General features: G+C 65.3%; 97 protein-coding genes, 3 tRNA genes and 2 riboswitches (1 of these 102 only partly in view). Of the genes, 56 read left to right on the top strand and 44 right to left on the bottom strand.

Annotated features, from left to right (window positions below; translation table 11 throughout):
- A partial coding sequence (locus FHW97_RS13160; RefSeq protein WP_171799208.1) for an IS1380 family transposase occupies positions 1–1,174 on the bottom strand: 1,174 nt, incomplete at its 3' end.
- Positions 1,175–1,886: 712 nt separating this feature from the next.
- On the opposite strand from FHW97_RS13160, the gene hsdR reads away from it, so the two are divergent.
- From hsdR to FHW97_RS13140, 4 genes are read left to right on the top strand one after another with little or no spacing between them, the layout of a single operon-like run.
- A complete protein-coding gene (hsdR, locus tag FHW97_RS13155) occupies positions 1,887–4,379 on the top strand; it encodes an EcoAI/FtnUII family type I restriction enzme subunit R (protein WP_171799207.1) in 2,493 nt (830 codons plus the stop codon).
- Positions 4,312–5,853: an N-6 DNA methylase gene (locus FHW97_RS13150; protein WP_370525378.1), complete on the top strand. Its 1,542-nt coding sequence runs from the start codon at positions 4,312–4,314 to the stop codon at positions 5,851–5,853. The genes hsdR and FHW97_RS13150 overlap by 68 nt, the downstream gene beginning before the upstream one ends.
- Complete coding sequence (locus FHW97_RS13145; RefSeq protein ID WP_171799206.1) at positions 5,850–7,562, top strand: restriction endonuclease subunit S; 1,713 nt, start codon at positions 5,850–5,852, stop codon at positions 7,560–7,562. The genes FHW97_RS13150 and FHW97_RS13145 overlap by 4 nt, the downstream gene beginning before the upstream one ends.
- Before the next feature lie 14 nt (positions 7,563–7,576).
- The gene (locus tag FHW97_RS13140) at positions 7,577–9,697 is read left to right on the top strand and encodes a DUF262 domain-containing protein (protein WP_171799205.1); all 2,121 of its coding nucleotides are present in this window, start codon (positions 7,577–7,579) and stop codon (positions 9,695–9,697) included.
- 106 nt (positions 9,698–9,803) lie between these two features.
- Here FHW97_RS13140 and FHW97_RS13135 read toward each other — a convergent pair whose 3' ends face one another.
- Positions 9,804–10,541 (bottom strand): DUF6118 family protein, encoded by a 738-nt coding sequence (locus FHW97_RS13135; RefSeq protein WP_171799204.1) that lies wholly within the window; start codon positions 10,539–10,541, stop codon positions 9,804–9,806.
- Complete coding sequence (traA, locus tag FHW97_RS13130; protein WP_171799203.1) at positions 10,538–13,516, bottom strand: Ti-type conjugative transfer relaxase TraA; 2,979 nt, start codon at positions 13,514–13,516, stop codon at positions 10,538–10,540. The genes FHW97_RS13135 and traA overlap by 4 nt, the downstream gene beginning before the upstream one ends.
- Positions 13,517–13,698: 182 nt before the next feature.
- Here traA and FHW97_RS13125 point away from each other — a divergent pair, with 182 nt between their 5' ends.
- The 4 genes from FHW97_RS13125 (at position 13,699) to FHW97_RS13110 (ending at position 15,228) form a co-directional block, all read left to right on the top strand.
- Positions 13,699–14,031: a conjugal transfer protein TraD gene (locus FHW97_RS13125; RefSeq protein ID WP_171799202.1), complete on the top strand. Its 333-nt coding sequence runs from the start codon at positions 13,699–13,701 to the stop codon at positions 14,029–14,031.
- A gap of 16 nt (positions 14,032–14,047) precedes the next feature.
- The gene (locus FHW97_RS22075) at positions 14,048–14,263 is read left to right on the top strand and encodes a conjugal transfer protein TraD (protein WP_370525380.1); all 216 of its coding nucleotides are present in this window, start codon (positions 14,048–14,050) and stop codon (positions 14,261–14,263) included.
- Between the two features lie 76 nt (positions 14,264–14,339).
- Complete coding sequence (locus FHW97_RS13115; RefSeq protein ID WP_171799201.1) at positions 14,340–14,507, top strand: DUF6771 family protein; 168 nt, start codon at positions 14,340–14,342, stop codon at positions 14,505–14,507.
- 79 nt (positions 14,508–14,586) lie between these two features.
- Positions 14,587–15,228, top strand: a complete 642-nt coding sequence (locus FHW97_RS13110) for a GNAT family N-acetyltransferase (protein ID WP_253941765.1) — start codon at positions 14,587–14,589, stop codon at positions 15,226–15,228.
- Between the two features lie 254 nt (positions 15,229–15,482).
- On the opposite strand, the gene FHW97_RS13105 is transcribed toward FHW97_RS13110, so the two are convergent.
- The 4 genes from FHW97_RS13105 to FHW97_RS13090 form a co-directional block, all read right to left on the bottom strand.
- Positions 15,483–18,590, bottom strand: a complete 3,108-nt coding sequence (locus FHW97_RS13105; protein ID WP_171799200.1) for an SIR2 family protein — start codon at positions 18,588–18,590, stop codon at positions 15,483–15,485.
- A gap of 408 nt (positions 18,591–18,998) precedes the next feature.
- On the bottom strand, positions 18,999–19,928 hold the full coding sequence (locus tag FHW97_RS13100) for a nucleotidyltransferase and HEPN domain-containing protein (RefSeq protein WP_171799199.1): 930 nt from the start codon (positions 19,926–19,928) through the stop codon (positions 18,999–19,001).
- 60 nt (positions 19,929–19,988) lie between these two features.
- Positions 19,989–20,264 (bottom strand): sigma factor-like helix-turn-helix DNA-binding protein, encoded by a 276-nt coding sequence (locus FHW97_RS13095; RefSeq protein WP_168353370.1) that lies wholly within the window; start codon positions 20,262–20,264, stop codon positions 19,989–19,991.
- Entirely contained in the window at positions 20,261–21,157 is an 897-nt protein-coding gene (locus tag FHW97_RS13090) for an ArdC family protein (protein ID WP_054132778.1), read from the bottom strand. Before FHW97_RS13090 ends, FHW97_RS13095 begins: the two co-directional genes overlap by 4 nt.
- 577 nt (positions 21,158–21,734) lie before the next feature.
- Here FHW97_RS13090 and FHW97_RS13085 point away from each other — a divergent pair.
- Positions 21,735–21,944, top strand: coding sequence for an AlpA family transcriptional regulator (locus FHW97_RS13085; protein WP_171792654.1), 210 nt, complete (start codon positions 21,735–21,737; stop codon positions 21,942–21,944).
- An 81-nt stretch (positions 21,945–22,025) separates the two neighbouring features.
- On the opposite strand, the gene bla is transcribed toward FHW97_RS13085, so the two are convergent.
- The gene (gene bla, locus FHW97_RS13080; protein WP_216647740.1) at positions 22,026–22,853 is read right to left on the bottom strand and encodes a class A beta-lactamase; all 828 of its coding nucleotides are present in this window, start codon (positions 22,851–22,853) and stop codon (positions 22,026–22,028) included.
- A gap of 111 nt (positions 22,854–22,964) precedes the next feature.
- Positions 22,965–23,960: an alpha/beta hydrolase gene (locus tag FHW97_RS13075; RefSeq protein ID WP_216647739.1), complete on the bottom strand. Its 996-nt coding sequence runs from the start codon at positions 23,958–23,960 to the stop codon at positions 22,965–22,967.
- 140 nt (positions 23,961–24,100) lie between these two features.
- On the opposite strand from FHW97_RS13075, the gene FHW97_RS13070 reads away from it, so the two are divergent.
- Entirely contained in the window at positions 24,101–25,012 is a 912-nt protein-coding gene (locus FHW97_RS13070; protein WP_370525381.1) for a LysR substrate-binding domain-containing protein, read from the top strand.
- Here the strand turns inward: FHW97_RS13070 and FHW97_RS13065 are convergent.
- Positions 25,004–25,141, bottom strand: a complete 138-nt coding sequence (locus FHW97_RS13065; RefSeq protein ID WP_171799197.1) for a hypothetical protein — start codon at positions 25,139–25,141, stop codon at positions 25,004–25,006. The two genes, FHW97_RS13070 and FHW97_RS13065, sit on opposite strands and share 9 nt — an antisense overlap.
- A 223-nt stretch (positions 25,142–25,364) precedes the next feature.
- Between FHW97_RS13065 and FHW97_RS13060 the strand changes: the two genes are divergently transcribed.
- Positions 25,365–26,537, top strand: a complete 1,173-nt coding sequence (locus FHW97_RS13060) for a DUF3800 domain-containing protein (protein ID WP_171799196.1) — start codon at positions 25,365–25,367, stop codon at positions 26,535–26,537.
- Here the strand turns inward: FHW97_RS13060 and FHW97_RS22220 are convergent, their stop codons facing one another.
- The 8 genes from FHW97_RS22220 to FHW97_RS13030 all read right to left on the bottom strand — a co-directional run bounded on the left by FHW97_RS22220 (position 26,538) and on the right by FHW97_RS13030 (position 32,192).
- Positions 26,538–26,669, bottom strand: coding sequence for a hypothetical protein (locus FHW97_RS22220; protein ID WP_255476495.1), 132 nt, complete (start codon positions 26,667–26,669; stop codon positions 26,538–26,540). It lies immediately after the preceding gene.
- Positions 26,669–27,415, bottom strand: a complete 747-nt coding sequence (locus tag FHW97_RS13055) for a helix-turn-helix domain-containing protein (protein WP_171799195.1) — start codon at positions 27,413–27,415, stop codon at positions 26,669–26,671. The genes FHW97_RS22220 and FHW97_RS13055 overlap by 1 nt, the downstream gene beginning before the upstream one ends.
- A 74-nt stretch (positions 27,416–27,489) precedes the next feature.
- Entirely contained in the window at positions 27,490–27,996 is a 507-nt protein-coding gene (locus FHW97_RS22070) for a hypothetical protein (RefSeq protein ID WP_253941764.1), read from the bottom strand.
- A 48-nt stretch (positions 27,997–28,044) separates the two neighbouring features.
- Positions 28,045–28,785 carry a hypothetical protein gene (locus FHW97_RS22065; protein ID WP_253941763.1) on the bottom strand — a complete coding sequence of 247 codons (741 nt, stop codon included), beginning with the start codon at positions 28,783–28,785 and terminating at the stop codon, positions 28,045–28,047.
- Between the two features lie 17 nt (positions 28,786–28,802).
- Positions 28,803–29,531 (bottom strand): hypothetical protein, encoded by a 729-nt coding sequence (locus FHW97_RS13045; protein WP_171799194.1) that lies wholly within the window; start codon positions 29,529–29,531, stop codon positions 28,803–28,805.
- Entirely contained in the window at positions 29,528–30,109 is a 582-nt protein-coding gene (locus FHW97_RS13040; RefSeq protein ID WP_171799193.1) for a hypothetical protein, read from the bottom strand. The genes FHW97_RS13045 and FHW97_RS13040 overlap by 4 nt, the downstream gene beginning before the upstream one ends.
- 11 nt (positions 30,110–30,120) lie before the next feature.
- Positions 30,121–31,092, bottom strand: coding sequence for a competence protein CoiA (locus FHW97_RS13035; RefSeq protein WP_171799192.1), 972 nt, complete (start codon positions 31,090–31,092; stop codon positions 30,121–30,123).
- On the bottom strand, positions 31,086–32,192 hold the full coding sequence (locus FHW97_RS13030) for a hypothetical protein (protein WP_171799191.1): 1,107 nt from the start codon (positions 32,190–32,192) through the stop codon (positions 31,086–31,088). Before FHW97_RS13030 ends, FHW97_RS13035 begins: the two co-directional genes overlap by 7 nt.
- Before the next feature lie 417 nt (positions 32,193–32,609).
- Here FHW97_RS13030 and FHW97_RS13025 point away from each other — a divergent pair.
- From FHW97_RS13025 to FHW97_RS13010, 4 genes are all read left to right on the top strand, one after another.
- A protein-coding gene (locus FHW97_RS13025) for an IS5 family transposase (protein WP_156306641.1) occupies positions 32,610–33,367 on the top strand; the annotation gives its coding sequence in 2 pieces (ribosomal slippage) (positions 32,610–32,949 and positions 32,949–33,367; 759 coding nt in all).
- A 111-nt stretch (positions 33,368–33,478) separates the two neighbouring features.
- Positions 33,479–33,823: a GFA family protein gene (locus FHW97_RS13020; protein ID WP_054132259.1), complete on the top strand. Its 345-nt coding sequence runs from the start codon at positions 33,479–33,481 to the stop codon at positions 33,821–33,823.
- 181 nt (positions 33,824–34,004) lie between these two features.
- Entirely contained in the window at positions 34,005–34,520 is a 516-nt protein-coding gene (locus FHW97_RS13015; RefSeq protein ID WP_171799190.1) for a hypothetical protein, read from the top strand.
- A complete protein-coding gene (locus FHW97_RS13010; RefSeq protein WP_171799189.1) occupies positions 34,517–35,314 on the top strand; it encodes a hypothetical protein in 798 nt (265 codons plus the stop codon). The genes FHW97_RS13015 and FHW97_RS13010 overlap by 4 nt, the downstream gene beginning before the upstream one ends.
- A 130-nt stretch (positions 35,315–35,444) precedes the next feature.
- Here the strand turns inward: FHW97_RS13010 and FHW97_RS13005 are convergent, their stop codons facing one another.
- Positions 35,445–36,641, bottom strand: coding sequence for a site-specific integrase (locus FHW97_RS13005; protein WP_171799188.1), 1,197 nt, complete (start codon positions 36,639–36,641; stop codon positions 35,445–35,447).
- A 164-nt stretch (positions 36,642–36,805) separates the two neighbouring features.
- Positions 36,806–36,881 (bottom strand) — tRNA-Thr (locus FHW97_RS13000).
- A 187-nt stretch (positions 36,882–37,068) separates the two neighbouring features.
- On the opposite strand from FHW97_RS13000, the gene FHW97_RS12995 reads away from it, so the two are divergent.
- The 3 genes from FHW97_RS12995 (at position 37,069) to FHW97_RS12985 (ending at position 38,540) form a co-directional block, all read left to right on the top strand.
- Complete coding sequence (locus tag FHW97_RS12995) at positions 37,069–37,317, top strand: YdcH family protein (RefSeq protein ID WP_171799187.1); 249 nt, start codon at positions 37,069–37,071, stop codon at positions 37,315–37,317.
- 128 nt (positions 37,318–37,445) lie between these two features.
- A tRNA-Met gene (locus FHW97_RS12990) sits at positions 37,446–37,522 on the top strand.
- A gap of 139 nt (positions 37,523–37,661) precedes the next feature.
- On the top strand, positions 37,662–38,540 hold the full coding sequence (locus tag FHW97_RS12985; RefSeq protein ID WP_171799186.1) for an oxygenase MpaB family protein: 879 nt from the start codon (positions 37,662–37,664) through the stop codon (positions 38,538–38,540).
- 10 nt (positions 38,541–38,550) lie between these two features.
- Here the strand turns inward: FHW97_RS12985 and FHW97_RS12980 are convergent, their stop codons facing one another.
- Positions 38,551–39,549 carry a hypothetical protein gene (locus tag FHW97_RS12980; RefSeq protein WP_171799185.1) on the bottom strand — a complete coding sequence of 333 codons (999 nt, stop codon included), beginning with the start codon at positions 39,547–39,549 and terminating at the stop codon, positions 38,551–38,553.
- Between the two features lie 158 nt (positions 39,550–39,707).
- Positions 39,708–39,950, top strand: a riboswitch (cobalamin riboswitch).
- Positions 39,951–40,149: 199 nt separating this feature from the next.
- On the opposite strand from FHW97_RS12980, the gene FHW97_RS12975 reads away from it, so the two are divergent.
- The 7 genes from FHW97_RS12975 (at position 40,150) to cobJ (ending at position 49,238) form a co-directional block, all read left to right on the top strand.
- A complete protein-coding gene (locus tag FHW97_RS12975) occupies positions 40,150–41,163 on the top strand; it encodes a HoxN/HupN/NixA family nickel/cobalt transporter (protein ID WP_216647753.1) in 1,014 nt (337 codons plus the stop codon).
- Positions 41,164–41,234: 71 nt separating this feature from the next.
- Positions 41,235–41,456: riboswitch (cobalamin riboswitch) on the top strand.
- 193 nt (positions 41,457–41,649) lie between these two features.
- Complete coding sequence (gene cobW / locus FHW97_RS12970; protein WP_171799184.1) at positions 41,650–42,687, top strand: cobalamin biosynthesis protein CobW; 1,038 nt, start codon at positions 41,650–41,652, stop codon at positions 42,685–42,687.
- Positions 42,688–42,703: 16 nt separating this feature from the next.
- Positions 42,704–45,970 carry a cobaltochelatase subunit CobN gene (gene cobN, locus FHW97_RS12965; protein WP_171799183.1) on the top strand — a complete coding sequence of 1,089 codons (3,267 nt, stop codon included), beginning with the start codon at positions 42,704–42,706 and terminating at the stop codon, positions 45,968–45,970.
- A complete protein-coding gene (locus FHW97_RS12960; protein WP_171799182.1) occupies positions 45,967–47,127 on the top strand; it encodes a cobalamin biosynthesis protein CobG in 1,161 nt (386 codons plus the stop codon). The genes cobN and FHW97_RS12960 overlap by 4 nt, the downstream gene beginning before the upstream one ends.
- Positions 47,111–47,740, top strand: coding sequence for a precorrin-8X methylmutase (locus FHW97_RS12955; protein WP_171799181.1), 630 nt, complete (start codon positions 47,111–47,113; stop codon positions 47,738–47,740). Before FHW97_RS12960 ends, FHW97_RS12955 begins: the two co-directional genes overlap by 17 nt.
- Complete coding sequence (cobI, locus tag FHW97_RS12950; RefSeq protein WP_171799180.1) at positions 47,737–48,480, top strand: precorrin-2 C(20)-methyltransferase; 744 nt, start codon at positions 47,737–47,739, stop codon at positions 48,478–48,480. The genes FHW97_RS12955 and cobI overlap by 4 nt, the downstream gene beginning before the upstream one ends.
- Positions 48,477–49,238, top strand: a complete 762-nt coding sequence (cobJ, locus tag FHW97_RS12945; protein WP_171799179.1) for a precorrin-3B C(17)-methyltransferase — start codon at positions 48,477–48,479, stop codon at positions 49,236–49,238. Before cobI ends, cobJ begins: the two co-directional genes overlap by 4 nt.
- Here cobJ and FHW97_RS12940 read toward each other — a convergent pair.
- Positions 49,202–49,963: a cobalt-precorrin-6A reductase gene (locus tag FHW97_RS12940; RefSeq protein ID WP_171799178.1), complete on the bottom strand. Its 762-nt coding sequence runs from the start codon at positions 49,961–49,963 to the stop codon at positions 49,202–49,204. The genes cobJ and FHW97_RS12940 overlap by 37 nt on opposite strands.
- Here FHW97_RS12940 and cbiE point away from each other — a divergent pair.
- The 14 genes from cbiE to cobU are packed head-to-tail and all read left to right on the top strand — an operon-like array spanning position 49,962 to position 61,643.
- The gene (cbiE, locus tag FHW97_RS12935) at positions 49,962–51,170 is read left to right on the top strand and encodes a precorrin-6y C5,15-methyltransferase (decarboxylating) subunit CbiE (RefSeq protein ID WP_171799177.1); all 1,209 of its coding nucleotides are present in this window, start codon (positions 49,962–49,964) and stop codon (positions 51,168–51,170) included. The two genes, FHW97_RS12940 and cbiE, sit on opposite strands and share 2 nt — an antisense overlap.
- Positions 51,171–51,172: 2 nt before the next feature.
- Complete coding sequence (locus FHW97_RS12930; protein ID WP_171799239.1) at positions 51,173–51,550, top strand: cobalamin biosynthesis protein; 378 nt, start codon at positions 51,173–51,175, stop codon at positions 51,548–51,550.
- Positions 51,547–52,329: a precorrin-4 C(11)-methyltransferase gene (gene cobM, locus FHW97_RS12925; protein WP_171799176.1), complete on the top strand. Its 783-nt coding sequence runs from the start codon at positions 51,547–51,549 to the stop codon at positions 52,327–52,329. Before FHW97_RS12930 ends, cobM begins: the two co-directional genes overlap by 4 nt.
- Entirely contained in the window at positions 52,326–53,639 is a 1,314-nt protein-coding gene (locus FHW97_RS12920; protein WP_171799175.1) for a cobyrinate a,c-diamide synthase, read from the top strand. Before cobM ends, FHW97_RS12920 begins: the two co-directional genes overlap by 4 nt.
- On the top strand, positions 53,636–54,403 hold the full coding sequence (gene cobF / locus FHW97_RS12915) for a precorrin-6A synthase (deacetylating) (RefSeq protein WP_171799174.1): 768 nt from the start codon (positions 53,636–53,638) through the stop codon (positions 54,401–54,403). The genes FHW97_RS12920 and cobF overlap by 4 nt, the downstream gene beginning before the upstream one ends.
- Positions 54,390–54,998, top strand: a complete 609-nt coding sequence (gene cobO, locus FHW97_RS12910) for a cob(I)yrinic acid a,c-diamide adenosyltransferase (protein ID WP_171799173.1) — start codon at positions 54,390–54,392, stop codon at positions 54,996–54,998. Before cobF ends, cobO begins: the two co-directional genes overlap by 14 nt.
- 33 nt (positions 54,999–55,031) lie before the next feature.
- On the top strand, positions 55,032–55,439 hold the full coding sequence (locus tag FHW97_RS12905) for a DUF1636 domain-containing protein (protein ID WP_062781648.1): 408 nt from the start codon (positions 55,032–55,034) through the stop codon (positions 55,437–55,439).
- Positions 55,436–56,476: a nicotinate-nucleotide--dimethylbenzimidazole phosphoribosyltransferase gene (cobT, locus tag FHW97_RS12900; protein WP_171799172.1), complete on the top strand. Its 1,041-nt coding sequence runs from the start codon at positions 55,436–55,438 to the stop codon at positions 56,474–56,476. The genes FHW97_RS12905 and cobT overlap by 4 nt, the downstream gene beginning before the upstream one ends.
- Positions 56,473–57,042 carry a histidine phosphatase family protein gene (locus tag FHW97_RS12895; RefSeq protein ID WP_171799171.1) on the top strand — a complete coding sequence of 190 codons (570 nt, stop codon included), beginning with the start codon at positions 56,473–56,475 and terminating at the stop codon, positions 57,040–57,042. The genes cobT and FHW97_RS12895 overlap by 4 nt, the downstream gene beginning before the upstream one ends.
- On the top strand, positions 57,039–57,761 hold the full coding sequence (locus FHW97_RS12890; RefSeq protein WP_171799170.1) for an adenosylcobinamide-GDP ribazoletransferase: 723 nt from the start codon (positions 57,039–57,041) through the stop codon (positions 57,759–57,761). Before FHW97_RS12895 ends, FHW97_RS12890 begins: the two co-directional genes overlap by 4 nt.
- Positions 57,758–58,735, top strand: coding sequence for an aminotransferase class I/II-fold pyridoxal phosphate-dependent enzyme (locus FHW97_RS12885; protein ID WP_253941779.1), 978 nt, complete (start codon positions 57,758–57,760; stop codon positions 58,733–58,735). The genes FHW97_RS12890 and FHW97_RS12885 overlap by 4 nt, the downstream gene beginning before the upstream one ends.
- Positions 58,728–59,678, top strand: a complete 951-nt coding sequence (gene cbiB / locus FHW97_RS12880; protein WP_171799168.1) for an adenosylcobinamide-phosphate synthase CbiB — start codon at positions 58,728–58,730, stop codon at positions 59,676–59,678. The genes FHW97_RS12885 and cbiB overlap by 8 nt, the downstream gene beginning before the upstream one ends.
- Positions 59,679–59,680: 2 nt before the next feature.
- Positions 59,681–61,144: a cobyric acid synthase gene (locus tag FHW97_RS12875; RefSeq protein WP_171799167.1), complete on the top strand. Its 1,464-nt coding sequence runs from the start codon at positions 59,681–59,683 to the stop codon at positions 61,142–61,144.
- Entirely contained in the window at positions 61,137–61,643 is a 507-nt protein-coding gene (gene cobU / locus FHW97_RS12870; RefSeq protein ID WP_171799166.1) for a bifunctional adenosylcobinamide kinase/adenosylcobinamide-phosphate guanylyltransferase, read from the top strand. The genes FHW97_RS12875 and cobU overlap by 8 nt, the downstream gene beginning before the upstream one ends.
- A 114-nt stretch (positions 61,644–61,757) precedes the next feature.
- On the opposite strand, the gene FHW97_RS12865 is transcribed toward cobU, so the two are convergent.
- The 5 genes from FHW97_RS12865 to FHW97_RS12845 all read right to left on the bottom strand — a co-directional run bounded on the left by FHW97_RS12865 (position 61,758) and on the right by FHW97_RS12845 (position 66,286).
- Positions 61,758–62,945 carry a CCA tRNA nucleotidyltransferase gene (locus tag FHW97_RS12865; RefSeq protein WP_171799165.1) on the bottom strand — a complete coding sequence of 396 codons (1,188 nt, stop codon included), beginning with the start codon at positions 62,943–62,945 and terminating at the stop codon, positions 61,758–61,760.
- Entirely contained in the window at positions 62,942–63,550 is a 609-nt protein-coding gene (locus FHW97_RS12860) for a CoA pyrophosphatase (RefSeq protein ID WP_171799164.1), read from the bottom strand. Before FHW97_RS12860 ends, FHW97_RS12865 begins: the two co-directional genes overlap by 4 nt.
- Entirely contained in the window at positions 63,547–64,134 is a 588-nt protein-coding gene (locus FHW97_RS12855) for a DUF1285 domain-containing protein (protein ID WP_171799163.1), read from the bottom strand. The genes FHW97_RS12860 and FHW97_RS12855 overlap by 4 nt, the downstream gene beginning before the upstream one ends.
- Before the next feature lie 23 nt (positions 64,135–64,157).
- The gene (locus FHW97_RS12850; RefSeq protein WP_171799162.1) at positions 64,158–64,667 is read right to left on the bottom strand and encodes a GNAT family N-acetyltransferase; all 510 of its coding nucleotides are present in this window, start codon (positions 64,665–64,667) and stop codon (positions 64,158–64,160) included.
- 212 nt (positions 64,668–64,879) lie between these two features.
- On the bottom strand, positions 64,880–66,286 hold the full coding sequence (locus FHW97_RS12845; RefSeq protein WP_171799161.1) for a short-chain fatty acyl-CoA regulator family protein: 1,407 nt from the start codon (positions 66,284–66,286) through the stop codon (positions 64,880–64,882).
- 147 nt (positions 66,287–66,433) lie between these two features.
- On the opposite strand from FHW97_RS12845, the gene FHW97_RS12840 reads away from it, so the two are divergent.
- From FHW97_RS12840 to FHW97_RS12825, 4 genes are all read left to right on the top strand, one after another.
- Complete coding sequence (locus tag FHW97_RS12840; RefSeq protein WP_062781687.1) at positions 66,434–68,026, top strand: isocitrate lyase; 1,593 nt, start codon at positions 66,434–66,436, stop codon at positions 68,024–68,026.
- A 34-nt stretch (positions 68,027–68,060) separates the two neighbouring features.
- A complete protein-coding gene (locus FHW97_RS12835) occupies positions 68,061–68,219 on the top strand; it encodes a hypothetical protein (RefSeq protein ID WP_022678438.1) in 159 nt (52 codons plus the stop codon).
- Positions 68,220–68,521: 302 nt separating this feature from the next.
- The gene (locus FHW97_RS12830) at positions 68,522–68,680 is read left to right on the top strand and encodes a hypothetical protein (protein WP_156306574.1); all 159 of its coding nucleotides are present in this window, start codon (positions 68,522–68,524) and stop codon (positions 68,678–68,680) included.
- Between the two features lie 87 nt (positions 68,681–68,767).
- Positions 68,768–69,460: a glutamine amidotransferase gene (locus FHW97_RS12825; RefSeq protein ID WP_171799160.1), complete on the top strand. Its 693-nt coding sequence runs from the start codon at positions 68,768–68,770 to the stop codon at positions 69,458–69,460.
- A 55-nt stretch (positions 69,461–69,515) separates the two neighbouring features.
- Here FHW97_RS12825 and FHW97_RS12820 read toward each other — a convergent pair whose 3' ends face one another.
- From FHW97_RS12820 to FHW97_RS12810, 3 genes are all read right to left on the bottom strand, one after another.
- Positions 69,516–70,730: an argininosuccinate synthase gene (locus tag FHW97_RS12820; RefSeq protein WP_171799159.1), complete on the bottom strand. Its 1,215-nt coding sequence runs from the start codon at positions 70,728–70,730 to the stop codon at positions 69,516–69,518.
- A gap of 254 nt (positions 70,731–70,984) precedes the next feature.
- Positions 70,985–71,767: a 3-hydroxybutyrate dehydrogenase gene (locus FHW97_RS12815; RefSeq protein WP_062781696.1), complete on the bottom strand. Its 783-nt coding sequence runs from the start codon at positions 71,765–71,767 to the stop codon at positions 70,985–70,987.
- Positions 71,768–71,840: 73 nt separating this feature from the next.
- Positions 71,841–72,983, bottom strand: a complete 1,143-nt coding sequence (locus FHW97_RS12810; RefSeq protein ID WP_171799158.1) for a patatin-like phospholipase family protein — start codon at positions 72,981–72,983, stop codon at positions 71,841–71,843.
- A gap of 212 nt (positions 72,984–73,195) precedes the next feature.
- On the opposite strand from FHW97_RS12810, the gene smpB reads away from it, so the two are divergent.
- The 6 genes from smpB (at position 73,196) to alaS (ending at position 82,080) form a co-directional block, all read left to right on the top strand.
- Complete coding sequence (gene smpB, locus FHW97_RS12805; RefSeq protein WP_107717820.1) at positions 73,196–73,678, top strand: SsrA-binding protein SmpB; 483 nt, start codon at positions 73,196–73,198, stop codon at positions 73,676–73,678.
- A 125-nt stretch (positions 73,679–73,803) separates the two neighbouring features.
- On the top strand, positions 73,804–74,349 hold the full coding sequence (locus FHW97_RS12800; protein WP_022678433.1) for a DUF2062 domain-containing protein: 546 nt from the start codon (positions 73,804–73,806) through the stop codon (positions 74,347–74,349).
- A gap of 16 nt (positions 74,350–74,365) precedes the next feature.
- Positions 74,366–76,876: an ATP-binding protein gene (locus FHW97_RS12795; protein ID WP_253941762.1), complete on the top strand. Its 2,511-nt coding sequence runs from the start codon at positions 74,366–74,368 to the stop codon at positions 76,874–76,876.
- 380 nt (positions 76,877–77,256) lie between these two features.
- Positions 77,257–78,327, top strand: a complete 1,071-nt coding sequence (recA, locus tag FHW97_RS12790; protein WP_022678432.1) for a recombinase RecA — start codon at positions 77,257–77,259, stop codon at positions 78,325–78,327.
- 212 nt (positions 78,328–78,539) lie between these two features.
- Positions 78,540–79,370 (top strand): class I SAM-dependent methyltransferase, encoded by an 831-nt coding sequence (locus tag FHW97_RS12785; protein ID WP_054131994.1) that lies wholly within the window; start codon positions 78,540–78,542, stop codon positions 79,368–79,370.
- A 64-nt stretch (positions 79,371–79,434) separates the two neighbouring features.
- Positions 79,435–82,080: an alanine--tRNA ligase gene (gene alaS / locus FHW97_RS12780; RefSeq protein ID WP_171799157.1), complete on the top strand. Its 2,646-nt coding sequence runs from the start codon at positions 79,435–79,437 to the stop codon at positions 82,078–82,080.
- Positions 82,081–82,240: 160 nt separating this feature from the next.
- On the opposite strand, the gene FHW97_RS12775 is transcribed toward alaS, so the two are convergent.
- The 4 genes from FHW97_RS12775 to FHW97_RS12760 all read right to left on the bottom strand — a co-directional run bounded on the left by FHW97_RS12775 (position 82,241) and on the right by FHW97_RS12760 (position 87,742).
- Entirely contained in the window at positions 82,241–84,010 is a 1,770-nt protein-coding gene (locus tag FHW97_RS12775; RefSeq protein WP_171792609.1) for a cation:proton antiporter, read from the bottom strand.
- Between the two features lie 102 nt (positions 84,011–84,112).
- Complete coding sequence (locus tag FHW97_RS12770) at positions 84,113–85,684, bottom strand: DUF1963 domain-containing protein (protein WP_168351411.1); 1,572 nt, start codon at positions 85,682–85,684, stop codon at positions 84,113–84,115.
- Between the two features lie 155 nt (positions 85,685–85,839).
- Positions 85,840–87,063 carry an NADP-dependent isocitrate dehydrogenase gene (locus tag FHW97_RS12765; protein ID WP_171799156.1) on the bottom strand — a complete coding sequence of 408 codons (1,224 nt, stop codon included), beginning with the start codon at positions 87,061–87,063 and terminating at the stop codon, positions 85,840–85,842.
- A gap of 136 nt (positions 87,064–87,199) precedes the next feature.
- Positions 87,200–87,742 carry a hypothetical protein gene (locus tag FHW97_RS12760; protein ID WP_062781717.1) on the bottom strand — a complete coding sequence of 181 codons (543 nt, stop codon included), beginning with the start codon at positions 87,740–87,742 and terminating at the stop codon, positions 87,200–87,202.
- 172 nt (positions 87,743–87,914) lie between these two features.
- Here FHW97_RS12760 and FHW97_RS12755 point away from each other — a divergent pair, with 172 nt between their 5' ends.
- Positions 87,915–89,324 (top strand): sulfatase, encoded by a 1,410-nt coding sequence (locus FHW97_RS12755; RefSeq protein WP_171799155.1) that lies wholly within the window; start codon positions 87,915–87,917, stop codon positions 89,322–89,324.
- A 15-nt stretch (positions 89,325–89,339) separates the two neighbouring features.
- On the opposite strand, the gene FHW97_RS12750 is transcribed toward FHW97_RS12755, so the two are convergent.
- From FHW97_RS12750 to cpdR, 4 genes are all read right to left on the bottom strand, one after another.
- Entirely contained in the window at positions 89,340–90,095 is a 756-nt protein-coding gene (locus FHW97_RS12750) for a hypothetical protein (RefSeq protein WP_171799154.1), read from the bottom strand.
- Entirely contained in the window at positions 90,092–90,535 is a 444-nt protein-coding gene (locus FHW97_RS12745) for a hypothetical protein (protein ID WP_171799153.1), read from the bottom strand. The genes FHW97_RS12750 and FHW97_RS12745 overlap by 4 nt, the downstream gene beginning before the upstream one ends.
- Positions 90,536–90,705: 170 nt before the next feature.
- A tRNA-Val gene (locus FHW97_RS12740) sits at positions 90,706–90,780 on the bottom strand.
- Positions 90,781–90,870: 90 nt separating this feature from the next.
- Positions 90,871–91,233, bottom strand: a complete 363-nt coding sequence (gene cpdR / locus FHW97_RS12735) for a cell cycle two-component system response regulator CpdR (protein ID WP_028657389.1) — start codon at positions 91,231–91,233, stop codon at positions 90,871–90,873.
- A 208-nt stretch (positions 91,234–91,441) separates the two neighbouring features.
- On the opposite strand from cpdR, the gene FHW97_RS12730 reads away from it, so the two are divergent.
- The gene (locus FHW97_RS12730; RefSeq protein WP_253941761.1) at positions 91,442–92,461 is read left to right on the top strand and encodes an N-formylglutamate amidohydrolase; all 1,020 of its coding nucleotides are present in this window, start codon (positions 91,442–91,444) and stop codon (positions 92,459–92,461) included.
- Positions 92,462–92,881: 420 nt separating this feature from the next.
- Here FHW97_RS12730 and FHW97_RS12725 read toward each other — a convergent pair whose 3' ends face one another.
- Positions 92,882–93,658, bottom strand: a complete 777-nt coding sequence (locus FHW97_RS12725; RefSeq protein ID WP_022674549.1) for a SapC family protein — start codon at positions 93,656–93,658, stop codon at positions 92,882–92,884.
- 169 nt (positions 93,659–93,827) lie between these two features.
- On the bottom strand, positions 93,828–95,270 hold the full coding sequence (locus tag FHW97_RS12720) for an FAD-binding oxidoreductase (protein WP_171799152.1): 1,443 nt from the start codon (positions 95,268–95,270) through the stop codon (positions 93,828–93,830).
- A 219-nt stretch (positions 95,271–95,489) separates the two neighbouring features.
- Between FHW97_RS12720 and FHW97_RS12715 the strand changes: the two genes are divergently transcribed.
- The 3 genes from FHW97_RS12715 (at position 95,490) to FHW97_RS12705 (ending at position 99,524) form a co-directional block, all read left to right on the top strand.
- The gene (locus tag FHW97_RS12715) at positions 95,490–96,074 is read left to right on the top strand and encodes a hypothetical protein (RefSeq protein ID WP_171799151.1); all 585 of its coding nucleotides are present in this window, start codon (positions 95,490–95,492) and stop codon (positions 96,072–96,074) included.
- 177 nt (positions 96,075–96,251) lie between these two features.
- Positions 96,252–97,754, top strand: a complete 1,503-nt coding sequence (locus tag FHW97_RS12710) for a DEAD/DEAH box helicase (RefSeq protein WP_171799150.1) — start codon at positions 96,252–96,254, stop codon at positions 97,752–97,754.
- Positions 97,755–97,901: 147 nt separating this feature from the next.
- Positions 97,902–99,524 carry an alkaline phosphatase gene (locus FHW97_RS12705; RefSeq protein ID WP_171799149.1) on the top strand — a complete coding sequence of 541 codons (1,623 nt, stop codon included), beginning with the start codon at positions 97,902–97,904 and terminating at the stop codon, positions 99,522–99,524.
- Here the strand turns inward: FHW97_RS12705 and FHW97_RS12700 are convergent, their stop codons facing one another.
- The 3 genes from FHW97_RS12700 to FHW97_RS12690 are packed head-to-tail and all read right to left on the bottom strand — an operon-like array spanning position 99,525 to position 104,753.
- Positions 99,525–100,289: a DUF3142 domain-containing protein gene (locus FHW97_RS12700; RefSeq protein ID WP_309804076.1), complete on the bottom strand. Its 765-nt coding sequence runs from the start codon at positions 100,287–100,289 to the stop codon at positions 99,525–99,527.
- Positions 100,286–102,412: a hypothetical protein gene (locus tag FHW97_RS12695; protein WP_171799148.1), complete on the bottom strand. Its 2,127-nt coding sequence runs from the start codon at positions 102,410–102,412 to the stop codon at positions 100,286–100,288. Before FHW97_RS12695 ends, FHW97_RS12700 begins: the two co-directional genes overlap by 4 nt.
- A gap of 22 nt (positions 102,413–102,434) precedes the next feature.
- Entirely contained in the window at positions 102,435–104,753 is a 2,319-nt protein-coding gene (locus FHW97_RS12690; protein ID WP_370525382.1) for an ATP-dependent helicase, read from the bottom strand.
- Between the two features lie 248 nt (positions 104,754–105,001).
- Between FHW97_RS12690 and FHW97_RS12685 the strand changes: the two genes are divergently transcribed.
- Together FHW97_RS12685 and FHW97_RS12680 are read left to right on the top strand one after the other, a co-directional pair.
- Positions 105,002–105,613, top strand: coding sequence for a hypothetical protein (locus tag FHW97_RS12685; RefSeq protein ID WP_171799146.1), 612 nt, complete (start codon positions 105,002–105,004; stop codon positions 105,611–105,613).
- Positions 105,614–105,771: 158 nt separating this feature from the next.
- Positions 105,772–107,043: an MFS transporter gene (locus tag FHW97_RS12680; protein ID WP_171799145.1), complete on the top strand. Its 1,272-nt coding sequence runs from the start codon at positions 105,772–105,774 to the stop codon at positions 107,041–107,043.
- 86 nt (positions 107,044–107,129) lie between these two features.
- Here FHW97_RS12680 and rsmD read toward each other — a convergent pair whose 3' ends face one another.
- Positions 107,130–107,132, bottom strand: partial view of a 16S rRNA (guanine(966)-N(2))-methyltransferase RsmD gene (gene rsmD, locus FHW97_RS12675; protein ID WP_022674558.1) — the 3' end only. 549 nt of this gene lie beyond the right edge of the window; the window shows 3 of its 552 coding nt (coding positions 550–552); the start codon falls outside the window, past its right edge; the stop codon is at positions 107,130–107,132.

Genomic DNA, 107,132 nt, shown 5'->3' with positions numbered 1-107,132 from the left:
ACAGCAGCCAGTATGCGGCGGTGTGCAGGATGAGGCGCACCTGGTTGGCGTTTGCCGAGCGGCACGAGGTACGGTCGCTGGCGAGTTGGGCCTTGTGGCGCTTGATCAGGTTCTCGACCTGCCCGCGTGCGCAGTAAAGCGTGTCGTAGATATGCTCAGCCGAGCCTTCGGTCAGCGAGGTGACGACATAGCGGATGTCCATGCCCAAAGTGCTGGCCTCGATCCGGGCGACGACGCGGCGCTGGCTTTTCCAGCTTTTGGCGCCGTAGCGGGTCTGGGCATAATGGCGCAGGATCGCGCGGCCTTCCTCGGCGCGCTTGACCGCGCAGGCATCGGCGGCAGCGACGATGGCCGGATCGGCACGCAGCGCGGCGTTGGTCGGCAGGCCGAACACATAGTCGATGCCGGCCGCTTCGCAGAAGGCCATGACCTCGGGCCGGCCATAGTGCCCGTCACCACGGATGGTGATGTGCGTTTCCGGCCAGTTCCGGCGGATATGCCGCACCAGGCGCCGGATGTGACCGGCCGCTTCGGCACCCGACGGCGTCTTGCCAGTGCGCAGCAGCATGGCCACCGGCCGGCCGGTTGCGGTATCGTAGACGTGGATCGGCAGGAAGCAGCGCTCGCCATGATGTCCGTTCCAGAACGAAAGCTGCTGATAGCCATGGACGACATCGCAGGTATCGTCGATATCCAGCGTCACCGCCACCGGCGGGGCGGGATAGCTGGCGCAGTAGATGTCGATCATTGCGACCATCATGCTGGCCAGTTCGCGCGTGGTCGGCGCATTCTCCCACCGGCTCATCGTTGGTTGGCTGGCAAGTCCCGCGCCCGATCCCGGCAACTTGCCCAGCGCCAAACGGAAACCCGGATCGTCGCGCAGGGCGTCGAGATCATCGGCATCCTCATAGCCGCAAGCAATCGCGAACACGCGGGCACGCAGGATGTCATCGAGGCGATGGACCACCCGCGCCGGGTCACGCGGATCGGCAATGCAAGCTGCAAGCCGCTGGCAGATCCCCATTGCACGTTCAGCCTGCGCCAGCAGCAGCACGCCACCATCCGAGGTGAGCCGGCCACCATCAAACGCGGCGGTCACTTTCTTGCGCGCCACTGCTGGGAATCGGAATGGGCTTGCGCTATCGACGTTCATGGCGGGTGTGGCCTGTGGCATTTTCTGCCCTGCGGCAGGTTCGGACTAGACACCCAGATCCTAATTCAGATCAGAGGCTTACGCCACTCCCGCCAACCCTTTGCCCCACCCTGATGAATAAGACGGGCTAGGCTCCCCTTTCCCGCGGAAATGCCCCCACTTGCGTGAAAAGTGGTGAGAAATCCTGGGACAAAGCGAGAATATCCGGAAGACAAAATAGACCGAAAATCTAGCCAAATCAATGCGGTGAGACGTTTTGGGAAGAAACCCGTGGTGCCGCTTACAGGACCAGTTTTTGTCCAATAACGCTATGATTTGGCTAAACTTTCAAAAGGACCATACGCCAATTCCCCATAAGACGCAACTTTTGCCTTTGTAAGGGGTCGTTTTTGAAGCCAATTCTAGGTTAATAACCCTTTCGCACGGTCTGGTTTTTACACTGCTGTCGGCGCTTTGCGCAGACAAAAACGTGCAGGGCTCAAACTGCTCGAAAATGCACGCCGGAATGATGTGGGAATTGGGGCACCCAAAGCAACCTTGTCGGGCCTTGGCAGCGTTAACCCCGCCACATCGCGAACCTGTAGCCGAGGGCGCCGCTCAACCATGGGTGTGGCACTCGCTTGTTGTAGCCACAGGACCGGTAGGTTGGCATGGCGGGCAATTGAGGGATTTCCGAATCTTGCTGGCGTCGGCAAAGCCTGCACCGTAAGGTCCACGAAACTGGATGGACCGAATGCTCGACAAACAAGCGCTCAGCGAACGCGACATTTGCACCAAATTCATCACGCCTGCCATCAAATCGGCAGGATGGGACGAGATGATGCAAATCCGGGAAGAGGTCAGCTTTACCAAAGGGCGCATTATCGTTCGCGGCAAGCTGGTGGCGCGTGGCAAAGGGAAGCGCGCCGATTATATCCTTTACTACAAGCCTAATATTCCGCTCGCCCTGATCGAAGCGAAGGACAATACGCAGCCGATCGGCGCCGGAATGCAACAGGCGCTGGAATATGCCGAAACACTGGATATCCCTTTCGTCTTTTCATCGAACGGCGACGGCTTCGTATTCCACGACCGCACCGGCAGGGGCGAGACTGTAGAAGCCACGTTGCCTCTCGATGGCTTTCCTTCACCGCACGACTTGTGGCGGCGTTATGCGGCCTGGAAGGGCCTGACGCCGCAAGGCGAAGAGATCGTACTCGAGGATTACTACGACGATGGCAGTGGCAAGCAGCCGCGCTATTATCAGGTCAACGCCGTCAATTCGACCATGGAGGCCATTGCCACCGGTCAGAACCGAATTTTGCTCGTGATGGCGACGGGGACGGGCAAGACTTATACCGCATTCCAGATCATCTGGCGCCTGTGGAAGGGCGGACACAAGAAGCGCATCCTGTTCCTTGCCGACCGCAACGTGCTGGTCGACCAGACCATGGTGAATGATTTTCGGCCGTTTGGGCCGGCCATGGCCAAGCTTTCGACCCATGCCAAAACCATCGAACGCGAGGATGGTAGCAAGATCGACCTGACGACGGCGGTTACAGTCGACAAGAAAACGTCTGATAAAAAGCGCCGCATCGACACGGCCTACGAGATTTACCTTGGTCTCTATCAGGCGATCACCGGGCCGGAGGAGCGGCAAAAGCTGTTCAAAGAGTTCTCGCCCGGCTTTTTCGACCTTATCGTTATTGACGAATGCCACCGGGGGAGCGCCGCTGAAGACAGCGCCTGGCGCGAAATCCTGGAGCACTTTTCAGAAGCGACGCAGATCGGCCTCACCGCCACCCCCAAGGAAACCGCGTACGCATCCAATATCCATTATTTTGGCCAGCCGGTTTTCAGCTATTCCCTGAAACAGGGCATCCGTGACGGCTTCCTTGCGCCCTACAAGGTGATCAAGGTTCACGTAGACCGTGACATCCAAGGCTATCGTCCCGAGAAAGGCCAACTGGACCGCGACGGCAACGAAGTCGAGGACCGCATCTACAACGTGCGCGATTTCGATCGGACCCTGGTGCTGGATGATCGCACCAAGCTGGTAGCGCGCAAGGTCTCGGAGTTTCTCAAGGAAAGCGGTGACCGCTATCAGAAGACCATCGTGTTCTGTGTCGATCAGGAACACGCCGCCCGCATGCGGCAGGCGCTGATCAACGAGAATGCCGACCTTGTGGCCGAGAGTTCGCGCTATGTCATGCGCATTACCGGCAACGATCCCGAGGGACAGGCGCAACTCGGCAACTTCATCGATCCGGAAAGTCGCTATCCGGTGCTCGTCACGACATCACGCCTGCTATCCACAGGCGTTGATGCCCAGACCTGCCGCCTGATCGTGCTGGATCGGGAAGTGGGCTCGATGACCGAGTTCAAGCAGATCGTGGGACGCGGCACCCGGGTACACGAGGATACGCGCAAGTTCTTCTTCACCTTGATGGATTTCCGAGGCGCGACCAACCATTTCGCCGATCCGGATTTCGACGGCGAACCCGTGCAGATTTACGAGCCGGGCGAGGATGATCCCATGTTACCGCCAGACGATGGCGCCACCGCCGATACCGACGACGATCACGCAGCTGACGATCAGACGGGCGAGCCCGACGATGAGGACACCATTATCGACGGCGGCGAGCCGCCCGACATCACCATCAACGATGACGGCGGCAAGCGCGGCAAAACCTATGTCGATGGTGTGTCCGTCCAGATCGTGGCCGAGCGCGTGGAATATCTCGACGAAAGCGGCAAGCTCGTCACCGAGTCCTTGCGCGACTATACCAAGAAGGCTTTGCGCAAGCACTTCTCCAGCCTGGACGATTTCCTCACGCGCTGGAACTGCACCGAGCGCAAGCAGGCCCTGGTCGATGAACTCGCCGCCGAAGGGCTGGCGCTCGATGTCATTGCCGACGAACTGGGCAAGGACCTCGATCCGTTTGACCTGATTTGCCACATCGCCTTCGATCGCAAGCCGCTGACCCGGCGCGAGCGCGCCGACAATGTGCAAAAGCGCGACGTTTTCGCCCGATATGGCGACCAGGCCCGCACGGTGCTGCGCGCATTGCTGGATAAGTATGCCGACGACGGCGTGCTCAATCTTGACGACACCAACGTGCTGCGTATCCCGCCGCTGAACACGCTTGGCACCCCCGTCCAGCTGATCACGGCCTTTGGTGGCAAGGCTGGCTTCGAAGAGGCGGTTCACGCGTTGCAAAACGAACTTTATCAGGAAGTTGCTTGAATTTATGTCGGTTCGGACTTTGGTCAAATCCATTCAAGACATCATGCGCAAGGACAGTGGCGTCGACGGCGATGCCCAGCGCATCAGCCAGCTTTGCTGGCTGTTTTTCCTGAAGATCATCGACGATCAGGATCTGGATCTCGAACTCACGCGCACCGGATACCAGTCCCCTATCCCTGCGCCGTTCCAGTGGCGCAACTGGGCCGCCGACCCCGAAGGGCTGACCGGCGATGCGCTGCTCGCCTTCATCAACGAGCAATTGTTCCCGGCGATGAAGGGCTTGAAGCCTAGCGGCCAGCCCGGTGACCCATTGAGCAATCGGCGCCGCGTGGTGCGCGACGTGTTCGAAGACGCTTACAACTACATGAAATCCGGCCAATTGCTGCGGCAGGTGGTCAACAAGATCAACGGCATCGACTTCAACAACCTGTCCGAGCGCCAGCACTTCGGCGATGTTTACGAGCAACTGCTCAACGACCTGCAATCGGCTGGCAACGCCGGGGAATACTACACCCCCCGCGCCGTCACCGCGTTCATGGTGGACCGCATCGACCCCAAGCCGGGCGAAATCATCTTCGACCCGTCCTGCGGCACGGGCGGCTTCCTCACCTGCGCGATGAAGCACATGCGCGAGCGCTATGTGAAGCGGCCCGAGGACGAGGCGCTGATGCAGGCATCATTGCGCGCCGTGGAAAAGAAGCCGCTGCCGCACATGCTCTGCGTCACCAACATGCTGCTGCATGGCGTCGAAGACCCCAGCTTCGTGCGCCACGACAACACCCTGGCCCGGCCCTACATTGCGTGGGAGAAGAAAGACCGCGTCGATGTGATCCTTACCAACCCGCCCTTTGGCGGCAAGGAAGAGGACGGCATCGAAAGCAACTTCCCCCAGCATTTCCGCACGCGCGAGACAGCAGACCTGTTCCTGGCCCTGTTCATCCGCCTGCTGCGCAAGGGCGGCGTGGCGGCCATCGTGTTGCCGGATGGCAGCCTTTTCGGCGAAGGCGTGAAAACGCGGTTGAAGGAGGCACTGCTCGAAGAGTGCAACCTCCACACCATCGTCCGCCTGCCCAACTCCGTGTTCAAGCCCTACGCCTCCATCGGCACCAACCTGCTGTTTTTCGAAAAGGGCGAGCCGACCAAGGACGTCTGGTTCTACGAGCATCAGGTGCCCGAGGGGCAAAGGGCCTATTCGATGACGAGACCGATTCGCGTCGAGCATTTCGCCTCTTGCGTGGATTGGTGGGGCGGCGCGGAGCGCAAGGGCCGCGAGGAAGGCCCGCAGGCGTGGAAGGTCAGCGTCGATGAGGTGAAGGCGCGCGGTTACAATCTTGATTTCAAGAACCCGCATAGCGTCGAAGCCGATCATGGTGATCCCGCCGAACTGCTGGCTGCACTGGATCAGGCCGAGGTGAAAACGACAGACCTGCGCGACCAGCTTAAGGCTATTCTGGCCGAGGCGCTGGCCCGATGAACGCTGCGCTATTGCTGGACCACTATGCGCGCATTGCCGACGCGCCCGATGCCATCGTCCGGTTGCGGCGGTTCGTGCTGGACCTCGCCGTACGCGGCAAGCTGGTGGAGCAGGATGCGTCTGACGAACCGGCGTCGGAACTGTTGAAGCGGATTGCCGCCGAGAGAGCACGGTTGGTCAAGGCAGGGACGATCAGGACGAGAACCGAGCTTCCTGCAGTAGAGCCTCAACACTTGCCTTACAGGCTGCCGTGCGGTTGGCTGTGGGTCAGATTTGCAGAAATCGTTGAATTCTATGCAGGGCGCACCCCTGCGCGGAATGATTTGTCATACTGGAATACAGGCGATCATGCTTGGGTGAGCATTGCCGACATGGAAGATGGCGGCACAATCGAGCAGACAAAGGAAACTGTAAGCGAGATTGCTCGGAAAAACATTTTTAAGTCCGAACCCGAACCGGTCGGCACGATAGTGATGAGTTTTAAGCTTACCATCGGCAAGATTGCTCGCCTAGGTGTGCCAGCGTTCCATAACGAGGCCATCATATCGATCCATCCCCACGTTAGCGCTTTGGATGGGTATCTGTTCATGTCACTTCCTGAGCTGGCGAGGGCAGGTGACACAAAAGGGGCAATCAAAGGGGCCACCCTGAACAGGCAATCCCTTTCAAACATCCTCATTCCGCTGCCACCGCTTGCTGAGCAGCGCCGCATCGTCGCCAAAGTCGATGAGTTGATGGCACTGTGCGATCAGCTTGAGGCGGCGCGGGCAGAGCGCGAGGCAGCGCGCGACACTTTCACGCTGTCCACCTTCTCCAAACTCAACGCCCCCGATCCTGAGACCTTTGGGCAAGACGCCCGCTTCGCACTGGCCAACATCGCCCCACTCACCACCCGCACCGACCAGATCAAACAACTCCGCCAAACCATCCTCAACCTCGCCGTGCGCGGCAAGCTGGTGGAGCAGGACGCCGATGAAGCCGCAGCTTCAGAACAGCTTTTGCGCATTCGCGATGAGCGTGACGAGATGGTGCGGTTGAAATTTATCCGGCGGGAAAAGCCACTTGAGCCAGTCCGCGACGATGAAACCCCGTTCGAAATACCCGGATCGTGGGTATGGTCGCGGATCGGCGACGCAGCTCTTTTCACCCAGTATGGGACATCGGAAAAATCTAACCCTAGCGAGCGCGGCGTTCCCGTCTTAACGATGGGGAATATCCAAGACGGTCTTGTTGTTTGGGACAATCCTAAACGAATTCCCGAAACGTCAGACGAATTGCCGAGCCTGTTTCTTCAAAAAAATGACCTGCTTTATAATCGAACCAACAGCGCGGAACTGGTTGGCAAAACCGGGATATATCTCGGCGAAGGGAATTGCCGCACTTTTGCATCGTACCTCATCCGTATCCGCTGCTCTGAGAAGCACAGCCTGCCGCAATATGTGAATTTGGCTATGAACGCTCCGATTTTTCGAGAAACCCAAATCGTGCCGTTGATTAAGCAGCAGACCGGCCAGGCGAATGTGAACGGCACAGCGTTGAAAAACATGCTCATCCCATTCCCGTCGCTCGCCGAGCAGCAGTGCATCGTCGCCAAGGTCGATGAACTGATGACCCTGTGCGACCAACTCGAAGCCAGTCTCACCACGGGCGAACAGGTCCGCTCGCGCCTGCTGGAAGCCGTGCTTCACCATGCCCTCGAACCTGCCTGATCGGATCAAGCCAGATGAAGCCCTATACCCGCTCGATCATCGGCCTGTTTGACGGCAAGCGCCGCTATTTGATCCCGCTGTATCAGCGGCAATATTCCTGGCGTAATGATCCGCAGCTTGGTCTGCTGTGGGAAGACATCGAACGCGCCGTTGCCCGGATCGAGACCGACCGCTCCAGCTTGATCCCGCACTTCATGGGCGCGATCGTGATCAACCAGGTCAAGACCTATGGGGCGCAGGTGCAGGCCTTCGAGGTCATCGACGGCCAGCAGCGGCTCACCACCTTCCAGCTCTTGCTGGCCGCCTTGCGCGATGTCGCGGCAGAGCATGGATCGCCCTATGCGCAGGAAATCGCCAAATATCTGCTCAACGACGGCGTGATGGAGCGTCCGGACGAGGAGCGCTACAAGCTCTGGCCCTCGATCACCGACCGCCGTGCCTTCGTGCACCTGATCGACCCGGCCGCCGATCTGTCCGGCATCGCTGGCCTTGCCGAAGGGGACGAGCTGGTGGGCAAGCTGGCCACGACGGCGCATGGCTCGTTCCGCAACCGCATCATCCGGCACCTCACCGTTAACGGTGCCTTTGACGAAACCCGCTTGCAGGTTTTGTTCGAAGCGCTGAAGGACGGGCTGGCCGTCGTATCCATCGAGTTGGAGGGTGGGGACGATCCGCAGACCATCTTCGAAACGCTCAACAGCCGCGGTGTGCCGCTGTCGCCTGCCGACCTGCTGCGGAATTTCATCTTCCAGCGCGCCAAGGGGCTCGGCCAAAGCGCCGGCTCGCTGACCATCGACAAGCTCTATGAAAAGCACTGGCTGCCACTGGATCGCGCGTTCTGGACGCAGCAGGCCTCGCGCGGGCGGCAGACCCGCACCCGGCTGGACTGGATGCTGACCGACCACCTGGCCATGCATGTGGGGGATATTGTTTCGATCGAGGGGCTGTTTGCCGATTACCGCAAGTGGATCCTCAATCGCTCGCCCTTCGCGACGGTGGCAGAGGAACTCGAGTCGATTTCGGCGACTGCGGCCGTCGAGCATCGGCTGTTTGCACCACGCGATGGCGATCCGGTCGGGCGGTTCGGCCAGATGGCGGATGCCTTCGATGTTTCCACAGCGATGCCGTTGGCCATCTATCTGGCGACGGAAACAAGCGTTGCCGCGCGGCTGGCCGAAGCTTTCGCCGTGCTGGAAAGCTATATCCTGCGGCGCGACATCTGCGGCCTCACGACGAAGAATTACAACCGGTTCTTCGTGGGACTGGTAACTCGGCTGCGCGATTGCGAGGGTGACAAGGTTGACGAACTGATCGCCTACTTGTCGAGCCGGACGGCAGACCTGGATCGTTGGCCGGACGATGCCGAATGGCGGCACAGCTGGATCATGCGTGAACAATACAAGTCTGCGCGGCAGCCCCGGCTGCGGTACATTTTCGAAGCTATTGAGCGGGCGAAGCGGACGTCGCTGAACGAAGATATCGTGATCCGGTCGGCGCTGACCATCGAGCATATCATGCCGCAAAAATGGCAGGCATCGTGGCCCATCCCGGAAATGATCGGGCTGACCGAAGACCAATATGGCCCCGAACTTGTCAGCCAGATCCGCGCCCGCGAGACTGCCGTGAACGCCATCGGCAACCTCACTTTGCTGACCCAGGCCCTGAACGCGACGATTTCCAACGGCCCGCTCCTGGACAAGCTGGCGGCGATCAAGACGAATACGGCCCTGGCACTGAATCGGGAAATCATGGCCTATGAAACGTGGAGCGAGGCCTCCATCGAAGAGCGCGGCGCGGCGTTATTCGATGTGGCAGCGAAGCTGTGGGCTGCCCCGCAGCGCGCCGAAATTCCGGGGTTGGGCGAGGGCGCAAGCTGGACCGTTCTCCCAACGCCATTCCCCACCAACGGTACGCCGTGCCGCTTCACTTACATGGGGAAGGACTACATAGGTATGGTTGTAGATGGCGCGCTGGTGATCGACGGCGTCGATGGACAATACTATTCGTTCTCAGCCGCTTCCAGGGCTGTCACCTCGACGCATAGAAACGGTTGGAACGACTGGTACATTGGCACTTCGGAGGGTGGCTGGATGCCTGCCGCTGAATGGAGGCTCTTGCCAAGCACCGTTGGATAAATTCACGTTGCCTGTCGTAGATTTACGGCCCCGGAATTGGGATCGCTGACGTTTCTGAATTCTGTGGGTCGGCTCGAGGGATTTTCCAGCCCCACTTATTTCGAGACTAAACCGAGCTAAAGGCGGCAGTGGTTGAAGAGTCACTCATCGAGATCGAGCAACTCACGCCCTTTCCGGTCTTCGCCGCACGCCGCTGGCAATCGTCCAACGCCTTCGCGTTGCTCGCCCAAACGCTGGCAGCTTCTCGCAACGCCTGCCACCGCTGCGGATCGGACACCTGCAGCATCCGCTCCCCAGCCGCCCAGCCATCACGCTGGAGAAGGCTGGCCGCACGCTCCTCTGGCCAATGCCAGCCTTCTGGCACCGCCCGGTCAACCAATTCCGGAACAGTCCAGCCCAGCATGAAGCCCGCCATCACTCCGATGGCTGCTGCGACACCCAGCCAACGCAGTTGCTGAAGCCCCCTCAGGATGGATTGCACGATGTTGTTGATCGTGAGGACGGTGCGATCCAGATCGATTCGTGCAGCGCCGAAGTGCTGTCGTTCAACCTCAGTTGCCCTGGCCGTGGCATGATAGATCTGGCCGGCGATGGTCTCGGGCGTCAGCTGCAGCGCGGGGCTGTTGGCCAGCGTCTCGAGCGCGGCGGCTGCATCGTCCTGGCAGGCATGGATGCGGGCAAGGTCCTGTGTGTAATCGCGGCTGTGCAGTTCCTGCTGCCGGGCGGCAAAGCCTTCGACAGCGGCAACGAGGGCGGCAAGCTTGTGGGTCATCGCCTCGAACGCCACTTCCGGACGGTCGAGGTCGGCCTGGGCGTTTGCGCGGTTGGCAGGATTATTGGTCATAGCCCCATCCCCCGGTCCCGCCCACGCTCGAGCGAGTGAGTGAGTTGCTGGGCGATCGCCCTGGTCCTCGCGGCATCGCTGATGTCATGGCCACTGACGCCCGGCGACCATTCTCGCGACCATTGTTTGCCGATCAGCTGGGTTCCGCGCTTGCTGAGGGCATTGCCCAGTTCGTGGTCCTTCTCCAGGCCCTTGGCCATGGCGCGCATCTGGCCTTCCACCTGCTGGCGCGCCTCGCGGTTGCTGCTGCCGGTGAGACGGCCGCGCTGGTCCTGAAGCTGCTGCCAGGACTCGACGAAGCGATCGGCGCGCAGTTCGGGATTGGCTCGGATCTCGGCTTCGAGCTTCATGGCGCGAACGGCACTGCCGGTGCGGCCGACGGAGGCCTCGACCATCAGGCTCGGATTGCGCTGGAAGGCGGTGTCGAGATCGCGCGCGCTGCCGCCGGGCAGCGCATCGAGCGCCTGGGCCGCGCGGGCCTGCGCGGTCTTCTGGTATTCGAGCGCGGGAAGCTGCTGTCTGGTCATGCGGTCGATCTCCGCCGTGGCGCGGGCATAGCGCTCGACCGCCTGGTCGAGGCTGGGCTTCGCATTGATGTGCTGCGCTGCTGCCAGGGCTGGCTTCGTTGGATCGCGCTGTGCCTGCTGGTCCTGGACCGACGGCCTGGCAAAGCTGGGCACGCTAAGCCGCAGCCCGGAAAAGCGACTCTTGCGTTCGGTTTGCTCCGCGCTGGCGGGTGGCTGTAGCGCCGGCTCGGCTTTGCGTGCTCGCTGTTCCTGCTCCTTGCCGGCATAATCGCGCGCCATGTCCTTGGACCGGTCGCGCGATAGCAGCGCGGCCAGTCGCTCGCGATCGGCAAAGTCGGTCCTGGCGTAATGCAGCTCGACATGATCGCGATGCCGCGAGAGCGCGACATAGGCGCCATGGCGATCCAGCCCCGGCGTGGCCAGGATATGCACTCGGTCGAGCGTCGCCCCTTGCGCCTTGTGCACCGTGGCCGCGTAGCCGTGGGTGAGGTCGGCATAGTCCTTGTGGTCGAACGCCACGGCGCGGCCATCGTCGAGCCGCACCGCCATGCCGGTGCGATCAACCCGCTCGATGGTGCCCAACATGCCATTCTTCACACCCAGTTCGCGTTCGTTGCGCAGGAACATGATGCGGTCCTGCTCGGCAAACAAGCGCTGGCCACGGGTGGTCTCAACCGCGACATCGGTGCCGAGCGTGCCATGATCGCGCAGGCGGTCCCGGGCCTGCGCATTCAGTTCATCGCATTCTGCATTGGTATGGGTGAGAATAAGCCGGCTGGCCTCGGGATGGGCCTGCCGATCGGCATCCCAGCGCTCGATCAGCGCATCGCGCGCCGATTCGCGGGTGCGTGATTCGACCACCAGACCGGCCGCGTGATAGGCTTCGATGGCTTCGCCAGTGCGGCCGGTGGCGAGCTGCCGCGTGGCCTCGCGCTGCCATTCCTCGGCCTGCCGGCGCACTTCGGTAATCTCGACGGCACCATGCCGCTCGGCCATGCTGCGGAAGGCGGCGCCGGCTTCGATCGCCTGGAGCTGCTGCGGATCGCCAACCAGCACGACCTTGGCGCCTTGGCGCTCGGCTTCACTGACCACACGTTCCATCTGGCGCGTGCCGATCATCCCGGCTTCGTCGATCACCAGGATAGAATTGGGTTCAAGGGTCTCGCGTCCCTGCGCCCACTGGTGCTCGAGACTGGCAATGGTGCGCGAGGCAATGCCCGAGCCGTTTTCCAGGTTCTCGGCGGCAATGCCGGAGAGGGCAATGCCACGCACATCGTAGCCGGCTTTCTCCCAAGCCTCGCGCGCCACACCGAGCATCGCGCTCTTGCCTGTCCCGGCATAGCCGATGACGCTGGCAATACCGCTGCCGCCGGTGACATGCGCAAGCGCATGGCGCTGCTCGACCGACAGCACCAGGCCACGCGCTTCGGCGCGATCCAGCGCGGCTGCCAGATGGCGCGCCGGCACGCCATGATGGCGCTCCGCGTCGAGCCTGGCCGTGGCCTTCTCCAGCCGCTGTTCGGTCTCGAGCATGGCGCGCGAGGTAAAGCGCTCTTCGCCGCGTCCGTCTGGTCCCAAGCGCACCAGATCCGGCGAACCCCGCACCGCCGCCAGCACGGCGTCGAACTGGTCTTTCCCCTCGCTGTGCCGGTGCACGAATGTGGCAAGGTCGCGGGCCGTAAATGTCGCCTGTTGGTGGGTGATGGCATCGAGCGCGATGCCGGGGTTTTCGAGGATCTTCTCGCCATTGCTTCTGGCGATGGCAAAATGCTCTTCCAGCCGCTCACGCACGAGGCCGCCCTGCGCCATGCGCGCGGCAGCCGGGCCGATCTTGTTCTGTGGCTCAAGATCGATGCCCTGGGCTTCAAGACTGCGGTGATCGATCCGCGCGTCGATATCGAGCTGCGCCAGCCGGCCGTTGACGTGTTCGGCCCAGGCTTCGCGCCAGTGCGTCAGCAACTCCGTACGGTTCCACTCGCGCACCTTGGGGCCAAAGCCATTCTCCCCAACTTCGCGCATCGCCAGCATTACATGGGCATGCGGTTTGGCGAGGCCGTCTGCCCCCACATCCCAGTGCACATTGAGATCGGCCACCATGCCCCGGTCGACGAATTCCTTCTGAACGAAGTCCCGCGCCAATTGGATGCCATCGGCCTGGGTCATCTCACGCGGGATGGCGAACTCGATCTCGCGGGCGAGTTGCGCGTCCTTGCGCACTTCCACTGCTTCGACATCATTCCACAGCTTCTCCCGGTCGCGCCACTCCTCCGGCGCGCCGTCGGGCAGCATGACTTCGCTGTGCACGACGCCGGTCTTGTTGGAGAAATCGTGGTGCCGATCGAGCCGTTCATCATAGAGCCGACCGGCCGAGCGATAGGCAGCGGCGGCCACGGCGCTCGAGCCGCCACCGCGCGAAACAACTTTGGCCGAGAAGTGGTAGATCGCCATAGCGACGCACCAGATACGCCTAAAAGCGCACGTCGGCACGACGTATAAGCGCGCCCTCAAAAGATTTCATCATTCTCGGGACGGTGGAATCCCATGAGGTTTCAGGGAATTGGCATTGATCGTCAAGGCCGATAACTGGAAGGCCTCGCGGCGCAACAGACCGCCGTCACAGGACACCAGACATGCGCAAGCCCCGCAACTATGACGAGGACCTCAAGGCGCTGACCGCCAAGGCCAGGCAACTCAAGGCGCGCAAGCAGAGCCAGTTGGGCGAACTGGTCGAGGCGACCGGCGCCGATAAGCTCACCGTCGAGGAACTGGCCGGTGCGCTGCTGTCGATCGCCGCCATCACTGATCCGCAACGACGGGAGGTATGGCGCAAACGCGGCGCCGCGTTCTTTTCTGACGAGCCAACTGAACTGGCGACTGGCCAGCGCGCTGGCGACAACGCGCAACCAGCAGCGCCGCACGACCAGCGGCCGCCATCGCTTGGCCCTGCAACAAGCGCGGCATGATACGCGGGCTTGGCAGGTGAAGCGGCGCGAGCGCACGCGGCAGTTGATCGAGCTGGGTGGGCTGATTGCCAAGGCTGGTCTTATCGAACTGGCCGATGATGATCGCGCCGCTATCTTTGGCCTGCTGGTCGAGGCGGCGGCAAAACTGCGCACCGACGAGACCGGCACCCAGCTCATCCTATGGCGGCGACGCGGCCAGCGGGCTTTTGCCGATACCCAGGACAAAGACTGAGCAACCGGCAACGCGCGTTCAACCATCCATCGCCAGCGCATTGCCCCGCGCCAGCCGCGTCGCCATAGGAACATACATGGACGACAAGACCAAGACCCGCATTCTCGGCGTGATCGAACGCGCACCGCAGTGGCTTCGCAACGATCTGGCCGCCAAGGATGCATCGGCACGCGCCCGCGCGGAAGAGGCGCTGGCTGCGATGCTGGCCGATGCGATCGACGAGGGCAACAAGGCAGTCGGTTGATAGCCGGCGACAATACCAAGGGAACTGGCGAAACTTCACGGCATGGCCACCCCGAAAGGCACAAGTCGACGTGCGAAGCATGATGAACACCGAAGGCCTTGATCCGCACCTGCTGCATGCTTGGCTCGCCGCGCGATCGCTGGCGCGCGGATTGCCCATGCCAATCGCCGAGCATGGCGGTTTCCGTGTCGATACCGGATCGGAAACGGAAACTGTCCGATGGGTATTCCCGCGCATGTGTGACGGGCTGAAGGACGTTGCACGCAGTATTCATCAGCCGCGCCAGTTCGTGAAGGTCTGCGACAAGGCAGAGGCCTTGCGTATCGCGCTGCCAGCACACTGGACCATTCATCAGCCGAGTCATGTGATGCGGGCCAATGGCCCAATGCCCCGTCGGCAACTTGCGCACGGTTACTCTATCGCAGTCGAGCAGCCTGGCGCCGTGACGTCGGTCCGCATTGTCACGGACACTGGCATCTTGGCCGCCAGCGGCTATGGAGCCGAGGCAGACGGCGTATTCGTCTACGATCGCATCGTGACAGAGGTGGAGCATCGCCGCAAAGGCTTGGGGAATGTCCTCATGCAGACCTTGCACGAGGCTAGGGGCAATCCCCACAGTTTCGAATTACTGGTAGCCACCGACGATGGTCGGGCACTTTACGAAGCGCTGGGCTGGAAGAAGATCGCGTCCTACGCCAGCGCTTCGATTGTAATCACGTGAGCCCCTCTGCCGAGGGGCAGCTGGCGACCGAGCCAAGTCATTCGGATGCCGCGGACGATCGTCAGCTTACGCCCAAACCTGCCGCCGTCACATTCTAAGTAGAAACTCGTCCGAGACCTACTTCGCGAAGCCACCGACGCACCATGCGAAGTGCAGCAGAGATCGACTTTGCGAGATCAACTGTCCGAGCCAGCGCACTGTAAACCGTTCTGGTTATTCATGAATGGCTGAAACAAAAACCCACCAAAAATGACCTACCTGACATTCGCCAGCGAAACGGCCAAAGGACCACGGCGATTAAATGCAATATGAAAAAACACATCATCACCGCTGCGCAGCTCAAGCCATTCAATTGGGAGTGAATCCGCTTTTGCCGCGAATAAATTTTGCGGATATTGGTTCGCACTTACAAAGGCATACCCCTCCTCTAGGCGTTCAATTCTCCCATTCAACACGACTGGTCGACCGCTTCCATCTTCAATTCGCGCTGCAGCCATGTTCCTAAAGCGGCCCGGAGCGCGCTCATGAATGGCCGCAAACACTTTCCGTGCCGTTGGAAATTCTCCTTGAACAAATAGCTCGCGCGCGTACCAGAACTGCGCCTCGTAGTTATTGTCGCCCTCAGAGAAGCTCCGTCTCAGATTGGCAAGAATGTCCGAGCCCGCACCCTTCGATTCGATTAGATTTCGACCCTTCGCGAAATGGGCTGGTTTGCTCGACGGATTGTCATGCAAACACCTGTCCAAAACCTCACGGGCCTTTGGAAAATCACCAGCTTCCTCGTAACGTTTAGCCAATCTTACAGCCAGCCAATCCTGACGGGGATTAAGCTGGAATGCTTTCTCCAGCGCCGCCTGCGCTGCTTTCGCCTGGTTGAGCAGGTCACGGAATGCTGCTTCGTCCGCGAGTAACTCGGAGCTCTCAGGGAAAAGTTGGAGGCCCCGCTGGATCGACGTTTCCGCGTCTCGCACAGCAGCGACAAACCACTTGGACGACTCCACGCCAGTGGCGCGATCTTCGGCTAATTCTTCTCGGAGTTCGTCGAGAGAAAGCCGAGCCCTCGTATGCAGGTCGTACTCGCTCATCCTCCCTATATCACCAGAAATCTTTTCGCGTGTTACCCGGCGGAACGCCTCTTTCCGCAACGGATCATCCGTGCCGTTCGCTTGCCTACGTGCGATCTCGCCCTGAGTGTGTTGGATGCCACGACTATGGGGATTGAATTCAAATGCCCTGCGAGCCGCAGCTTCGGCTAGGGCCAAAGCGCCCCCAGGATGCTGCATCTCGAATACAGCCCGTTGGTGGAAAACAAAGGGATCTTCTGGAGAGGCGTCCACGATCCGGTCGTAAAAGAGACGCCCGAGGTCCGCGCTGGCGAAAATTTCCGCGATTGCGCGCCCTTTGATGAGGCGAGAGAACGACTCCCGATCTGATGAATAACCCGTGTTGATGGCGCTCGCGATTGCAGACAGCACATCGAACTTGTCTTCTTGCGCAGGAAGCGCGCGACGAAAAACAATCTCCGCGACGTGTTGATGTCGGCTACGATAGAAAAAATCTCCAGAATGTCGATCTTTTACAATGTGAACGACGTTTTGAAGTGGTTGGATAAGGCTATCTCTGAATTGCTCGAAATTAACTCCGGACACCCGTGAAATGAGGCCAGCTCTGACTGGAGCACCAAATTGATGTAAAGCGCATATGGAAAGATATATTTCGCGCGCTTTTGTCGGCTCGATCCTATTGAACTCGTCGATGATAATTTCTTCAAAGGGGATGCCAAGAGTTACCTCGTGAAGAGCAACTAGGAGCTGACGCTCCGCACTTTTGGCAAAGGCGTAGACGCGGTTTGCGTGGTCAGCATCTTTGAGGAGACCAAGCGCGTTGTGCCGATCCAGCAGTGCGATGAGTTCATCGATTTCTCGTTCGTTGAGATAACGAACTGGGAATTCCTGCTTTAGATAGGGTTCGAGCTGATCGCAGTATGTGAACCACTCATTGTCACGTTCAGCCCCAAGAATGGTAAGCGGTATTTTGCGGCTTCTACTTTCCCTCACGAGATGAAGCAGTTCGCTGCGGTACAATGCAACGTGATCGACGCATAGGATCAACCTTTTTCCAGTTAGGGTATAAATTTCTTCCAAAGGATCAAGTCGAAGCGCAGCTGCATTATTCGCAAATAAGACTAATTGTTCGTAGGTGGTTGCCGCCTCCCAAGCAATCCTCTTTAAGGCCACCGACTTTCCGTTGCCAGCGGGTCCTTTTAGCATAAACAGCTCAGTGGGGCGCAAAGGATTTTCTGAAGATAGAACGGCGTCCACCAAGACCGAATCTGAGACTGTGCGTTTCGCGTCGAGGTTTTGTTGGATGCACCCCCAGCCCTCATCATTCCCGCGATAAAATTCCCGCGGGTCTTGTGGCTTGGCTGTCATCGCCGAGAATACGTGGGATGCGTCGTTTTCAAGGTACGAGATCAGATTCGTCGACTCAGTCGCCGAGGCAACTCTGTAGTGAGATCGTATACTTAGCGAGCCTCCGCCTAATCCGGCAGGCAACGCACGCGCTAAGGCCGGGATTGCAGCGTCCAACCCCAACAAGAATTCCTCAAAAGTGCCCTTGAGGCAGGCCACTCGGTGGGAAGCCCAATAGCGAATTTCTGGCTCTTCAAAATCTGGCGACACGGAATAAAACATTGGACGACCCGTTTTGGCCGTTAAATCGAACAGAATTCTTTGAACGTGCGGATCAGAGATACTGTAACCGACGAATACCAATGGGTATTCATAGGCCAGATCGCGCACGCGACCCCACAAACGCTTTCGATTATCCTCATATCCAGCGTACTGCTCATTGCTTAGTATAAGCGGGATTTCCATGTCGGTATGATGATCGATGCTTCCGTGAAGCTTGAAGTATGTTAGTGGATTCGCAGTGAGGTTTAGCCGGCGGTCGAGCTGATCAAAATCTTTCACCGTTGTAACTAGATTTTGAAGCGGCTTTGCCGCGGCATTGTAGGCACGTTCGACAATCAAGTCATAGTTGGTCGTCGCGATGGCGCGCCACCTAAACTCTGGGAGCAGTGCGTGATAAGATGCAGGACCGAACGGTTCGAATAGATAGTTGATGAATCGTTGGAAGTCCACCAAGCCTGCATCATTGGCCGCCATTGCGGAGACTGCGGTTAGGGGCTTGCCCTTCATCGCGCCCGCAAAGAACTTGTCGCAGATGCGATCCCGCAATGCGTCCCCCAAGGGAACTTTCTCATTCGTCGGATGAAACGCGCCAAAGTTCGCGCCGGAGCCGAAGAATAGGACAGCGCGTTGATCGCGAACTGCTTCTACAAGTGTAGGTGGGATATCCAATCAGTCTTCCCCCAAAAAAGGCACTATAATTTGCTGCGGTCCGAATAATCCATGAAGGACTTAGGTTGAATGGTATAATTTTACCACCTTCCGTTTCTTCCGGAACGTTTGCGGTCTATACCATGTCCACGTTTCTCAAATGATCGCCAGTCTTGCTCCTTTGAGATGAAGTTGCATTGCGAGGGGGGACATAGCAAGTCACTTTTTTGCTGTGCTGAGTTGGATCGCGCCTTCTCAAAAAGATTGAATTGGCGAGGATCTGGGCGAGGGCTTTAACGGCACCACGAATGACCGATCTCGTCGTAACTGGATACTCCCATTTGCTTCGGCGACCGGCAGGAATGTCCCAGACCCGGACCACAAGGGCTAAAGCCGTTAGGCCATGGAGATCGACAAGCCGGTTATTCCTCACCCCGCTTGTCGCGCTGTCGCTTCCAGCTGGGCGATGCGTTCTGAGCAAATGGCATGGACGACACGGCCCAGTTCCTCAACCTGCTCGCCCAGCCAGGTCAATTCCTCTTCGGTGATCCGGTAGTGCTTGGAATAGCGCGCCTTTACGTAGGCTTCCTTGAGCTTCTCGAACATAGCTCGCTGCCTGCGGTTGTCGTTGGGCCAGACGTGGACGAGACGAACGTCCAGCCGCTCAGCCTGGGTACGCAAAAACGCCAGATTGTGGACGTGGGGAGTGTAGAAGGTCACCGCGAGAAGGACGCAGTGATAAAGTCTCTCAGCTGATTGGTGAAGGATGAAGGCCGGCTCCTTGGTTCGTCCTTGTGCGACCAGATCACGCGCTGTCTTTAGGTAAACAAGACCACTGGGAAACCACTCCTCAAAATACTCCTTCGCCATGGCCAACGCGGCATGCGGCGTCTTGGGCTTGGGCTGGTGCAGTTCAGTATCATCGCTCTGGTAGAGCGCGATGCCATCGCGGGCCACGTCCATGAAGAAATAGCGCCCATGAGCAAGTCCGTCGTTCACCTCCTGCAGGGTGTGGACGATGAAATTGACCGGGGTCTTGATCGTACCGGCAATGCCATACTCGCGCATCAGCCGGTCATCGACCTTGGCCCAGTACTTGACCCGGTCGGTCAGGCGCTTGTCGTTGACGATGATCAGCAGGTCATAGTCCGACTGGTAGCCCTTGGCGGTGTGCGGCTCGTCCACCCAGCCGCCGCGTGCATAGCTGCCGTAGAGGATGACCTTGAGAATGCGGCCCTTCTTCTTCCACTCGTGCGAAGCCAGGGCCAGCGCGTCCTCGAATTCCTCGAAGACGATCTGCACCACGCGCTCCAGCTCACGCTGCTTGTTGGCGGGAAGATGGTCGAGATCGCTGCGCATGACATCGCTACCCTGTCGCGGTGGCCGCCCGATGGCAAGTCATCGGGCGGCCGGAATTTTTCACCACGGCCACCAGCGCTGCCACCAGTGCCCATAGACCGCACGGGTCAGCGTGGAGAGGGCCTTGGCCAGCTCGGCCTGCACCGCTTCGGCACTGATGCCATGGCGCGTGGCCAGTTCGGCATAGCTGGCGCCCTCGAAGCGCACGGCCGCGAAGATATCCCGCTGCCGCTTGGTCATGCGGCGCAGGCCGCGCTGGCCCCGCCGCCAGAACGCGCGCGGCGATATGGTCGGCAGGACGGGCTTGCCCCATTCGGGCGGGAGAGGCCGGCTCATGGCCGGTCCTCCCCGCAGGCCAGGAGGAAGTCGGCCGCCTTGCTGGCCGCACTGGCGGCGCGGAAGATCGCCTTCTCGTCGGCGCACAGCACTTCGAGCCATGCGCCGATGTAGTCGGAATGCCGCACCGTCGGGACAATGCCCAGCGCGGCGCAGGCAAAGGCACTGGCCATTTCCGCAATAAGTTCCTCTTTTGCGTAGGACGCGGAGCCGAATTCGCCGGTCTGATCCCGGTCCAGCCGGCTCGGGTGGCCTGTGGCATGACCGAGTTCATGCAATGCCGTGCGGAACCAGTTGATCGGCTCGAGGAAGGCAGCCTGGGGCGGCACCTGCACCACATCATGGGTGGGCGAATAGAACGCTTCCCCGCCACCAATGCGGAAGGTTACCCCGCTGTTCTGGATCACGCGATCGGCACCGGCAATCGCCAGTTCTGGCGCAATCGGCATCACCGGGGCAATCATGTCCTCGGGCAGGTCTTCGCACTGGTCGAGGTTGAACACGGTAAAGCGCTTGAGAAAGGCCACGGTGCGCGCTTCGCGGTCTTCGTCCCTGGCCTTGGCAGCTTCCTCGCGCGGGGTGAAGCGATCGGCATAGCAGACCACCGTACCCTTCTCGCCGCGCCGGACATGGCCCCCGGCTGCTTCGGCTTGGCGATAGGTCAGCCAGCGCTGCGAGGAAAAGCCCTGCTCGATGGCCGAGGTCCAGAGAATGAGAATATTAATCCCGGAATAAGTCCTACCCGAACCGGCATTGTGGGGCAGCGTGCAGGGACAACGGCTGGCGTCCCAGGGCTGCACCCAGGGCAGGCGCCCGGCTTCGAGTTCGGCAATGATGCGATACGTGACCTCGACATAGAGGGACTGGCGTTCGCTCGTGTTCACGGTGCTCATGATCTTCAAGCTCCTTAAACCGCCATGGCCCGGCGCCGGAGTGGCGGGGGGCGGCAGGAGCGGACCAAGAGCCCCGCATCAGGCGGCGGGGTGCATCCGAAGGAGCGCAACAGCGTGGAGCACCCGGAGCCGCGCAGCGGGCCGGGTTGCACCCCGTCGCGGCGGGGCTACAGGGCCGTGACGCCCCCCGTCACCTACGGAGCCGAGGCAGACGCCGCCGCGCTCAAGATGCGCGGCGACAACCGGAGGGAAGCCAAAGGCGGACCGACAGGACCGGCCAGCAGGGCCTGGCCCCGCGCCAGCGATCGCACCGGCTCTGCCCACGAGACGGTGGCGCCAACTCGGCTGGAGCGCAGCGGAAGGAGAGCGCGATCAGGCCGAGACGGCCTGAGACACAATCTGCACGACCCTCAAAAATTCTTTTTCGCACCGTGGAGTAAGATCGGACACCCTGGGGTCAACTGGCGTAAAATCGGTACTTTGGCACCGTTTTCGGCACTCTTGACGCCGGCCGCAGACCAGCAAATCTCACGAGGAGGGAGCAAGAAAACCAACCACAGCACAGGAAGACCACGCCATGACTGAACAGCCCCCGGACCGCATCCTGCGTCTCAATGCCGTGCTTGATCGCACCGGCCTGACCCGCGCCACTCTCTACCGCAAGATCCAGGCAGGGACGTTTCCCAAGCAGGTGCGCATCGCCACCCGCTGCACCGGCTGGCGCGAATCCGCCATCCGTGAATGGATGCGCAATCCCATGTTCTACGAGGTCGACGAAGCGCGATAGGAGCGCGCCCTGTTGCAGACTTCGCTAGCGACGCGCGCAGGTATTCTGCCCGAGCGCGGCCTCACCGAGTGCCGCGCTATTTCAGACCAGTGTGGATGCGACAAGTCTGCCGATGCCGGCAAAGGCCTTGTCGAACTGCGCCTCGGTAGGTCTTCCTCCACGGGTATAGACCGCGATGACGATCGGTATTTCAGGATGGGGCCAAGCGACGGCGATGTCGCCAGCCATATCCCGGCCACTGTGCCCAGTCTTGTTGCCGATCCGCCAGCTTTGGGGCAGCCCGCCGCGCAATCGGGGGTTGGTCTGATTGCCGATCAGCCATCGCGTGAGCAACCCCATCGAGTGAGCAGACAGCACGTCGCCCAAGACCACCTTCTGGAGCGTGCTGGCCATCGCCGCCGGCGTTGTCGAGTCATCAGGGCCACCTGACGGCACACGGTCGAGCGCTGGCTCGAAATGATCGACCCGCGTCGTCGTGTCGCCAATAGAGCGCAGGAACGCTGTCAGCGCAGCGGGGCCACCTGACCGCGCCATCAGCATGTTGGCACACACCCCATCACTGATTTCCACTGCGGCCTTGCACATCGCCGCGACTGTCATCGCGCCCTTGGCGAGGTTTTCCTTTGCGATGGGCCCCCACAACCCGAGCGTATCCTTCGCGGTATAGGGCACGAGCGCGTCCAACTTCTCTTCGCCGCGGTCGACCCGAGCCAGCACGAACGCCGCCAGCGACGCCTTGTAGGAACTGCACATGATAAAGCGCTCGTCAGCACGCCGTGAAAGTGTCTGGCCGGTCGTGACGTTCAAGGCATGGACGCCGATCCGCCCTCCGGTCGTGCGTTCATACTCGGCCATTGGATCGGCGCTGGCGCACCGGGCGAGCGCGGGCCAGCACAGCAGCGCCGGCATGCCCAAGGCAATGGATCGTCTTGTAAAGTTCATGGTCGAAAGCCTTTGTCCATGGCGAGGCGGGCAGGGTGCCAGCGCCGTGCCGCGAAGGCGCTGGTCGTGGAGCCGGAGCTAAAGCATGTTGATTTGCCTGAGCCACAGCTCGACCAGTTCCGGCCACTTGCCGACCGGGTCATTCGGATGGCGGAGAGCAAAAGCATGTCCCCCACGCGCGAACAGGTGCAATTCGGTGGCGACACCGGCCTTGTTGAGTGCAGACGCATACATCAGGCTGTTACAGACGGGATCGATCTCGTCGTCCCACGCCTGGACGATGAATTGCGGGGGCGCGGTTTTGGACACGGGCAGCTTTGGATCAAACGCTCCGTGATCTCTGCAAATATGCCCTGGATAGAGCGCGATAGCGAAGTCCGGTCGGCTGCTGATCCTGTCCAGGGCATCGACCGGGCGGTAGGTCGGCGCAAGGATGTTGCTAGTTTGCGCAACCAGATAGCCGCCCGCAGACATGCCCAGCACGCCGATGTGGTGGGGATCGATACCCAGTTCCGCAGCTTTTGAGCGCACCAGGCGGATAGTGCGCTGGGCGTCCTGCAAGGCGCGGGGAATTTTCGGCGTGATCTGGCGGTCTTTCTCCGCATCGTAGAAGTCGTTTCCACCGGGCGCGCGGTATTTGGAGACGATGCAGGTAACGCCCTTGGCCGTCAGCCAATCGCATAGTTCCGTGCCTTCCATGCCGACGAAGACTTTCTGGAAGCCACCACCCGGAAAGACAATGACCGCCGTCTTCGTCCTCGGCTCCTTGGGCGGGATGATGGTCATCGTCGGAACTGCGATGTTCATGACGACCTGTGACTTACCACCAGTTGCCGCAGCGTCGTGGTAAGTCCTGACGGTTTCGGCGGGCTGGGGCCGGAACGTTCCGTCAGGAACGGTGCCCGGCCAGATGTTGATTTGCCGCGATCCTGCCGGAGCCTGCCAGATTTCGACCTTGTCGATGGCGCCATCTGGGGGCGAAGTCTGCTTGCCTTGCTGCGCGGTAGCCGAACTTGCGCAAGCGCAGACAGCACTTGCCAACGCCAAAAGCCGTACAATGTCCAATCGGCTCATGCCTGTTTCCCTCAACACCCTGAATGACAGCGGCTCGGCAGACGCGCCACGGCGCATAAAATCTCATGACGAAACGCTGCCGGTCCGCGATAAAGGAAACGATATTGGCAGGATGCTCGACTGGCAAAGGATCATAAATCGTGTCGGACAAGAGAATTTCTCATGGCGGCGCCTGGCCGGTGTCCCTCAACGGCCTGCGCGCGTTCGAAAGCGCTGCGCGGCATTTGTCGTTCACCAGCGCGGCCAACGAGCTCGGCGTGACGCAAAGTGCAGTCAGCCATCAGGTGAAGGCCTTGGAGGACCGGTTGGGCGCCAAGCTGTTTCGCCGCACGTCGCGCGGGCTTGCCGTCACGGATGAGGGTTTGGCGCTTTTCCCAACGCTGAATGCGGCTTTCGAGCAAGTGACAGGTTTGATCGATCGCTTCGATCGCGGGGTGCGCCAGGAGGTGTTGACCGTCAGTGTCGTCGGCACCTTCGCGCTTGGCTGGCTGCTGCCGCGCATGGAGCGCTTCAGACAACTGCATCCGTTTGTCGACTTGCGACTGCTGACCAACAACAACCGGGTCGATGTTGCAGGAGAAAGCCTCGACTGCGCGATCTGCTTTGGTGACGGTGCGTGGCGAGGCCTGGAGGCGACGCATCTGATGCAGGCGTCCCTGTCACCGCTATGTTCGCCTGCGGTTGCCGAGCATCTTCACGCGCCGGCCGATCTCAGGGATACGACGCTCCTGCGCTCCTATCGCGGTCAGGACTGGCTAACCTGGCTTGCCGCCGCAGGTCTGCCTGACCAGCGCCTGTCCGGCCCGGTGTTCGACTCCTCGGCCCTCATGGCACAGGCCGCGATGCGCGGGTTCGGGGTCGCCATTCTACCGCTGGAAATGTTCGAGGCCGAACTGCAAGGTGGATGGCTAATCCAGCCGTTTACGCTGGCCGTTTCGACCGGCTCTTACTGGCTCGCACAACTACGTAGTCGGGAACCGACAGCAGCGTTGATATCCTTCCGCGATTGGTTGGTGGGGGAGATGGCCGAGTATTGCGATCCATCAAGATAAATCAAGCAGGATGGTTTCTTCCATACCGCCCGAATCAGACGTGGCGTGCTGAACTGCCACGCGACTGCTGCTGCGACCAAGATAGAAAAAATTCAATAGGTTGCGCGGAAATCTTTTAGCCTTCACCATCGACAGATAGCTCAGGCCGCACCCTTCTACATTCAAAAGCCAAGGCGGAGTTTTGGGACAATCCTGCCGTTCCCGCACGACGGGTTTGACGGCAGGAACATCACCAAAACCTGACGCTCACCGAAGGCTACGCTGGCATGGTACCAAAGGTGGCCGACGATATCATCTCCTTAATTGGCCGCCCTGACTGGTTCGCTCTCGGGGAAACGGATATGGAATCAGGATGTATGTGTTCGTAGACGAATCCGGCAATACCGGTGCCCATCTCTTTGATGAGGCGCAGCCGATCTTCCTGACGGTTGCGCTGATGACGCGCACAGATTTCGACGCCATCTACACCAAGCCGATCGCCAACCTCGCGCGCGCCGCCGGCGATACCCAGCTCCACGCCGCCAAGCTCGGCGTGGCGCGGATCGAGGAGATTGCCCGTCCGCTCCATAAGCTACTGCAGCGCGCTGATCCGCGCTTCTACATCTCACGGGTCGAGAAGCGGTATATCGTCGCCACCAAGATGTTCGATCTGCTGTTCGACCCCGGCGAGAACCGCGCCGCGTCGCCGCATATCTATCTCATGCGCCCGCTCAGGATCACGTTCGCGGTCAAGTTCGCCGAGATCGTAACCGAGGACATGGCGCGAGACTTCTGGGCCTCGATGATGGAGACCAACCCCGATCGCGCCCGCGGCGGCATGATCCAATTTTGCGATGATGTTCTGGCGCTCCTACCTGGTATCCAGGATAAGGGTTTCGTCGAGCGCATCGGCCCCGCCATCGAATGGGCTCGGGAAAACCCGGAAGCAATCTACTTCCATTCGGACGGCCGCATCGCTCGCCAGGGCCATCTTCCCAACCTCGTCGGGTTCGGCAATCTGATGGACGGCGTGGAGGTGCAGTCGCAGGCCTGGCGCCGGCCGGTCCGGCGAATCCGGCACGACCGACAGAGCGAGTTCGAGGCCGCACTTCGCTGGTGGCATGATCTCTACGCCAATGCGTCGCCGGAGCGTGTGCCGCTAATGATGGGCGAGATGTTCAAGGCACAGCGCGCCGGCGGCAGCACCTTCGAGATATCGACCGCCGAAGCCAGTCCGGGCATCCAAGTCACCGACGTTATCATGTGGTTGTTCAACCGGCTTCATCGCGAAAAGGAGATCGGCGCAGACTCCTGGCGCATGATGCAATGGGTGTTTCGCCGCGCCCGTCAGAACGACTTTTCGTTCGATGGCGTTCTTGGAGCGCTCGATGAGCGATACGCCCACATCATGACGGAGCCGATGGACGAGGCTCGCCTCGACGCCGCACGCGAACAGCTGGCGATGATCGACGCGGCAACAAAAGGAAGGGTCGAAGCCTACCGGGCCGAGAAGGACGCGAAGCAAATCGAAGGCGACAAAGCCTGATCAGTTCGGGAGACCGATCAAGCCGCTCGCGAGTGCGATCACCGCCGCGATCACCAGCCGGGCCGACCAGCGCCCCAGTTCTTCCAGGAATGCCCCCGTGAAGCGATCGAGAGGCTTGCTCGTCCCGGCCATCAATCGAGCCCTTCGAAATAGTCGGCGACCATCTGCCGCTCGTCGACCTTGGCGTCCGCCCACAACGTCGTGATCGTGCTCGCTGCGGGATTGCGGCGGCGTGAGCGGATCGCGATGATGGCGATCATGATCGGCTCGCCGCCCATCAGCGGCTCGGCAGCATAAGTGCCGGTGAGCACGACCGCGGCATGGCTGCGTTCGAGCCGCTCGACACAATCGAGCACATCGCGCCACAGCCGACGCACGCGAAAATCGCGATCGGGCTTCGGGCCGGTCACGCCGTCGCGCTCGGCCTGGACGAAGCTCGCCAGATCGAACCACTCGCGCAGCTCGGCAACGTCGCCGGCTGCGTCGTCGTCGAGATCGGAAACGAGCAGCAGGCTGAAGGTGGCGAGCATCGTCCGCAGCTGAAGCTCGGTCCTGAACGGCGCGACCGCGACGGGCACACGGCCCTCGGTCCAGGCGAACATTTCGACGAAGTTGGCGGCGGCCTCCTCGGGAGTGGGGCGGACATGCACGCGCAGAAACTCGTCCTCGGGCTTGCCCAAGGCGCGCGCGAGCTTGCGCAGCTGCGCCGGCCGCACCTTCAGACCACGCTCGACCCGCGACACCGTCGCCAGCGACACGCCGGCCTCAGCGGCGAGCATATCCTGCTTCCAGCCGTTGAAGGTCCGCTGCAGCTTCACGAAGTTCGCGATGGCGGCTTCGTCGAGCACGAAGGTTTCGAGGGGTTCGAGCGTGTCCATGTCCTCAATATGATCGAAGAGCCTCGCAAATTAGAGGTCGTTTCGCACGTCAGTTCGACGAAATCGCCGCCGCCTCAAAGATACTGCACGCCCCGATCGAGCAGGCCGGCCAAGGCTTCTTCGCGGGAACGCACAGGTGACGCGGCGGCCCCGACCAGTCCGCGCGCGACACCGCATGCGAGGCCGCGCGCCAACACCCGCTCGGCGGTAGACACCTTCTGAATGCCGGCGCGCCCATGGACGAAGGTGCTGCGCAGCTCGAACAGGTGGCGATAGTCGCGAACGCTGTTCGGATCGTTCAGGAGCGCGGCGATCCGGGCGGCAACGCGGTCAGTAGCCGAGCGGCCCTTATGCTTATCGGGCTTCGGCCGCATCCATTTCTTGTGATCCATCTCTAGCCCCATCGCAGCTTCGATTGCGGTCATATGGGCCATCACTTCATCCATGCCGTCGGCCAAAAAGGCGCGAACCAGAAAATGGGCGATCGGCGTTTCGAACAGGTGCGTCGATCGGGCTGCCTCAAGCTCCCGCCACGCGGCATCGGTGAACAACGCGAGCCCCGCCTTGGCTTCGCCATCCAATGGCAGCCCCGTCGGTCGCTCGAGTTCGACCTCTTCGCCCCAATGATCCTATAATATCCACGGCTCGAGCGTGAGGCTGTCGGAACTGGGCGGCGGCGACGGCCGGACGAACAGGTCATCGTTGAGCGTGTAGATCCAAGGAACGCGAAAGCCGCGCCAATCGACCTCCTGCATCGTCGACCATTGCTCCCAGGGGGCAAGCAGTAGGAAGAATAGCGCCGCCTCCACCGACGGTGGAAAGCGGCCAAGATGCGGGTCGATTTCGCCGAAGTCGCGGTTCATCGCCATGTACATGAAGGGCGCCGCCCGGGCTTCGGCTCCACCGTTCACCGCGAGGCTCTCTTCGATCACCAGCCATTGGAATTGCGCGAGGCGTTTTGCGTCAATCGGCTGGGTCGGGAAATTGCGTGCCAGGCGTTCCGCGTCGAACATCTGCGACAACTCGTCCGCGCTGAATTGGGCAAGCCGGGCCTGGCCGAAGGCAAGCGGCGGAAGATCGTCGGCGAGATCGAGCGGGCACAAATGCCGCCGTGTAATCGTCCGTCGCGTGAAAGCATGGTCGATCGCATTGGCGGCGCTCCGCGGATCGACCGACAGGCTGGCATGGTCGGCGGGTAGCCAACAGGGAACGCCGAGCGAGCGGATGGCCGTGCTCAGCGCAAAGACCGGCTTGTCGCCGCCATAGTCGGCGCGGCAAACGTCACTCACCGCGGTGAAGGCGGAAGCGGCCAGGAGGTTATTCGGTCCGGGGTGCGGTACGCGCCACAGCGCTTCGACCGCGCTGATCAAGGCTGGGCTGGCCCCCATCAGTTGCGCTCAGCCGGTGCCGGCGGTAGCCAATCCCGCTCGGCACGTTCGCGCACGAGGCGAGCCTCGAGCCCAGGGTCTTTCCGCTCAATGCTCTCATTGTAGATATATTCGGCATCGCGCCAGAATCTCGCGATCGCGGCGACGAACTCGTGGAGGCGCTGCAGCGGAATCCGCATCTGCGCCACGCGGGGCGGGCTTGGCAGCGATGCTCCGAAGCCCGGCGGCATCGGTGGGATGATAGGCCAGAAGTCCGGGTAACGCCGCGCCAGCTCGGTGGCGGAATCGCCATCGCCGTGTCGACAGGCGTTGCCGAGATGTTGAAGCGCATCGAGCACCTCGAAACTCGGAAACGCATCGAGGCCAATGCCTCGCAGGCCGCGAAACAGCTTCTGCAACTCTTTCCAGTTCGCCTTCTCGATCTTGGTGGCGGAGGGCTCGCCCGGTCTCAGATCCTTCGAGCAGCCCAGGAGATAACTGCGTAGCTGACGCTCCCAGATCGACTGGATGGACAGGCCGAAGGCGCGCATCGTTTCGAGACGAACCTCCTCCATGTCGGCCTTTGCGAAGACCGCACCGGGCCAGTCACTGTTCTCCAGCTCGTCGATCTTGGCTTCGAGAGTGGCGAGCGCCGGCACGATCACGTCCTGGAAATAGGATTCAATGGTCATGTCGTGCTTGCTGGCCTGCACGTCGGCGAAGCAATTCTTCCATCGGAACGGCTTCATGGCTGAACCCCCAGGCTCGCCGCCTCGGCGATGTAATCGCGATACGCGAAGTTGATGAGATCGCGGACCAGCTCCAACAACCCACCGGTCGGGAGTCCGTCGAACGGGTCGCCATGCGCCAGCTTGTTGCGCCGCTCGGCGAGGGTCGGCCGGGTGTCGCCGGTCAATTGTCCGATCGCCTTGCCGCCACAGCGAACGATCATTGGAATCTGCGCATCGGTCAGGCCGTCGCTGTCGACCATATATTTGAGCAGCGCGGCGAAGCTGCGTTTGCTCTTCGACACTTTGCCGCCGTATCGATCCATCATCGTCAGTTCGAGCGCAATCAGCGCAGCGAGTTCGGCCGCCTTGACCAGACCGAGGTCGAGCCACCCGAGCAGATACAGGGTTTGGGCACGCTCGAATTTGGCGCGAACGATATCGGGAATGCGCGGGTCGATGCCGAGGCCGCCAACAACCGCGCGCCAATCATCGGCCTTCGCGATTTCGATGAACCCTCCGGGATTGCCCGGTAGCGGCCATGGCAGCAGCAACGGAACCACACGATCCTCGAGGATGATATGATCGGTGTAGCGCATCGCCCAAGATCCTATCCGAAAGTCAGGGCAGTGTCGGGCAACACAGATGCCTCCAGCGACGCGCCAACCCATTGATCGTCGATGCGGTGCTCCGCACGATAATAGTGGAAGTCGCCTGGACCGTCGGCCTTGGTCCGGCCGATCCGCGCCGGCATCGCATAGTCGCGCGGATCGTCGGCGAGGATGAAGTCGGCGCCGATCCCGGCAGGAAGATGGTAGGTTCGCCGCTTGCGCAACGCGCGCTTGACCCGGCTTACCCGGAGGTACGAGAGGTCGAACGGGCCTTCCAGAAATAGGCTCGACCAGCGTTCCGACGAGTACCAATGGCCGCCAGCGCTATGTTCGTCGCCGTCCGCAAACCACGAGGTCGGATTGCGGTAGAGCATGCAATCGTCGAGCTTTCCGCGCCAGATGCCGCGGACCACGGGATCATAATACCAAAGCCCGTCTTGAAGATCGTGGACCCACAACTGCCAGGGTGGCGCCGAGAAGTGGCTGACATGGTAGATGTTGGTGCCCGCGATGCGCTGTACGTCGCCGAGCCGCTTGCGGATGAGGATCGGCACCCAGATCACCGGGACGCCCGCACTAAGGTAGGCGGTCGTTCGCACTTCCAGCGCCGTATAGTCGAGCGGGCTGTTCTGCGCCTCGATCGCGACACGATAAGCATCTTCAGGTGCGTGCAGCAGCACGTCTGCACGCCGGTCGCCATCGATCGACAGCACCTCGATCTCGACGTCGCACTTGAAGGCCCGCGCGCGATAGGCGTTGGCGAAATCCTCCTTCGCCTGCTGGTGTTCCCACGTCTCCAGTGCGGCATAGGAGCAGGCCGTGCCGGGCCGATGCCCGAAATAGGACCGACGAACGCGCCCCTTGGCGAGCGTCACCGGCGCCTTGCACCCCGGGCAGGTGTAGGAAGGTCCCTTCGCCGCGTTCTCGGCCTCGACGCGGCTATCGTCGGCACCGTTGATCGCGACTAGCATGGCGGCCCCGCAATGCCGTCGAAGTCGCTGGCCTTGGCAATCTCCCCGATCAGGCCGACCAGCCGCGGTTCCTTTTTCAGGGCCTGGCGAAAATCCTCGGCCGTCCGCTTGTCGACATAGAGCACCTCGCAATAGGCGGCGAGCACGGCGAGATAGCTGTCGTGAAGATCGCTGCCCGGCCGAAGCGTGCGCACCTGTCCATGCTTTCGAAGGGCTTCACCGATCACCCAGCTAGGCAGCATGTCCATCGGTACGCGCTTGAGAGCCTCGAAGGAGCGTCCGGTTTCCGACGCAATCACCCGAAGCTGACTGCGGAACACGCCCAGCCGGCTGAGGTCGGCGAGGATGCATTCGTCGCGTACCTCAGTCACGTCTAAACCCTGATCGACCAGCGACGAGACCAGCAAATCGCGCACGGTCGTCCCCGGCGGTGGCAGCATCGCGAGTGCGCGATCCAGAAACTCATCGGCCATTGCCCGAGACCGAGCTGCGTCTCCTCCTGTGCTCTGCATTGCTTCCTGCAATGCCTTGGCGTGGATAGCTCCGAGTTGCGCACGCATCGCTTGCGGCGAATTGATCGTCCCTTTCGAAAGCTCGCCAATCGTCCGGCTTTCATCGAAGGTGCGAAGCGGTCCAAGGGCCGTGACCATGTCCGATCCAGCCTTGCGAGCCAGCAGCATCGGCCGAACGGCCTCCCAGACCCACGCATCTTCGCCGATCGCCTGGCGGCCAGTGCCGGTTTGCAGAAGCAGCGTGCGGGCTCGATCGCGAATGGCTATCAGGTCGTTCAACCCCTCGCATGCTGCAACCACCTCGGCTGCGCGTACCTGCGCGACGGATCCCAGGCCGACCTCGTCCTTCGGCAAGCGGATCCACGCGATCAGCGGAAGCGCCATCAAGAAAGAGATGCGCTTGCGCGCTTTGGCGTCATCGTCACCGCCGAGCAATTCTTCAAGATGGTGCCAGCACAAGAGGGGGATGCGGCCTTGCTCCAGCAGGCGCTCGTGCAGCGACAGCGCCCGTCGGCGGCGATCGGGATCGTCTGTTGACATCGCATCGAGCCATTTGGCCCAATGCGAGCTATCCGGGGCTATGATCATTGAACCGAGGAGGGGCAAGTACAGTATCCAGATGGAGCAATTGGTTCGAAACTATATTGATGTCTCATTTCTCGAACCAGTTGGTTAATCTTAATATGACTCTAGAAGGCCTCCTCATGAAAGCCCCCGGCGTCCGAGGACAGATGCTAACGCTCGTCAGGCTCGCAGTCGACAACAACATACGCGGAATAAGTCACGACATCAATGAATGGCCACTTTTGTGCGGGGTGCCTGGGGCCAGAGGATCGATATTAGGGCGCATAGGCGATGGTTCGCTTCGCCCAACGCGTGTGGCCGCTTTCGCCTAGGTCGGACGTTCAACGCTACTGATCCTAGGGTGAAAACCCAATCAACCTATTGAAAATTGGATGAGAGGTTGATTCAATGGGCTTCCACGGCAGATGGAAGCCCTACGCGATGTCTCGTTCATTGTTCTGGTTGTCAGATGAAGCTTGGTCGGCGATCGTGCCGCATTTGCCGAAAAATCAACCCGGAGCTCAGCGCGTCGATGATCGGCGAGTGATCTCCGGCATTTTCCATGTGTTAAAGTCAGGCTGTCGCTGGTGCGATTGTCCGGCGGATTACGGCCCCTCGACCACAGTCTACAACCGCTTCAACCGCTGGTCGCGGCGCGGTTTCTGGACGAAATTGCTCGACGCTTTGGTAGAGGCGGGCGCAGTCACGAAGAGCACCTCGATCGATAGCACCTACATCAAGGTCCAGCGCTCGGCCTTCGGTGGAAAAGGGGGCACCAGGCGCAAGCGATCGGACGTTCTCGCGGTGGCTGGACAACCAAGGTCCATGCCCTGACAGATGTTCTGGGGCGGCCCTATGCCTTGATGCTCACTGCAGGCAATATCAGCGACGTGAAGGCTGCTCCGACATTGCTCGAACGCGCTGGTCGCATGCGTTACTTGCTCGGCGACAAAGGGTATGATTCCAACAGTTTGCGCAAGATCCTGCGTGAGGGCGGCACCAGTCCTGTCATCCCTGGCAGGCGGAACCGCAAGCGCGCCGTTCGCTATGATCAGAAGCGCTACCGCGATCGCCATCTCATTGAAAATGCCTTCTGCAGAATCAAGGACTTTCGCCGCGTAGCCACTCGCTACGACAAGCTCGCCGCAAATTTTCTGTCAGGCGTCGCCCTCGCAACCGCGCTCGCCTTCTGGCTGTGATTGTGGATCGAGCAGCCACGTTGGCCCTCATTCGTTGCGCGACCAAGCCTATGTGGGCATAGTCAGCATATTCGGTGGCAATGGCCGATCGCGAGGGGGGTGGGGATTTTCATGACGGCATATCGGGGCGCGTGCCATTGCGGCGCGGTGCAGTTTTCGATTGTAACTGATCCAGACTATTCGGTGCGCTGCGACTGCTCGCTGTGCCGGCGACATGTCTCGGTCATGCTGCGCTGTGATGAGAACGACTTGAAAATCATCTCCGGGCAGGCCGCGCTAACTACCTATCAGTTCAACACTCGGGTAGCGGTCCATTATTTCTGCCGCCATTGTGGCGTCTACACATTCCACAAGATGCGGAAATTTCCTGATAAATATGGCATCAATGCTGGCTGCATCGAGGGCATTGATATGTTCGCTCTCCGCCCGATACTGATCGAAGGATCAAAGGTGTGAGGTCGTGGGATGCCTATACCCTCAGCCATGATTGAGTCTCAACCCTAGCGACCGGCTCTGGTCGCCAGCCGCAGGAGTATCGTGCAGCGATGCCGGATGCTATCTGCCATGGTTCCGTCGACTGAAGGCGTCGGTGCTGATCTTCGACTGCCAGCTCTCGATCTTTACTATGAGTGTTTAAATGCTTGATCCTCGCTTGTTCGATCTTTTGAAAACCCTCGCTGTAGCCGATCTCGACTGGCTCGCAGAAGAGGTGATTCAGGGAGTGTTGGCCGGCGATGTGCCACTCGAAAGCGAGGCTGCGGTCATCGCCGCGCGGCGTGATGTCTTTCGCGAGTGGCAGAATAGTGGAGGTTTCGGAAATCTCGACGTGCCGCTGATGCAGGCAACCCCGCTGAAAGGCGAGGAGCAACTCGATTGGGCGGTCGGGCATGTGGTGACGCGTCTGCTCGATGCTCTCTCCTCAATGCAGGCATCTACCGAGCGGCTCGACGCACTAGTGGAGGGAGCTAACCAGGAAGGTTGGCACCGCAAGGCTGCGCGTATGACGGGTGCCCAGTTGGTCATCAACGATGGCGAGGAAGTGCTCGGTGCAGCTGACAGGAACGCGATTGAAGCGGCGATGAGGGCGATGCCATCGCTTAAGGAGGCACTCCTGCAATGGCGCGACGCCTCGCTCGCGGGAGGTGGCAAATGATACCCGCCGTTGCGTCGGCTCTCGACGCGATTGTCGGCAATGTCACTGCGCTCACTCACGCCAAAGGTGCCGGGCGTGCCTACGAACTATACATCATGACGGGAATCGCAGAGGGTCTGGCCGGCGCGGGCTGGCATGTGAGGGTTCAACGTTCCGACGAGACCTTCATCGCGCCGACGGATGTCGATCGTCGGTTCATTCAGCGGGGCGGCGCCCCGACGGGCGTCGCGGGGAAAGCGCAAGGTCCGGGAAACGGTAGCTCGTTCGTGTTCTGGCGGCCGGGCTCCAAGCGCGTCTGGGAGATATGGAACGGCATCCAGTTCATTGGGCGAAGTGCCGCCATGCATGAGATCGACATCGCCATCGTCCCTCGGGAGGTCGGCATCGCACTGCGTGCCATACCTGGTGGCGGGTCGCCGATCGGGCGCGCGAAGGTGTCGATTGAATGCAAAGACGTGGGGCAACCCGGATCACAGGACGAGATGCGCGCCTTTGTCGCGCGTCTCTACGACCTGACGATCCTAGGTGTACACACGGCGGTCCCTCACTTGCCCAAGCCAGTACAGGCGATTCATCCCGCGCCGCTACGCGACAACTCCCCGTATCAAACCTTCTGGGATGGCAATCGCCAGACGTACAATGTCCTGGCACGCCGGACTGGATTCGCCCTAGGCGCGCTCTCGATGACGACCTTCTATGGCATCCAGCCGCGTGGACCGATCGTCCCAGGCAGCAGCGAAGATGCAACTTTGACGGCTGAACTGGTCGCCTGGATCACGACACACCTACGCTAGCTTACAAAGGAGAGTCAGCAACGGCGGATCATGGCAGAAGCGGCTGTTCTACCATGATTTACTGAATGTCCTGACTTGGTCGACTTCTTCCGGTAAGCCGGGCAGCCTTTGATCGGCTGCCCGGCCGCGCTTACGCTGCGGATAGCTTCAGGCCGTCCAGGTAATCGCTCCACCACTGCGCCATCTTTACGCGTTCGTCCCAGTGTTGCCCTCTGGCGTAAGTGCCGCGCACAGCGTTGGAATGCCCATGAGCCAAGGCTCGCTCGATTGCGTCGAAATGCCATAACCCACTTTCGTTGAGCAGCGTGCTGGCGGTTGCCCGCCAACCGTGGGCTGTGACAGTGTCCTGATCGAAGCCCATGCGGCGGAACGCCAGGTTGATTGCGTTCTCACAGATCGGCACAGTAAACTTGCGCTGGCCGGGGAACATGTAGGGCAATTGTCCGGTGCGCTCCTGCAGGGTACCCAGCAATTCCAAAGACTGGCGCGAAAGTGGCACGGAGTGGGGCCGGCGCAATTTGGTGCGCTCGGCTGGTACGCGCCAGACGGCGCCATCCCAATCGATCTCATCCCATTTGCCAAAGCGCAATTCCCCCGGCCGCAGAAAGACATGCGGCAGAATCTGCATGGCCAGTTTGACCACTTCGGTGCCGGTAAACTCGTCGATGGCACGCAGCAGCACGCCGAGCTTGCTTGGCTCGAGGACGGCAGCACGGTGCTTGACGAGCGGTGCGGCAAGAGCGTCGTCGAGTAAGGCGGCGGGATCGTTCTTGCACAGCCCAAGCACGGCGCCATGGCGGAATACGCGACTGGCGAAGGCGCGGGTGCGACGGGCCGTCTCGCGCTTGCCTTGACTCTCTACCTTGCGCAGGACGTTCAGCAAGTCCGGTGGCGTGATGTCGGCGATCGGTAGATGCCCGACAGTATGGGAGAGGTGAGAGAGGAACCAGTGCGCCTTGGTGATGGTTGCGGGCGCCTTGCCGCTGCGTTCCAGCCGCACGCTGATGAAATCCTCGGCCACGGCGCGGAAAGTGTTGCTGGCGTGCAGGCGGGCCTCGATCTTCTTCTTGCGGCGCTCGACAGCTGGATCGCCGCCATCGCGAATCAAATCGCGAGCTTTGTCACGCAGGGCGCGAGCCTCTTTCAGGCCGACGTCCGGCCATTGGCCGAGCGAAAGGCGCTTCTCGACGCCGTGAAGGCGATATTTGAAGTACCAGATCTTCGCGCCAGAGGGTCGGACCTCGAGATACAGGCCTTTTTCGTCGGGCTTGCGGTAGGGGGAGTTTGAAGCCGAAAACCCGTTTATTTGCAGAGCTTTAAGCGACATTTGGGGGCAACGCCTTTTGCTAGGCTCCCGTTTCCCCCAGAAATGCCCCCACTTGGCGTGAAAAGTGGTGAGAAATCCTGGGACAAAGCGAGAACATCCGGAAGACAAAATCGACCGAAAATCTAGCCGAATCAATGCGTTGAGACGTTTTGGGAAGAAGCCCCTGGTGCCGCTTACAGGACTCGAACCTGTGACCCCCGCATTACGAATGCGATGCTCTACCAACTGAGCTAAAGCGGCCCTGCCGTGTGGGCTGGCGGGCGATTAGCTTTGCACGCACGGGATTGCAATGGGTTTTGCACGCGCTGCCGGGTTTTTGTGGATATCTCTGAACATCCATCGCCAGGGCGGTTTGATGGAGCGCAATGCGCGGCGTGCCCAGGCCGGCATGATCGCCGTGCCACGAACACCTTTGCAGGAGCAAGCGATGACCCACGTGCCCGGTGATCTCAATGATGCCTTTCCCGACGATGCCGCGCTGTTGCACGCGCTCAAGCTCGGCAATGCGCATGTGCACCGCCTGGTCGAGCAGTATCACACGCTCAACCATACGGTGCACCGGATCGAGAGCGAGGTTGCGCCCAGCTCCGACCAGCACGTGGAAGCGCTCAAGAAGCAGCGGTTGGCGGTTCTGGACGCGCTGGCCGAACAGCTGGCGCTTGCCAAGGCCGGCTGAGCGCACAACGGCCATGCGCAAGCCTGTGGAGAACATCGGGATCGCCGGAAAAAAGCAGGTTGACGGATCAGCCCGCGCCGCCTAATCGGCCGCCCTACCGCGCGTCGCCAGACGCGGCGCGGACCTGGGGCGGAGTAGCTCAGTCGGTTAGAGCAGCGGAATCATAATCCGCGTGTCGGGGGTTCGAGTCCCTCCTCCGCTACCACTTTTCCTGATATTCAGCAGCGATAACGGCGCCTCGCAAGGGCGCTGTCGCCAAGTGCGCAGTGTTTTGCCCGCATGGCCGTGTCCTTGCATTGGCTTTGCGCTGGCGCTGCACTTGGCCTTGCGGCAAACCCTTGGGCATGACCTCACGCCGTGATCTTGGCCCTGCCGCAACGCTGCGGCGACTGCTTGTCGGGCGGGTGCAGGCGTTGTTCCATGATCGGGCCAAGGGCGAAAGCCCGATCGTGCGTTCGAACGATGCGCTGTTTGCGCCGGATTCGGTGATCTGGCGGGTGCATGGCGATGTCACCACGATGATGATCGGGGGCGTGACCGCGCTGCTGCTGCAAATGCTGCACCCGGCAGCGCTGGCTGGCGTGTGGGACCACAGCACTTTCCGCAACGACATGCTGGGCCGCCTGCGCCGCACCGCGCGGTTCATTGCCGTGACAACCTATGCCGAGCGTGGGCAGGCGGATGCCGCGATCGACAAGGTGCGGGCAGTGCACGAATATGTACAGGGCACCCTGGCCGACGGCACGCCCTATCGCGCCAGCGACCCACACCTGCTGGCCTGGGTGCACGTGTGCGAGGCTATTGGTTTTCTCGATGCGTGGATCGCCTATGGCGAGCCCGGCATGTCAACCGCAGACCAGGACACCTATATGCGCGAGGCGGGTGTGGTGGCGCGCCGGCTTGCCGCCGATCCGGTGCCGGAAACGCGCGCGCAGGCCGAGGCACTCATCGCCTCCTTTCGCCCTGAACTGCATGCCGATCAGCGTACGCGGCAGGTGGCGCGCATGGTGCTGTCGCAGCCGTCGCCTTCGCTGGCCGCCGCTCCGGCCCAGCACCTGCTGTTCCAGGCGGCGGTCGACCTGATGCCGCCTTGGGCGCAGGCGCTGCACGGGCGCCGCCTGTCCCTGCCGGCGACGCCCATCGTGCGCGGTGGCGCCATGGCCATGGCGCGCACGTTGCAATGGGCATTTGCCCCGGCCCGCCGCCTGCCACCGGCAGGTTGAACGGCGCGGTTCAGGGCTGGCCCAGCCGCCATTGCAACAGGCGCACGAACGGCTCTGGCTCATCCAGGCGGAACGCCACGCGCCTGATGCTGCGGCGGCGCAGCAGGCGATGATGATCGATCGGGGCGCGCAAATGCACGATCACGTTGGGCCAGGCCAGCAGCGCCGCATTGAGCGTGGCGGCATCGCGCACCTCGGCGCCGTCGATGGCCATGCTGACGCTCTCGATGCGGTTGAGCGGCATTTCCACGTCGAGGAGCAGCCCGGCGCGAATGCGCAAGCTGTCTGCCTCCAGCAGGATCGGGTGAAAGCGGAACGATTTGACCACGCCCACCAGATAGACCAGCCCCAGGTCGCTCACGACGAACATCGCCAAGGCCGCCAGGCGGCTCCAGTGGCCCAGAAAGACGTGATAGACCGCCACTTCGATGGCCGAGAGCGACAGGAGCGTTATCGCCATCGGCGTAAGGTGCCGGTGATAGGCAAAGGCGCGGGCGCCGGGTGGAACGTCGGCTGGTCCTCCCCAGCGCAACAGGGCCATGTGCAGCACCACCAGTTCCGCGCGGGCCAGGCGCACCAGGACAGAGGGCAGGAATTGTGCGGCCACGCTTTCCCAGCGCGCGGCCGTGCCGCCCCGGCGCACGATAGCCAGCGCCTGCCTACCGGCGAGGGCAAGGTGGGCAAGCAGCGCCAGCGCCATGGCCGCCATCGTGCCGGGCATGGCCAGCAAGGCGGCGCGCAGGGCCGGCGGCGCGGCCATGCTAACGAGGCAACAGGCGCCTGCCAGCGTCGCGCATACGGTTCGAACGTCGGGACGGCCGGCGCCATCGCGGATGATACGTGACAACAGCAGGCTATCGGCGGCCAGCCACAAGCAAAGCCACAAGGACAGCGCGGGGTGGCTTTGCGCCACCGGTAGGCGCGCGGCCAGCATGGCGGCAACGATGACGACGGCCGGGGCCAGGTGCGCTGCCCGTCGATGATGCGCGATACGTGCGGCTGGAATCATCCTGCGCGGCCTCCTGCGACGGCGGTGATGCCGGGCAGAGCCGATCATTGCCCAGCGCGCCGTCGCTCGCAACCACCGAAAACGCAGCGCCACCATCGCGTGGGCGTTGCACCGCCGCTGCCGGCTGGCTATGCCCATCGGACCTGGCGGGTTTTCCGCTGGGCAAAGATCGCGCCGGTGCCCGGAAGGGCTCAATCGGGAATGCGGTGCGGGGCCATGGCGCCCCAAATCCGCGGCTGTCCCTGCAACTGTAAGTGGCGAGCGCGATGCATACCGCCTTTCCCGATATCGGCGGGGAGGGCAGCCACTGGGCCGGACGCCAAGACGGGCGAGGCCTGGGAAGGCATGCATCAAGCCCTGACCCGCAAGCCAGGAGACCGGCCGGCGCTTGGTCGCTCATGCCTTGGTCCAGGGGATGGCCGCGGCACGGTTCGTTCCGTCAGAGCGACGCCGCCTGGCCGGCGTGTGGCTGTGTGAACGCCCTGTGGCGCGCGCGTGGCGTCACGCGTCCGGCTCCGTCGCCATTCTGGCCGGAGTATTCCGCTCGTGCCTGTTTCCTTTCCTGTTCGCCGTCTGCTGGCCCGTTCGGCCGCGCCCTCGCTGCGCCGGCGTATCGCTGCTATTTTGGCCGCGCTGCTGCTGGCCAATGCCCTCGCCTGGCTGTGGGCGCTGGGCCTGTTCCATGATCAGCCGCTGATGCTGGGCACCGCCGTGCTCGCCTGGGGGCTTGGCCTGCGCCACGCGGTCGATGCCGATCACATCGCCGCGATCGACAATGTCACGCGCAAGCTGATGCAGCAGGGGCAGCGGCCGATCGCCGTGGGCCTGTGGTTTGCCCTGGGCCACGCCACGATCATCGCCATCGCTTCGGTCCTGGTGGCGCTGACGGCCACGGCGCTGGCGCGCTTTGGTGCCTTTCGCGAGGTGGGCGGGATGATCGCCACGACGATTTCGGCGCTGTTCCTGTTTGCCATTGCTGCGATGAACCTGGTGATCCTGCGCGGGGTGTGGCGCACCTTTGCCCATGTGCGGGCAGGGGGCGCTTATGTGGAGGAAGACCTTGACCTGCTGCTGTCGGGCCGGGGCCTGCTGTCGCGCCTGTTCCGCCCGATGTTCCGCCTGGTCACGCGATCATGGCACATGGCGCCGCTGGGTTTCCTGTTCGGGCTGGGTTTCGATACCGCCACCGAAGTGGCGCTGCTGGGGCTCTCGGCCAGCCAGGCAGCGAGTGGCCTGGCATTGGGCACGATCCTGGTGCTGCCCGCTCTGTTTGCAGTGGGCATGGCGCTGATCGATACGATTGATGGCGTGGTCATGCTTGGCGCCTATGAGTGGGCCTTCGTCAAGCCGATCCGCAAGCTCTATTACAACATCACTATCACCCTGGTTTCGGCGCTCGTGGCGATCGTGATCGGCGGGATCGAGGCAGCCGCGCTGATCGGCCAGAAGCTGGGCCTGACCGGCGCGCCATGGCGGTTGGCGGCCGATCTTGCCGGCAATTTCAATGGGCTGGGCTTTGCCATCATTGCCCTGTTTGCGCTGTGCTGGCTGGCCAGTGCGGCGATCTATCGCTGGCAGCGGCTGGACGAGATCGAGGTGGTTCGCGCAATCTGATGTCATGCCCGGTTGGCTTGGCCGGCGAACTCGGCTAGGAGGGCAGCGCAGGCAGCGGTTTCGGCCGGTGCCCTGCAAAAGATCGCGTCGGTGCCCCGAGAGGGGCTTAATCGGGAATGCGGTGCGGGGCTTTGCCCCAAGTCCGCAGCTGTCCCTGCAACTGTAAGTGGCGAGCGCGATGCACTGGTCCCCGCAAGACGGGGATGGCCACTGGGCCCCAAGCGGGCCTGGGAAGGCGTGCATCAAGCCCTGACCCACGAGCCAGGAGACCTGCCGGCGCACTGGTCGCTCTTGCCTTGATCCAGGGGATGGTCCGGGCACGGTAATACTTCCGTCTGGGCGACGAAGACTTGTGCGGCTGGGGCTGCACGGGTTGCGTTGTGGTGGGCGCTTTCGTGCGCCGGCCCGCTGCCGCGCGCCTGGCCGGATCGCTTTCCGGCAAGCCCTGCCGTGTCGCTCGCCTGGCGCCGCGGAAGGGTTTTGTGCATGCCGGATCTGGCAAAAGTGCCCGTCACCATCGTGACCGGCTTTCTCGGCGCGGGAAAGACCACGCTGATCAGCCACTTGATTCGCCACGCTGGCGGGCGCCGCCTGGCGGTGGTGGTCAATGAATTCGGCACGCTGGGGGTGGATGGCGACATCCTCAAGTCCTGCGCCATTCCCGATTGCCCGGCCGAAAACATCGTTGAACTGGCCAATGGCTGCATCTGCTGCACCGTGGCCGATGATTTCATCCCCACGGTCGAACGCCTGCTCGCGCTCGATCCCCGGCCCGATCACATCCTGATCGAAACCTCGGGGCTGGCGCTGCCCAAGCCCTTGCTCAAGGCGTTTGACTGGCCGGCGATCCGCAGCCGCATCACCGTCGATGGCGTGCTGGCACTGGCCGATGCAGAGGCGGTGGCCGCCGGCCGCTTTGCCCCCGATCTGGCCGCGCTCGACGCGCAGCGTGCCGCCGATCCGGGGATCGACCATGAAACCCCATTGGCCGAAGTGTTCGAAGACCAATTGGCGTGTGCCGATCTGGTGCTGTTGACCAAGGGGGATCTGGCCGGCCCGGAGGGCTTGGCCAAGGCGCGGGTGATCATTACTGAGACGGCGCCGCGCGCGGTTCCGGTGATCGACATGGCCGAAGGCGCAGCCGATCCGCGCGTGATCCTGGGGCTGAACGCCGCAGCCGAAGACGATATCGCTGCCCGCCCGTCGCACCACGATGGCGCCGACGATCACGAGCATGACGATTTTGCCAGCACCGTGGTGCCGCTGGGCGAGGTATCCGATCCGGCCGACCTTGCCGCGCGGATCGCCCGCCTGGCCACAGAGCATGGCGTGCTGCGCGTGAAAGGCCATGTCGCCGTGGCGGGCAAGCCGATGCGCCTGCTGGTTCAGGCCGTGGGCGCGCGGGTGCGCCATCAGTATGATCGGCCCTGGCAGGTGGGAGAGCCGCGCACCGGGCAACTGGTGGCGATTGCCGAGCGCGACAGGCTCGACCCCCAAACCATCAAGGCGGTGCTGGCGGTCTGATCGGCGGCGCGGGCCCATGCACGTCATCTTCCGCGAGAGCCACGGGCTTGAAGAAACGGCCGTGCCCCAGGACCTGGGGCAGGCGCCGGCGCCGCTCGTCGTCCTGTCGTTTTCCGACAGCGACCTGGGCGCCTTTGCCGCCGGCTGGCACCAGGCCCGGCAGGCCGATCCAGTGTTCCCGCTGCTGCGCCTGGCCAATCTGGCCGCGCTGGAACACCCGTTGTCGGTCGACACCTATGTCGAGCGCACGCTGGGTGGCGCGCGGGCGATCCTGATCCGCCTGATCGGCGGGGTTTCGTGGTGGCGCTATGGCCTGGGGCAGGTGGCGGCCCTGGCACACGCACGCGGCGTGGCGCTGGCGGTGTTGCCGGCAGACGGGCGGGCCGATCCCCAGCTGGACGAAGCCTCTACCCTGCCGCGCGAAAGCTTGCGTGATTTGGCCGCGCTGTGCGAGGCGGGCGGGGCCGATGCCGCCCACCGCGCGCTAGTGACACTGGCACAGGCGGGCGGGCTGGCGCTGAACGCAACCGCGCTCGCCGCCCCGGTCGCGCCACTACCGGCGGCGGGCCTGTGGCATCCCCATGGCAAGGCGGTGGACGCCGCGCGCCCGCTGGTGCTGGTCGTGTTCTACCGCGCCTATCTCACCGCGCGCGATGTTGCGCCGGTAACCGCGCTGATCACCGCGCTGGAGGAAGCAGGCCTGGCTGCGCAGGGGCTTTACGTCACCTCGCTCAAGGAACCACAATCGCGCGCGGTGGCGGCGGCAGAACTCGGCCGGCTGCGCCCGGCCGCGATCATCAATGCCACGGCCTTTTCCGCGCAGGACGATGCCGGGCGGAGCCCGCTGGACCTGGCCGGCGTGCCGGTGTTCCAGGTGGCGCTGGCCACTGGCACGCGCGAAAACTGGACCGGGGCGGTGCGCGGCTTGGCGCCGGCTGACCTGGCCATGCATGTCGTGTTGCCAGAGATTGACGGGCGGCTGTTTGCCGGCGTCGCCAGTTTCAAGGAACCCTGCGCGCAGGATGCCGATCTCGGCTTTGCCCGCCACATGCACCGGCCCGATCCGGCGCGGATCGACGCTATCGTGGCGCGGGTGGCTGGCTGGATCGCGCTGGCCCGGCGCCCCGTGGCGCAGCGGCGCCTGGCCTTGGTGCTGTCAACCTATCCGGGTAAGGCGCATGCCATGGCACATGCGGTGGGCCTCGATGCCTTGGCCTCTACCACAGCGTTGCTCGCCGATCTGGCCCAGGCCGGGTATGCAGTTGCGCCGCCCGGTGACCTGGCCCACCGGCTTGGCCGTGAGACGCTGGGGTTTCCGCTGGAAGCCTATCGCGCCGCGCTGGCGCAGCTGCCGGCTGCGCTGCGAACCGATCTGGCACAAAGCTGGGGCGCGCCAGAGGATGATCCGGCGGTTCGCGATGGCGCATTCCACTTTGCCGCATTGCGCGCGGGGCAAGCGCTGGTGGCGTTGCAGCCCGAACGCGGCGATCTGGTCGGGCGCGACGAAGCCTATCACGATCTGTCGCGCTGCCCGCGCCATGGCTATGTCGCCTTCTATCTGTGGCTGCGGGCGCAAGGGATCGATGCCCTGCTGCACATGGGCGCGCATGGCACGCTGGAATGGCTGCCGGGCAAGGCCGTCGCGCTGTCGGGTGCCTGCTGGCCCGAGGCGCTGATCGGCAGCCTGCCGGTGATCTATCCCTTCATTGTCAACGATCCGGGCGAGGCGGCGCAGGCCAAGCGCCGCATCGGCGCGGTCACGCTGGGCCACATGCCGCCGCCTTTGCGGCGCACGGAAAGCGGGGCGGGCCTGGCTGGGCTGGAGGCGCTGCTCGACGAGTTTTCCGGCGCGGTAGGCCTCGATCCGGCGCGGCGCGACCGGCTGATCGTGGCGATCCGCGCGCAGGCGCAGGCCCTGGGGCTTGAGGCAGAGCTGGGCATCGATCCTACTGCTACCCCGGCCGAGGCAATCGCCCGGATCGACCGCTTCGTGTGCGACGTGAAGGACAGCCAATATGGCGATGGCCTGCACATATTCGGCCGCGGCACGCAGGGCGGGGCAGAGCGCGATGGCGTGCTGGCCGCGCTCGACGGGCGCCGCGTGGCGGCTGGGCCGGCCGGATCGCCGTGGCGCGGCCGGGCCGATGTGCTGCCCACCGGGCGCAATCTCTATGCGATCGATCCGCGCGCCGTGCCAAGCCGCGCCGCCCATGCGCAAGGGGTGGTGCTGGCGCAGGAACTGGTGCGCCGTCATCTGCAGGATCATGGCGATTATCCCCGTTCCCTGGTGGTGGACCTGTGGGGTTCGGCCACGATGCGCACCGGTGGCGAGGAATTTGCCATGGCGTTGCACCTGTTGGGCGCGCGGCCGGAATGGGATGCGGCCTCGCAACGGGTGACGGGGATCGAGATTCTGCCGATCGCCCGGCTCGATCACCCGCGTCTGGATGTGACGCTGCGTATTTCGGGCCTGCTGCGCGATGCCTTTCCGCTACTGCCGGTGCTGTTCGGGCAGGCGGTGTGCGCGCTGGCGGCGCGCGACGAGCCGCTGGAGTGGAACCCGTTTGTCGGCCAGGCGCCGGGTGCGCGGGTCTATGGCCCCGCGCCGGGGCGCTATGGCCTGGGCATGGGGCAGGCGGCGCAGACCTATGACGCCGCCGACCGCCGCGCTGCAGGAGACGCATGGCTGGCGGCATCGGACCACGCGTTTGATACCGGCGCGGCGCAGCCCGACCTGGCTGGTCTGCGCGCCCGCGTGGCGCGGGCCGGGGCGTTTGTTCACGCGCAGGATTTGCCTGAAACCGATCTGCTGCTCGCCGCAGACTATGCCGCGCACGAGGCCGGGTTTGCCGCCGCGCAGGGCGTGGTCGGGGGTGGGGCGGCGCTCTATCACCTCGACAGCCGCGATCCCGCGCGGCCCGTGGCGCGGCCCTTGGGCGAGGAACTGGCCCGCGTGGTGCGCGCCCGTGCTGCCCATCCCGGCTGGATCGCCGGCATGATGCGCCATGGCTTTCGCGGCGGGGCAGAACTGGCTGCCACGCTCGATCATCTGGGCGCCTTTGCCCACCTTGCCCCCGGCAGTGTGCCGCCGCAGCTGTTTGATCTCTATTACCAGGCCACCCTGGGTGATGCTGCCGTGCGCGCATTCCTGGCGCGCGAGAACCCCGGCGCCATGGCCGCGATGCAGCAGGGCTTTGCCGCGCTGCATGCCGCCGGCCTGTGGCCCACCCGGCGCAATGCCATTCTTGCCGACCTGGCCGATTCCGCCGGGGGCAGCGCATGAGCGGATTTCGCGTGGCGGGCTGGTGCCCCGATGCCTGGCGCCCGATGGCGGCGGGCGACGGCCTGCTGTTGCGCATCAAGCCGCGCCTGGCGCGCCTGTCTCGCGATGCTGCGCAAGCGGTATGCGCGCTGGCCGTGCAGCATGGCAATGGCCTGATCGATGTGTCGCGGCGGGGCAACCTGCAACTGCGCGGGCTCGATCACGCGGGTTGGCAGGCTGCGCTGGCTGATCTGCTGGCGCTGGGCCTGGTCGATGCCGATCCGCTGGCAGAGGCGCGGCGCAACCTGCTGGTGGCGCCCGGCTGGCGCGATGGCGATGATACGCAGCGCATCGCCCAGGCCTTGCTTGCCCGACTGGATGAACTGCCCGCGCTGCCGGCCAAGGCTGGTTTCGTGATCGATGCCGGCGCGGCGCCGGTCTTGCTGGCAGAGCCGGGCGATTTCCGGGTCGAGCGCGGCAGCCATGGCGGCCTGATCCTGCGCGCGGCCGGGCGCGCCCATGGCCTAGCCCTGACGCCCGGGGCAGAGGTTGATGGGCTGATCGCGCTGGCCCGCTGGTTCGTGCAAAGCGGCGGGCAGGGGCGCATGGCGCGCCATCATGCCCCGCTGCCTGCGTGGGCGGCTGGGCAGGATCTGCCAGCGGCGTTGGCGCCGGCTTGGCGGCCAGGGCCTTGCGCGCTCGGCATGGTGCATGGCGCGCCATTCGGCCGGGTTGCAGCGCCGGTGCTGGCCACCGCGCTGGCCGCGCCCGGCGCCCAAGCGCTGCGCATCACGCCCTGGCGCCTGCTGGTGGTGGAAGGCGCCGGCGGCGATGCCGTGCCCGGCCTGATTGCCGATCCGGCCGATCCGCTGCTGCGGGTGGAAGCCTGCCCTGGCGCGCCGGCCTGCCCGCAGGCGCATGTGCCCACGCGCGATCTTGCCATCGCCCTGGCGCCGCATGTGCGCGGCACGCTGCACGTATCGGGCTGTGCCAAGGGCTGCGCCTGCACCCGCGCCACCGATCTTGTGCTCACCGGCCGCGCCGATGGCCGGTTCGACCTTGCGCGTGATGCCGCCGCCGGCGCGCCGCCGTGCCAGGCGCCGCTCACCGCCCAGCAAGCGCTCGACCAGTTTGCAAGTTGCCCCAGTGCGGAGCTGCCCAATGCCCCATGTCTATGAAACCGATGGCGCGGCCATCTATCGCCAGTCTTTCGCCATGATCCGGGCAGAGGCCGATCTGGCGCGCTTTTCACCCGCCGAAGAGCCGGTGGCGGTGCGCATGATCCACGCGGCGGGCATGGTGGAGCTGGCGCCGCACATCCGCTTTTCCGCCCAATTTGCCACGGCGGCTCGCGCCGCGCTGCGCGGCGGGGCGCCGATCCTGTGCGATGCGCGTATGGTTTCGGAAGGCGTTACCCGTGCGCGCCTGCCCGCCGCCAATCCGGTGCTGTGCACGCTGCATGATGCGGCAGTGCCGGCCCTGGCCCGGACGATGGGCAACACCCGCTCTGCCGCCGCGCTGGAACTGTGGCGCCCGCACCTGGCTGGCAGCGTGGTGGCGATCGGCAACGCGCCCACCGCGCTGTTCCACCTGCTCGATATGCTGGAAGATCCGGCTTGCCCGCGCCCGGCGGCGATCATCGGCTGCCCGGTCGGTTTTGTCGGTGCGGCCGAATCCAAGGCGGCGCTGTGGGCGTGGGGCGGCGTACCGTGCTGCATTGTCGAGGGGCGGCTGGGCGGCAGCGCAATCACTGTGGCGGCAATCAACGCCTTGGCGAGCGACGCGGAATGAGCGCGCCAGACCTTGCGCCGCTTGGCACGGTCCACGGCGTTGGCCTTGGCCCCGGCGCGCCCGATCTGTTGAGCGTGCGCGCCGATCGGCTGGTGCGCGGCACGCGCCACATCGCTTATTTTCGCAAGGCCGGGCGGCCGGGCCAGGCGCGGCGCATCGCGGCAGACCTGCTGCGCGCCGATGCCGTGGAAATTCCCATGGAATATCCCGTCACCACCGAAATCCCGGTCAGCGATCCGCGCTACAACGCCTGCCTCGCCGCGTTCTATGCCGCGTGCACCGCGCGCCTGGCCGATCTGGCCCGCGCCGGGGAAGATGTGGTCGTACTGTGCGAGGGTGACCCGTTTTTCTATGGCTCGTTCATGCACCTGCACAGCCGCCTGGCGGGGCAGGTGCCGGTGCAGGTGGTGCCGGGCATCACCGGGATGGCGGGCGCGTGGAATGCCACCGGCGTGCCGATCACCTGGGGCGATGATGTGCTCACCGTCGCCATGGCCACCCTGCCCGAAGCGGAACTGACCCGCCGCATCCGCGATACCGATGCCCTGGTGGTGATGAAGATCGGCCGTCACCTGGCCAAGCTGCGCCGCGCCGTGGCCGCCGCCGGGCGCGAGGGGGAGGCTTGGCTGGTGGAACATGCCGCCATGCCGGGCCAGCGGGTTACGCCGCTGGGCGAGGCCGAGGCGGTCACGCCCTATTTCTCGATCCTGTTGATCCACGGCCAGGGGCGCCGGCCATGACCGGCACTTTGGTGATCGCCGGGCTGGGCCCGGGCAGCGAGGCGATGATCACCCCGCAGGTGCGCGCGGCACTCGATGCCGCCACCGATGTGCTGGGCTATATCGCTTATGTCGCGCGCGTGGCGCCGCGCCCCGGCCTGGTGCTGCATCCGTCGGACAACCGGGTCGAGCGGGAGCGCGCTGCCCATGCGCTTGACCTGGCGGCGCAAGGTCGCCGCGTGGTGCTGGTCTCATCGGGCGATCCCGGCGTGTTCGCCATGGCCGCCGCCGTGTTCGAGGTGTTGGAAAGCGGCGCGCAAGCGTGGGACGATGTCGCGATCGAGGTGCTGCCGGGCATTACCGCCATGCTCGCCGCCGCCGCGCGCGCCGGGGCGCCGCTGGGCCACGATTTCTGCGCGATCAACCTCTCGGACAACCTCAAGCCGTGGGACATGATCGCGCGGCGCCTGCGCCTGGCGGCAGAGGCGGATTTTGCCATGGCGCTCTACAATCCGCGCTCTCGCGCGCGGCCAGAGGGCTTTGCCCGCGCGCTGGAATTGCTGCGCACATGCTGCGGCCCGCAGCGGCCGATCCTGTTTGCCCGCGCCGTCTCCACCCCGCAGGAAGACCTGCGCATCGTCTCGCTGGCCCAGGCGCGGCCCGAGATGGCCGACATGCGCACCGTGGTCATCGTGGGATCGAGCCAGACGCGGATCGTGGCGCGTGCCGCTGGCCCGCTGCTCTACACCCCGCGCAGCGCGGGCGGGGTGGCGCCATGAGCGATCCAGTCCAGCACTTGCGCCGGATCGTGGACTTCCTGGCGTGGCGGGATGAACGGCCGGTCGATCATGATCACCGGCAGGCCCAGCGCGCGCGCGGCGATCAGCTTGGCCTGCGCGCCGCTGCCGCCGGCGTTCTTGCATACCACCACGTCGATCGCCTGGTCGCGCAGCAGCGCCAGATCGCCCGCCACGGTGAACGGCCCCCGGTCCACCACCAGGCGATGGCGCGGCAAGGGCGGCGGTGCGGCGGGCGCATCGACAAAGCGCAGCAGATAGTCATGCTGCGGCTGGGCCAAGAAATCGGCCACGTGCAGCCGCCCCAACGCCAGCATCACACGCCGCGCCGGGCCAGCGAGGGCCGCTACGGCGCCGGCCACGTCTGGCACCATGGTCCAGCGGTCTTGCGGCTGGCCCTGCCAGGCCGGGCGGGTAAGCGCGATAAGCGGCACCCCGGCCTGCGCGGCGGCGGCGATGGTATGGGCGCTGATCTGCGCGGCAAAGGGATGGGTGGCATCGACCAGGTGGGTGATGCCTTCCTCGCGCAGATAGGCGGCCAGCCCGGCCACGCCGCCAAAGCCGCCGATCCGCGTGGGCAGGGGCTGCGCCAGCGGGGCGTGGGTGCGCCCGGCATAGCTCAACCGGGCGGCAATGCCTTGCGCGGCAAGCAGGCGGGCCAGCGCGCTGGCCTCGCTCGTTCCGCCCAGCAGCAGGACATTGGCCATGGCTGATACCCCTTTGCGCGCATGGTTGACGATCATCGGCCTTGGCGAAAACGGCCGCGACGGCCTGTCCCCGGTGGCCTTGGCCGAACTGGACGAGGCCGAGGTGGTGATCGGCCCGCCGCGCCATCTGGCCTTGCTGGGCTCGCTTAAGGCTACGGCGGTGGAATGGCCAGTGCCCTTTGCCGATGGTGTCGCCCAATTGCTCGCTTTGCGTGGGCGCCGTGTGGCGATGCTCGCATCGGGTGATCCATTCTGGTTCGGTGCCGGCAGCAGTGTCATCACCCACCTCGCGCCGCACGAATGGCTGGCCCATCCGCAGCCATCGACGTTTTCCCTGGCGGCGGCGCGCCTGGGCTGGGCAGTGCAGGATTGCGCGTGCCTGGGCCTCCACGCCGCGCCGCTGGCGCGCATGCGTCCGCATCTCGCGCCCGGCCAGCGCGTGATTGCCCTGTTGCGCGATGGCGCGGCGGTGGCAGACCTGGCCGCCTATCTCGTCGCGCTGGGTTTTGGCGCCAGCACGCTATGCGTGCTCGAAGCGCTGGGCGGCCTGCGCGAGCGGGTGCGTTGCTTTGAGGCGCAGGCTTTTGCCCTTGGCGATGTCGCCCATCCCGTGGCGGTGGGCATTGCCGTTGCCGGGCAGGGGCTGGCCCTGCCGGTCACGCCCGGACGGCCCGATGCGCTGTTTGCCGCCGATGGCCAGATCACCAAGGCAACGGTGCGTGCGCTCACCTTGGCGGCGCTGGCGCCCCGCGCGGGTGAACTGCTCTGGGATATCGGCGCCGGCTCTGGCTCTGTCGGCATCGAATGGCTGCTGGCCCATCCCGCCAACCGCGCCGTGGCGATCGAGGCCGATCCGCAGCGTGCCACCCGCGCGCGGGGCAATGCCGTGGCACTGGGCGTGGACAGGCTGCGCGTGATCACCGGCCGCGCACCGGCGTGCCTGCCCGATGATCCGCCGCCCGATGCGGTGTTCATCGGCGGCGGGCTATCGGCCGCGCTGCTCGATGCGCTGTGGGCGCGGCTTCCGGCCGGCACGCGACTGGTCGCCAATGCGGTGACTTTGGAATCCGAAGCCCTGCTCGCCACCTGGCATGGCCGCGCCGGTGGCAGCCTGCTGCGCATCGAACTCGCCAATGCGGCGCCGCTTGGCACGCGGCATGGCTGGAAGGCGCGCTATCCGATCGTGCAGTGGAGCGTGGTGCGATGACCATGATTGTCGCCGGCCTGGGCTTTCGCGCGGGCGCCCCGCTTGCTGCTCTGCGCGCGGCCTTTGCCCTGGCGCAGGAAGGACTGCCCGCCGCCACCCATCTGGCCACGGCGGCAGACAAGGCCCCGGCTGTGGCGCCGCTGGCGCGCGCGCTGGGCCTGCCGCTGATCCCTTTGGCGGCCGATGCCGTGCAGCGCTGCGGCACGGCCACGCAATCTGCCGCCAGCCTGCGCACGCGCGGCACCGGCAGCCTGGCCGAGGCAGCCGCGCTGGCCGCAGCGGGGCCGGGCGCGCAGTTGCTGTGCCACCGCCAGATATCGCCCGATCGCATGGCCACGTGTGCCCTTGCTCAGGGCCATACCCAGGAAATTGAACAATGACGGTCCATTTTGTCGGCGCCGGCCCCGGCGCGCCCGATCTCATCACCTTGCGCGGGCGCGATCGTATCGCCGCGTGCCCGGTGTGCCTCTATGCCGGGTCGCTGGTGCCCACGGCACTGCTCGCCCATTGCCCGCCCGGCGCGCACATCGTGAACACGGCGCCGCTCTCGCTTGACCAGATCATGGACCACATCATCCAGGCCTATGCCGCTGGCCACGATGTCGCGCGGCTGCATTCGGGCGATCTGTCGGTGTGGTCTGCGCTGGGCGAGCAACTGCGGGCCTTACGGGCGCTAGGCATTCCCTTCACCATCACGCCCGGCGTCCCCGCCTTTGCCGCCGCCGCCGCCGCACTGGAAAGCGAACTGACGCTGCCCGCGCTGGGCCAGTCGGTGGTGCTGACCCGAACGCCGGGCCGGGCCAGTGCGATGCCACCGCGCGAAAACCTGGTGGCCTTTGCCCAGACCGGCGCGACGCTGGCCATTCACCTGTCGATCCACAACCTGGCGCAGGTGGTGGCCGATCTGCTGCCCGATTATGGCGGCGATTGCCCGGTGGCGGTGGTGTCGCGCGCCAGTTGGCCCGATCAGCGCGTGGTGCGCGCCACCCTGGACAGCGTGGAAGCCGCCGTGGCCGGCACGATGGAGCGCACCGCGCTGATCCTGGTCGGCCGCGTGTTGGGCGCTACTGATTTTGCCGAAAGCAGCCTCTATGCCGCCGATTATGATCGTCGCTTTCGCCCGCAGCATGGCGGCGAAAGCGACGGGGCGCCCGCATGAGCGTGCCGGGCCTGATGATCGCCGCGCCCAGTTCGGGCGCGGGCAAGACCACGCTTATGCTGGGCCTGCTGCGCGCGCTGCATGGCCAGGGGCTGGCGGTGCAGCCGTTCAAGAACGGGCCGGACTATATCGATCCGGCGTTTCACCAGGCTGCCTGCGCGCGCGCCTCGTTCAACCTCGACAGCTGGGCCATGGCGCCCGGCCTGATCGATGCCTTGGCGGGCCAGGCCGGTGGCGCCGATCTGGCCCTGGCTGAAGGATCGATGGGCCTGTTCGATGGCGTGGCCAGCGTGGGCGCCACCGGCAATGGTGCCAGTGCCGATGTGGCGCGCCGGCTGGGCTGGCCGGTGATCCTGGTGCTCGATGCATCGGGCCAGGCGCAATCGGCGGCAGCAACGGCGCTGGGCTTTGCGCGGTTCGATCCCGCGCTGCCGGTGGCCGGGGTGATCCTCAACAAGGTGGCAAGCCCGCGCCATGAAAGCTTGCTGCGTGCCGGCATGGCGGCGATCGGCATGCCGGTGCTGGGCGCCCTGCCGCGCCGCGCAGACCTGGCTTTGCCAGAGCGGCACCTGGGCCTGGTCCAGGCGGTGGAGCATCCCGATCTGCCCGCCCGCCTGGATGATCTGGCGGCGTTCGTGCGCGATCATGTCGATCTGGCGGCGCTGGTTGCAGCGGCGCGCGCAATGGACACCCCGCACGCCGCATCAGTCGTGTTGCCCCCGCCCCCGGCGCAGCGCCTTGCCGTAGCGCGCGACGCGGCATTCTCGTTTCTCTATCCCCACCTGTTGCACGGCTGGCAGGCGGCTGGGGCGCAGATCATGCCGTTCTCGCCGCTGGCCGATGAACCGCCGCCGGCCGATGCGGACATGGTCTGGCTGCCCGGCGGCTATCCCGAACTGCATGCCGGGGCGATCGCGGCGGCGAGGACGTTCCTGGCGGGCCTGCGCCGCCACGCGCAGACCCGGCCGGTCCATGGGGAGTGCGGTGGCTACATGGTGCTGGGCCAGGGCCTGATCGACAAGACTGGCGCGCGCCACGCCATGGCCGGGCTGCTGGCCCTGGAAACCAGCCATGCGCAGCGGCGCCTGCACCTGGGCTATCGCGCCGCCCGGCTGCTGGCGCCGGTGGGCAACATGGCGGCGGGCACCGCGCTGCGCGGCCACGAATTCCACTATTGTACCATCCTGGCCCAAGGCGATGCGCCACTGGCCACGGTGACCGATGCCACCGGCGCGGCCGTGGCGGAAAGCGGATCGCGGCGCGGGCAGGTCACGGGCACGTTCTTCCACATGATTGCGGGGGCCGCGTGATCCAGCTCGATCTTATCGGGATCGGCACGGGCAACCCCGATCACCTTACCCTGGCGGCGGTGCGCACGATCAATGGGGCCGACGTGATCCTGCTGCCCGACAAGGGCGCGGACAAGGCCGGGCTGATCGACCTGCGCCGCACGATCTGCGCGACGGTGCTGACGCGGGCCGTACCGATCGTCGAATTCGCCATGCCGCTGCGCGATGGCGCGGGCGACTATGCAGCGGCAGTGGATGCCTGGCATCACGCCATCGCGCGGGTGTGGCAGGCCACCCTGGCCCAGGCCCTGCCGCAGGGCGGGCGCGCCGCGCTGTTGGTGTGGGGTGATCCCGCGCTCTATGACAGCAGCCTGCGCATCGCGGCGCGGCTGATGGGGCAGGGTGCGGCCCTGGCGGTGCAGGTCGTGCCGGGCATCACCAGCATCGCGGCGCTGACCGCCGCCCATGCCATCCCGCTCAATCCGCTGGCCGGGCCGGTCATGATCACTACCGGGCGCCTGCTGCGCGCCCATGGCTGGCCGGCGGGCGCTGATCATCTCGTCGTCATGCTGGACGCCGGTGGCGCGTTTGCCGCGCTGGACCCTGCCGGCATCACCATCTGGTGGGGCGCGTATCTGGGCATGGCGCATCAGGCGCTGGAGCATGGGCCGCTGGCGGCGGTGGCCCCGCGCATTCTCGCCCGCCGTGCCGCGCTGCGCGCGCAGCATGGCTGGATCATGGACATCTATCTGCTGAAAAGGGAAACGGGCGATGCAAGCTGGTGATGAAGACGCGCGCCACGCCGACAAGATGCGCAAGAAACAGGCCGCGCGCGACAAGATCATGGCCACCAAGACCCAGGAAAAGGGCCTGCTGATCGTCCATACCGGCAAGGGCAAGGGCAAGACCACTGCGGCCATGGGCATGGTGGTGCGCGCCATCGGCCATGGCCAGCGCGTGGGCGTGGTGCAGTTCGTCAAGGGCGCGATGACCACCGGCGAAAAGGCCGTGTTCGATGCCTTTCCCGCCCACGTCGATTTCAAGCCGATGGGCGAAGGCTTTACCTGGGACACGCAGGACCGCGCGCGCGATGTGGCCGTGGCCCGCGCCGCCTGGGACGAGGTGACGCGCATGATCGCCGATCCGGCCTATGCCATGGTCCTGGCCGACGAACTCAACATCGTGCTGCGCTACGACTATCTGCCGCTCGACGAAGTGCTGGCCGTGCTCACCGCGCGCCCGGCGATGAAGCACGTGATCGTGACGGGCCGCAACGCGCCCGATGAACTGATCGCGGCGGCCGATCTCGTCACCGAAATGGCCCAGATCAAGCATCCGTTCCGCGCCGGGGTGAAAGCCCAGGCGGGCATCGAGTTCTGACCCTTTCCCTCTGCATCACAAGGATTTCCCCCCATGCTTACCCCTGTTGACGATGGCCCCGCCGTGGTGGCCTGCAACACCTGCCGGTTGAGCGCCGACGCGCGCGAGGATGACCAGGGCCAGCGCGGTGGTGCGCGGCTTTTGGCGGCGCTGCGCACGGTGCAGCAGGGCGATGCGCGCTATGCCGGGATTGCCGTGCAGGAAATGGCCTGCCTGTTCGCCTGCAAGGACCACTGCACCGTGCACCTGCGTGCGCCGGGCAAGGTGGGCTATGTCCTGGGGCGTTTTGACGCGGACGAAGCGGCCGCCACGGCAATCCTCGATTATGCCGCCGCCTATGCGCAAAGCGAGCATGGGCGCGTGCCGTTCAAGGAATGGCCGCAAGGGGTGAAAGGCCATTTCATCAGCCGCACGCCGCCGGCCGGGTTCGTCGCGGCATGAGCGCGTTTGCTTCTCCGGCCGCGTTCGATGCGGCGCTTGCCGATCTGGCCATGCCCGATGCTGCGGCGGCCGCCGCAGCGCGGGCGCGGCAGGATGACCTGACGAAGCCGCCCGGATCGCTGGGCCGGCTGGAAGACATCGCCGTGTTCATGGCCGGCTGGCAAGGGCGCGAACGCCCGGGTATCGCGCGCGGGCGCACGGCGATCTTTGCCGGCAACCATGGCTTTATGGTGCATGGCGTCAGCGCCTTTCCCACCAGCGTGACCGCCGCCATGGTGGCCAACTTTGCCGCCGGGGGCGCGGCGATCAATGCGCTGGCGGGCGTTGCCGGCCTTGAGTTGATGGTGGTGCCGCTCGATCTTGATCGTCCCACCGCCGATTTCACCTGCGCCCCGGCGATGACCGAGGCGGAATGCCTGGCGGCGCTCAACGCTGGTGCCGCGGTGGTTACGCCCGATCTCGATATCCTGACGCTGGGTGAAATGGGCATCGGCAATACCACGGCCGCTGCCGCGCTCTGCGCGCGCAGCCTGGGTGGCGGCGCGGCGGAGTGGGCAGGGCCGGGCACCGGGCTCGATGCCGCCGGCGTGGCGCGCAAGGTTGCGGTGATCGCCCAGGCGCTGGCCTTCCATGCCGATGCGCCGCACACCCCGTTCGAAACCTTGCGCCGGCTGGGCGGGCGAGAGATTGCGGCGATGGCTGGCGCGGTGTTGCGCGCGCGGGCCTTGCGCGTTCCGGTGGTGCTCGACGGCTTCATCACCTGTGCTGCCTTGGCGCCACTGGCGGTGGTGGCACCGGGCATCGTCGATCATTGCCTGGCCGGGCACTGTTCGGCCGAACCGGGGCATGTGCGTCTGCTGGCGCGGCTGGGGCTGGTGCCGCTGCTCAACCTGGGCATGCGGCTGGGCGAGGGCAGCGGCGCGGCGGTGGCCGTAGGGGTGATCCGCGCTGCGCTGGCTGCGCATGACCAGATGGCAACCTTTGCCCAGGCCGGCGTGGCATCGGGCGTGGAAGCGGGCGCGGAAGGGCAGGCGTGAGCGGCTTCCTGCTGCATCTGTTGCGCCACGGCGCGCCGGCGACGCCTGGGCTCTTGCTGGGCCACGACGACATGGCGTCCACGGCTGCTGGCCTGGCTGCCTGTACGCAGCGGGCGCAGAGCGTGGATTTTGCCGGCATCGTGGCATCGGACCTGCGCCGCTGTGCTGCTGCTGCCCAGGCCATTGCCGCCCCGCGCGCCCTGCCGGTGCAGCTGGACCGGCGCTGGCGCGAGCTGGATTTCGGCGCATGGGATGGTCTCGCCCCGGCGCAAGTGAGCTGCGCGGCATTGACCGCGTTCTGGGTCGATCCCGATGCCCATGCCCCGCCGGGGGGAGAGCGCTGGTCGGCGCTGCGCGCGCGGGTAGCGGCAGCGCTGGCCGATCTGCCCGGCAGCGATACCCTGGTGGTGACGCACGGTGGCGCGATGCGTGCCGCGCTCACCGTGCTGTGCGGGTTCGTGTCGGAACAGGCCTGGGCGTTTGACCTCCCCTATGCCGCGCTGCTCAGCCTGCGGGTTTGGCCCGGCGAGCGGCCTACAGCGCAGATCGTGGGGCTGGCGACGTGAAGGGATTGGTCCTGGCCACGCAGTTCCTCACCCGCCTGCCCATGCCGCGCGTGGCTGCTGAGGTTGGCGATTTTGCCGCCTCGATGCGGTGGTTTCCCGCCGTGGGCGTGATCGTGGGTGGCTGCGTGGCCGGGGCGGCCTGGGCTGGTGGGTGGCTCGATCCGTGGATTGGCGCGATGGCCGGCCTGGCGGCATGGGTGGCGGTGACCGGCGCGCTGCATCTCGATGGCCTGGCCGATCTGGCCGATGCCAGCGGCGCTGCCCATCGCGATCGCGCGCGGTTGCTGGCCGTGTTGGCCGATCCGCACGTCGGCAGCTTTGGCGTGGTGGCGGTGGTGATGCAACTCATGGCCAAGCTGGTGCTGCTCCATGCGCTGGTGGCGCAGGGCATGGTGGCGGGCATCGTCTGGGTGCCTTTCGCTGCGCGCCTTGGCCCGCTCGCTTGGGCGCGCTGGCTGCCGCCCTTGCACGCCGGGCTGGGGGCGCGTTTTGCCGGTGTGGTGCGCCGCCGCGATCTGGCGCTTTGGGCCGGGGCGCTGGCGCTGGCCGCCTGGTGGTATCCGGCCTTGCTGATCGCGGTGCCGGGCATTGCGCTGTGGGGCTGGTGGCTGATGACGCGGATCGGCGGGATTTCCGGCGATGGTCATGGCGCCGGCATCGAATGGAACGAAACCGTTCCATTACTGGCACTGTGCATCGGGGGCCGGCTGTGGGGCTGAACCGCTTTACCTGGCATGGCGGCGGGCTGGCGGCGGCGCGCGCGCAGTTTGGTGATGGGCCTTGGCTGGACCTGTCCACCGGGATCAACCCATGCCCCTGGCCTCACGCCGGGGCGGTGGCGGCGTCGGTGGATTGGCAGGCCCTGCCCGATGAAAGCGCGCTGCGCGGCCTGGAGCAGGCCGCGGCGGTGCACTTTGGCTGCGCGGCCGCCCATGTCTGCGCCGTGCCTGGCACCGAGATCGGGCTGCGGCTGATAGGCGATCTGATCGGTGGCACGGGCTGCCATGCCGTGCCGGGCTATCGCACCCATGCCGAGATGCTGCGCGCCAGCGTGGCGGTGGCCGACCCGGAAAGCGCCGATGGCGCCAGCCTGGTCCTGGCCAATCCCAACAACCCCGATGGCCGCCTGTTGACGCCGCCGATGCTGCGCGAATTGCTGCACCGGCGCGGGGATCATGGCTGGCTCTTGCTGGATGAAGCCTTTGCCGACGCGCACCCGCAAGCCAGCCTGGCCGGCGATATTGCCGACGCGCGGCGGCTGGTGATCTTCCGCTCGTTCGGCAAGTTCTTTGGCCTGGCGGGCCTGCGCCTGGGCTTTGTGCTGGGGCCGCGCGCGCTGTTGGCGGCGTTGCGGGCGCGGCTGGGGGCCTGGCCGCTGTGCGCTGCGGCGCTGGCCGTGGGGGAGGCAGCCTATCGCGATGGCACGTGGATCGCGGATACGCGCGACGCCTTGCAGGAACGCGCGGCCAGCCTGGATGCCGCGCTCTGTTCAAAGGGCTATACGGTTGGTGGGGCCTGCCCGCTGTTCCGCCTTGTGCGCGGCGTGGATGGCGCGGCGCTGTTCGATCATTTGGCGCGGCAGCATATCCTGGCGCGGCCTTTTGCCGATCGGCCCGATTGGTTGCGGCTGGGCCTGCCAGGCGATGCTGCACGTCTGGCGCGGCTGGTGCAGGCCTTGCCCAGCCATGGTTGAAACGCTCGCTGCCCTGGCACTCGCGCTGGCGCTCGATCTCGCGCTCGGCTGGCCAGCGGCGCTCTATGCGCGCCTGGGCCATCCGGTGGGCGGCTTTGCCCGCGTGATCGGCTGGTGCGCGCGCCTTGGCAATCGCCCGCAGTGGAGCGCGGGGCGCCGCCGCGCCATGGGCGTGGTGACAGTGCTGGTGCTGCTGGCCGTGGCGATTGGCCTCGCCGGCGCGCTCCAGGCCCTGGCAACCTGGCTTGCTGGCGGCTGGGCGTGGATCGTCATCGGCCTGCTGGCCTGGCCAGGCCTGGCCCTGCGCAGCCTGCACGATCACGTGCGGCCCGTGGCGCTGGCCCTGGCGCGCGATGATCTTGCCGGCGCGCGGCGCGCCGTGGCGATGATCGTGGGCCGCGATACTGCCACGCTCGACCGCGCCGGGGTGGCCCGCGCGGCGATCGAAAGTCTGGCCGAAAGCTTTTGCGATGGGGTGGCGGCGCCGCTGTTCTGGATGGTCTTGGCCGGCCTGCCGGGGCTGTGGGCTTACAAGGCGATCAACACTGCCGACAGCCTGATCGGCCATCGCGAGGCGCCGTGGGGGCCGTTCGGCTGGGCGGCGGCGCGGCTGGACGATGCGCTGAACCTGCTGCCGGCGCGGCTGGGCGCGGTCTTGCTGTGCCTGGCGGGCGGTGGCGGCTGGGCGGTGCTGTGGCGCGATCATGGCCGGCATGCCTCGCCCAATGCGGGGTGGACCGAAGCGGCGATGGCCGGGGCGCTGGGCCTGCGGCTGGCCGGACCGGTGGTCTATGATGGCGTGGCCGTGGCCAAGGACTGGATCGGGCAGGGGCGCGCTGCGGCCGATGCGCGCGATGTGGCGCGGGCGCTGCGGCTCTATCGGCGGGCCTGCGCGCTGTTGATCGCGGTGGCGCTGGGCGCGGTGGTGGTATTGAAGGGATGACGATGGGCGCATTGATGGTGCAGGGCACCGGGTCTGACGTGGGCAAATCGGTGCTGGTGGCAGGGCTGTGCCGCGCGCTCGCCAACCGGGGCCTGCGCGTCTTGCCGTTCAAGCCGCAGAACATGTCGAACAACGCCGCTGTCACCAGCGATGGCGGGGAAATCGGCCGGGCGCAGGCGCTGCAGGCGCTGGCTTGCCGCGCTCCGGCGCATACCGACATGAACCCGGTGCTGCTCAAGCCGCAGGCGGATCACACCTCGCAACTGGTGGTGCATGGCCGGGTGCGGGGCACGCTGGGCGGCGGCAATTTTCGCATGGGTCGCGCCGCGCTGCTGCCCGATGTCATGGCCAGTTGGCAGCGGTTGCGCGCCCAGGCCGATGTGGTGGTGGTGGAAGGGGCAGGCTCGCCCGCGGAAATCAACCTGCGCGCCGGTGATATTGCCAACATGGGCTTTGCCCGCGCGGCGCGGGTGCCGGTGGTCTTGGTTGGCGATATCGACCGGGGCGGGGTCATCGCCGCGCTGGTGGGTACGCGGGCCGTGCTCGATCCGGCTGACGCGGCGATGATCCGGGGCTTTGTCATCAACAAGTTCCGGGGTGATCCCGCGCTCTTTGCCGATGGCTATCAGCAAATTGCCGCGCTTTCGGGCTGGCGCGGGTTTGGCGTGGTGCCGTGGCTGGCGGAAAGCGCGCGTTTGCCGAGCGAAGACGCCGTGGTGCTGGAACGCCATGCCCCGTTGCGCGCCGGGGCGTTGCGCATTGCCTGCCCGATCCTGCCGCGCATTGCCAATTTCGATGATCTCGATCCGCTGAAAGGCGAAAGCGGCGTGGAACTGGTGATGGTGCCGCCGGGCCAGCCGATCCCGGCCGATTGCGCGCTGATCGTGCTGCCGGGATCGAAGGCCACGCTGGCCGACCTCGCTGCATTGCGTGCGCAAGGCTGGGATATCGACATTCTGGCTCATCACCGCCGTGGCGGGCGCATCCTGGGCATTTGCGGCGGATACCAGATGCTGGGCAAGACCGTGGTCGATCCCCATGGCATCGAGGGGCCAGCGGGCGAAATGGCCGGGCTGGGCCTGCTCGACGTGGCCACCGTGCTCACCCCGCACAAGGCGCTGCGCCAGGTGGCAGGGCGGGCGCTGGGCCAGGCCTTTGTCGGGTTCGAGATGCACATGGGCCAAACCGATGGGCCTGATTGCGCGCGGCCCTTTGCCCTGCTCGATGGTGACAGGCCCGATGGCGCGATCGACGCGGGCGGGCAGGTGATGGGCAGTTATGTCCATGGCGCGCTGGGCGGGCCGGCGCTGCGTGGTGCGCTGCTCGGCTGGATCGGCGGAGTATCCGATGGGGCCAACCATTCTGCGGTGGTCGACGCCGCACTTGATGCGATTGCCGCCCGGTTGGAACAGCATCTCGATATCGACGGCCTCTTGGCCCTGGCGCGCGAGGCTGGCGATGCCTAGTCTGTTCGTGATCGGCGGGGCGCGATCGGGCAAGAGCCGCTATGCCCAGCAGCGTGCCGAGAATAGCGGCCTGGCGCCGCGCTACATCGCCACGGCCCAGGCCTTTGACGCGGAAATTACCGCGCGCATCGCCCGCCACCAGGCAGAGCGCGATAGCCGCTGGCAAACCGTCGATGCGCCGCTGGACCTGCCCGACGCGATCGCCACCCATGCCGCGCCCGATCGCGTGCTGCTGGTCGATTGCCTGACCCTGTGGCTTAGCAACCTGATGCTGGCCGAACGCGACATGGCCGCCGCGCTCGACGATCTGGACCAGGCCGTGGCCGGGGCGGCGGGCCTGGTCATCCTGGTCAGCAACGAAGTGGGCCAGGGCATCGTGCCCGACAATGCCCTGGCCCGGCGTTTTCGCGACGAGGCGGGCTGGGCCAACCAGCGCATGGCGGCGGTGTGCGACGAGGCCGTGCTGGTCTGCGCCGGGCTGCCGCTGAAGTTGAAATAGAACGCGGCAAAAGCCCCATCCTCTTTTTTGGGGGGGTGGGGGTGGTGGAAACCTTGCGCCAGGCCTCGCACCACCCCCCGACCCCCTCCTCTGAAGAGGATGGGGAGAAAGTGGTCAGTTTTTGGCCAGCTCTTCGTCGAGCAGTTGCATCACGCGCGCTTCGTCGGGAAAGCCTTCGGCCACCCAGCGCGCCTCTACCGCGCGCAGGGTGCGGGCGACGTCTGGCCCGGCGCCGACGCCGCGTGCCACGATCTGCCCGCCCTTGAGTGGCAGGCGTGGCACGGTCCAGCCAGACAGGTCGGTAATATCGCGCCCGGCCAGCAGCAGGCGGTCGATCGCCTCGTCCCGGCCCAGTTCATAGGCCATGGCGCGCGGCGGGCGCAGCGCATCGAGCGGGCTGCGCGCGGCGGCGGCGACCAGGCGCTTGCGCTGCGCGATCGAGAGGCGCAGCCGCGCGGCGACCTGTTCCACCACGGGCGGATCGGCGGGCAGCAGCGCGGCCATGCGGCGCAGGGCATCAGGGGCCTGGCCGGCTTTTGCCTCTGCGGCGATCAAGGCGGGCAGGGCGGCCGGGTCGGCCTCGGGCAAGACTTGCGCCAGCACGCCCAGCTGCGCCATGCGCGCCACCGTGGCGGCGGGATCGGGCAGTGCGAGCAGGCCGAGCAATTCGCTGGCCACGCGTTCGCGCGACAGGCCCTTCATCCCCGGCGCCAGCGCCGCGCAGGCTGCCTCGGCCGCAGGATCGGCCGGCAGCGAGCCGAATCGCGCCTGGAAGCGGAAGTAGCGCAGGATGCGCAGGTAATCCTCGCGGATGCGCTGGTCGGCCGCGCCGATGAAGCGCAGCGTGCGGCTGGCCAGATCATCCAGCCCGCCGAAATAGTCGCTCACCTCCAGGGTGCGCGGATCGGCGTAGAGCGCGTTGATCGTGAAATCGCGCCGCGCCGCGTCTTCCTGCCATTCGCGCGAAAAGGCCACAGTGGCATGGCGCCCATCGGTCGACACGTCGCGCCGCAGGGTGGTGATCTCCACCGGACCACCGGGCAGCACGGCAGTGATCGTGCCATGGGCGAGGCCAGTGGGCACTTGGCGGATGCCGGCGGCTTTCAGCAGCGCCTGCGTTTCCTCGGGCAGGTGCGGGGTGGCCATGTCGATGTCTTTGACATCAAGGCCCAGCAGCGTGTCGCGCACGGCCCCGCCGACATAGCGGCACAGGCCCGCGCCGTCGGGATCGAGCGCCGCAACCAGGCCGGCCAGGTCTTCGCGCGCGGTCCAGGGAGCAGGGGGCAGGATGGTGGTGTTCATGCGTCGGGCCATTGCATGCGCTTGGCAAGGTTGGCGATGATCGCCGCGGTCACGCCCCAGATGCGGTGCCCCTGCCACAGGATTTCGATCGTGCGGCCGCGCCGGCCGTTCCATTCCGCCTCGATCCAGTCGTGGCCGCGCCGGTCGAGCAGCAGGGACAGCGGCGGTTCGAACCAGCCGGCCACCTCGGCCGGGTTGGGTTGCAGCGGCAGGTCGGGCGGCACCACAGCAAGGACCGGGGTAATGTCATACCCCGTGCCGGTGCGATAGCGATCGGTCGGGCCGATCACGCGCACCATGGCCGGATCGATGCCCAGTTCCTCGTTCGCTTCGCGCAGGGCCGCCTCTACCGGGGTTTCGCCCGGTTCGATCTTGCCGCCGGGAAAGGCAGCCTGGCCGGGATGGGCGCGCATGTGGCTGGGGCGATGGATCAACAGCACGCCCGGGCCATCGGGATGATCGACACGGTCGGTTACGGCGATCAGCACGGCGGCCGGGCGCAGGCCCTCGGGCACCACGCGCCAATCGGCGATCAGATCGGGTGCCGGCCCTTCATGCCCGGCGCGGTGCAGCGCGGACAGACGGTCGAACAGCGCCGCGTTCATGGCGCCGGAACCAGCGGAAAACGTGCACCCCGGCTTTCCACCGCCAGGCCGTGCGGCTGGTCGGCGGCGGGCGAAACCTCCAGCGCGTGAGCGATCAGCTGGCCATAGGTGCTGCGGTTGAGGCGCGCCTCGATCCCGTGGCGTACCGCGAGGTAGAACGCCGGCAGCTCTGCCGTGCCGGCCACGCGCAGGGGGTGATCAGGGCCGCACAGCACCACGTCATCGGTGTTGAGGCGGAATGCCAGCGCGGCCTCGCCCGTGGCCGGATCGTGGCGCACTTCCATGTCGATGGCGACCAGCGCGGCATCATCCACCGCGATGGCCAGCCGCTCGTGCGGGGTGACCAGCCAGTGCTGGCCGTCTGCGTCGCGCAGCAGCAGCGAGGCAAAGGCGCGGACCATGGCCGGGCGGGTGATCGGGCTGCCTTCATGCAGCCAGCTGCCATCGGCGGTGATGCGCATGTGGCTCTCCCCGCTATGCGCAGGGTTCCACTGATCGAGCGGGGGCAGGCGGCGGCTTTGCGCGAGCGCGGCGATCTCGCTGAGCGAAAGGCCGGCCAGTTCGGGGGGAGGTTCGTAAGGCACAGGCTGAGCCCTGCCAGACTTGATCAGCCCCGCCAAGGCCCCAGCATGCCTTCGCCCGGAAGGACGGCAGGGTTGGCGGTGCGGCACAGCAGGCGCTGCGGATCGAACGGCCCAGGCAATTGCCAGCCAGCGGTGTGCGCGTTGCTGAAGCCGAAAAAGCGTTCGTAGTATTCCGGATCGCCGATCATCACCTGCGGCAGTGGCGCCCGTGGATCGATCGCGGTCAGGCTGGCCGTGACCAGCGCTTTGCCATAGCCGCGCCCCTGCTGGCCGGGCATGACGGCCACCGGGCCAACCATGATCATCGGCACGCGGCGCCCCTCGGGCGTGGTCAGCGCCACGGGCCAGCACTGGATCGTGCCGGCCAGCATGTCTTCATCGTCCAGCGCGGCAAACGACAGGCCGGGCAGGCAATCGATCCCCTCGCGCAGGCGATAGGCAGTGCGCTGGCGACGCTCCGGCTCGAACGCGGCATCGAGCAGCTCTTCAACCAGTTGCGGATCGACATCGGCCAGGGGAATGATCGTGGACAAGAACAGGCGCCTTGGGAATCGTGAAACGTGCCGGGCCGATAGCGGCCGGGGGGCAGGGGGTCAAACGATTGGGGATGGCGGGAAGCTACATGCTCCCCCTCCTCTTCAGAGGAGGGGGCTGGGGGGTGGTGGATGCCGCGCGCGTCGAGTCAGCGTTCCACCACCCCCAACCCCCTCCTCTGAAGAGGAGGGGGCTATAGATAGTTGCCTCCTCAGCTTTCACTGAAAACGTAGGGCACGGCCGCGCGGCGATAATCGTCGGGCAGGATTTCGCGGCCCAGCGGGGGCTGGGCGCGGGCCGGGCATTCCGCGCGCTGGCATAGGCGGCAGGTTACGCCCACCGGCGTTGCCGCGGCGGTTTGCGGATCGACGCCCCGTGCCGCCGCCAGGCGCGGGGCGGCCTGGGCCGGGCAGACCAGCGCCATGGCGCGGTGCACTGGCGGCAGGCCGGGGCCGGCGGGCGTATCGATCGTGCGCGCCATCGAAAAGAAGCGGTCGCCATGGGGCATTTCCAGCCATTGGGTCAGCACCTCGCCAGGACGGGCAAAGGCTTGGTGCAGGCTCCACAGCGGGCAGCCGCCGCCCTGCGCGGCAAAGGAAAAGCCTGCGCCATCGATGCGCCGCACCACGTTGCCGGCGCTGTCCAGTTCCACCAGGAAGAACGGCACGCCTTCCTGGCCCGGCTTGGTCAGCGTGGCCAGGCGCAACGCGGCCTGCTGCCATTCCACGCCAAACAGATCGGCCAGGCCCTGCACGTCATAGCCCTGCGCCTGGGCAGCGCGGGCAAAGCGGTCATAGGGCATGAGCACGGCCGCTGCGCCCAGTTCGGCCAAGGCGCGGCGGACCAGTTGCGCCGCCGTTGCGCTGGCGAAGCTTTCCCCGCGCACGATCGCGGCAATATCGGGGCGTAGGCTGGTATAGGCGATGTGCAGCGCGATCTGCCAGGCGCGGCGCTGGGGGCCCAGGCATTCGTCGAGCAGCAGCTGTTCGTTGTGCCGGTCATAGCGCGCCAGGGCACCCATCATCACGCTGGCCGGCATGGCACGCACGCGCAGGCCATTGCGGCGCAGCCATTCGGCGCCACCGCCGGCCGTCTCGATCTCAGCGCTCAGTGCCTCCGCGCGGGTTTCAATGCCTGCAAACCAGTGCCCGCGCGCGGCCAGGAAGCGCCGCGCCTCACCCACCGGATCGGCAGCCGGGGCAGCGCCAGCCGCCTCGCGTCCTTCGGCCAGCGCCTGGCCGGCGCGGGCATAGGCGCCGTGCAGGCGCAGCATCGCCTCGGTCATGCCGGGAAAGCTGGTGGCCAGGTCTGCCACTTCCAGCGCGGGCAGGTCGATCTCGGCAAACAGCGGATCGCGCAGCGCCTCGGCCAGGCGGCGGGCGTGATCGTCCCGGTCTTGCGCGGCGAGGTCGGCCATGTCGAGCCGATAGGTCGCGGCCAGGCGCAGCAGCAGGTCGGCGGTCAGCGGGCGCTGGTTGCGTTCGATCAGGGCGATGTAGCTGGGCGAAACGCCCATGTCCTCGGCCATAGCCTGTTGCGTCAGCCCCAGTTCGCGGCGCAGGCGCTTGATCCGGGGGCCAAGGTAAAGCGGGCGGGAAGGGGTTGCAGGGCGGGCCATGGCACCATTCTTGTCATGCCTGCACAACTTTACAAGCAAAACATGTAAAGTTTGACAACAAGACCCCGCAGCGCATTCCGCAGTGCATCATGCCGGCCTATTCCGGGTGCAACGAGACACCATCGTATAGCGGAAGGGGCACATGCCATGACGTACCAGCAATCGATCATCGAGGCAGATCGCACGATCACGCCGAACACCCACTGGGATGGCATTGCCGCCGAAAGCGTGGCGCGCATGCGCCTGCAGAACCGCTTCCGCACCGGACTCGACATCGCACGCTACACCGCCGCGATCATGCGCCGCGACATGGCTGCCTATGATGCCGATCCGGCCAACTATACCCAGTCGCTGGGGTGCTGGCATGGCTTCATTGGCCAGCAGAAGATGATTTCCATCAAGAAGCACTTCGGCACCACCAAGGGGCGCTACCTCTACCTGTCGGGCTGGATGGTTGCGGCGCTGCGCAGCGAGTTCGGGCCGCTGCCCGACCAGTCGATGCACGAAAAGACCAGCGTTGCCGCGCTGATCGAGGAACTCTACACCTTCCTGCGCCAGGCCGATGCGCGCGAGTTGAACCAGCTGTTCCGCGATCTGGATGCCGCGCGTAATGCCGGTGACCAGGTCAAGGCCGCCAAGATCCAGCACGACATCGACACTTACGAAACGCACATCGTGCCGATCGTTGCCGATATCGACGCCGGGTTCGGCAATGCCGAGGCAACCTATCTGCTGGCCAAGAAGTTCATCGAGGCGGGCGCCTGCTGCATCCAGATCGAAAACCAGGTTTCCGATGAAAAGCAGTGCGGCCACCAGGACGGCAAGGTGACCGTGCCGCATGAAGACTTCATCGCGAAGATCCGTGCGGTGCGCTATGCCTTCCTCGAACTGGGCGTGGACGATGGCGTGATCGTCGCCCGTACCGACTCGCTCGGTGCTGGCCTGACCAAGCAGATCGCCTTCACCCGCGAGGCTGGCGACATTGGCGACCAGTACAACGCCTTCCTCGATTGCGAGCCGGTCGATGCGGCCAAGATCGGCCATGGCGATGTGCTGATCACCCGCGACGGGCAACTGATGAAGCCCAAGCGCCTGCCCTCGAACCTCTATCAGTTCCGCCCTGGAACCGGTGAGGATCGCTGCGTGCTGGATTGCATCACCAGCCTGCAGAACGGCGCTGACCTGCTGTGGATCGAAACCGAAAAGCCGCACATCGGCCAGATCGGCGGGATGGTCTCGCGCATCCGCGAGGTGATCCCCAATGCCAAGCTGGTCTACAACAACTCGCCCAGCTTCAACTGGACGCTCAATTTCCGCCAGCAGGTGTTCGATGCCTGGGCCGCGGAAGGCAAGGACGTGAGCGGCTTTGACCGGGCGCGGCTGATGAGCGTGGACTATGACGAAACCGAACTGGCGGCAGAGGCCGACGAGCGCATCCGCACATTCCAGCGCGATGCCGCCCGCGAAGCCGGCATCTTCCACCACCTGATCACGCTGCCGACCTATCACACGGCCGCGCTCAGCACCGACAACCTGGCCAAGGAATACTTCGGCGAGGCGGGCATGCTGGGTTACGTCAAGGGCGTGCAGCGCCAGGAAATCCGCCAGGGCATTGCCTGCGTCAAGCACCAAGCCATGGCGGGTTCGGACATCGGCGACGATCACAAGGAATACTTTGCCCGCGACGCCGCGCTCAAGGCCGGTGGCGCACACAACACCATGAACCAGTTCGCGGCTTGAGCCGAGCCGCGAATATAATCCAAGGAGAAGGACAATGGCTGAACCTGCCCGTGCCCGTGCAGTCCTCTCGACTGAGGACTTCAAGCTGATCCGCGAGGCTGTGCTGCACTACCTCAAGGCTATCGAGGACAAGCCCGAATCGGTGAAGTTCTCACATCTCTATCACCGCCTCGGCAGCGCCATGGGCCGTTGAGCCCGCGCTGACACGAGGAAGACCACGACTTCGCTTTTCCTGGGGAGGAAAGGCTGGCCCGTCGGGCGCCACAGCGGCGCACGGCGGGCCTTCTTCTTGGGCGCTCAAGGAAATCTTTGGCGGCCTTCAGGTTTTCTCGAATGACATTTATCAACTGAAACGGTAGAGAAGGTGCATCGGCCTTGTCCGGTCGCGGCTTTTGATCCTGCCAGCTTGCTCCGCGTCACCAACAGCTAAAGCGCACGAAAGCGAGGCCATGTGGCCAGGTTCGTGTTCGGCCCTGTGAAAAGGAGAATGCGACGATGTCCCGTTTGAACGCCCGCCCGATTTCCCGCCGTCCGGCCCCCCTCCGCGCCAATGCGCCGCTGCCCCACCCTTCGTGGGGCACGCTGGGGCTGGCGCGGCCGGATGGCGAGCGGCCCAGCACGGCGGAAGAATTCTTTCGCCGGCTGGGCCTTTGAATGCTGCCTTCTGTTCAGCCACGCGGCTATAGAAAACCGCATGGGCCTGCTTGCCGGCCTGCAACCGATTGATCACGATAAGGCTCCATGAAGTCCGCGCTCATCATTCGCCACGTGCCCTACGAAGGGGTGGCCGGCTACCGCCAGCCGATCGAGGATGCCGGTTACCAAGTGGATCGCATCGACGTGTGCGATCCCGCTTTCCCGTCGCTCGACCTGCGCGAGCCTGATCTGCTGATCATGATGGGCGGGCCGATGGGCATCTATGACCAGATCGAGCATCCCTGGATCCGCTGCCAGATGCGCCGCCTGGCGCTGCGCCTGGCCGCGGACCGGCCGACGCTGGGCGTCTGCTTTGGCGCGCAGATGATCGCGGCGGCGCTGGGTGCGGATGTCTATCGCGGCCACGCTCGGGAAGTGGGGTTTCATCCGGTGCAGGTGCATGTGGCCGACAGCCCGTTGCGCCATGTTGCCGGCGTGCCAGTGTTGCACTGGCATGGCGACACGTTCACTCTGCCGCCGCATGCCGAACTTCTGGCCTCAAGCCATGTCTATCCGCACCAGGCGTTTCGCCGGGGGCGCAATCTGCTGGCGCTGCAATTTCATGCCGAAATGGGCGAGGACCCGCGCTTCGACGCCTGGCTGGCGCAATCGCCCGAAGACGTAGCGGCCGCCGGCCATACCCAGGCCACGTTGCGGCACGCCCACGATGCCCATGGCCCCGGCGCGGTCGAGGCCGGACGGGCGATGATCGGGGAATGGCTGGCGGGCCTGGCCTAGGCCGCGTGGCAGGCGCGGGGCACGATGGGCCCCGGCGCCTGCCTGGGTTCCGGCTTTAGCGGCCCTGCTGCGCGAGCAGGCGCAGGCGCAGCGCGTTGAGCTTGATGAAGCCGGCCGCGTCCTTCTGGTCATAGGCGCCAGCATCGTCTTCGAACGTCACGTGGCGCTCGGAATAGAGGCTGTCGGGCGACTGGCGGCCGACGACCGAGGCCAGGCCCTTGTACAGCTTGAGGCGCACAGTGCCGTTGACCTTGGCCTGGCTGTGGTCGATCGCAGCCTGGAGCATCTCGCGCTCGGGCGAGAACCAGAAGCCGTTGTAGATCAGCTCGGCATACTTGGGCATCAGCTCATCCTTGAGATGCGCCGCGCCGCGATCGAGCGTGATCGATTCGATGCCGCGATGCGCCACCGCATAGATCGTGCCGCCCGGGGTTTCATACATGCCGCGGCTCTTCATGCCGACGAAGCGGTTTTCCACCAGATCGAGGCGGCCGATGCCGTGCTTGCGGCCCAGTTCGTTGAGCGCGGTGAGCAGGCTGGCGGGGCTCATCGCCTCGCCATTGAGCGCCACGCCATCGCCCTTGGTGAAATCGATGGTGATGTATTCCGGCACGTCGGGCGCGTCTTCCGGGTTGACCGTGCGCGAATAGACGTAGTCGGGCACTTCCTGCCACGGGTCTTCCAGCACCTTGCCTTCCGACGAGGTGTGCAGCAGGTTGGCGTCGGTCGAGAACGGGCTTTCGCCGCGCTTGTCCTTGGGCACCGGGATCTGGTGCTTTTCAGCCCAGGCGATCAGCGCGGTGCGGCTGGTCAGGTCCCATTCGCGCCACGGCGCGATCACCTTGATGCCCGGCTCCAGCGCATAGGCCGAAAGCTCGAACCGCACCTGGTCGTTGCCCTTGCCGGTGGCGCCATGGGCCACGGCATCAGCACCGGTTTCGCGGGCGATGTCGATCAGGCGCTTGGAAATCAGCGGCCGCGCAATCGAGGTGCCGAGCAGGTAATCGCCTTCATAGCGGGCATTGGCGCGCATCATCGGGAAGACGAAATCGCGCACGAATTCCTCGCGCAGGTCGTCGATATAGATGTGCTCGGGCTTCACGCCCATCAGTTCGGCCTTGGCGCGGGCCGGTTCGAGTTCCTCGCCCTGGCCGAGATCGGCGGTGAAGGTCACGACCTCGCAGCCGTATTCCACCTGCAGCCACTTGAGGATGACGGAGGTATCGAGCCCGCCCGAATAGGCCAGGACGACACGCTTGATCTCGGACATGGGCGGGGCACTCCTCAAACTGAAAGACGCGACAACCAAAAAGACGGGGCGCGCCTAACAGGGAGGGGGGCAGATCGCAAGGCAAACGGGGCGGCGGGTCATGCGCGATTGCCTAGGGTGCGTGGGATTTGGAACAGGGGGGAGCGAGAATGGGTGCTTTCGAGAACCGGCCCGCAGCGTGCTTTTGGCACGTGAGGACCGGAAGCACAGAAAGCGGCCGTTCGCAGCCCGCCCTGTTCCAAATACCGCGTGCCCTAGTTCATGAACCAGCCGTGGCTGGCTACCAGCGACTGGCCGGTGAGCGCGTTGGTGGGGAATGCGGCAAAGAACAGCGCCACTTCGGCGATATCGTCCACCGTCGTAAATTCGCCATCCACCGTCTGGCCGAGCATGACGTTCTTGATCACCTCGTCCTCGCTGATGCCCAGCTCCTTGGCCTGCTCTGGAATCTGCTTGTCCACCAAAGGCGTGCGCACGAATCCGGGGCAGATCAGGTTGCTGCGCACGCCCTTCTTGCCGCCTTCCTTGGCGATGGTGCGCGCCAGGCCCTCGAGGCCGTGCTTGGCCGTGACATAGGCGCTCTTGAGCGGCGAGGCTTCCTTGGAATGGACCGAGCCCATGAACAGGATTGCGCCGCTGCCCTTGGCATACATGTGCGGCAACACGGCCTTGCTCGTCAGGAAGGCGCCATCGAGATGGATCGCCAGCATCTTTTTCCAGTCGGCAAAGGCGAAGTTTTCCACCGGGTTGACGATCTGGATACCCGCGTTCGACACCAGAATGTCCACGCCACCCCAGGCGTCCACCACCTTGGCCACGCCGGCGTTGACCTGGTCTTCGCTGGTCACGTCCATTTCCACGGCCATGGCGGCGCCGGGGTGATCGGCATTGATGCCATCGGCCGCAGCCTGCGCCGCGTCGAGCTTGAGATCGGCAATCGCCACGCGGCCACCGGCGGCGGCATAGCGCTTGGCAATGGCCAGGCCGATCCCGCTGGCAGCACCGGTGACGATGGCGATCTTGTTGTCGAGATTCATGGTTTCACTCTCCAGGGTGTTTGGCCATGGGCCGTGGTCGGTCCCCAAGCAGGAAGCGTAAAAATCGGGTGGATCAGGCCAGATCGAGCGTGACGATGCCGCGCTGTGGCCGCTTGCGGTTTTTCCAGCGCGGGCTGGCAAACGAGCGCTCGACATCGCGCCGGCCGTTTTCCCAGTGGCCGATCGCGGTCATGCGCGAAAACTCATAGTCCTTGTTCTGCGTTTCATAATCCTCGCTGCGGTTGATCAGGTGCAGGATCGTTACCGGCCCGTCCTGGGCATGGGCGGTCAACGTGGCGAGGTCGGCATCGTCGGCAAATTCGGGCGGCAGCCGTTCAGCGAGGCGCGCGGCGGCTGCCTCAAGGGCTTCGATCCGCTTCTGCATGTCGGTGTTGAGCCGGGTGCGGCTGGAAAAGCGGATGTCTTTCTCGCGCTGCGCGGTCTCGGCCAGGCTGCGTGGCATCATGCCGTGGGCGGAAAACAGATCGACCTGAAATACCAGCACGGGATCGCGGGCCGCCTGGGCGCGGGCCGGATCGTGGCGGTCAGCCTCGCGCGCGCGCTCGTCCAGCACGAATTGCAACGGGGTGTTGGAAACCAGGCCCCCGTCCCAATAGGGATCGCCATCGATCATCACCGGCGGAAAGCCGGGGGGCAGCGCGCCGCTGGCCATGATGTGCTCGGGCTCGATCAGGCGGTCGCGGTTGTCGAAATAGGCGAAGTTGCCATTGAGCACGTTGACCGCGCCCACGCTGAAACGCACTTTGCCACTGTTGATCAGATCGAAATCCACCAGTTCCAGCAGCGTCTTGCGCAAGGGGCTGGTATCGTAAAGGCTGATCGATTCCGGCGATCCGGGCAGGGCCAGCCACGATGGCGTGGTGCGTGGGGTGAAAAAGCCGGGAATGCCGGTCAGCGCCACCGATGCTGCGGCCCATTCGTTGAACAGGCGGCGTCCCCAGCCATCGGCGAATGGCGATTTGAACGGAATGCGCGAGCTGGCCTGTTCCCAGAACGCGCGCAGGTTGCGCACCCGGCGTTCGGGCGGATTGCCGGCAATCAGCGCGGCGTTGACCGCACCGATCGAAATGCCGGCCACCCAATCCGGGCTATAGCCATTGCTGGCCAACGCCTCGAACACGCCGGCTTGGTAGGCGCCCAGCGCTCCGCCGCCCTGAAGCACCAGAACACATCTTTCGCACGTGGCATCAGCCATTATCGTTCCCGTCCTGCACCCGGCCTGTCGTGCACCCAGTGAGGGATGATGCCGGCTTGTGCACTGCACTATGAAGCGAGTGTGTGGCGCCAACGTGAAACTGGCAAGAGCGGTTCCCACCGCGGTGTGCCGATTATCGGAGAGCCACTTGCAAATTCCGCATGCTCGGGCGCTTTCCATGCCGGCAATACCACCCTACATGGGCAGGCATCATGGCAAGACCCACACCCCTCGCATTCGACAAAAAGAAGATCGTCGCCGAAAACCGCCGCGCGCGGTTCGAGTATTTCGTCGAAGACGTGTACGAGGCGGGAATCGCGCTCACCGGCACCGAAGTGAAATCGCTCCGCTTTGGCGAGGGATCGATCGCCGAATCCTATGCCGAGGTGAAGAACGGCGAGGTCTGGCTGGTCAATTCCAACGTGCCCGAATTCAGCCACGGCAACCGCTTCAACCACGAGCCCAAGCGCCCGCGCAAGCTGCTGCTCAAGGAACGCGAGATCGCCAAGTTCCACGGCGCGGTGGAGCGCAAGGGCATGACGCTGGTGCCGCTGTCGATCTATTTCAACGGACGCGGCCGGGCCAAGGTGGAACTCGCCCTGGCCAAGGGCAAGAACGCGGCCGACAAGCGCGCTACGATCAAGGAGCGCGATTGGCAGCGCGACAAGGCGCGGATCATGCGCGAACACAGCTGATGGTGCCGGGCCAGATGCACGTTCGGCTTCATCGCTTGGCAAGCTGAACAGATGCATGGTGGCACTTCCGGCCGGACACGGTCTCACCGGCTATGCGCCACCACTCCTTGGGAATCGCCGTTTCAATGCGCCAGAAGATTGCCACGATGGTTCGCGCTTCGATGCCCACGCGCGAGCAGATGGAGCGCAACCGCCTGACCGGGCGGCTGGCAGCGCGGGCCGAGCTGTGGCGCTTTACCCGCCGCTCGGTGCCGCGCGGCGTGGCGATCGGGCTGCTCGTCGGCATCTTTGCGATGATCCCCGGGGTGCAGATCGCCGGCGCTGCGGCGATGTGCCTGCCATTCCGGGGCAACGTTCCGATCGCGGCGGGGATGACGTTCCTGTCCAATCCGGCGACAACGCCACTGTTCATCGCTGCCTCGCTGGCGCTAGGCAACTGGTTCGGCTTTCATGCCGATGTCGCCACGTTCATGGCCCTGTTCGAACGCGGCGCCAGTGTGGCGGAATGGACCGGCTGGCTGCTGTCGGATGCGGCCCCGGCGTTGATTTTCGGATTGTTCGTGATCTCGGTGGTGGCCGCCGCGCTCGGCTATGTCATCGCTGCATTTGCCTGGCGCTGGTGGACGGTGCACAAGCGGCGCACGCGCCTGGCGATGCGGGTGGAGCAATAAAGGGGGCGGGCGGCCCATGCTGCCTGTCATGGTAAAGGGAGCAAGCGTGCCGGCCGCAGCGGGCGATATCGACGGGGGCAACAATTTGTCCGGGGATCTGTCCGGGGCGCCGCACGCCGCTGGCAAGGGCCCGGCATGGCGGCGCGATGCCGCCTGGGTGGCTGCCGCCGCACTGGCCGGGGCTGCGCTGCTGTGGCTGCTGGCGGGTGATGCTGTGCTGGCCGCAGCCTACCTGCTGGGCATTGCCGCGCTGGCCCTGGTGGCGCGCCTGCTGCTGCGCTTCGTTCCCGCACGTGGAGAGACTGCACCGGCCGCGCCCGATTGGTCGGTGACCTTTGCCGCGATCGAGCGGCCCGATGAAGCGCTGGCGATCCTCGATCGTGCCGGCCGCCTGGCCTGCGCCAACAGCCGCTTTGCGGAGTGGTTTGGCCATGTCGCGCCGCCGCGCCTGCCGCTCGATGGGCCGGCTGTCGAAGCGCTCGATGGCGCGGTGCGCGCCGCCTGGCGCGATGGCCGGGCTCAGATTGGCGAAGTCACTTCGGCCAAGGGGCGCTGGCGGGCAGAACTGCTGCGCGCCGGGCGTGGGCAGGATCACCTGGTGTGCCGGTTCATTCCCTTGGAACAGGTAGACCTGGTGGCTGACATGGCGGGGCACGTGGCCGGAAAGCTCGGCCGTGCCCTGGCCCGCGAAGGCATCCAGGCGGCCGTGGTCATGCCCGATGGCCTGGTGCGCGCCGCCAACCGCGCCTTCGCCACCCGCGCTGGCGGGGAGGGCGCGCAGGTGGGGGGCAGCGATTTCGTCTCATGGTTCCGTGCCGATGATGCCGAACGCATTTTCTATGCCCGCGAAGGCGCGCGCGGCACGCCGGTGCGCTTTGTCCACGTGCCGATTGCCGATCCCGATGGCGTGGCCAGCACCGATCCGGCGCGGGTGCCTTCGCTGTTCCTGATCATCGACAACGATGGCGCGCTGGGCGATGCCCGCGCCGGGCTGCCGCAGATCGAGGCGCTGCTCTCGCGCCTGCCGCTGGGCCTCGCCATGACCGATCGCGATGGCCGCTTCCTCTTTGCCAATCGTGCGTTCCTGCGTGCGGCTGGCCATGATGATACCGTGCCGCCGCCCTATCCCTCCGACCTGGTGATCCGCGAAGACAAGGGCGCGCTGGCCGATGCCGTCCGCCGCTATACCCAGGGCGCGCCCACGGCGGGCGACGTGGCGGTGCGCCTGCGCGCCTCGCCCGAAGAGCCGGTTTCGCTCAGCCTCGCCGGCGTGCGCGGCATGGGTGAAGGCGCCGTGCTGCTCAGCCTCAAGGATTCGACCGAGGAAGCCCGCCTCAAGCGCGAGATTGCCCAGGCCACCAAGATGCAGGCAGTGGGCCAGCTGGCCGGCGGCGTGGCGCACGATTTCAACAACGTGCTTACCGCGATCATCGGCTATTGCGATCTGATCCTGATGCGCCACACGCCGGGCGACAGCGATTACGACGATATCCAGCAGATCAAGGCCAATTCCAACCGCGCTGCCTCGCTCACCCGGCAATTGCTGGCCTTTTCGCGCCAGCAGACGCTGCGCCCCGAAGTGCTGCAACTGCCCGATGTGGTGGCCGAGGTTTCCACCCTGCTCAAGCGCCTGTTGGGCGAGAAGATCCAGCTCGACGTGACCCACGATCGCGATCTGGGCCTGGTCCGCGCCGATCCGGTGCAGCTGGAGCAGGTGTTGCTCAACCTTGCCGTCAATGCCCGCGATGCGATGACCGCCAACGGCGCCGATACCAAGACCGGCGGCACGCTGCGCATCGCCACGCGGCGGGTGAGCGCCAATGACGTGCGGGCGATGAAAAGCGAAATCCTGCCCGTGGCAGACTATACCGCGCTGGTGGTGGAAGACACCGGGCACGGCATCAAGCCCTCGCAGATCGGCAAGATCTTCGAACCGTTCTTCACCACCAAGGAAAAGGGCAAGGGCACCGGCCTTGGCCTTTCCACTGTCTATGGCATCGTCAAGCAATCGGGCGGCTTCATCTTTGCCGATAGCGAGGTGGGCAAGGGCACGCGCTTTACCATCTACCTGCCGGTGCATGTGCCCGATCCGGCCGAGGTGGCTGAGGCGGCCAAGCCCAAGGGCGAGACGCGCCGCACGCAATGGACCGGCGGCGGGTGCGTGCTCTTGGTAGAGGACGAGGACACCGTGCGCGCCGTGGCCGAACGGGCGCTGGTCCGCCAGGGCTATGAGGTGACCACGGCGGCCGATGGCGAGGACGGCCTGGAAGCGCTGTCACGCATCATGGCGGTTGGCGGGGATATCGACCTGGTGGTGTCCGACGTGGTCATGCCCTCGATGGACGGGCCGGCCATGGCGCGCGAGATTCGCCGGGTTAAGCCCGATCTGCCGGTGCTGTTCATGTCAGGCTATGCCGAGGAGCAGCTCCGCCGCGAGATCGACATCCCCAACATGCATTTTCTGGCCAAGCCGTTTTCGGTGGCGCAGATCGTGGCGGCGGTGGAACAGGTGCTGCGTGGGGAGTGATTGCCCCTCCACCACCCGCTGCGCGGGCGGTTCCCCTCCCCACGATGTGGGGAGGACCTGCAAAATCCTCCCCACCATGTGGGGAGGTGGCAGGCCGCAGGCCTGACGGAGGGGCGGGTCGATAGGCCCGCTGAGTCGCCAATCCCGCCACGATGGCAGCATTTTCCCATACCGTTAAAATGCCAGGCTGCGCAGGGTTTGCGCCGCCGCCCAGCTTGAAAAAGCGCTCGAAAATCCCCATGTTTCCAGTGCGCAGCGGGAATTGTCTCCGCTCTGGAGAGAATTTTTCGTTCCCCTCTTGTTCCATTGGAACAGAATAAGTACATTGTTCTGCGTGTTGACGGTTCGTGTCAGCCATCTCTAGGCAAGGGGAAGCAGCCATGGCGGCGCAGCTCAAGCTCATTCAGGAAGGCAAAGAAAAGGACATGGATCGTCAGAAGGCGCTAGACGCCGCACTGGCCCAGATCGACCGCGCATTCGGCAAGGGCTCGGTGATGAAGCTGGGTTCCAAGGAGACGATGCAGGTGGAAGCGATTTCCACCGGCTCGCTCGGGCTGGACATCGCGCTGGGCATTGGCGGCCTGCCACGCGGCCGCATTATCGAAATCTATGGCCCGGAAAGCTCGGGCAAGACCACCCTGGCGCTGCACGCCATTGCCGAGGCCCAGAAGACCGGCGGCACGGCCGCCTTCGTTGACGCCGAACACGCGCTCGATCCGGTCTATGCCAAGAAGCTGGGCGTCAACATCGATGAACTGATCGTCTCGCAGCCCGACACGGGCGAGCAGGCGCTGGAAATCGTCGATACGCTGGTCCGCTCCAACGCGATCGACATCCTCGTGGTGGACTCGGTCGCCGCGCTGGTGCCCCGCGCCGAAATCGAAGGCGAAATGGGCGACAGCCACGTCGGCCTGCAAGCCCGCCTGATGAGCCAGGCACTGCGCAAGCTGACTGGTTCGATCAGCCGTTCGCGCTGCATGGTGATCTTCATCAACCAGGTGCGCATGAAGATCGGCGTGATGTACGGCAACCCGGAAACCACCACCGGCGGTAACGCGCTCAAGTTCTATGCTTCGTGCCGTCTCGATATCCGCCGCACCGGCCAGATCAAGGATCGCGACGAAATCACCGGCAACACCACTCGGGTGAAGGTCGTCAAGAACAAGGTCGCCCCGCCGTTCAAGCAGGTCGAATTCGACATCATGTATGGCGAAGGCATCTCCAAGATCGGGGAAATCCTCGATCTGGGCGTCAAGGCCGGCCTGGTTGAAAAGTCGGGCGCATGGTTCAGCTATGACTCGGTGCGCATCGGCCAGGGTCGTGAAAACGCCAAGAACTTCCTGCGCGAAAACACCGAACTGCGCGATCGCCTGGAAGCGGCGATCCGTGGCCGGACCGAGCAGGTGGCCGAAGGTCTGATGGCCGGCCCTGACGCTGACGACGATATCTGATCAGGCGTTGATCTGATCCGCAGGGCGCGATGGCGGCAGGCTGCCGCGCCACGCCCTGCCGTTCCTTGCTCCCGGCGCGTCGTTCCTGGTGAACGGCGCGCCGTTGGCGTTGTGGCCAGGCGAAGTCTTTCATCCCGGCTACAACGCCAGGATCAGGGCGTGACGCAAGCGCCGCTGTCGCCAAGCTCGCGGCGATCGTTTATACCGGCAGCATGACACAGGCGATGGATTGGCAGGGCGGCGTCGGCCGCGCCTGGGCAGAAGAATGGCAGCGCACCGATCGCACCTTTGCGCAACTGACGCCGGCCTTGCTGGCAACGATCGCTGCCATGCCCGGCCATCGGGTGCTCGACATCGGTTGCGGTGCGGGCGAACTGGCCTTGTCGCTGGCCGCTGCCAGACCCAAGGGCGCGGTATGCGGGATCGACCTGTCGGCTGATCTCATCGCTGCCGCGCAGCAGCGTGGGGCCGGCCGCGCCAATGTGCGCTTTGCCATCGCCGATGCCAGCCAATGGCAGGATCCTGCTTTCACGCCCGATCTGCTCGTCTCGCGCCATGGCGTGATGTTCTTTGCCGATCCGCCCGCCGCCTTTGCCCATCTGGCCGCCGTGGCGGCGCCGGGGGCGCGGCTGGTGTTCTCGTGCTTTCGCGCCCCGGCTGAAAACGCCTGGGCCAGCGCCATGGCGGGCCTGGTGCCGCCGCCGGCGCAGCCTGCTGATCCGCATGCGCCCAACCCCTTTTCTCCAGGCCCGTTTGCCTTTGCCGATCCCGATCATGTGCGGGCCATGCTGGCGGGGTGGACAGACCTGGCCTTCACGCCCCACGATTTCGCCTATCTGGCAGGCGAGGGGCCTGACGCCGCCGAGCAGGCCCTGGCCCTGTTCCGCCGCATCGGGCCGGCCGCCTCGGCCTTGCGCCAGGCAGCGGAGGCTGACCGCGCCGGGATCGAGCAGCGGCTGCGCGCGGTGATCGCCGCCCACACCCGCGATGGCAAAGTCATGTTCTCCGCTGCCGCCTGGATCGTTACCGCCACGAAAGCGTAATGCGATCACGGTTAGCGATGAATCCCGCTTGTTCCCAAGCCACGCCTCGCCTAATCGGCGGGGCATGACTTCGACGAACGAAATCCGCCGGTCCTTCCTGGAATACTTCGGCTCGCAAGGCCACGAAGTGGTGCCATCCGCGCCGCTCGTTCCTTACAACGACCCGACGCTGATGTTCACCAATGCGGGCATGGTCCCGTTCAAGAACGTCTTCACGGGCCTGGAAACGCGCAGCATTCCGCGCGCCACGTCTTCGCAGAAGTGCGTGCGCGCCGGGGGCAAGCACAACGATCTGGATAACGTGGGCTATACCGCGCGGCACCACACGTTCTTCGAAATGCTGGGCAATTTCTCGTTCGGCGATTACTTCAAGGAACAGGCGATCACCAACGCCTGGACTCTGCTGACCAAGGTTTGGGGCATTCCTGCCGAAAAGCTGCTGGTTACCGTCTATCACACCGATGAAGACGCCGCCGCACTGTGGCGCAAGATTGCCGGACTGCCAGACGACAAGATCATCCGCATCGCCACCAAGGACAATTTCTGGGCGATGGGCGATGATGGCCCATGCGGCCCGTGCTCGGAAATCTTCTACGATCACGGCGCGCATATCGCTGGTGGCCCTCCGGGCAGCCCGGACGAGGATGGCGATCGTTTCATCGAAATCTGGAACCTCGTGTTCATGCAGTTCGAGCAGGCCGCCGGCGAGATCGTCGGCGAGCTGCCCAAGCCCTCGATCGATACCGGCATGGGGCTTGAACGCATTGCCGCCGTGCTCCAGGGTGAGCACGACAACTATGACACCGACACGTTCCGCGCGCTGATCGCCGCCTCGGAAAGCCTGACCGGCGTGAAGGCCACCGGGGAACATACCGCCAGCCACCGCGTGATCGCCGATCACCTGCGCTCGTCCAGCTTCCTGCTGGCCGATGGCGTGCTGCCGTCGAACGAAGGACGCGGCTATGTGCTGCGCCGGATCATGCGCCGCGCCATGCGCCACGCTCATCTTCTGGGCGCCAAAGACCCGCTGATGCACCGCCTGGTGGGTTCGCTGGTGACGGAAATGGGCCAGGCCTATCCCGAACTGGGCCGTGCCCAGCCCCTGATCGAGGAAGTGCTGCAGCGCGAGGAAACCCGTTTCCGCCAGACGCTGTCGAACGGCCTGCGCCTGCTCGACGAAGCGTCGGCTGGGCTGGGCGAAGGCGACAAGCTGCCCGGCGAAACCGCGTTCCGCCTCTACGACACGTTCGGCTTCCCCTATGACCTCACCGAAGACGCGCTGCGCGCCCGTGGCGTGAGCGTCGATCGCGAAGGCTTTGACGCGGCGATGGCCCAGCAGAAGGCCGCCGCGCGCGCCGCCTGGAAGGGTTCGGGCGAGGCGGCATCGAGCGAAGTGTGGTTCGACATTGCCGAGCGCGAAGGCGCGACCGAGTTCACCGGCTACACCGCCACCAGCGGTGAGGGCGTTGTCGTGGCCCTGGTCAAGGACGGCGTTGAAGTTACCGAAGCCCAGGCCGGCGACACGGTGACCGTGCTGACCAACCAGACGCCGTTCTATGGCGAAAGCGGCGGCCAGATGGGCGATGCCGGTACGATCGCCGGCGCCGATGGCCTCAAGCTGACGGTGACCGACACGGCCAAGCCGCTCGGCCGCCTGCACGCCCACCAGGCCGTGGTCGATGCCGGCACGATCCGCGTGGGCGATGCCGTGCAACTGGCGGTCGACGTGGTGCGCCGCGATGCCACGCGCGCCAACCATTCCGCCACGCACCTGCTGCATCAGGCACTGCGCAACCGTTTGGGCGCGCATGTCACGCAAAAGGGCTCGCTGGTTGCGCCCGATCGCCTGCGCTTCGACTTTTCGCATCCCACGGCGCTGAGCGCGGACGATATCGCCGCGATCGAAACCGAGGTGAATGCCGAAATTCGCGCCAACGAGGCAGTCAACACCCGCCTGATGACGCCCGACGATGCAATCGCCGCCGGTGCCATGGCGCTGTTCGGCGAAAAGTATGGCGATGAAGTGCGCGTGCTGTCGATGGGCCGCACCACGGACAAGGTCTATTCGGTCGAACTGTGCGGCGGCACCCATGTGCGCGCGCTGGGCGATATCGGCGTGTTCCGCATCGTGGGCGAAAGCGCAGTGTCTTCGGGCGTGCGCCGGATCGAGGCGCTGACCGGCGAAGGCGCGCGGCAGTGGCTGATCGGCCGCGAAGACGCGCTCAAGCACACTGCCAGCCTGCTGCGCACCACGCCCGATGACGTGGAAGCGCGCGTCGCCGCGCTGATCGAAGAGCGGCGCAAGCTGGAGCGCGAACTGGCCGAAGCCAAGAAGGCGTTGGCCCTGGGTGGTGGCGGCGCCAAGGCCGAGGCAGCCGACGAAAGCGTGGGCGGCGTGACCTTCTCGGGCCAGGTGCTCGAAGGGCTCGATCCCAAGGAACTGCGCGGGTTGCTCGACCAGGCCAAGCAGCGCATCGGTTCGGGCGTGGCGGTGATCGTCGCGGTCAACGATGGCCGCGCCTCGATCGCGGCGGCGGTAACCGAGGATCTCGCTGGCAAGGTCAGCGCCGTCGATCTGGTCCGCGCCGGCGTGGAAGCGCTGGGCGGCAAGGGCGGCGGCGGCCGGCCTGACATGGCCCAGGGCGGCGGCCCCGATGGCAGCAAGGCGGCCGACGCCTTGGCTGCGGCCAAGGCCGTGCTCGCCGGGTAATTTTCTGGTGCTGGAGGGGTTGGTTGTTCGCCAGCCCCTCCGTCAGCCCTTTGGGCTGACACCTTCCCACCTTGTGGGAGGACCGTACCAAATCCTCCCCACACCGTGGGGAGGGGGACCACCGCGCAGCGGTGGTGGAGGGGCCCTTACCTTCCTTCCGTTACCGCTCGCGCAAACGGCTCGCCTTGAGGCGCGGCGGCGCGGCGAGTTCGCCCTCGGCCATGATCTGCTGGCGAAACTGATCGCGCTTTTCGTGAATCGAGGCGATGACCGGGCCCATTGGCACACCCAGGTCGACCAGCACCGCTTCTGACAGTTGCAGCGAGCTTTCCAGCGTTTCGGGCACGGCGTGGCTGGCGCCAGCGCGATAGAGCTGCGCCGCGTGGCCCGGATCGCGCGCGCGTACGATGATCGGCACGTCTGGCGCCAGGGTGCGCAGCTTGCGCACGATGCGCAGCGCCAGCACCGGCTCGTCCATGGTCACGATCACCGCGCTGGCGTCAGCCAGATTGAGCCGGTCGATCACCGCAGCGCTGTCGATATTGCCGAACAGCACCGGCAGCCCGGCGGCGCGCGCGGCGCGGACCACGGCCGGTTCGGCATCGAGCGCGAGGTAGGGGCGGCCGTGCTCGGCCAGCATTTCGCCGATCAGGCGGCCCACGCGGCCAAAGCCCAGGATCACGGTGCGGCGGCCTTCGGGTTCTTCCACAGCGACCTCGTCCGCTCGGGCGCGATTGCGCACGCGGCCGGCGCCCAGCTGGCCCACTTTGGCCAGCAGCGGCGTGATGGTGAGGCCAATGGCAGTAACGATCTGCCAGAACTGCGCGGTGGCTGGCTGGATCAACTGGGCCTGCGCCGCCGTACCCAGCACGATCAGCGTGGTTTCCGATGGGCTGGACATGAGAATGCCGGTCTCGATCGCAGTCGACCTTTCCTTGCCCCAGAACAGAAGCAGCAGACCGGTCACCACTGCCTTGGCCACGACCACGCCCAGCACGCCCAGCGCCAGCGGGCCGAAATTGGCGGCCAGCACGCGCAGGTCGATCCCCATGCCCACGGTGATCAGGAACACGCCCAGCGCCAGGCCCTTGAACGGCTTGGTGATTGCCTCGACCTCGCCATGGTATTCAGTCTCGGCGATCAGCAGGCCAGCGAGCAATGCGCCCATGATCGGCGAAAGGCCGGCCGCGCCGGTGGCGAGAGCCGCCACGATCACCACCAGCAGGCTGGCGGCCAGGAACAGTTCGGGGCTCTTGGTCTTGGCGGCCTGGGCAAACAGCGGGGGCAGGCCGAACCGTCCGAACACCAGCAGCGCGACGATCACAGCGCCACCCTTCCACAAGGTTTCGACCAGGCTGGGCGCGTTGGCCGCTGCCACCGGGGCCATGGCGCCGAGCAGGAAGATGATCGGCACCAGCGCGATATCTTCGAACAGCAACATTGACAGCGCGGCCCGGCCAACCGGCCCCTGCGTGCCCGAGATCGGCAGCACCAGAGCGGTGGAGGAAAGCGCCAGCGCCAGGCCCAGGCCGAGTGCCCCAGCGACCGGCTGGCCCAGCAGCATGAGGCCCAGGCCCACGAGCAGCGCCGAGCCGATCAGTTCCATCGCGCCCAGCCCGAACACGAGCCGCCGCATCGACCACAGGCGATTGAACGACAGTTCCAGGCCAATCTCGAACAGCAGCAGGATAATGCCGAACTCGGCAAACGGCTCTATCGCGTGGGGATTGGATATCGTGATGTAGTGCAGCCAGGGCATCTGCTGCGCCAGCGAGCCCAGGCCATAGGGGCCGACCAGCAGGCCAACCAGGATAAAGCCAATGATCGGCGTGATGCGAAAGCGCGCAAAGGCGGGAATGACGATACCCGCCGCCCCCAGGATCACCAGGGCATCGGAAAGTGCGGACGTGGGAAGAAGCTGGCCTGCCATGCCGCGCAGGCTAGGGGGTGGAGTCCGGCTTGGCCACCCCTGGCGACGGTAAGTTTGTGTGGCTGACCAGCAAAAGCGCCACCGTTCCGGGTGGGAATCGGCTCAGACGGCGGGCGCGGTCACCTCGACGGCGGCAAACTGTCGCGCGGCAAGGTCTTCGGGCGTGATCCAGAACTGCAGGACGTGGTCACCCAGGTGGTGGCCCAGTGCTTCGTCGGCCGAGAGTTCCAGCAGCAGCAATTGGCGGCGGATGCGGTCGGATTGATCGGCCTCGGTTTCGCACGGCGCGGCGAGCAGGCGATCGGGCACGCGGGCGTGCACGCGCGCAGCGGTGCGCACCGCCAGCGCGTGGCGATAGGCCAGCCGCGCCACGAGTTCATCGGGAAACGCCGCCGCGCTGCCGGGCAGGGCGTGCAGCGTGGTTTCCACCGCGGCCACGCAGCCACGCGGCGCCACCAGGCGGGCGAGGGGGGCATAGCTGGAAAACCATTGCCAGAACGCGTCGCGCACCGGCGCGGTGACGTCGGCAAAGGCCGCCTTGTTGCGCGCCAGAGCATGCCATTCGCCACATTCGCTTTCGATCTGGGCGAGCAGCGTGCGCCGATCCTCGTCCGCCAGATCGGGCCAGAGCGCGCGGGCGGCAGCCACGCTGGTCCGCCCGGCTTCGCGCAGCAGCATCGCCACCAGCGTCTGGATCGACAGCCAATCGTGCGGGAAACCGGGCCAGGGCCGATCCATCAGGCCATCGTCGCGCAGGCTGAAATCGTTGGGCGAGAGGGCAAAGACCGCAACCGGGCTGCCCTGTGCGGCAAGCAGGGCATCGGCGGTGGCCGCACTTTCGGGCCAGGTCAGCGGCGGCGCGGCCGGATCGTGTGCCGCCGTGGTCAATTCGATCACAGCGGGCGCGAACGGCCAGCGCGGCAGTACCTGTGGCGCGTCGGCCGCGTCGATGGCCCATGGCCAGGCCTGAGCGGCCGCATCGGCATAGGCCGGCGGCAGATCAGCGGGGGGCTCTGCCTCGGTCCATTCGGCTGCGCCGGCATCATCGATCCAGATCACGCGGCCTTCGGTTGTGGCGGCGCCGCCCGGCGCGGCAGAGAGATCGGCAAAGAACAGCAGCGCGCCGCTGCCGGGCAACACGCCCAGGCGTGCGCGGGGTGGCACTTGCGCACAATCCACCTGCAACAGGAAATGCAGCGGCAGGCCGGTGTGGGCAGAGCGCGGCCACTCCAGAGGCCCCGGGGTAAACGGCACGCCGCCATAGAAGCTGTGCGCCCCGGTGGGCGCGGGCGGGAAGGATTGGCGAAACACCACGGCCTGGGCCAGAGCGCCGGCGATGGCGGCGGGCAACCCGCGCGACTGGCGCGGGGCAGCCGGTTCGGCCACGAATGGCGCGGTCGGTTGCGCGTCGGCACTGGCTGCCTGGGCAGCGGTGACGAACGCGGGCAGGCTCGGGCCATCGTCTGGCATATCAGCCTGATCGGCGGCGGTGCCGGCGCCGGGGCCAAAGTTGCGGCGGCGCTGCGGTGGGGGCGGGGCTTCTTCGACAAGTTCGGCCTCTTGCGCGGCCAGGGCGGCGGCGCGGCGGCGGCGCACGATCAGCAGCACCACAAGCGTGGCGAGCACGGCCACCACGGCCAGCGCGATCCCCACCATGGGTGCCAATTGCGTCATGCTACTCACTTTGCCCAAGGCCCCCTTGCCCACGGCTGCTTGCGCCTGTTGTGCCCCGCAAGACCGCGTTTATTCCTGTTAGGACGTTCCCACCCCAAAAGAAAAGGCCCCGGCAGACGCCGGAGCCTTTCTTTTTCATGCGAAATGGCGCGGGTTCAGGCCCAGGCAGCCATTTCCTTTTCCAGGTTTTCCACGATCGCTTCAAAGAACTTTTCCGTGGTCATCCAGGGCTGGTCGGGGCCGATGAGGATCGCGAGGTCCTTGGTCATCTTGCCGCTTTCCACGGTTTCGATGCACACGCGCTCCAGCGTTTCGGCAAAACGCACCACATCGGGGGTTTCGTCGAACTTGCCGCGATACATCAGGCCGCGCGTCCACGCGAAGATCGAGGCGATCGGGTTGGTGCTGGTCGCCTTGCCCTGCTGGTGCTGGCGATAGTGGCGCGTCACGGTGCCGTGGGCCGCTTCGGCTTCCACGGTCTTGCCGTCGGGCGTCATCAGCACCGAGGTCATCAGGCCGAGCGAGCCGAAGCCCTGCGCCACGGTGTCGGACTGCACGTCACCGTCATAGTTCTTGCAGGCCCACACGAACTTGCCCGACCACTTGAGCGCGGAAGCGACCATGTCGTCGATCAGGCGGTGCTGGTATTCGATGCCGGCGGCAGCGAACTTTTCCTTGAAGCCTTCGGTGTCGAACACTTCCTGGAACAGGTCCTTGAAGCGGCCGTCATAGGCCTTGAGGATGGTGTTCTTGGTCGACAGATAGACCGGCCAGCCCAGGTTCAAACCATAGTTGAAGCTGGCGCGGGCAAAGTCGCGGATCGAATCGTCAAGGTTGTACATCGCCATGGCGACGCCGGCCGACGGGAAATCGAACACTTCGAGATCGATCGATTCGCCGTTCACGCCGTCGAACACCAGGCGCAGCTTGCCCGGGCCGGGGATCAGGGTGTCGGTCGCCTTGTACTGGTCACCAAAGGCGTGACGGCCAACCACGATCGGGTCAGTCCAGCCCGGAACCAGGCGGGGCACGTTCTGGATCACGATGGGCTCGCGGAACACCACGCCGCCCAGGATGTTGCGGATCGTGCCGTTGGGCGACTTCCACATCTTCTTGAGGCCGAATTCTTCGACGCGGGCTTCGTCCGGGGTGATCGTGGCGCACTTCACGCCCACGCCGTACTGCTTGATGGCGTTGGCCGAATCGATCGTGATCTGATCCCCGGTTTCGTCACGCTTTTCGACCGAAAGATCGAAATACTTGAGGTCCAGGTCGAGGTAGGGAAGGATCAGGCGTTCGCGGATCCATTCCCAGATGATGCGGGTCATCTCGTCGCCGTCGATCTCGACGATCGGGTTCTTCACCTTGATCTTCGCCATAGCCGTCCTGTTGCCTTGCCTGGGGAGTTGAACTTACCGCCCCCTTAGCAGGTGCGGAACGCGGCGCAAGCGCGGCTCCGGCGATTCTTGAACCGAGCTTATGTTTTGCGCCGCAGTGCGGCAACGTGGCTGCCATTCAAGGGCAGCTGCGCAGATCGTACATCGCCTCGCCCACGCGCACGCGGTGGCGGCGCGCGATGTGCCAGCCGGCGTCCTCCAGCAGGCGGGCAAAGCGCGCCGGCCCATGGCGATGCAGCCAGATCACCTCCTTGCGGCGCAGGCGCATGGCCCACAGCACATCCTGCACCGACGCGTGGTTGTAGGACAGAACGACGCGGTCGAACTGGCGCAGCTGGGCAAACAGGCGCGGTAGATCGGTGACATATTCGACCACGCCGAGCATGGCGGCGGCGCGTTCGGCAAAGCGGGGCAGGGGATCGGCGTTGAGATCGGTCAGGACCGTGCCGGGCCCGCGATCGACAATGTCCACCGGTACATAGCGGGTGCCGGCCGGCAGATGGTCGCGCAGCGGCATCAGCCCGCAACCGATATCCACCACGCCGGCCTCGTCCGCCAGCCACGCCGCGGCCTGCCGGGTGCGGCGGTCCCACCGATCCTGCAGTGCGGACCAGTACAGACGCCGGCACGCCAGGGTCGCATCGGTGGAAACATCATTCATGCCGGGCACGTGGCCTGTGCGGCACTCCGCGATCAAGCGCAGTTGGCTCGCATGTGGCGCAATTGCAGAGCCAAGCATGGCTATACGGGGTGTTCAATTAAATTTGTAGACAATGGCTGGCGTCCGGCTGACCTCTGCCGTGTCATTTCCGTCGTGCCGCAAGGAGCCTGTCATGCCCGCATCCCGCCTTTCCCGCCGCGCAGCCCTGGCCGGCCTTGCTGCCGGAGGCGCGGCACTGGCATCGCCAGCGCTGGCTGTGCCCGATACGGGCAAGAAGCTGAATTTCCTGTATATCATGGCTGATGACATGGGCTATGCCGATGTCTCGTGCTATGGCCGGCGCGATTATGCCACGCCCGCGATCGATGCACTGGCGCAGCAGGGCGTGCGCTTTACCCAGGCCTATGCCAACAGCGCGGTGTGCACCGCTACGCGCGTGGCGCTGATTACCGGGCGCTATCAATATCGCCTGCCGGTGGGTCTGGAAGAGCCGCTGGCACAGCGCGCGATCGGCCTGCCACCCAGCCAACCCACGCTGCCTTCGCTGCTGCGCAAGGTCGGCTATGCCACCGGGCTGATCGGCAAGTGGCATCTGGGCAGCCTGCCCGACTACGATCCGCGATTGAGCGGCTATGACGAATTCTGGGGCATCCGCAGCGGCGCGGTGGACTATTACACCCACGCCACCTCGGGCGGGCGGCCGGATTTGTGGGACGGGGCAACGCCGGTGCAGCAGGCCGGATACCTGACCGATCTCTTGGGTGATCATGCCGTGGCGGCGGTGCGGCGCAATGCCGGCATCGGCAAGCCCTGGCTGCTCAGCCTGCATTTCACCGCGCCGCACTGGCCTTGGGAAACCCCGGACGACGACAGCGAATCAAAGCGGCTGGCCCAGTCCAAAGACCCCGAGGCGCTGATGCACTTCGATGGCGGCAGCCAGAAAACCTATGCCGCGATGGTGCAGCGCCTGGATCTTCAGGTCGGGCGCATTCTCAAGGCCTTGGCGGATTCGGGCCAGGCCGACAACACCGTGGTGGTGTTCACCAGCGACAATGGCGGCGAACGCTTTGCCGATACCTGGCCGTTCACCGGGCGCAAGACCGAATTGCTCGAAGGGGGCTTGCGCATCCCCGCGATCGTGCGTTGGCCCGGCCTGAGCCAGCCGGGCAGCACCAGCGCGGCGCAGATCATCTCGATGGACTGGCTGCCCACGTTCGTCGCTGCGGCGGGCGGCGCGCCCGATCCTGCCTTTGCCCCCGATGGCATCGACATCCGCAGCGCGATTGCCGGGGGCAGCCTGCCGGCACGCACGCTCTATTGGCGCTACAAGCTGCACGACCAGCAGGCCGCGCGGCGCGACCAATGGAAGTACCTGAAAATCGGCGACAACACGTTCCTGTTCGATGTCGAGGCCGATCCCATGGAACGCGCCAACCTGAAAGCGCGCCACCCCGATGTCTTTGCCGCGCTGACGCAGGACTGGAACCGCTGGAACGCCACGATGCTGCCGCTCGATCCGCAAAGCTACAGCCATGGGTTTACGGCCAAGACTCTGGCCGATCACTTCATCGCCACGGATTAAGCCAGCCTGATAGGCCTAGGGCAGGGCGTTCAGCCGCAGATAGGCAACAAGGCGTGTTCCCTCGCGCCTTGCCGGCAGCCCACTTGCCATCTGGGGCAGCGGCGCGGCCCGCTGGCCGATCGTGCTACTGGCGCGCAGCCCCAGCGTGAGCCGGCGCGAAACATGGGCAATGCCGGCCTGCAGGTCGGCATAGTCGCCCTGCGGGCGCAGGCGCCAGGCGCTTTCCCCCGGCCGGGCCCGGCCAAGGGAATAGCCGCCGCCGGCATGCAGCGTCAGGGCCGAGCCGGGCACCGCGCCCTGGAGCATGGCGTGGAGATAGAGATTGTCGCCGCCGATCGCTGTTTGCGGCGGGGCATAGTCTGCGCCGATCGCGAGTTGCACCGGGCCCAGCGTGCCGGCCAGGGCGCCGCGCACTTCGCCATAGGCCAGCCGCCCCCGGCCGTTGAAACCATGGCCAGCCAGGCCCGCACTCCACCGCCAGCCCGCCACCGTACCGACAAGGCGCGGGGCGACGACCAAGCCCAGCGTGCTGCCACCATGGCGCGCGCTGCCGCGCAGGGTGGTGACCGCCGCGGCGATGGCAACCCGCTCGTCCGGAGCCCAGTTGCCTGCCAGATGCAGTGCGGCCCGGCCGCTACTCTGGCTTAGGCCGCGCGTCATCCAGTCACTTGCGGCCTCCACTTCAACATCGATTGGCGCCTCGCCATCCTGGGCCATGGCAACGGGCACATTGCCAAGGCAGGTAGCCAAGGCCGCGATGGCCCACCTCACCGCGCGGCAAGGGCGTGGGCGGCCTCGATCGCGGCGAGGGCATCGGGGCGATCGCGCTCCATCGCTTCGGCCAGGAACTGCGCAATCTGGGCGGACCGTTGCGCCACCGCCGCCTGCGCGCTTGCATCCTTGCGGCAATGGCCCGGGGTCGAATCGCGCCAAGTGCGCGCGCCGGCCAGGCGGTGGGTGAGAGCGGCGTCGGCACCAGGCAGGGCGATCCGCCGCTCTGCCACCACGGTGACCGTCCGCTCGCATCGCTCGCTGCCTTGGCGGGTGGGGGCGCTCATGCCTACGGACTTGTGCCGCGCCTGGGTCTGCGCGTGATAGGTCACATCATAGCTGTTGCCGCGATGGACCACCTGCGTACTTGCCGGCAGCGGCAGCGGCAGCGGCTGCGCCGTGGTGGTGGCCAGTGCCATGATCCCGAGCCAATCGATCATTCTCGCTCTCCCATTTCACATGGGGCGCCAGGCCCCTTGCAGAAGAGCTAGCGTGCATCGGCTTGCAGCGTGTTTCCCGATGGTGAGATTTTCTGGACGAGGCGCGCAAAAGATGGCGGCGGCGGCCACGAAAAAACCCCGCCGAAGCGGGGCTTTTCAAGGGTTTCCGATGGTGGGCGTAGCAAGGATTGAACTTGCGACCCCTACGATGTCAACATAGTGCTCTACCACTGAGCTATACGCCCGCACCATCGAATGTCCGTCAGCCTCTCGGCGTCGGGAGCGCCCCACTAACCGCGCCGCCGGGGCTTGGCAAGGGGGCAAATCCGGATTTTTTATGCCGCGTCGGCAAAGATGCGGTCCACTTCCATCACCAGGTCGCGCAGGTGGAAAGGCTTGGACAGCACGCGCGCCTGCGGTGCCTCGCGGTTGGCCTTGAGGGTAACGGCGGCAAAGCCGGTGATGAACATCACCTTGGTGCCAGGGCTGATTTCGCTGCAGCGCTGGGCGAGTTCGATCCCGTCCATTTCGGGCATGACGATGTCCGAGAGCAGCAGGTCGAATGTCTGGCTTTCGAGCAGGGGAACCGCGGCGGTGCCGCGATCGACGGCGACCACGCTGTAGCCGGCGTTTTCCAAGGCGCGGGCAAGGTAGGTGCGCATGGCCTCTTCGTCTTCTGCCAGCAGAATGCGGATCATGTTACCCTTCTGATTTTCCATGTCGTTTTCCAGATGCACCCGGCCCGTGTGCCACGCCGTGACCGGCGCGGGCATCCGGCCGGGGGGCTGCTATAGCGCCCGGCGGGTTAACAATCTTCGGCCAGCATCATCGGCGTGATCGATGCTGGCCGTGGCAGTAGTTTTGCCCAGATGCGCTTTTGACAGAACTGGCAAAGCATTGCAGCCAATGATGATGGATGCAAACGATCGTCCCGCAACCGATTCGTGCCACCTTGGGGCAAGGCCAGGCGGCACCGACCCGGTTTCCCCGGTAATCCACAGCGAAGGCGGCACGATTCCGGGGGAGGATGGCCCGGCCTTCGTGCTGCAACGGGCCAACCCTGCGCCGATTCCGGTGATCCTGGCCGTGCCCCATGCCGGGCGATCCTATCCCGCCGGGGTGTTGGCGGCGATGCGCCAGCCGGCGCAGGCGGCGCGGCGGCTGGAGGATCGCCTGGTCGATCTGGTAGCGCAGGCCGTGGCGCGGCACACCGGGGCGGCGCTGCTGGTGGCGCGGGCTCCGCGCGCGATGATCGATCTCAACCGCGCACCGGATGATCTTGATCGCGAGATGATCGTGCCCGATCCGGCCATGGCGGATTTTCCGCCGCTGCCGCGCGGGCCGATGGCGGCACGCCGGGCGCATAGCGGGCTGGGGCTCGTCCCCCGCCGGCTGGTTGGATTGGGCGAAATCTGGCGCCAGCGCACCCCGGCGGCCGAAATCCAGGCGCGCATCGCGCAAATCCATCTGCCCTATCACCAGGCCCTGGCCGACGCGCTGGCTGATCTGGCTGCGCGCTGGGGGGCGGCGCTGTTGATCGACCTGCACTCGATGCCGCCGCTGCCGCGTCGCGATTCGGCGGAGGCGCCACCCACCTATGTGCTGGGCGATCGCTTTGGCGCGGCCTGTGCAGGCGGGGTGATGGCCACCGCCTTTGCCCATCTGGCCAGCTGCGGTGCGCGCGCCGCGCACAACCGGCCCTATGCCGGCGGCTATGGCCTGGAGCGCCAGGCCCGGCGCGAGGCGGGCATTCATGCCATGCAGGTGGAAATCGATCGCAGCGCCTATCTCGATGCCGCATTGGCAGAGCCGGGCGAGGGGCTGGCCGACGTGGTGGAAACGATGACCGGCATGGTGCGGGCGTTGGCGGCCGATGTTGCGGCCATGGGCCAGGCGGCGCAACGCTGGCCCCGCGCGGCGGAGTAGCGAACCGCCCAAACTCCCCAAGAAAAAACCACCTGGAGACAAGCTCCAGGTGGCCAAGGTTCAGGGAGGAGGTGCACCAAGTGCACCAATCAGATCGGGCCATGAGGGGAGCGCCGACCTGATGTGATGAAGATAGGCAACACTTTCCGGCCATGCAAGGGGGTGATGCAGAAATTTATTGCATTTACCGTGAATCTTTGTTTGCTGCGCAGCCCTTTCCTGAACGGCAAATACACTTGGCGTTAAGCATGCGGCCAAGCTCGGGTGATTCCTCACAATTTGTGACACCGGCGCGCGTCAGGATGAAGACAGACTTGCGGGCAATCCACGAAAAAGCCCCCGCCGTTGCCGGCAGGGGCTTGTCTGATTCGGCGCTTTAACCCGGAGCAGGGCGGCCGGCGTAACGACCGCCCTGCTGGATCAGAGTGCGGGCACTGCCACCGGAGCGGGGGCCTTGCCCTGCTCGGCCTGGATGCCGAAGATCGTGCTCATCAGGTCGAGCGAGAAGATGTGCGCATAGAGCAGCGGCAGCAGGCCGCTCTGGGCCCAGCCGCGCAGCACGTCGCCACGGATTTCGCGCAGCTTTTCCTGATTCACCATCTGGAAGCCGCGATAGATGAACGGCTGGTCCACACCGGTCTGCTGAATGGCGACTTCGCCTTCCATCAGCAGGTTGTGCTTCTTGAGTTCATCGATGAACGCCTGCGTACGCTGACCGGCCTGCTCGAACTGCTCGCAGAACTGCAGGGCCTGCTTGGTGGCTTCGCTCGGCTGGTCACCGTCGAACAGCGGTTCGCCATCTTCGAATTCGCCGACCAGGCCGCTCGACGGATCGAAGCACAGCGACAGGTCGTCGCTGTCGGGCATCAGCTTGGCCAGCATAAAGGGATAGCGGCGGGCATAGGCCGGCAGATAGACCGGCTGGTCGATCTTGCCTTCTTCGTTGACGAAAACGTTGACGCCTTCGTTCAGGCCCATCAGCGCCAGCGGCACGGGATTGTCACCCGAGGCGAAGATGATGGGGAAGTGACGGGCCGCCTGCGGGAACTCTTCCACGGTCAACGGGATGGCGTGCTGGCCGATCAGCCAGGGGGCCGACTGGGCGCCGCGCGCGCGCCACGTGGCGTGGTCGCGCGTGTTAAGGGGCATGAGGTCCTGGTAGAACAGGGGCAGGTTGGCTTGCGGCGCGCTGGCCATGAACTCTCTCCGAAAACAATAACGGGCCCGTGGCCAGCACGGGCGCGCGCCGGGCATAAGGCCTCAACCCGGCAGTGACAAGCGCAAGGCCGCGCCGGACTGGGGGTTTATCGGCCAAAACGTGCCCGATTCGGTATCGGGCTGGAATCGGCCGCCCCCGGCGCGGGTGTCAGATCAGCTTGCCGGGGTTCATCAGCCCCTGGGGATCGAGCGCCTGCTTTATATGGCGCAGGATGGACAGCGCCACCGGATCGCCCAGCCGCGCCAGTTCATCGCGCTTCAACTGGCCAATGCCGTGCTCGGCCGAGATCGAGCCACCCCAGGCCGTGACCATGTCGTGGACCTGGCGGCTGATCGCCTTGCCGTCGCCCGCTTCCCAGCTGGCGCGGTCAACCCCTTGCGGGGCGATCACGTGGAAATGGATATTGCCATCGCCCAGGTGGCCAAACCCGACGGCGCGGGTGCCGGGCCATTGCGCCTCGAACTGGGGCACCGCTTCCTCGACGAAGGCGGGCATCTTTTCCACCGGCACGCTGATATCGTGCTGGACCGCCGGGCCCAGCGCGCGTTCGGCCGGCGCAATGGATTCGCGCAGGTTCCAGAATGCCTCGGCCTGGGTTTCGTTGGCAGCCATGGTGGCATCGTCGATCAGCCCGGCCTCGAACGCTTCTTCCAGCACGCGCTGGGCCAGGTCGGGCAGGCGTTCGGCGCCATCGGCATCGGCGACCATTTCGATCAGCACGTGCCAGGCGTGATCTTCAGCCAGCGGCTGGCGCGCGCCGGGCAGATAGTCGCGCACCGCGTCAAGGCTATGCTGGGGCATCACTTCGAAGCCTTCCAGCGCCTGGCCGGCCAGGCGCTCGGCCAAGAGCAGCAACTCGCGCGCCTTGGGCAGGCTTTGCGTGCCAGCCCACAGCACCTCGCGCGCGGCCACGGCGGGCTCGAGCTTGAGCGTGGCGGCGGTGACCACGCCCAGCGTGCCTTCCGATCCGATCAGCAACTGCTTGAGATCGAAACCGCGGTTGTCCTTCTTGAGCGGCACCAGCTGGTTGAACACGGTGCCATCGGGCATCACCGCCTCGAGCCCGAGTACCAGCGCGCGCATCGAGCCATGGCGCAGCACCTGCGTGCCGCCAGCATTGGTGGAGATCAACCCGCCGACCGTGGCCGAACCCTTGCCCCCCAGCGACAGCGGGAAGCGCAGGCCCTTGGCTTCGGCCGCCTCGTGCAGCACTTGCAGGATGACGCCGGCCTCGCAGGTGGCGCTGCGCGTGGCAGTATCGACGCTGCGGATCGCATTCATGCGGCGCAGCGAGAGGACCACGGCGTGGCCGGTCTCGTCGGGCGTGGCGCCGCCAGACATGCCGCTGTTGCCGCCCTGCGGCACGATAGGCACGTTGTGGGCAGCGCACAGGCGCACCAGGCCGGCTACTTCGTCGGTCGTGGCGGGCGAGGCCATGCCCAGGGCGCGGCCGGTAAAGCGCTGGCGCCAGTCAGTCAGCCAGGGAGAGATCGCATCGGGATCGGTGGTAAAGCCCTTCGCGCCCAACAGGGCAGCGGCGGCTTCCAGGAAAGGCGCGGTTTCCGCGCGGGGTGCAAGCGTTTCGACCATGGCCTCCGGCTACGCCGCTGCGCGCCGCGCAGCAATTCCTTTTTCATCGTGGCCGGGTTAAGGCGTTGTTCAAGCGCTGGCTGCAAGGCACAGTGCCTGCCTCTTGGAGGCTTGTCGGTTCGGGCCAGGTGCCAAGGGGGGCGCTAAGGTCACGGACATGAGGGATCGTTGGTTTTTGCCGATTTGCTGATGCCTGGTCTGGTCCATCCCTTGTTGGCCATGGCGGCGCTTGCGAGCGTTGCCATCGGGCCTGACGCCGTGAGCACGGCGCCGGCTGGTGCAGTCGCTTCTGCGCCGGTCAGCCACGCCATGCCCGCCGCCAGCCTGCCCCAGCCGCTGCGCGATGCCGCATCGGGCCCGATGAGCCCGGCTGCGGCCGACCTGCTGGATGATCCTGGCGCGCTGGCCGATGGCCTTGCCGATGAAACCTGGCGCCAGGTGCGCATCGAACAGCGCCTGATCATCCGTATCACCCCCGGCATCATGGGCCGCGACATGCCGCCGCCACCGCCCATGCCCCAGCCCATGATGGTGCTGCGCGGGCGCCATGGCGGGGGGTGCGTGGCGCTGGGCGGGATCGCGGCGATCGCGCCGTCTTCGTCGGACAGCCAGATCATCCTGCTGCTCAGAGACCGTCGCCAGGTTGTCGCCAGCCTGGAAAAAACCTGCAATGCCCGTGATTTCTATGTCGGTTTCTATGCAGAAAGAAGCAGTGATGGGATGCTCTGCACCGGGCGTGACGTGATCCATTCGCGTGCCGGGGCCAGCTGCATGATCACCCACCTGCGCGAGGTGGGCCGCTGAGTGCGCAGGCACATGCGGCTTTCCTTGACTTTCCGGCAGGTTTCGGCATAGCGGGCCCGCATTGAGTGTCGGGTCGCAAGTGGCCCGTACCGGTGGCCTTGCATCCAGGGTGGCGGCACACGCACGGTGTCTCGTTGCCAGGCTGGCGGGCCATCCTGCTTTCGGAACATAACCTGCATGAAGTTCGCCGATCTCGGCCTCTCTGATGAATTGCTTAAGTCGGTCATCGACGCCGGCTATGACGAGCCGACTCCGATCCAGGCCCAGGCCATCCCCTCGGTCTTGATGATGCGCGACATTATCGGCATCGCCCAGACCGGCACCGGCAAGACGGCCGGCTTCGTGCTGCCGATGATCGACATTCTGGCCCACGGCCGGCGGCGCGCGCTGATGCCGCGCTCGCTGATTCTCGAGCCGACGCGCGAACTGGCCGCGCAGGTTGCCGAAAACTTTGAAAAGTACGGCAAGAACCACGATCTCAAGATGGCCCTGCTGATCGGCGGGGTGCAGATGGGTGATCAGGTCAAGGCCCTGCAAGACGGTGTCGACGTGCTGATCGCCACCCCTGGCCGCCTGATGGACCTGTTCGAGCGCGGCAAGATCCTGCTCACCGGCTGCGAACTGCTGGTGATCGACGAAGCCGATCGCATGCTCGACATGGGCTTCATCCCCGATATCGAATCGATCTGTTCCAAGCTGCCGTCGCAGCGCCAGACGCTGCTGTTTTCGGCCACGATGCCGCCGCCGATCAAGAAGCTGGCGGATCGCTTCCTGTCGAACCCCAAGTCGATCGAAGTGGCGCGCCCGGCCAGCACGAACATCAACATCGTGCAGCACAAGGTGAAGGTGGCCAGCCGTGCCAAGCGCGAGGCGCTGCGCCACCTGCTGCGCACCGACAACGTGACCACCGCGATCGTCTTCTGCAACCGCAAGACGACCGTGCGCGAACTGGCCAAGAGCCTGAAGAGCCATGGCTTTTCCGCGGGCGAAATCCATGGGGACATGGATCAGTCGGCGCGCAACGCCGAACTGCAGAAGTTCAAGGACGGCGTGATCAACATCCTCGTGGCGTCCGACGTCGCCGCGCGCGGGCTTGACGTGAAGGGGGTGAGCCATGTGTTCAACTTCGACACGCCGTGGCACCCGGATGATTACGTGCACCGCATCGGCCGCACCGGCCGTGGCGGCGCCACTGGCCGTGCGTTCACGCTGGTCAGCCCGGAAGACGCCGAAGCGATCGACAATGTCGAAAAGCTGACCGGTGGCGCGATTCCGGTGATGACGCTGGATATCGGTGCCGCCGCAGAACCGGACGAGCGCCCGGCGCGCAAGAGCCGCGACAAGGCCGAAAAGCCGCAGCGCGCGCCCAAGGCGGAAAAGGCCGCTTCCGAAAAGCCTGCCCGCCGCAAGAAGGACGCTGCCCCGACGGCAGAGGACACCCCGGTGCACACCGAAAGCACCCGGGAAGAACCCCGTCGTGATGATCACCGTCGTGATGCCCCCCGTCGTGATGACAATCGCCGCGATGACTATCGCCGCGACGATTACCGGGCTGACGCTGGCCGTAGCGATTCCGGCCGCCAGGGCGATCGTCGCCGCGAATACCGCAGCGAGCCGCCCAGCCCGCCGGGCGAATGGAACGGCCCGATCCCCAACTTCCTCCACGTTTCCGCGCTTTGAGCCAGGTCGCGCCGGCCTGATCCGGCGCGGGCTGGCCGCAGCGGCCTGGGTCTTTGGGGCAAAGAAGCGAAATATCGCGGCATTTCATCAAGCTGTCACGTAATCCGGGATGAAGGGGCACAACCCCTTCCTGCCAGGACCAACGCCATGCAGTTTCACCGCCGCCAGATCTTCAAGACCGCCATGTTCGGCACGGGCGCCTTGCTCTTGCCCGATTGGGTGCGCGCCGCCGACCTGTTGGGCGCGCGCGGTTTTACCCACGGCGTCGCCAGTGGCGAGCCCGGCGCGCACGAGATCCTTCTGTGGACACGCTATGTGCCCACAGCCGGCGGCGTGGCGGATGTGGCGGTAGAGCTGTCGGAAACACCCGAATTTACCCGCGCAACGGCTGCCGGCACGATGCAGACCGGCCCGTGGCGCGATCACACCGTCAAGATCGTGGCGACCGGCCTGGCCCCGGCACGGACCTATTACTATCGCTTCATCGCGCCCGATGGCAGCAAGTCGCCGGTCGGCCGCACCCGCACCCTGCCGGCCGATGGCCAACAACCGTGGCGCGCGGCGGTGTTTTCCTGTTCCAACATGCCGTTCGGCTGGTTCAACGCCTATGCCCATGCTGCGCGCAACGATGCGTTCGATTGCACCATCCACCTGGGCGACTATTTCTATGAATATGCGCCGGGCCACTATCCGCTGCCCAAGGACAGCGTGGCCGGCCGCACCGTTCTGCCCGATGCCAACACCGTGCATGTCGCCGATTATCGCCTACGCTATGCCAGCTATCGCGCCGATCCCGATCTTCAGGCGCTGCACGCGCGCTTTCCGATGATCGCGCAGTGGGACGATCACGAAAGCGCCAACGACAGCTGGGCCGGCGGTGCGCAGCATCACGATCCGGCCACCGAAGGCGATTGGAGCGTGCGCAAGGACGCTGCGATGCAGGTCTATCGCGAATGGATGCCGGTGAGCGAGGCGCCGTGGAAAGCCTATGACATTGGCGGCCTGGCCACGCTGTTCCGCACCGAAACCCGTCTGCTGGGCCGCACCCAGCAGCCCGACGTGGCGCCAATGTTCCAGGCGGCCGATCCCATTGCCGCGCTCAAGGCCTTCCGCGATGGCGCCTGGCAGGACCCGGCCGCCACGATGATGGGCAGCGAGCAGGAAGCCTGGCTGGCCAGCGCGATGCAGGCTTCGGTCAAGAGCGGGCGGCCCTGGCAGATCGTGGGCTTTGGCACGATCATGGGCGAAACGGTGATGCCGGCCACGGCGCAGGACTGGGTGCGCGGCCAGTCGGAACAGGCCGCGCGCTATGTCGGCAGCGGGATCATGGCGGCCAAGCTGGGCCTGCCGTTCAATTACGACAACTGGGGCGGCTATCCGGCGGCGCGTGCCCGCTTCCTGCGCAGCGTGCAGGCGATGGGCGGCAATACCGTGGTGATCTCGGGCGATAGCCACAACGCCTGGGCCTATAACCTGCGCCAGGATGGCCAGGCCACGGCAGTGGAATTTGCCGGGCATTCGGTAACCTCGCCGGGCTTCGAACACGATGTCGGCGTGGCGCCGCAAACCGTGGCAGCGGGCCTGGTAGCGGCCAATCCCGAACTGGCGTGGTGCGATACGGCGCAGCGCGGCTACATGGCGCTGACTGTCACGCCGCAGGCAGTAACCAACGAATGGGTGATGATGGACACGATCGACCAGCGCAACGCGGCCGGCCGGGTGGGCCATCGCGCCACCGTGCGGCCGGGCCGCCACGCGATGGACGCGTGATCAGCGCCTGATCTGCTTGGGCATCAGAAACACGACATAGCCTTTGAACTGCGGCTCTCGGGCCAGGTCAGGGGGCGGCGTCCAGGCGCCGCCCTCGGCCAGGGCCACGCGGAACGGCAGCGGGAAATGCGCCATCTTGCGGAAATAAGCATCATAGCCAGGGATCGTGGTGCGTCCCTGATAGGTTTGCACCACCACTTCATCGATCACCGGCTTGAGCCGTGCCAGCGCGGCAGGGTCGCCGTTGGCACTCCAATCCATCAGCCCGGTGATCGACAGGCGCCACGGGCGGGGCAGGTGGCTGCGCGCATCGGCCAGAAACGCGCCATAGCGATCGAGCCCCTGCGTGGCCGCATCGAAATCGATCTGCAGGCCGGCGAGGTGATTGCCGGCCGCCTGCCAGCGCTCCATGTCGGCCACGATCACCGCCCAGGTGCGCGGCGACAGGTCGAGCCGATCGATCCGCACCACCAACCACAACTGGGCATCGGGCAGGCGCGGCAACCCGGCGCGCAGCCGGGTAAACCGCGCCGGGCCGGGGCGGCGGCGCACCTCGCCATCGAGCAGGTAGAGCGTATGCGCGGTCAGGTCTGCGGCCGGCCGCACGCCCGGCCAGACATAGAACGCGTCAAAGCCATGGGGATCGACTGCGGGGCCCTTTGCCTTGGCAGCCTTGGTGGTGTCGGTGGGCGCAGGGGTGGGCTGCTGCCGGTTGCAAGCCGATAGCAGGGCCAGCCCGGCCAGGATGATGGCCCGGTGCTTCACCAGTAATAGCGCAAGGATTTGGCCCAGCGGCTTTGTGGATAGCGGGCCTTGAGTTCATCGTACCAAGCCTTGCGCTGCGCTTTGGGTACTTCCTGCGCCTGCATTGCGTCATAACTGGTGGCTGGGCCGGCGCAGCCGTTATAGCCCGATGGCGAATAGCACATCACCGCGCGATAGAGCGCGTAGGCGCGCAGGTCTGGCGCGGCGGCCTTGTCGGCAATGATCGCGGTGTAGATCGCATCGCGCCACAGCGGCGTGCCGGGGAACAGGTCGCGGCCACGGCCAAGCTGGTCCACCTGATCGGACGGGGCATAGAGCGCAAAGCCGTCAAAGCCATTGAGGCGGTAGAACTCGCCCAGGCACACCCGCGCTGCCGCGTTCGCCGGCGTGCGCGCCAGCGTGGCGACGGTCTGCGCCAGCGGCGGGCAGGGCCAGCCATTGCTCCACTGCCCCATGGTGAACCGCTGCGCCGGCGGCGTGCCCAGGCCGCTGCCATACCACGAGGTCAGGTCTGCCTTGGGCGCAGACGGCACCAGCGCCAGATCGCGGCCCACATCGCCATAGGCGCCGCGCGTCAAGCCCTTGTAGAGCAGGGTGAAGCGGGCAACGTTGCGCTCTTCATCGGGCCGCGTGGCATCGGTGGCCGTGGCGCGCAGCATGGCCGGCGCCGCCATGGTTTGCAGCATCAACTGGCGCAGCGTGGTGTCCGATACCGGAGAGGCGCTGGCCAGGGCCTGGTCGATCCGCCCGTCGCGCTGCCAGCGTAGCGCCAGGCCGAGCTGCGCCAGCTGGCCCTGCCACAGCCCCTTGGCGCCGCCCAGCAACTCCTGCCAAAAGCCGGCCTCGTTGGCGTCGTGCGCCTTGGCCAGGGCCATGCCGCGCAAGACCTGGCGGCTGAACGCCAGCGGGGTGTAGGATGGCGCGCGCGCGGCATCGGGCAGCCGCGCCAGGATCGTGCGCGGCGCCTCGCCGGCATAATAGCTGCGCGTGGCGTCGAGCAGGCCATAGAGATCGCCGTCCCCGGCAAAGGCCGGGGCCTGCGCCGCGAGGGTGGCGGCGGCGAGCGGCATCGGCTTGGCCGGATCGCTGGGGCGCATCGCTTTCAGATCGGCGATCGCCATGAGCAGCGGCGTCTTGTTCGCGGCCATGATCGCCTGGACGCCCTCGTCACGCTGCAACAGGGCGTTGTCGATTTCCTCGGCAAGATCGGCGGCCGCCTCGCTGCTACCCGGCGTTGCCCGCAGCATCGCTTCATAGCGCTGGGCCAGCGCCGCGTCCTGCCCGGTCAGCCACAGCACCCGGCGGCGCAGCCCTTGCGCAGAGGCGGCATAGCGCCCTTGAGGATAGGCCTTGAGATAGGCGTCAATCGCCGCGCCGGCCGCCTGGGCCTGCGCCTTGTCGATCTTGTCCAGGCCGGCAAAATCGCCGTACTTGTCGATCGCGCCGGCCACCGCGCTGCGCAGCGCGACGCGGATCTTCATGTAGCTGGCGGTTTCACGCAGCCAGGGGGAGGCGCTGGTTTCCAGGGCAGCAAAGCGGCTGCGCGCGCTTGGATAATTCCCGCGATAGAAATCGTCGGCGGCAGCCAGATACTCCAGGTACTTGCCGGCCAGAACATCGGGAAACGCCGTTGCGGGCAAGGGGTCGGGGCAGCCGACCTTGGCGCGCATTGCCATCAAGGTATCACGATAGCCCTGCGGTATCTCGTCGGCTGCCATGGCCGCCGCAAAGGCATCCTGCACGGGCTTTGGGGCGGCGCATTGGGCGGCGGTGGTGTCGCTGGCGGCCGGCTCCGGCTCGGGCGTTTGCGGCCACAGTGTTTCGCGCAGGCCCCGCCAGCTGAAGAACACGTGGCCAAGCTGCTGGTCATCCCATTCCGGCTTGGCATAGGCCAGACCCGCCTCGCTCGCCGGGGCCAGGCTGCGGATCAGCAGCAGCAGGTTGATCCGCGTATCGTTGCCGGGATTGAGCATCGCGCGGCCTTCGCAGGCATAGTCGGGCGAATCGAGCCGCCAGACCGGCGAGCACGAGCTATCCGCGCAGGCCCAGGCAACCGTTGCCGCCAGGCCGCTCGCCCCGGCCAAGGCCGCCACCCATGCCGCGCCACGCTGCCATGCCCGCATCTTTACCCCCTGTGGCCTGGTGTCAGGCCGGTTTCACGAAGCTGTCGAGCACGCGCTTTTCACCGGCGCTGTCGAACTGGATTTCCAGCTTGTTGCCTTCCTGGCTGGAAATGGTGCCATACCCGAATTTGTCGTGAAACACCCGCGCGCCCACGGCCAGATCGGCGCGTGGCTTGCTGGCAAAGCTGGCGGCGCTGCGCGTGTTTTCGGCAATCTTGCGCGGCTTGGGATCGAACATCTGCGCCGCGGCGCGCTGCCAGCCGGGGCCGCGCGTGCTGGCCTTGGCGGGGTGATTGCGCGCCACGTCGGCAAAGGGATCGCTCGCCTCGCTCCAGTTGGCCCGCCACATCGATGCCCCGCCCGACAGGGTGGTTTCCCGCTCGATATGGTCCTCGGGCAGTTCCTCGATAAAGCGCGAGGGGATGGCGCTGGTCCACTGGCCATAGATGCGGCGGTTGGCGGCATTCAGGATGGTGCAGCGCCGCCGCGCGCGGGTGATCGCCACATAGGCCAGGCGGCGCTCTTCCTCCAGGCTGGCAAGACCGCCTTCGTCGAGCGCGCGCTGCGAGGGGAACACCCCTTCTTCCCAGCCCGGCAGGAACACCTGGTCAAACTCCAGGCCCTTGGCGGCGTGGATGGTCATGATCGTGACCTTGTCCTCGTTGGCCTGGGCCTCGTTGTCCATCACCAGGCTCACGTGCTCCAGGAAATCGCCCAGCGTCTCATACTCTTCCATGGCGCGGACGAGTTCCGACAGGTTTTCCAGCCGGCCATTGGCCTCGGCGGTCTTTTCGGCCTGAAGCGCGGCGGTATAGCCGCTTTCATCCAGGATCGTGCGCGCCAGTTCGGCCGGCGACAGCGTGGCGACCTGTTCGCGCCAGCGCAGGAAATCGCGCACCAGCGCCGCCAGCGTGTTGCGCGCGCGGGCCGGCAGTTCGTCGGTATCGGTAATGTCATAGGCGGCGCGCAGCAGCGGCACCTGGTTGGCGCGGGCAAAGCGGAACAGCTTTTCCAGCGTCTTGTCGCCCAGGCCGCGCTTGGGCGTATTATAGATCCGCTCGAACGCCAGATCGTCTGATGGCTGCCCCACCAGGCGCAGATAGGCCAGCGCATCGCGGATTTCGGCGCGCTCGTAAAAGCGGAAGCCGCCAACGATGCGATAGGCGAGGCCGATCTGGATGAAGCGGTCTTCGAACTCGCGCGTCTGGAACTGCGCGCGCACCAGGATCGCCACGCGATCGAGCGGGCAGCCCTCGCGCTCGAGCCGCTCGATCTCCTCGCCCACGCGGCGCGCTTCCTCGGGCGCGTCCCACACGCCGATCACGCGCAGCTTGTCGCCGCCGTCGCGCTCGGTCCACAGCTGTTTGCCCAGCCGCTGCGCATTTTCGGCGATCAGGCCCGATGCCGCGCCCAGGATGTGCGGGGTGGAGCGATAGTTCTGCTCCAGCCGGATCACCTTGGCGCCGGGAAAATCCTTTTCAAAGCGCAGGATATTGGCCACTTCCGCGCCGCGCCAGGAATAGATCGACTGGTCATCGTCCCCCACCACGCAGATGTTCTTGCGCACTTGCGCCAAGAGCCGCAGCCACAGGTACTGCACCGCGTTGGTGTCCTGGTATTCGTCCACCATGATATAGCGGAAGCGGTCCTGCCAGCTTTCCAGCACATCGCGATGCTGGCGGAAGATCACCAGGATATGCAGCAGCAGATCGCCGAAATCGCAGGCGTTGATGGTGCGCAGCCGGTCTTGATAGAGCCTGTAGAAATGCGCGCCACGGCCATTGGCATAGGCTTCGTTTTCCCCGGCATCGAGATCATCCGGTCCCAGCCCACGGTTCTTCCAGCGATCGATCAGCCCGGCGAGCTGCTTGGCCGGCCAGCGCTTGTCATCCACGCCTTCGGCCTGGATCAGCTGCTTGAGCAGGCGCAACTGGTCATCGGTGTCGATGATCGTGAAAGAGCTGGTCAGCCCGACGAGTTCGGCATGGCGGCGCAGCATCTTGGCCGCGATCGAATGGAACGTGCCGAGCCACGGCATCCCTTCCACTGCCGGCCCGATCAGGTGCCCCACGCGCTCGCGCATCTCGCGCGCGGCTTTGTTGGTAAAAGTCACGCACAGGATCTGCGACGGATAAGCCAGGCGCTGGCGCAGCAGATTGGCCAGGCGCGCGGTGAGCGCGGCGGTCTTGCCGGTGCCGGCACCCGCCAGCATCAGCACCGGGCCATCGGTGGTCAACACCGCCTCGCGCTGCGGCGGGTTCAGGCCTGACAGCCAATCGGGCTCGTTGCCTGCAAGGGGGCCGGGGGGAGAGTGGGGAGAAGGGGGGGCAAAGCTCGTCACGGTGGAACAAGTAGGGAACCGGGTGCGCAGGCGCAAGGCGGATTTGCCCATTCGCTACCGCCCAATGCCCCGGCCAAAGCAGCCCATTCATCTGTCATACATCAACAAAATCACCGCTTGCCGCACACACGGGGCAAGTCGAGCGGCTGATCGACACAATATCACGTCTGGCCGAATGCGCGGAAACGAAATGACAGGATCGGGCGTAACTTGGGCAATTCGGATCTTTGGAACAGGAGAAGATCTCCATGCGAAAGATGATTTTCATCAGCGCTCTGGCGCTCTCGACCGCTTCGCTGCCCGTTGCTCTCCATGCTCAGGCAGCAGCCACCCCGCCGGCTGCCGCAACCCCGGCTGGTCCGTTCTCGATGACGACGGAACAGAAGGGCCAGTACGACGGCTGGCCGGCCGATCTCAAGGCCAAGTATGATGCATGGCCGTCGGCCCAGCAGGAATACTTCTGGTCGCTGAATGCGGACCAGCAGAAGGGCTGGTGGGCGATGAATGACACCCAGCGCGGCCAAGTCTATGCCATGACGCCTGACCAGCGCGCCCAGATTTGGCCGTCGATTGTGGCCCAGGTTCAGGGCCGGGCGTCGGCTTCGGCATCCGCTTCGGCAGCGGGCAGCACCCCGCCGGCCCCCACCGCTGACTCGAACAGCAGTGGCATGTCGGGCGGCATGGCGGCCAACACCGCCGCAGCGCCTGCCCCGGCCCCGAGCAGCGATACCGGCATGGACAGCGCAGCGACGGCCAGCAGCAGCAGCCAGTATGCGTCCAACTCTGACGCCACGCCCAAGAAGTATCCCGTGTGCTCGCGCACGGTGACGGATAGCTGCCGCAACCGTGGCGGTGTCTGAACCGAATAAGCCCTGAAGGGTCGCACATCTGTTGCCTTGGCAACGGGGAGGGGGCGCCGGGAAACCGGCGCCCCTTTTCGCGTCAGCGCCGCGTGTCAGGCCGCCAAATCGATTGCGCGCTTGACAAGGAAGGGGCCGGCGGGAACGTCGCGCAGATCATGACCGCGTCCTCCCACCCGCTTCGCCAGAACGCCCGCATCCTTGCCGCCAGCCTGGTTGGCACGGCGGTGGAATTCTATGATTTCTATATCTACGCCACGGCGGCGGCGCTGGTCATCGGGCCATTGTTCTTTCCGGCCCAGGCACCCGAAGCGCAAGTGCTGCTCTCGTTCATGACCTTTGGCCTGGCATTTTTTGCCCGGCCGGTTGGGGCCATCGCGTTTGGTCATTTCGGCGATCGGGTCGGGCGCAAGTCCACGCTGGTGGCCAGCCTCATGCTGATGGGCGGATCGACCATGCTCATCGCGTTCCTGCCCACCTATGCCATGGCCGGGCCAGTGGCGCCGGCGCTGCTGTGCCTGCTGCGCTTTGGCCAGGGCTTTGGCCTGGGCGGGGAATGGGGCGGCGCCTCGCTGCTGGCCGTGGAAAACGCGCCAAAGGGGTGGGAAGCACGCTTTGGTGCCGCGCCGCAATTGGGGGCGCCGCTGGGCTTCCTCTTTGCCAACGGGCTGTTTCTGATCCTGGGCATGACCTTGCCCGAAGCCGCCTTTGCCAGCTGGGGCTGGCGCGTGCCGTTCCTGGCCAGCGCGGTGCTCGTGCTGCTGGGCCTGTGGGTGCGGCTCAAGATCGGCGAAACCGCCGCGTTTCGCGCCGCGCAGGAAGCCGCGCCGCCGCCCAAGGTGCCGGTGGGGCGCCTGATGGCCGATCATCCTGGTGCGGTGCTGGCCGGGATTGCCGGCGTGGTCGCCTGCTTTGCCATCTTCTATCTGGCCACCACCTTTGCCCTGTCGTTCGCCACGACCAAGCTGGGCTATGCCAAGCAGGAATTTCTGGCGGTGCAGTTGGCGGCCAACTTCTTCCTGGCGGCGGGCATCGCGCTCGCCGGCTGGTGGGCGGACAAGCGCGGGCCGGCAGCCGTGCTGCGCGTGGGCGCCGGGTTGACCGCGCTGGTTGGCCTGGTCTTCGGCGTCGGCCTTGGCTCGGGCCACCTGCCGCTGGTCTTTGCCACGCTGGCCCTGGCGCTGTTCGTGATGGGGCTGGTCTATGGCCCGCTCGGCGCCTGGCTGCCGACGCTCTATGCCGTGCCGGTCCGCTACACCGGGATTTCGATCGCGTTCAACGTTGGCGGGATCATCGGCGGGGCACTGGCGCCCTTCGCCGCCCAGGCGCTGGCCCAGCGCGGCGGCACGGCCAGCGTCGGCTTGTTCCTGACGGTGGCCGGGGCGGTGACGCTGGCCGGTGTGGTGTTTGCGCCCAAGCCGGCGCGATAAAGGGCTTCGACAGGCTCAGCCCGAACGGATTTCAACAACGTGACCCGTTCGCCCTGAGCCTGTCGAAGGGCGCAAAGCGCCGCCCGTCA

It is taken from the genome of Novosphingobium sp. SG754 (genome assembly GCF_013149315.1).
GTDB lineage: Bacteria > Pseudomonadota > Alphaproteobacteria > Sphingomonadales > Sphingomonadaceae > Novosphingobium > Novosphingobium capsulatum.
The sequence above is the reverse complement of the archived record's forward strand: the minus strand, read 5'-3'. Positions and strand labels throughout refer to the sequence as shown.

What these genes read in the sequence shown, in the direction of transcription:
- FHW97_RS12730 (WP_253941761.1), top strand. Translation starts at nt 91,442, where the DNA reads ATGATGATGGATGCAAACGATCGTCCCGCAACCGATTCGTGCCACCTT.
- FHW97_RS12940 (WP_171799178.1), bottom strand. Translation starts at nt 49,963, where the DNA reads ATGGCCAATGTCCTGCTGCTGGGCGGAACGAGCGAGGCCAGCGCGCTG.
- FHW97_RS12825 (WP_171799160.1), top strand. Translation starts at nt 68,768, where the DNA reads ATGAAGTCCGCGCTCATCATTCGCCACGTGCCCTACGAAGGGGTGGCC.
- FHW97_RS13030 (WP_171799191.1), bottom strand. Translation starts at nt 32,192, where the DNA reads ATGATCATAGCCCCGGATAGCTCGCATTGGGCCAAATGGCTCGATGCG.
- bla (WP_216647740.1), bottom strand. Translation starts at nt 22,853, where the DNA reads ATGCCGGCGCTGCTGTGCTGGCCCGCGCTCGCCCGGTGCGCCAGCGCC.
- FHW97_RS12760 (WP_062781717.1), bottom strand. Translation starts at nt 87,742, where the DNA reads ATGAATGATGTTTCCACCGATGCGACCCTGGCGTGCCGGCGTCTGTAC.
- FHW97_RS13140 (WP_171799205.1), top strand. Translation starts at nt 7,577, where the DNA reads ATGAAGCCCTATACCCGCTCGATCATCGGCCTGTTTGACGGCAAGCGC.
- FHW97_RS12685 (WP_171799146.1), top strand. Translation starts at nt 105,002, where the DNA reads ATGCGAAAGATGATTTTCATCAGCGCTCTGGCGCTCTCGACCGCTTCG.
- FHW97_RS12960 (WP_171799182.1), top strand. Translation starts at nt 45,967, where the DNA reads ATGAGCGGATTTCGCGTGGCGGGCTGGTGCCCCGATGCCTGGCGCCCG.
- FHW97_RS13085 (WP_171792654.1), top strand. Translation starts at nt 21,735, where the DNA reads ATGACTGAACAGCCCCCGGACCGCATCCTGCGTCTCAATGCCGTGCTT.
- FHW97_RS12720 (WP_171799152.1), bottom strand. Translation starts at nt 95,270, where the DNA reads ATGGTCGAAACGCTTGCACCCCGCGCGGAAACCGCGCCTTTCCTGGAA.
- FHW97_RS13095 (WP_168353370.1), bottom strand. Translation starts at nt 20,264, where the DNA reads ATGAGCCGGCCTCTCCCGCCCGAATGGGGCAAGCCCGTCCTGCCGACC.
- FHW97_RS12820 (WP_171799159.1), bottom strand. Translation starts at nt 70,730, where the DNA reads ATGTCCGAGATCAAGCGTGTCGTCCTGGCCTATTCGGGCGGGCTCGAT.
- FHW97_RS13110 (WP_253941765.1), top strand. Translation starts at nt 14,587, where the DNA reads ATGATGAACACCGAAGGCCTTGATCCGCACCTGCTGCATGCTTGGCTC.
- FHW97_RS13045 (WP_171799194.1), bottom strand. Translation starts at nt 29,531, where the DNA reads ATGAAGCCGTTCCGATGGAAGAATTGCTTCGCCGACGTGCAGGCCAGC.
- FHW97_RS13035 (WP_171799192.1), bottom strand. Translation starts at nt 31,092, where the DNA reads ATGCTAGTCGCGATCAACGGTGCCGACGATAGCCGCGTCGAGGCCGAG.
- FHW97_RS12835 (WP_022678438.1), top strand. Translation starts at nt 68,061, where the DNA reads ATGGCTGAACCTGCCCGTGCCCGTGCAGTCCTCTCGACTGAGGACTTC.
- FHW97_RS12695 (WP_171799148.1), bottom strand. Translation starts at nt 102,412, where the DNA reads ATGCGGGCATGGCAGCGTGGCGCGGCATGGGTGGCGGCCTTGGCCGGG.
- FHW97_RS12830 (WP_156306574.1), top strand. Translation starts at nt 68,522, where the DNA reads ATGTCCCGTTTGAACGCCCGCCCGATTTCCCGCCGTCCGGCCCCCCTC.
- FHW97_RS13065 (WP_171799197.1), bottom strand. Translation starts at nt 25,141, where the DNA reads ATGGTGAAGGCTAAAAGATTTCCGCGCAACCTATTGAATTTTTTCTAT.
- cbiE (WP_171799177.1), top strand. Translation starts at nt 49,962, where the DNA reads ATGGCTGATACCCCTTTGCGCGCATGGTTGACGATCATCGGCCTTGGC.
- smpB (WP_107717820.1), top strand. Translation starts at nt 73,196, where the DNA reads ATGGCAAGACCCACACCCCTCGCATTCGACAAAAAGAAGATCGTCGCC.
- cobO (WP_171799173.1), top strand. Translation starts at nt 54,390, where the DNA reads ATGCAAGCTGGTGATGAAGACGCGCGCCACGCCGACAAGATGCGCAAG.
- cbiB (WP_171799168.1), top strand. Translation starts at nt 58,728, where the DNA reads ATGGTTGAAACGCTCGCTGCCCTGGCACTCGCGCTGGCGCTCGATCTC.
- cobI (WP_171799180.1), top strand. Translation starts at nt 47,737, where the DNA reads ATGAGCGCGCCAGACCTTGCGCCGCTTGGCACGGTCCACGGCGTTGGC.
- FHW97_RS13055 (WP_171799195.1), bottom strand. Translation starts at nt 27,415, where the DNA reads ATGGACACGCTCGAACCCCTCGAAACCTTCGTGCTCGACGAAGCCGCC.
- FHW97_RS13060 (WP_171799196.1), top strand. Translation starts at nt 25,365, where the DNA reads ATGTATGTGTTCGTAGACGAATCCGGCAATACCGGTGCCCATCTCTTT.
- FHW97_RS13100 (WP_171799199.1), bottom strand. Translation starts at nt 19,928, where the DNA reads ATGCGCAGCGATCTCGACCATCTTCCCGCCAACAAGCAGCGTGAGCTG.
- cobM (WP_171799176.1), top strand. Translation starts at nt 51,547, where the DNA reads ATGACGGTCCATTTTGTCGGCGCCGGCCCCGGCGCGCCCGATCTCATC.
- cobJ (WP_171799179.1), top strand. Translation starts at nt 48,477, where the DNA reads ATGACCGGCACTTTGGTGATCGCCGGGCTGGGCCCGGGCAGCGAGGCG.
- FHW97_RS12995 (WP_171799187.1), top strand. Translation starts at nt 37,069, where the DNA reads ATGACCCACGTGCCCGGTGATCTCAATGATGCCTTTCCCGACGATGCC.
- traA (WP_171799203.1), bottom strand. Translation starts at nt 13,516, where the DNA reads ATGGCGATCTACCACTTCTCGGCCAAAGTTGTTTCGCGCGGTGGCGGC.
- FHW97_RS12985 (WP_171799186.1), top strand. Translation starts at nt 37,662, where the DNA reads ATGACCTCACGCCGTGATCTTGGCCCTGCCGCAACGCTGCGGCGACTG.
- FHW97_RS12920 (WP_171799175.1), top strand. Translation starts at nt 52,326, where the DNA reads ATGAGCGTGCCGGGCCTGATGATCGCCGCGCCCAGTTCGGGCGCGGGC.
- FHW97_RS12845 (WP_171799161.1), bottom strand. Translation starts at nt 66,286, where the DNA reads ATGGCCCGCCCTGCAACCCCTTCCCGCCCGCTTTACCTTGGCCCCCGG.
- recA (WP_022678432.1), top strand. Translation starts at nt 77,257, where the DNA reads ATGGCGGCGCAGCTCAAGCTCATTCAGGAAGGCAAAGAAAAGGACATG.
- FHW97_RS12705 (WP_171799149.1), top strand. Translation starts at nt 97,902, where the DNA reads ATGCAGTTTCACCGCCGCCAGATCTTCAAGACCGCCATGTTCGGCACG.
- FHW97_RS12865 (WP_171799165.1), bottom strand. Translation starts at nt 62,945, where the DNA reads ATGAACACCACCATCCTGCCCCCTGCTCCCTGGACCGCGCGCGAAGAC.
- cobT (WP_171799172.1), top strand. Translation starts at nt 55,436, where the DNA reads ATGAGCGCGTTTGCTTCTCCGGCCGCGTTCGATGCGGCGCTTGCCGAT.
- FHW97_RS12875 (WP_171799167.1), top strand. Translation starts at nt 59,681, where the DNA reads ATGGGCGCATTGATGGTGCAGGGCACCGGGTCTGACGTGGGCAAATCG.
- FHW97_RS13020 (WP_054132259.1), top strand. Translation starts at nt 33,479, where the DNA reads ATGACGGCATATCGGGGCGCGTGCCATTGCGGCGCGGTGCAGTTTTCG.
- cpdR (WP_028657389.1), bottom strand. Translation starts at nt 91,233, where the DNA reads ATGATCCGCATTCTGCTGGCAGAAGACGAAGAGGCCATGCGCACCTAC.
- FHW97_RS13010 (WP_171799189.1), top strand. Translation starts at nt 34,517, where the DNA reads ATGATACCCGCCGTTGCGTCGGCTCTCGACGCGATTGTCGGCAATGTC.
- FHW97_RS13015 (WP_171799190.1), top strand. Translation starts at nt 34,005, where the DNA reads ATGCTTGATCCTCGCTTGTTCGATCTTTTGAAAACCCTCGCTGTAGCC.
- FHW97_RS22220 (WP_255476495.1), bottom strand. Translation starts at nt 26,669, where the DNA reads ATGGCCGGGACGAGCAAGCCTCTCGATCGCTTCACGGGGGCATTCCTG.
- FHW97_RS13145 (WP_171799206.1), top strand. Translation starts at nt 5,850, where the DNA reads ATGAACGCTGCGCTATTGCTGGACCACTATGCGCGCATTGCCGACGCG.
- FHW97_RS13115 (WP_171799201.1), top strand. Translation starts at nt 14,340, where the DNA reads ATGGACGACAAGACCAAGACCCGCATTCTCGGCGTGATCGAACGCGCA.
- FHW97_RS12725 (WP_022674549.1), bottom strand. Translation starts at nt 93,658, where the DNA reads ATGGCCAGCGCGCCGCAAGCCAACCTGCCCCTGTTCTACCAGGACCTC.
- FHW97_RS13125 (WP_171799202.1), top strand. Translation starts at nt 13,699, where the DNA reads ATGCGCAAGCCCCGCAACTATGACGAGGACCTCAAGGCGCTGACCGCC.
- FHW97_RS13090 (WP_054132778.1), bottom strand. Translation starts at nt 21,157, where the DNA reads ATGAGCACCGTGAACACGAGCGAACGCCAGTCCCTCTATGTCGAGGTC.
- FHW97_RS12710 (WP_171799150.1), top strand. Translation starts at nt 96,252, where the DNA reads ATGAAGTTCGCCGATCTCGGCCTCTCTGATGAATTGCTTAAGTCGGTC.
- FHW97_RS12770 (WP_168351411.1), bottom strand. Translation starts at nt 85,684, where the DNA reads ATGACGCAATTGGCACCCATGGTGGGGATCGCGCTGGCCGTGGTGGCC.
- FHW97_RS13135 (WP_171799204.1), bottom strand. Translation starts at nt 10,541, where the DNA reads ATGACCAATAATCCTGCCAACCGCGCAAACGCCCAGGCCGACCTCGAC.
- FHW97_RS12980 (WP_171799185.1), bottom strand. Translation starts at nt 39,549, where the DNA reads ATGATTCCAGCCGCACGTATCGCGCATCATCGACGGGCAGCGCACCTG.
- FHW97_RS12840 (WP_062781687.1), top strand. Translation starts at nt 66,434, where the DNA reads ATGACGTACCAGCAATCGATCATCGAGGCAGATCGCACGATCACGCCG.
- FHW97_RS13075 (WP_216647739.1), bottom strand. Translation starts at nt 23,960, where the DNA reads ATGAGCCGATTGGACATTGTACGGCTTTTGGCGTTGGCAAGTGCTGTC.
- FHW97_RS12755 (WP_171799155.1), top strand. Translation starts at nt 87,915, where the DNA reads ATGCCCGCATCCCGCCTTTCCCGCCGCGCAGCCCTGGCCGGCCTTGCT.
- FHW97_RS12765 (WP_171799156.1), bottom strand. Translation starts at nt 87,063, where the DNA reads ATGGCGAAGATCAAGGTGAAGAACCCGATCGTCGAGATCGACGGCGAC.
- FHW97_RS12810 (WP_171799158.1), bottom strand. Translation starts at nt 72,983, where the DNA reads ATGGCTGATGCCACGTGCGAAAGATGTGTTCTGGTGCTTCAGGGCGGC.
- FHW97_RS12955 (WP_171799181.1), top strand. Translation starts at nt 47,111, where the DNA reads ATGCCCCATGTCTATGAAACCGATGGCGCGGCCATCTATCGCCAGTCT.
- FHW97_RS12775 (WP_171792609.1), bottom strand. Translation starts at nt 84,010, where the DNA reads ATGGCAGGCCAGCTTCTTCCCACGTCCGCACTTTCCGATGCCCTGGTG.
- FHW97_RS12795 (WP_253941762.1), top strand. Translation starts at nt 74,366, where the DNA reads ATGCTGCCTGTCATGGTAAAGGGAGCAAGCGTGCCGGCCGCAGCGGGC.
- cobW (WP_171799184.1), top strand. Translation starts at nt 41,650, where the DNA reads ATGCCGGATCTGGCAAAAGTGCCCGTCACCATCGTGACCGGCTTTCTC.
- hsdR (WP_171799207.1), top strand. Translation starts at nt 1,887, where the DNA reads ATGCTCGACAAACAAGCGCTCAGCGAACGCGACATTTGCACCAAATTC.
- FHW97_RS12785 (WP_054131994.1), top strand. Translation starts at nt 78,540, where the DNA reads ATGACACAGGCGATGGATTGGCAGGGCGGCGTCGGCCGCGCCTGGGCA.
- FHW97_RS12715 (WP_171799151.1), top strand. Translation starts at nt 95,490, where the DNA reads ATGGCGGCGCTTGCGAGCGTTGCCATCGGGCCTGACGCCGTGAGCACG.
- FHW97_RS13005 (WP_171799188.1), bottom strand. Translation starts at nt 36,641, where the DNA reads ATGTCGCTTAAAGCTCTGCAAATAAACGGGTTTTCGGCTTCAAACTCC.
- FHW97_RS12815 (WP_062781696.1), bottom strand. Translation starts at nt 71,767, where the DNA reads ATGAATCTCGACAACAAGATCGCCATCGTCACCGGTGCTGCCAGCGGG.
- FHW97_RS13040 (WP_171799193.1), bottom strand. Translation starts at nt 30,109, where the DNA reads ATGCGCTACACCGATCATATCATCCTCGAGGATCGTGTGGTTCCGTTG.
- cobN (WP_171799183.1), top strand. Translation starts at nt 42,704, where the DNA reads ATGCACGTCATCTTCCGCGAGAGCCACGGGCTTGAAGAAACGGCCGTG.
- cobU (WP_171799166.1), top strand. Translation starts at nt 61,137, where the DNA reads ATGCCTAGTCTGTTCGTGATCGGCGGGGCGCGATCGGGCAAGAGCCGC.
- FHW97_RS12680 (WP_171799145.1), top strand. Translation starts at nt 105,772, where the DNA reads ATGACCGCGTCCTCCCACCCGCTTCGCCAGAACGCCCGCATCCTTGCC.
- FHW97_RS12860 (WP_171799164.1), bottom strand. Translation starts at nt 63,550, where the DNA reads ATGAACGCGGCGCTGTTCGACCGTCTGTCCGCGCTGCACCGCGCCGGG.
- FHW97_RS12800 (WP_022678433.1), top strand. Translation starts at nt 73,804, where the DNA reads ATGCGCCAGAAGATTGCCACGATGGTTCGCGCTTCGATGCCCACGCGC.
- FHW97_RS12745 (WP_171799153.1), bottom strand. Translation starts at nt 90,535, where the DNA reads ATGATCGATTGGCTCGGGATCATGGCACTGGCCACCACCACGGCGCAG.
- FHW97_RS12930 (WP_171799239.1), top strand. Translation starts at nt 51,173, where the DNA reads ATGATTGTCGCCGGCCTGGGCTTTCGCGCGGGCGCCCCGCTTGCTGCT.
- FHW97_RS12905 (WP_062781648.1), top strand. Translation starts at nt 55,032, where the DNA reads ATGCTTACCCCTGTTGACGATGGCCCCGCCGTGGTGGCCTGCAACACC.
- alaS (WP_171799157.1), top strand. Translation starts at nt 79,435, where the DNA reads ATGACTTCGACGAACGAAATCCGCCGGTCCTTCCTGGAATACTTCGGC.